A 114080-nucleotide genomic window follows, 5' to 3' on the forward strand; every position below is an offset into this window, starting at 1 on the left:
GGGATTGCCTTATTCGAGGCGCGGCGGCAACGGATCATGGTGAACTCGGTACCCAAGCGCTAAAAAAACCATGGCCAACTCAGCTCCCGTTGAATCATTTTAATTCTCTTTTTTGATCTACCTCAATGTCCCAGGACACCTTAAAATTTCTCGTTAGCCAAGCGGCGGCCGATTATGTCCTCGCCCACGCACCAGAAGGGGCCGTGATCGGTATCGGCACCGGCTCAACCGCCAACTATTTTATTGACGTTCTGGCTGAGCGCAAAGTGTTTGGCAGCCGCTATCGGGGGGCTGTGTCGAGCTCAAATGCAAGCACCTCGCGGCTTCAAATGCATGGGATTGAAGTATTCGAACTCAATCAGATCGAAACCTTACCGGTGTATATCGATGGTGCTGACGAGATCAATCATCATGGGCATATGATTAAAGGCGGTGGCGGTGCGCTAACGCGCGAGAAAATTATTGCGATGGTAGCCGAGACATTTATCTGCATTGCAGATGACTCTAAACGCGTCGATACATTAGGCCACTTCGCACTGCCGGTTGAAGTTATGCCCATCGCACGCAGCGCACTAAGCCGCAAGCTCCTCGCATTAGGTGGCATGCCGGTATTACGCACCACCTCAAATAGCACGCCTTATCTGACGGATAATGGCAATCAAATTATTGATGTTCAGCACTTAAATATCACTGACCCACTGACCCTCGAAGCGGAGATTAACAGCTGGCCGGGGGTCGTGACCGTGGGACTCTTTGCCAAACGCCACGCAAACTTATGCTTATTAGCCAGCGCAGCGGGCATTGAGAGCATTCAGTACGCTTAAAGAGGCGCTAGCGGCGACGGACAACCGCTAGTCAATCCATACGCGTCACGATTTAATCTTCAACTTGCTACCGCTATCCCGCAGATAGCGGCTCGCCGGGAAAGAGGCCTGCAAGACACGCTCAGCATCGTTAGCCAGTTTCGTTTGGCCAAGCGCGCGATAGGAAAGCACCATAATATGCAGTGCATCTTCGGTAGCCGGCGCGTTTTCGTATTGCTTAAGCGCTGCTTGCGCGCGATTCACCGCCGCAATATAAGCACCCCGCCGATAATAGTAATCAGCAGTATGCACTTCGTGGGCCGCCAGGGCATTGACAATATAGCGCAGCCGTTGCGCGGCATCCTGCGCATACGGGCTTTGTGGATAGCTCGCAACCACTATTTTGAAGGCGCTGTATGAATCACGCATCGCCTTTGGATCACGCTCACTGATGTCTTGTCGGCTCAGGCGGCCGAATAAACCAAGCTCGTCATTAAAATTGATGACGCCCTTTAGATAATAAGCGTACGCAATGTTAGGATGATTCGGATGCAATTGAATAAAACGATTAACGGCCTGCAAAGCAGCGGCCGTTTCGTTATCTTTCCAGTTGCAATAAGCAACATTGATTTGAGCTTGCTGCACATACTCGCCAAACGGATCTCGGCCTTCTAGCGCTTCAAAATATTTCGCGCAACGAGCCCAGTCACCGCCGGTTAGCATTTCCTGGGCCTCCGAGTATAATTTTCCATTAGACCAGGTTGTTGTTTCATCAATCTTTTCAGGTAAACCGCTACAGCCTGTCAGAATGGCCGCGATACTTCCTAAAAGAACCACTATTTTAAATTTATTCAGCACTTGCATTTGCCTTTTCAATCTCAATGACTCGTTTTCTCGTAGAAGATTATAGCCCAAGCCTCGACTCTGCCGCCGGATTTGACGCAGATATACTCGATGATGATGCTCTCGCGCTGTGTGCAGAACCCACTGAGGGTGCATCAGCAGACGAGCTTCCTCAACTAATGGCCCAGATTCCGGCCGAATTGGCAGGCCAACGCCTGGACAAAGCACTCGCTCGCCTGTTTCCGAGTTATTCACGCAACCGCTTGCAAAGCTGGATAGAAACCGGGCGTGTACAAGTCAACGGCCAGCCTGCCCGCATCCGTCAAGCCGCGCCACTGGCCGCATCGATCGTGATCGCCCCCGAGCCATTGCCTGAGGAAACTGCGTTTACAGCTGAGCCCGTGCCGCTTGAAATAATTTACGAAGATGCAGCACTGCTGGTGATTAATAAACCCGCCGGGCTGGTGGTCCATCCGGCCACAGGTAACTGGCATGGCACCGTGCTCAACGGACTGTTGCACCGCTATGGCAAAACCGCCGCCGGCCTGCCCCGCGCTGGTATTGTTCATCGCCTCGACAAAGATACGTCTGGCTTAATGGTGATTGCACGCACGCTGACGGCACAAACTCACCTGGTCCGTCAGCTACAAGCGCGTACCGTCAAACGCCGTTATCTTGCCTTCGTTTGGGGCACACCCAATGCCCATGGCACGATTAATGCTCCGCTTGGCCGCGACCCGCGCAATCGCATCAAAATGGCCGTGGTAGCGGGTACCGTGGGTAAACCCGCACGCACCCATTATCGACGGATTGCAACCGGCACTCTAGCGGGCCAATCCCTCGCTGTCATACAGTGCGATCTCGAAACCGGGCGCACCCACCAGATTCGTGTGCATTTGGCCCATATTGGCCATCCGCTCATCGGCGACCCGCTGTACTGTAAAACCGCCCCCTATATGCAACTCCTAGCCACCACCCGTGCCGCTGACTTTGCACGGCAAGCACTCCACGCCTGGCAACTCAAATTAGAACACCCAGTAACCGGCTTCACCTGCGCATGGCGCACGCCTGCGCCCGCTGACATCTCTCTGCTGGCAGAGGCATTAGGCCTAGCGCCGACGGTGATAAGCGATACCATTGAAGCTGAGGGTGTCGAGCATAACGACCCACAACACCCACTGACATGAAGCCAGACATAACGGCATACTCTCCATTATCACTAGCCAATTGCCTCACGCCTAATTGGCCGGTCTCATCACGAGTGCGCATACTCTTTACAACCCGTATCGGTGGCGTGAGTCCCCCACCCTATGGACAATGGCGGAATGGGATTGAATCTACGGGAGGCCTTAACCTGGGCCTGCATACAGAGGATCAAACAGAGTGCGTTGCCGCCAACCGTCAACGTCTAGCCACCCTTACCGACACCCGTATCGCCTGGCTTGAGCAGGTTCATCAAACCAACGTAGTGCGCGCAGAAACTGCGCTAGAGGCACTTCACCCACCACGCGCAGATGCCAGTGTCACAGCGCAAACCGGCATTGCCTGTACCATCATGAGCGCTGACTGCCTGCCAGTACTCATCTGCGATGGCGCAGGTCGCGCAGTGGGGGCCGCTCACGCCGGCTGGCGCGGCCTCGTAGCTGGTGTGCTAGAACACACCGCCGCTGAAGTTACTGCCCTGACAAGCTCAAGCCAAGAGTTATATGCATTTCTTGGGCCGGCAATTGGCCCGCACGCCTTTGAAGTGGGTGACGACGTACGCGCTGCATTTTTAGCAGCGGCCACAGCAGCTGAAAGCGCTACCACTGCCGCCGCCTTCCGCCCTCACCTAAATACGCCAGGAAAATATTGGGCCAATTTATTCTCCTTGGCACGTCTACGACTGATCCGCGCTGGCATTCGACGCATCAGCGGTGGCGCCTGGTGCACTGTTTCCGACCCTATGCACTTCTATTCATATCGACGACAAACTTTAACAGGACGTCAAGCGGCAATGATCTGGCTTGAGCACTAAATCGAAGATGAGTGGCGTATCCGCGTAATTTAGTGAATACTATAGGACAGTAAGCCAACCAGAGCAAAAATGACCAACGAAACAAATCTGCGCTTAATAAAAAAATACCCGAATCGCCGACTCTACGACACGCAAACGAGTACGTACATTACGCTAGCCGATGTAAAACAGCTGGTGCTAGACGAGCAGACATTTAGGGTAATAGATGCCAAAACAAGCGAAAACCTGACGCGCAGCATCTTGCTGCAAATCAGCTTCGAGGAAGAAAGCATTGGCGCGCCTATTTTTTCTCATGAAATGCTATTGCAAATCATCCGCTTTTACGGCCACCCTATGCAGGAAATGGTCGGCAACTATCTACAAAAAAATCTGCAAGCTTTCATCGATATTCAAAACACCTTCACCGAACAATTGAAAGATATTTACGATAGCAACATCTCTGCTGATATGTGGTCACAATTTATCAATATGCAAGCGCCTTTAATGCAAACCATGATGACCGGCTATCTCGAACAATCGAAGAATTTGTTTATACAAATGCAAACGCAAATACGGGATCAAGCAAAAGATATGTTTGACACGCTCACGCTGCAGCCACAACTGAATGCCAACCAAGAAAATTAAAACTAAAAAACAATAAATTAAGACAGTAACCCCATCGTTCTGATAGAATCTGCCCTCGTCGCTGTTCGCTGCGACAGCAGAAAATCTAGGAAAGGTGGCAGAGTGGTCGAATGCGCCGGACTCGAAATCCGGTATACGGGTCTCCCGTATCGAGGGTTCAAATCCCTCCCTTTCCGCCAGACCCCTGATTCTATAAGGCTTTCCCGTTTCAAACCTTCGCTTTTGCGCCGGTTTTTGCTTCGCATCCCCTCTTCTAATTCCTTGTTTGGCCCCATCACAACACGCCCTGCGCCGGTTTTTTGCTTCGGAATGCGTTATTTCGTCTGTTTCGTGGGCGGGTTTATCGCAACGATAAATACAAGAGGAAAATGTTTGGGCTGAGTCGAGACTGGAGATGATTTTCTTGATGGCCTGCATACTGCCAAACAAAATGCTATTTGTATTCGTTGTTATAGCGACCCTTCCAAGTCCGCCGACAAAAATGGAGAGTCACAATCGATGAAGTCTTTAAAAACCTTCAGGAGCAATAAGCGTGACTCAGCATCCACGGATAGGTTTCGCAGTCGTAGGAGTCAACGCTTTGCGCAATATCGTTGCAGTGCAAGATTGCTTTGACCGCAAAAACAAATTCAATTGCTCCGCGAGAGCAAAGCGAACGACTTGGGCTAAATCTTTTTGTTCATCATTCATTTCGTCCAACATTAACTTAACCTATTGATTTATATTTGATTTTTAAAAATTATTTATGGACTAAAATATTTTCTCTTGTTTCAAGTTGTCGGTGATGTCAACACAGAGTTCAGCGCATTCGTTCACTCTCCGAGTTTTCTTTAAGAGAGGTGACCCAAACAGCCATGCTTAGGGTCACCATCGTCACTCATTTATTTCGTAGGCTCTACCTTCTCACCTCGACGATTCCGCACATAGTGCTCAGTCATCTTGATGCTCGTATGCCCCAACTGCTTTTGCGCCAGGCGTATATCCCCCGATAACTCTGCTTTATCTGTCCCCGCTTTCGCTCTTAAATCTCGAAACTGATAATCCCCTGCGCATAAGCCCGCAGCACTCCGTGCTCGCGCAAACATCGCTTGCAGAGTTTTTAACGCAACTCGCTCCCCTAACTCATTCACAATCAAATCAAAATGGCCTGTGTTGTGCTCGGCTTTTCTCTTTAATATTCGATCCAGAGTCTTTTCCAGATCACCTGTGATCGCTATCCTCAGTTTCGTCTTTGTCTTGTTTTGCTGTACCAGCAGGCACCCTTCTTTTATATCCTGCTCTGTCATCTTTAAAACATCTGACGGTCGCTGACCTGTTAGATACGCCAAATCCATCGCATCGCACAGCGGTTGTCGAGCTTTCGCATAAATCGCTCCATATTCACTGTCTTCGATATACACACTGCGCCCGTCTTCTCGATAGCCCTTGATCCCTAAACACGGATTCGGCTGATCCGTATACCCCCATTCCCTTGCCTTGTTCCAGATATGCGAGAATAACGACTTCTCTCGATTGGCTCTTATCTGCCCTTCTGTACCCTTCACGGCTTGACCAGCCTCTTTAAGTTTCTTTACTGTTTCTTTCACTCGCCAATCTAAAAATTGACGTATATGGATCGGCCTGACCTCTTCCAGTAATGCCGGTGGATTATCAAAAAATTCCAGCAATTTAACTAACTCCGCCAGATTGTCTTTCTGCGTGCGAGGTGCCTTCGTTGGGATCACTTCCTGTCTATATCGTTGCGCCGCATGACGAAACGTCACCTTTACTCGATCATCCAACTGGTTTTGCGTATCCAGCTCCGTCCACTTTTGTAGTGCCTCTAAGTAATCTGCGCCTAGCGCGATCTCTTGCCTCGAGGAGTGGCCCGTATCGTAGTAATAATATGTCTGGCCGCTACGCTGTACCCTCGCCCGCATCCGCGGTGGTAAATTAGACGCGGTTTGGCTCATCTTTAACCTGAATCGCTAACTTCGGTTGCCAACTTTTCGCTTTCACTTCTTCTGACCGGCCCTCTACCGCTGCACGCGCTACGATCGGCCGACCTCGCACATTCATAAAAAATACGATGCCCTGCTCTTTTAAATATGCTTCCTGCCTTTCGTATTTGCTCGCCTTGCGCGCATACGCTGTCCCTGCTTCCAGCGTCTTGCCTCGCCTGATCCCTGTCAGCTCATCCACCTGCGCTTCTGTCAAAAAAACCTCACTCGTTTCCATTTACACTCCTCAGCATGGGTTGGAGCGTTGAGCAGGTCCTTCTGCCCACACCCAAAATTGAGGTTCTAAATCGTATCCCACATTAAATACTCCAAGGCTTGTTCCATCCTCTTTGAATATTTGAATAGACATAGATTCATTCCATTCCCAATCTGAATTAAAACAACTCGCATATTCGAAAGGATCACATTCATCCACAATATATTTATAAGCTTTCATCTATTTTCTCCATTCATTAATTGGTCTTCGTTGCCAGCACCTCTGAACTTACAGCCGGGTTCGTTGAATCTATGCTTTTATTTTTTGGATAAATACTAAAACTAGCGATCAGTTCTTTATGAACCTCAAAGACTCCTAGGCTTAATCCATCCCCTTTAAACACCTCAATAAGAAGTTCACCCTCTTCGCTATCCGCGCCCCAAAAACACTCCGAATCAAAATACTCCGCCGCTGCTTTGGCCAAACCTTCAACCTCATCTTCATCCAGCATCGATTCAAAACAACGTCCATTTTCAAATTGTTCGTCGTAGTCCAGCACCGCATATCTATATTGATTCATCTCTGTTTTCCTATTCATCATGGCTGTTTTTCATCGATGTTTTATTTTTCCAAAAAAATCAGTGGTGAAGCTCACGGTCGCGTTCCACATTAAAAACCCCAAGACTTGATTTATCCTCTTTGAATACCTCAATATATAGCGGCCAATCAGCTTTCCTCCAACCCTCCCGCTCAGCGTAATAATCCACGGATGCATCAAGGGCTACAGATTGAGCTTCATTCTCATCAAAATTTGAATCAAACGAGTAGGCATCTTCGAATGTCATACCTTCGTCTAGTAGGGCATATCTATATTGCTTTATCATTACTTTCTCCAGTTGAGTTAAGGTTGCTATTGACTAAACATCATCAGAGCAATCACGATCGTGAGTGCCCCGCCAATACGCGTTGCAAGCTGTGCGAATGGCATCAGGTGCATCCGATGGGCTGAGGTTAGAATCGCCATATCCCCGACGCTGCCCATCCCGCTATGGCAAACATTGATGATTGCGCTTTCAATCGGATTTAGTCCGGCCCAACGACCTACAATAAGGCCGGTTAGCGCCAGGGTTAGCACCGTCACAAAGATGGTGATCAAATAAACCGGCGTTAAGGCTGTAACCAAGGCTTGCCATGGCGTCAGGGTTAATCCCATCCCAAAAAGAATCGGATACGCCGCTGCTTTAGTAAAGAAGTGGTGCATTAAGTCAGCGCCGTCTTCTAATTTGGGCGAAATAGCGCAGGTCAATTTAACCAGTATGGCTAGGCCCAGCATCACAATCGGCGCAGGCCAGCCGGTGAATTGATTCACCAATATTCCCACCATATAAAGGCTCAAGGCCACCATGCCCGCCGTTGCTAAAGACTCCATTGTGGTAGGCGTCAAATGCGCTTGTTTGCGTATTAAACGGTTCGCTGATAAGCATTGGCCTGCACTGTATTTGGGGAAACGCTTGCCCAATCTGTGTAGCACAGTGGCGCAGACAATCGCGCAAAGATTACCCAGCACGATAGGCGGCGTCACCTGGGCAAAAAGCTCAGGTTGTGAGACGTTCAGAATTGCCGCATAATCCAGCGTAAGCGGAATCGCCCCCTCCCCTAGCCCACCTGCCATAATCGGCACCACGATATAAAAGAATGTGTGACGCGCATCCAACCCCAGCGCCATGCCTGTGAGTGTGCCAATCATTGCCGCGGCGACAGAACCGGCAGCCAGCGGAATAAAAAGCTTAACGAACCCTTTGATCAGGACCTGTCGATCCATACTCAGGATGCCGCCAACAATCACCGCGACGGTAAAGAGGTATAGGATATTCGTCGTATGCCAAAAGCTCTCTATTGAACGCACTAAAGCAACAGGTATGAGCTGGTAATGCACCAGGCATGAAGGCAGTAGGATGGTGACGATGACAGGTCCGCCGATTTGTTTTAGGCCAGGTAGGCGCCGACCCAATTCAGCACAGCTAAATCCCAGTACGGCCAAGATAGCCAACATGACTGAAATTTCCCCAGGCATCGTGCCAAATGTCAGAAAGGCAGTCATACACCCCATAATCAGGCCAACTACCGGCAATGGAACAATGCCGATGCGCAAGCTAATCTTCTTCTGCCAGCTCACACGATTTTGTAGCGCTTTAAGCCAGCTTTGACAGCGCTTGGCGTAATCAGTCAAGTTTTGCATCGTTGACCTCCAAATGGTCAGGGAATAGAGATGACAGCTTTAGAATGGAATATCGTCGTCCATGTCGCTAAACTCAATATGGGGCGCAACATAGGGTTCATTGCTTGAAGACGGAGGATTTGATCTTTTAAATGGACGGTGCTTGAGCGTTTCAACGAGCTCGGCCAGTCGTTGCGGCTGTGCGTTACCATCCAGTATTTCCGAAGCAATTAATCGGCTGTCAGGATTAAAAAATCCGACTGGCACAACCTTAATCCTGATTTGACCATCTTGCTTTCCATACGCCTCAGTGTCCAACAGCACGCCGATTTTTTTATTCATTAAGCCTTTAAATACTTGAGTAGGCTTATCGACGTTGTCCCATGTTTTAATAAAGTCTGGCGTCGGTTGAATATGGTCAATACCCAAACACACCATCAGCGCATTGAGTTGCCGGTGGCCATAGAGTTCTTTACCCTCCGCACTCAGTGTCCAAAGTGAAAAATGCTCTTTCTGTTTGGCCTCTGTCTCAAACATCAATTTAATGCCCTGCGTGCTTTTTAGGGAGCTCTTGACCGCCTCAGCACACGTGAATACACCAATATATTCTCCAGGCTGGGTGATGCGTGCGCTGTTCTGGTCAACAAGCCGAGCAGCGGTAGTATTTAAGCGATACATAGCGTTCCTTATTTAATTCAGTCGTAAAATTTGGGGGTGGGTGTAGACAAAAAAAGTATGAAGAGCGCTCACGCTGCCTCCTTTTGGGTCATGCTCTCACCAACTTGCGCTCTCTTTTCTAAACACAGTCGCATCTGTTCGACTTCTGTTTCAAATTGAAGCAAAGCAGGCAGTAACTTGGTTTGGATATAGGCATCATCACGCTCGATGCGCTGATAAAAAAGGCGCAAGCGCTCGTTCAAACGCGGATCGTATGAAACAAAGGTCCACCATGAGCGCCCGGTCACCCACATACAGCCTTGAATTTGCGGCATATGCTCATCAGGCATACCATTGAGCCAAGTGTGAATATGCACGGCCTCATCCATCGGGCATTTGCTTTCGTAGCCGCCCTCCTGTCCGATCAAACCATCCGGGGAGCATCCAATAAATGGATAGTCCGGGTGCACAACAAACTCCGACGCCTCAACCAGATAACCCGTTTCAAGCTCATAAGCCTCACGGGCAAAAGATTCCGCTTCGGTTCCCCATTTGAGAGACGGCCCGTTGATCTCATGCCGCGGCACCCCTGCCAAACGCTCAAATACCATTTCTCTCATATATTTATCACGCGCGGCCGTCGGTTTACCATCGCGCTTGACGGCCATCACGTCTCTAAAGCGAGAGGCGGTCAATTTACCTGCACGGGCAAGCCGCCATGCGTCACTACGCTGTTCAATCAAGTTACTCATGGCTGTCCCCTTCGGGGAGGGTCAGAGGTGCATTCCCCTTAGCGATTTGTTTGAGCCGTTCTAATTCTTGCGTGCCAATTGCTTTGCGGTCTTCAAGCGTCAGCGTTTCACCGCCCGCCAGTGCCAACTTACCCGACCAGCAAGAGGCCAATGCTTCGTAGCCACCTGTGCGAGCAACTTCTTCCAATCTTTCAATTAGGTGAACGTGCTGTTCAGTGCGTTGGTGGAGTAAGGCAGTATTAGAGACAATCTCTGCTGGAGAGACATAGCGCGATGCGCCCCCCTTTTCAACGGGACTATCCATCATTTCTTCCGCAATCGGCATTCCTCTTAGTACGTCAGGAAATACGTCCCGCAGCGCAAAAGCACGTGCTCGCATCTGCATCATTCGATTGGGATACTGTAACCAGGGCCCTGGCTTGCTGCTCAGTCCCGCCCGATCTGCATCCGCTTTCGAAAAAGTCCGCATTTGCTCAGCTTCGCCCACCCGCTTAACTCGGCACACAGCCATTCCATTGTCGAGTGATTCATTGACGTATTCACACAGTGGAGAGGCTCGCACGAGTGCAATGACGGCATCACCCCATAGCGACGGCCTACCGTTAATAACGGCAATGTTCTGCATCGCCTGCATCGGCTTTAAGCCAAGCTCCATGCCCCATTGAATCGCCACTAGAATATTACCGGGCTTGCCGATAAATTCCTTTGGCACAATCGAGGAGCTCGCCATCAACTCGGCAAATTTCATCACTTCATCTAGCGATCTCGGGGTGAGATCGAAGGCCTGTTTTTCGACTAATGCGCTCATGTGTCTCTCCTGTATTTAAGATGAGCTTGGGGTGTAGGACATTTGGTATCTCTCAGATTGAAAAGCATCCTCTCCATATTTCTGCTTGAGAACTGCTAGCCCAGCTTCAACTTGGCTGTATTCAGCGATACATTGAGTAATGAGTTTGTTCACACAAATCTCCAATCGAGGAAAATTAAAAATGCGCCTGCTAGGCAAGCAGTTATAGAGAAAATAGCGGTACTTGCTTTGATGAAAAGCTCTGTACGATCCGCTCGTATTGCGGCGCGTAACAAGTCGTTGTCGTGGCGATTCATGCGGCAGCCTCTTGTAAAGAGTCGTCGGCCTGCAAGCGGGATTGAGCGAATTGGAGCAACAGGCGATATTCCCGAGCGGTACGCGAATAGCCATACTTTTGAATCACTGTTTCAAGGAAAAACTCAGGCGTACCGCAGAAAAGCCCATGCGTGAGTTCAAACCCAGTTTGGGTTCGATAGACTGTTAAAGAATAATGTTCACGGTCAACATGGGGGAGCCAAACCGTGTCTTCATTGCTCGATACCCACGCATGGCCTGATAAGTCCCCATCTGTCAAACACGTGTTGCCAAACACCTGTGCATGGCCAGATATTTCTGAATTTCCGTATACCAATGCACCCCCGTACACTTGAGAATGGCCAGAAACACTCGCCTCTCCAAATACCAACGCATCCTCGTACACCCTGGCGTTATCAAACACTTGTGCGTCTTCACAGACTCGAGTATCGCCATACACGTGCGCATGATCTGATACACGAGCTCTCTCAGATACGTAGGCATTGCCATATACCCTTGCATCGCCATATACACGTGCGTCATCCGTTATCCACGCGGCACCCAGTTGGCTTAAATTCCCTTCTTTTTCCACATAACCACCAAGCTCTCCAGTCTTGGTACGACCAAAATCGATCAACGCACGGATTCGGAATAATTTGCGGCCCCAGTCCACGATAAAATCATCTTCAACCAACTCAAATTTCTTCGGTGCTATAAAGGTTCCTAACATGGCTTTTTCCTCTGTGCAGGTTGTGGTGGTTTGAGCATCGGTTTCGTCCAACTCATGTTGCAACCTCTTTTAAAGAGTCATCAGCTTGCAAGCGATATTGCGCGAATTCGATCAGCTTTCGATATTCCCGAGCAGTACGCGAATGGCCATACTGTTTAATCACCTTTTCAAGGAGGGCTTCGGGCGTGCCGCAGTAAATCCCATGGGTGAGTTCAATCCCGGTTTGGGTGCGATAGACCGTTAAAGCAGAATATTCGCGACCAAGATTGGGGAACCAGAGCACGTCTTCATCTCTTGATACCCATGCATGGCCTGACAAGCGCATACGCTCTGACAGACTCGTATACCCAAAAACCTGCGCATAACCGGATATGTACGCATAGCTTGAAATATATGCATTGCCAAACACCCGCGCATCGTCCGTTACCCTTGCATCACGAGTCACCCGCGCGTCACCTGATATCCGTGCCCGACCCGATATACTGACTTGACCAGATATACGCGCATTACCCGAAACCCGTGCATCTTCATACACCTGTGCATCACCTGATATCCATGCTTTGCCAAACTGGCTTAAATTCGCTTCTTTTTCGATATAGCCCCCAAGTTCGCCTGCCTTGACGTTGCCAAAATTCATCAAGGCCCGAATTCGACAGAGTGCACAGCTCGAGAATTCGATGAAATCGTCTTCAACTAATTCAAATTTCTTTGGTGCTATAAAGGTTTCTGACATGGCTCTTTCCTCTGTGCAGGTTGTGGTGGTTTGAACATCGGTTTCGTTCGGCTCACGTTGCAACCTCTTTTAAAGAGTCATCGTCCTGCAAGCGGTTTAGGGCGTATTCGATGCCTACTCGATACTGCTGAGTAGTACGACTGTCCCCATACTGTTGAGTGATGAGTTCTAAAAAAGATTCTGGAGTTCCACAAAAACCCTTATGAGTCAGTTCAATTCCAGTTTGAGTTCGACAAACTGTTACCAGCGTGCGCAGGTCATCTCCCCCAAAGGTCACAAAATCCCGGTGACTTGATACCATTGCGCTGCCTGAGAGATGCGTATCACCTGACAGCCAAATCTCACCAGACACTATTGCATTGCCTGATATTTTTGCGCATTCAAATACCACGGCATCGCCGAACACCTGCGCGCTGTCAGATACTTTTGCATCCTCATATACTTCTGCAGTGCCGTATACTTGTGCATTGCCAGATATCGATGCAATGCCAAATACCTGAGCATCGCCATATACTTGCGCACTGTCTAATACCCATGCGTTATCAGATACGCAAGCATTGTCGAATACTTGAGCACTGTCGCTCACCCACGCATAACCGAGCTGGCTCAGGTTCTCTTCTTTTTCGATATAACCACCGAGCTCACCAATCTTGGCACGACCAAAATCAATCAAGGCACGGATTCGGAAGAGCTTTCTATTTGATGACTCAATGAAATCATCTTCAACTAACTCATATTTCTTTGGACTTATCAATTGTTCTGACATGGCTCTTTCCTCTGTGAAATTTTGGATCGATTTAGTTCTTGCATGGCTTTAACTCTCATAAAGAGCCAGATGCCGGGCACAGGTAGTCGCTTTTTGCAGCGCTTTTCCTGTCTGCGCTTGCAAAAGGCGCTCATAGGTTTCAGCAATCAAATCGGTAGATTTAGCCTGGGCAGCATCATGCAGTGCTTGTTTTTTGACCGAATCGGATAAATCCAGCATGGCTTCTAGTAGGTCATCGAATGTCATGTTTTCTCCAACTTCGTCAGCACGCGCGCAGTAATCTTCATCGGCAGCTTCTGAGCGTGCCTGTAATCGGTCGTAGCTGGCCTCAGCTTTTCGCATCAGTTCATTCAAGTTCATGACATACTCCATGTGCAGAATTCACCTTCATTTGCAGCTTTTCTGGTGGAAATAGTAGAAAGAAAAGGTTGTGCTAGAATCTGAATACAGGAGGTACTAACTATGGGTGCAGTTGCATTCGATACATTGCAATTTGTTGAGACGCTTAAAGATGCTGGGGTGCCAGAGGCGCAAGCGAAAGCTTTTTCTATCGCCGTAAAAAATTCACACGAGACAGCAGAGTTAGCAACCAAAACTGATCTGCGGGAATATGAGTCTGCTATAAGAAATGACTTAGATAGACTCGAGACAGGCTTGCGCCATGAAATCAGCGACCTGCGTAAAGATATGGTTGCCATAAATGCTTCATTGCGCAACGATATGGAAAAGATGTTCGTTGTTTTAAAGACTGAAATCTCGATGCTAAAATGGGGGTTAGGTGCAATTATTGGCGGAGTACTTGCGCTTGTTGCGAGAGCATTCTTTTGATTGTTTTCTGAGTAAGCCTCTTCCCTAATATTCTCCTGAATATCTAATGCTTTAACTCCAAATATGTCTACACCTGCTGCTCTTGGCCTTGTAATGATGACCATAGGCATGTGGTTTATAGGCCAATATTTGAGCAAAAAAGACTTTATTAAATTTTGTCTGTCTGTTCTTGCCGTATTGATCGGTAATTGTCTGTTCAACCTTTTTCCAGGTTGAGTGAAGGCGAATTTATTTTCCACAGCGCTCTGGCATACAGCAATCACATTGATGGTTTCATCATTCATGCTGTCGCTCCTTGAACAAACTGCTTCTGAATCCACGTCAACCCTTTTCCAGTAATCAAGGTGCGCGCATAGATATGATTTTCGCCTCTCGGGTCTTCATACTGCCGCTCAATCACGCGAAAGCGTCCAGCTTCAATCTGTTCTTGATACGGTAGATTGTTCTGCATCAATAAACGGCGCTCACGCAGCCAGGCAAAAAGTCTTTTAGGTCCAGTGCCAATGACTTTGGCTACTTCTTGCACAGTTTGAGCATTGATAGCTTTTCCGACATGGTCATAAAAATCAGCTTTAGGTTTTAATTCTTCCACCTGGCTTCGCAGCGCCCCGACCTCTTCGGTATACGTCAGTAGTATCGTGCGTAGCTGCTTTGGATCATTAAGCAAGCCATGCAAATCTATTGCAGGAGAGCGTGTACGGCGCTCACATTCAATGAAATACTGTCGGGCCTGTTTACCTTTTTCGCTACGCTCGACCATTGACAGTTCTTTAGCCATTTCCAGAGTCAAGGCATATTCTTTTAAAGGTCGGCCACCGGTACTTTTGCTCAAAAATGAGCAAAAGTCCTTCCCATCTTCGAATCCAAATTCTGCAATTCGACGAGCACTCCAATCTTTGAAGGGCGTTGCAACGTCCAAAAATACATGCAAGTCACGCGCATTAACGGTCGGTACGGAATGCCCTTGAAATTTTGTAGGTGTAATAACAATCAAGCTTTCCACTCAATATTCCTCTTTCAGTTTTCCATCGATTTGTTCAGAATTCCGGTCAGTTCCATGCCCTTTCGTGTTGCCGATATGCAAGGACATCGATACCTTTCCTTAAGTAACACTTAAGAAATATTTCTTTGCAAATGAATAATACTTAAGTGTTTAATAGATGTCAACTATAGTGTTATTTTTTCTTATAACTTTCGTGGATCGAATGGAAGAATTGTGAGCGTTTTTATCGATGTCTCTGTTTGGGAGCTAGCCGGATGCTCCGTATCCCAAGGCTTTATATATTTGAATTCACTTTTAATAGGGCCGTAAGCGCTGACGCAAGCGCTAGAGAAATCAAATCACTACGGCCACTATATGCCCCCGTAGCTTCGATACAATACCGCCCATTACAGTCAGCCCAGACCGAAATCCACGAAATGGCTTCTGGTCGTTCATCTTTTTGCTCGCTTTCTGCATACTGCCGGAAGGAAATGACATTGCTCATAGTGCTCCAGTATTGAAATTTATAAGAGGCATTACATACGACATATCATTGATGGCGTGCTTATACTGGCATTACTTCATCACTCTAGAAGCACAAATGCCCTCAATCATGATATGGGTGGCGGAGTGAAAAAGGCTCGCGATAACAGGCCCTCCTCCGATATAGACTTCGGATACGCTATCCTGATTCAGCGCAGGTAAAACCGTGTACGCCAAGGAGCGCTATCTGATAGAAATATCGCCGGAATTTTTTTAAAAGTCAAAAAAATCCGAGGCAGTCTATACCAGTAAAAGAATAGTGCCGATGCGTCTGTGCATGAGCTTTTGCCAGTAGGCATAACTGGACAGGCGGTGAAAGATACCCATCTGATACCGCCGCAGAAAATATCGCCACTTTTTATGCATCAAAACACTGCTATCAACAGAGTGAGTATTCATTTTTCTATATCTCCTTGATCTGAATTATTTATTTATCACTTGCTATCAAAGGTGGCCTCTAAGAGTTTTTGAGGCTTTATAAACTAAAGGCACACCTCACAAAAAAAGCAATGGCATTGCTGAGACGGAGCACGAAATTAAGGTCTTGTTGTATCAGAAATGCTCCTATCTCCAAGTAGCATATTTCGGTGCTAGTATGTTCGGCGTGAGCATTCTCGACAATACTGGTAATACCTTTTTGTCGTTAGTGATTTGGCTAAAATTAGCGCCATGTATCTTTAAGTGAATGGGCTTTTATGAAAACAGTGAATCAATGGAAGGATATTAAGCAGAAGTGGTTGGATTGTTTCCAGGAAGTAGTGAAACATAAATCAATTAGCGCCGCGGCTAATAATATGAACACTGTTCCGCCAGTGGTGTCTGAGCAAATCCACCTTCTGGAAGAAGGGCTTGGCACTATTTTGTTTGAGCGTTGCGGACCAAAGGGTATGAAGCCGACCGAGGCGGCTGAGATCGTGCTTAAATATTATTGGGAGTCTCATGCACTGAGAGATCGTATGGAAACCACCTTGCAAGAATTGGGTAATATGAAACGTGGCAATATCAATATTGCTACGTTCGCTACCTATATTGATGCACTTATGGAAGAGGTCATTAACGATTTTTGTCATGAACATTCTACTTGCGCTATTGGAGTTCAAGAAGTTGATAGCACCCCTCAAATAATCACTACAGTACTCGAAGATAAGGCTCATATAGGGATCATACATAGCCATTATCCCGATCACTCAGATATTCGTTGCCATGCACATGCGCCTTTACCCCTAAACATACTTGTAAATAATGCCCATCCGCTTGCTAAAAAAAGAAAAGGAACTTTGTTAGACATAGCTGTTTATCCGATTGTGCAACCTCCGCCCCATTACAACATAGGAAAAATAATTCAATCGTTAGAGCGTTCAGAAAAAATTCAACTGCTTCCAGCGTTTACTAGTGATTCCATTTCCGCAAGAAAAAAAGCCGCCATTGCTGGCCGTGGTGGAGTGCTCATATCATCTTTTGCAGCGCGCCACGAAATTCAAGCGAATCAACTCGTACCATTTGAAATCGATCATCCAGCCTTTACTTCTATGAAAGCCTGTTTAATTGTCAGGCGAGGCAGGCCTCTTTCTCCAGCAGCGAACCGACTGCTAAATTTAATCGCAACAAAATTCTCGATTTTTCAACAGAATCAATCTAATCTTAGACCAAAAGAAGATTGCGATTTTTTATGCGTCTAGAGCGTTTTTCAGTGTGTAACTTGAAAATCACACACTGAAAAATATTTTAGGAGAAACTGCATGAACGATAAGAAGCAATTTGTCATCAATCGCCGCCAAGCAATCAAAAAAATAGCACTTTCTGCTGCTATCGTTTCTAGTCCATTCGTTTGGACGCCTTCCCGCTCGGCCTCAAGAGAAATCGTGGTCCGAGATTCAGGCGGAGTCTTCTCTGAAGTATATACAGAGGTGCTTTACAAGCCCTTTATGAAAGTAACTGGTATTAAAGTTATTAGTGTTACGTCGCCACCAGAGCCGACTGCACAAATTAGAATGATGGTTGAATCCAAGCGACCGCTATGGGATATTGCGGCGATTAGCCATAGAGCCGTTCAGTCTCTAACAACAGGTGGAATTTTTTTAGAACTGCATGGACTTGAGGACGATCACATTATTTCGTCGATTCCCAAGGAGTTTATATCACCCTACGGTATTGGGTCGAATGTATATTCAACAGTGCTGGCATATCGAACTGACAAATTCAAGGGACGCCAAGCTCCAGAATCATGGAAAGACCTATGGGATGTAGAAAATTTTCCTGGTCGTCGCACGCTGCGTAAGCATCCCTTTGATACTATTGAAGCTGCCTTGATGGCTAGTGGTGTCTCTGCTGAAAAAGTTTATCCTTGTGATCTCGATGCGGCATTTGCCAGTTTAGACAGAATAAAATCTCAAATTGCCGTTTGGTGGATGTATGGGCCACAGTCAGAGCAATTATTAAAAAACGGCGAAATTGATTTAGCTCTGATTTGGACTGGCCGGGTACAAGAAGCTATTAAAGCAGGCGTACCGGTTTCGATTGCATGGGATCAACATATTTATAAATGCGAAAATTGGGCTATCTTAAAAGGAACCCCTAACCTCGATATATGCCGCCAGTTTATCAAATTTGTCTCCCATCCGAAGCGGCAGGCGCTTTTTGCTCAGCTCGGAGTTGGTCCAGTGCAGCCCGATGCCTTTAAATATATTAATCCCAAGCAAAAGACACTTCTTCCAACTTATCCAGCCAATCTTAACAAGGGTTTGTGTACCGATGCGACATACTGGATCAAAGATCAAAAGGTGGCTATCGAACGCTTTAATGAGTGGCAGCTAGGCTGACTTAAAGTTTAAGTGCTTCTATTTTTAGTTTGGCAAAATACAGGATTCAGGCATCAACAGAATTTTCCGATCAGTACTTCGGCATAAATATGGAGCTCAGGCGTAACTCCCAGAGATCCCCGGGTTGGAATTAAGCGTGCGATTTATATTTCATAGACTCGGTCTTTGTAATCAATGCAGAGCTGCTATTGATTACAGATACCCACCTTCAGTTTTACTTTCCCTGCCCGCGTTTTCGGGTATCCCCAGATGAGTCGTGAACTTCACTTAATACACTATCTTCTTCAACCCTTGTGCCGATGTCCAGCTTAGGCAGTACTAAAGCAGCACAGCCCTCACGAGTTACGATGTACTCCCGGACCAGGGCTTGAGCTCTTGCCACTGCCGCTGCTGCCTGGCGCAGCGCTGCATCAACCTGCCATAACTCTGCCAGCGATTGGCCTTCTGTAAAAATATTCTGGGCCGCTCTTTTTCCTACTCCACCTGGACAAGGCTGGCCTGTTCCGTCCGAAAGCCAGAGCGCGTCCACTCCGAGCACTGCTGCAATTTTGGCAGTATGCCGACTGGACAGCCTCGAACCTGCTTCCAAATTTCCAATCGCTGATTGGGTAATTCCAACCAATTTCGCAAGTATCGCCTGCGGCATTTTTTTCTGATGACGGGCCCAGATGAGCCGTTTAGCTAGAGTTTCCATAGCACAAATGTATTATAAAATTAAAGTTCTTTGGTGTTGACACATAAAATCACCTAAGTGATAATTAGCTATGGATATCAAACAAACTGTACTCAAATTACTGGCTACTGGGCTCACTCAAAATAAATTGGCTCAGCTTGTTCCGTGTTCTCAATCGATGATCTCCGCCCTGTCGCTCGGGCGGCGCGGGCATCGCTTCTCTTACAAAATCGGGTCAAGATTGATCTCATTGTACGAAGAGCGCTGTCGCCCTGCGTCCACCGAAGAAATATCTAAACAGCTTCTATCAAACATAGCTGATGACTGTGCTCGCTCAAATTAAGGCTAAAGGCTACCTAAATGCACACCGAAATAATCACGACCGAATGGGCTTACGAGTTCTGCTGCGCGCAGAGAAAGGCTGTTATACCGGTCTCCAAAATTTCTGTGGATCATTCGCAAACCAAAACTCTTCTAGCATTTTCGAAGCATATTGGAAAAAGTGCCCTTGAATGGCTTCCAAAGTTTTACCGCGAACTGGAATCAAGACTTCTACCGAAATTCGTTCTCGAATCCCGGAGTTAAGGCGTTCGAAAGCGGCCTTCGCAAGAACCGTCTTTCTATTATTTTGCGGCTCTAAAACTAATGAACCAGGCTTAATTTCATTTTCAATCATATGTACTTTTACTCTGAGTTGAAGAAGTGGTGAATCGAAAACGCGAAAAGTTTATTGACGATATCCGAGTATGGCTTGATGAAACGCTTAAAAGCGACCTAAAAGTCATGGCTGCGCGCCAAGGGGCGGAATCGTTATCGCCGTTCATTCGCAAAATCCTTCGTGATTATGCATATGGACATTGTGGCGAAAAACGAGATTCATTGGCAGAGAAGGTGCGGGATGAATAGGGCCGCGATTTTTAAAGAGATGATATGACCAAACCAACCCGTCCGATTATGCGTTACCACGGTGGCAAGTTCCGGTTGTCAGACTGGATCATCAGTCATTTTCCACCTCACCGGGTTTACGTTGAACCCTTCGGGGGTGCGGCTTCTGTATTGATGCAAAAATTCCGTAGCCAAGCAGAAGTTTACAACGATCTGGATGGCGACATTGTCAATGTCATGCGTGTATTGCAGGACGGCGTATTGCGCACCCAACTCACCGAATTGCTCACACTTACACCCTATGCTCGAACTGAGTTTGAGCGTGCTTGGGAGCCCTGTGACGATCCGGTTGAGCGTGCTCGCCGTACTTTGATCCGAGCCGAAATGGGGTTTGGCTCAGCTGGGGCTACCAAAGGAAAAACCGGCTTTCGTATTGACACAACACGTAAAAGCACTGTGATGGATATATGGGCCCGCATTCCAGAATACATTCAAAGCTTTAGTCAGCGCCTGCAAGGGGTCTTGATTGAAAATAGACCCGCGCTTCAAATACTCAAAACACACGATAAACCCGATACTTTATTTTACGTCGATCCCCCTTATCTGCCTGCCACGCGTCAGATGGGGAGTGCCTGTTATCGGCATGAGATGACGAGCGATGACCACGTTGAATTACTGACAGCGCTACAAAAGCTTAAGGGAAGCGTCATTGTGTCGGGTTACGCGCATGAGTTATATGAGTCGATGCTCACAGGTTGGCATCGATTCACTAAGAGCACACACGCAGCCTCTTATCGTGGCAGTGCTGCGCGAACAGAAGTGTTGTGGCTTTCTCCCAATATCTCTGCACCTGGATTATTCCAGGCGTTGGCGGCATAAATAATTTTCCTATTCTCTCTATTACTTATCAGGATGGATATGCATTCAAATCAACTGGAAGAACTCAAAGAACTATTCACTTACGATCAAACTCTGGATTCATTACTGGAAGAGCCGACCTCAAAATCTATTTCTCTTATCAAGGAGGCATACCAGAACGCACGAGACAAAGATGTTTTCACGTTTGCGCTGATCTTTAAGCTGACCGCACTGCACTCAAGATTTTGTAAAGCCGCTTAGGAGGTTTCTTAAAGATGAAGCGACCTGCCTTCCAATTCTACCCCGCCGATTGGCGCAAAGATTCTGCCTTACAAAGCTGTTCCGTAGCTGCTCGCGGCTTATGGATTGAGATGCTATGCATCATGCATGAGTGCGAGCCATATGGACAACTTGCGATTAATGGCAAGGCGATGAGCATCGTTCAGCTTGCCCGCCTAATTGGCGAAACTGAGAAAATGGTTAAGGGGTTACTTAACGAACTTGAAAGCGCTGGCGTGTTCTCGCGCACTCAAACAGACTGCATTTACTCACGCAGAATGGTGAACGATGAACACTTGCGGGTTATCCGAGCCAACTCAGGAAGGTTAGGCGGCAATCCAAATTTGCTTAAGCAAAAGGATAAGCAAAATCCAACCAAAGCTCGAGCAAAATCACAAGCAACTACCAACCAAGCGACTAAGCAGAGCGACAAGCAAAGTCTAACCCCTTCATCTTCTTCTTCATCTTCACCTTCTTCTTCAAAACCTAAAGGGGATAACTCCCCTTTAACCCCTAGCGTGCACGATGTGCCCGCCGTGACGTTGCCGGACTGGCTGGCTTTGGCCGATTGGGAAGCCTTCGTGGAGCATCGAAAGCGCCTGAAAGCGCCGATGAGTGATGACGCTCAAGTCCGGGCGATTGCTCAGCTTTCACGGCTCCGTGACGATGGTCACGATCCTTCCGCTGTGATAGACCAAAGCATCGTGAGCAACTGGAAGGGGCTTTTTGAGCTCAAGCGCCGTGGGTCACCCGAGCTAAACAAACAGGCTGCGTTAGAGGCCAGGAATGCCGAAGCTGGGCGTCAGGCCAAGGCACTGATTTTCGGAGAAGAAACCCATGAAAGCCAGTGACTTCAACGCATTCGATGCACTGCTGCAAGCCGTCTCAGCCATGTACGGACGTGACCTGACGCCTGGGGTCATCGCGCTCTACTGGCAAGGCTTGCAAGCGTATGACTTATCCGCTGTGCGCGAAGCATTGAACCGGCATGTAAACAATCCTGACTCAGGCCAGTTCATGCCCAAAATAGCCGATGTTCACAAGATGCTGCAAGGATCAACGCAAGATTCTGCGTTAACGGCCTGGAGCAAAGTGGATCGAGCGATGCGTGAGAAAGGACCGTACCAAAGCATGGTTTTCGACGATCCGCTGATTCATCGCACCTTGCAGGAAATGGGAGGTTGGGTGCAACTCAGCACCCAAAACGAAAAAGATTGGCCGTTTGTACGCAATGAATTTGTTAATCGTTACCGTGGGTATCGGATGCGTAGCGAAGTGCCAGACTATCCATCCGCGTTGATTGGGATAGCGGAAGCGACTAATCGGCAGCATGGATTTGAAACTGCGCCACAGGTGTTAGTGGGTAATCCGACAACAGCGCAACGTGTGATGCGCCAAGGCACGGATAAACCGCTAATCGAGTTTACGCCACTGGACGCAGAAAAATTATCCCTGCTCTCACAAAACGAAGTGCAACAGGTGGCCGCATAAAGCGACATTGATTTGATTTTTCCGAGTAAAAAATGCCAGATATCATCACTTTCATTATCCCAGGCCAGCCCGTTGCTAAAGGTCGTGCCCGGTCGTTTGTTCGTAACGGCAACGTCGCGCACTACACCCCAGAAAAGACTGCCTGCTACGAAAACCTAGTCCGGTTGGCTGCACAGCAAGCGATGGGCGAACAAACACCGATCGAGTCTGCGGTGGCGCTGATTGTGCGAGCGTTCCTGCCGATCCCAAGCAGTTGGAGCCTCAAAAAGCAACAAGCAGCAGCCATTGGTATAGTTAAACCCACTAAACGCCCCGATCTCGACAACATCATCAAAGCAATCAAAGACGGCGCAAATGGCGTGACGTGGAAAGATGATTCACAAGTCATCGATGTGTGCGCCAGCAAGCGGTATGGTATCCCCCGCGTTGAAGTCGAGGTGAGAGGTTTCCCCGATCAATTCTCAACAGTGAAATGATGAAAAATTTTATGTCTACTGGATCGACAAATTTAGCAGCATATGTACAAAAAATCGAGAATCGTCGACATATCATACAAACGTACAAACATCGTATGAGGAAATTTAGCTAAAACATGAGTATTCAACAACACGCTTCATGGCGGCTCATTCCAGAATGGGTGGAGTACGAAATACAGAATTGGGTACGCTGGTGCTGGTCGGGTCCATGGCCGCATCCTTTGCCACCTACTCAGTGTACTTCTGCCGAGCGTTACTATCGTGCGCCAAGTGATCTAGGTGAGGCCGAAACACTTCCTCCTCCACCCTATGTTCCGCACGCCGAAATTGTGCAACGAGCTTACGTTGCGATGTTGAAACAAGAGCAACACGTGATGAAAGCAGAATACATTCACCCCTGGGACTCTGGCCGAGCACGCTATGGCAGAGCCGGAGCTGCACGACGCCTCAAAATGTCGCTTGCCACTTATGAGACGATTTTACGTAGCGGATGCTTTCGGATTGAAAGGGCATTTGGATGAAATATGCGCGAGAAATTATGGACCTGATGAGCGCTTATCCTGAGCGGGATTTTAGAATGAAAGAGTTAATTAAGTCTGTCGTAGGGAATGCCCCTTCTCCTGCACTAAGACATCGAGCTAGAATACAAATTGCCAATGTAATTCACGAACTTGAAGCGATAGGCTGTGTTTTTCGTCGCTCACTTTCCTCTAAACGAGGCGGATTTGCCTTATATCGCTGGCATGGCTAATCCCAAAGTGGGGTCAGCACCGCTCGATTAATATTAGAATGCTGGTGATGTAGGCAATAAGGCCGTAAGTTCAATGCCAAGGGCTTTCATGACCTTTATTGTTGTTTTCAAGGTAGGGTTACCCTGCTCGCTAAAAGAACGATAAAGTTGCTCTCTGGAAAGCCCTGTTTGGCTCGCAATTTGGCTCATCCCTTTGGCTCGAGCAACAACACCTAGCGCATGTGCAATATATCCAACATCACCGGTCTTAAATGCTTCTGCCATAAAAAATGCAGTAGCTTCTTCAGAGGCTAGGTCTTCTGCGGGATCATAGGTTGTTAATTTTTCAGTCATTTCATTCACTCCATTCATCTGCCAAGCGTTGTGCCTTCTTGATATCATCTGCTTGTGTGCTCTTATTGCCACCACATAACAAAACAATGATCGTACTCCCCCGCTTTTGAAAATAAACGCGATATCCGGGGCCGTAATGAATACGCAATTCGCTAATGCCACGCCCTACGGGCTCGGCATCTCCGGCATGACCGTAAGCAAGTCGATCTAAGCGGGATGCGATTAAAGCTCGCGCCCGTTCATCCTTGAGTCGCACTCTCCATTTTCTAAATGCTTCTGTTTGCTTAAGTTCTATAGCCATGGAAAAATGGTAGTTTATAAACTACTCGCTGTCAAGATAGATCGCGTTCCAAAGAGAGGTACTGGTTATAAATCAAGCGGCCCTAGCCAATCTTTTGGCGCACTCATATGCTCCCTTATTACATTTCGCACTTAGGCACACCGCTAAAAAAAGTGATAAATTAAGTTCTGTAAAGTGATAGCCAAAGTGATAATATTTGTGCGGGTTAATCCGTCCTAAAGATTCAGCAGCTTTTTTGAGCGCTTTTTACTGGATGTTTTCCCACTCATTTTCAGCGTCAGGCAGCCTAGAAGCTGCCTTTTTTTATGCCTGTTTGCTTTTCCTCTAACGATGGCTCGAACCAGCAAATACACCACTATACTAGCGACAAAGATTTGTGAGCGCTTGATGGTCGGTCAAAGTCTGCGCTCCATTTGCGCCGATAAAGAGATGCCCTATCAAGCGACCGTGTATCGATGGCTCACGCAGTATGAGTCATTTAGAGATCAATACGCACGCGCGCGAGAGGTGCAAGCCGACACGCTCGCTGATGAGATTTTGGATATTGCGGATGATTCGGCAAGAGATATTCAAATGGATGCACAGGGTAACGAGCGGACGCAACATGAAGCAATCAATCGTTCTAGACTGCGCGTCGATGCCCGTAAATGGCTCGCCGGTCAATTAGCTCCTAAGAAGTATGGTGACCGCATCCAGCAGAATATAAGCGGCGCAAATGATGGCCCGATTGAACAAAAAATCACTGTCGTAGATGAAACTCAAGTCAAAGCAGCTGTCGCCCACCTTGAGGACAATTATTGATCCAGAGGTGATTCGGGCGGTCGCTAAGGCTAAGTGCGAACGGGATCATCTGTTTTTTACTCGGTATTTCTTTAAGCACCGCCAGGGCATTCCGTTTCATCTGAACTGGCATCATGCTTTGATTGCCGACACGGTGCAAAAAGTCATCGATGGCGAGCTAAAGAATGTTGTCATTAATGTGCCACCAGGTTCCTCCAAGACTGAGCTGGTGGCGATTAATTTGATCGCACGTGGCTTAGCTTTGAATCCTCGAGCTCGCTTTCTGCATATTTCATACTCTGACGATCTGGCCTTACTCAACTCTGAAATGGCGCGAGAGATTATCCGTAGCGATGAATATCAAGCGCTGTGGCCGTTAGCGATTGCTCAGGATGCTAAAAGCAAAAAGCGCTGGAATGTGCTGCTCGACGGCAAGAAGGCTGGTGGCGTCTATGCGGTCTCTCTTGGGGGTCAAATTACCGGTTTCCGCGCAGGCCATATGGCTCCAGACTGGCAAGGCGCACTCATCATTGATGATCCTCTTAAGGTTGAAGATGCGTATAGCAAAGCCTCACGAGATAAAGCGAATCGTAAGCTGGTGTCCACCGTTAAAAGCCGTAAGGCGCATCCAGATACGCCGATTGTCGTCATTATGCAGCGCTTAGCTGAAGAAGACCCCACCGGCTTTATCCAAATGGGGAAAGTACCTGGCGACTGGACCTTCGTTTCAATTCCAGCCCTGTTGGATGATGCGTATGTGGCCGCCCTGCCCCCATGCTATCGAGACAAGATAGATAGTTCTCTACGAGATGAACACGGACGGTTTAGCTACTGGCCGTACAAAGAGCCTCTAGGGGATTTATGCGCGCTTGAGCAAGCTGATCGGTATGTGTTTACCAGCCAGTACCAGCAGCAACCTCGCGCACTCGGTGGCGATTTAATCAAAAGTGAGTGGTTTTCATATTACGAAACTCCGTCTCGCATTCGCCTACGCAAAATTTATGCGGATACAGCTCAAAAGACTGCTGAGCACAACGATTACAGCGTGTTTCAACTGTGGGGCTTGGGCGAAGATAACCGTCTGTACTTGCTCGATTTAATCCGCGGAAAATGGCCGGCGCCAGAGTTAAAGCGCCGTGCGATTGCCTTTTGGAATATGCACAAGCCCTATGATCACAAAACCAGCGCATCCTTGGCACAAATGCTAGTTGAGGATAAATCCTCAGGCACCGGATTGATTCAAGATATCCAGGAAGATGGCCATATCCCCGTTAAAGGCATTCCTCGCGGCACCGACAAGCTCACCCGCGTGATGGGGGTTCTGGCTTACATTGAAGCTAAACGCATCGTACTGCCGAAAACCGCGCCTTGGGTTAAAGATTTTATTGCTGAGTGCGAAGCCTTCACACCGAACAACACCCATGCGCATGATGACCAGATTGATCCAATGATTGATGCGATTACGGATTTATTAGCGAAAAGCTCAGATTGGTCGGGATGGACTTAAAGGAAAGTGGGCGCTCGGCATCTCGGGGAGATTTAGAAGGGAAACAACATGAAGCCGAAACACCAAGCACCCAACTTTTATTTTACTCGAATTTACTGTTTAAGTTAAATTTTGTCAAAAAAGCATAAAAACAAAGTGGCGCAAGCTACACCCGCCTTGACGGTCCAATCAACGGACATCACCCAAGACAGCCTGACCAATTTGATCGCAGGCTTAATGGATGGCCGCGACAAGATGGCGTATAACCAATATGCATGGCGCAAGGTCGTTGGACGCGAAGAGCTCATCACAATGTACCGCTCAAACTGGCTGGCCCGCAAAATCGTGGATGCACCTGCTGAGGATATGACTCGGGAATGGCTGACGCTCGAGACCAAAGATGAAAGCAGTAAAGACAAACTAGAAGTCGCCGAAAAGCGTTTTAAGCTGGTTACGCTGTTAACGAACAACCTGAAATGGGGGCGTCTCTTTGGCGGCTCAGCGCTATATATCAGCTTAGCTGGTGAAGACCCTGCGACACCGTTAGAAGTCGAACGCATCCGGCGTGGTGCACTGCAGGGCTTTATCGCACTTGATCGCCACCAACTCACGGTGGATAAGCAGTCACTCCCTATCGACTTAAACCGTCCCGACTACTGGCGACCTGAGCAGTATCGAATCCCTCGCACCCAGCAAGTCATTCATGCAAGCCGCCTCATTTTCTCTGATGGCGCATTGGTGCCGTGGGACATCTTAAATAAAGAAAGCTTTTGGCACGACAGTGTTTTACAGCCCATCTACGATGAGCTACAACGCGGCGATACGGTGGCCAGTGGCACAGCCAGCATGTTCTTTGAGATGTGCGTCGATATCTTAAAAATCGAGGGGCTCACGAACAAGCTGAATAGCGATGAAGGCACACGCGAAGTCCAAAAGCGCTTTGAAATCGTCAATCTCGCCAAATCCTTTAATCGGATGCTGCTACTCGATAGCGCCGATGATTATCAGCAAAAAACCATTAATTTTGGCGGAGTTGGCGAAGTCGCCACGATGTTCCTACAACGCATCTCAGGGGCTGCCGACATTCCAGCGACACGTCTATTGGGCCAATCCCCAACCGGCATGAGTGCCACTGGCGAGAGCGATATTCGCAACTATTACGATGCACTCAAAGCCAAGCAAGAAACCATTTTACGGCCTCAAGTCGAAAAGATTTACGACGTGATGGCCATGTCTGAGCTCGGTCATAAGCTCAAAGATTTGGTGATTGAATTTAAGCCCCTGTGGCAATTGAGCGAAGCGGAACGGGCCAACGCTGAAAAAATCCGCGCTGAGACCGATCAAATCTATCTGATGCAAGGGGTCATCAACGAAGCGCATAGTCTAAAACGCCTCAAAGCCAATGACACCTACGCTATTACCGATGAAGATTTAGACGAAGCACAAGCCTTGGCACAGGAACTGGATAAGACTGATGGAAGTGACGCTGTCCTCTCTGCTGAGAGCGCACCTCAAGAACACAACTCGACGCAAGCCTAAACGTGCTCGCGTACTGCGACTAGCACGACCCAGCCGACGAGCAGAGGTTGCTTATCGCAATCAGCTACTGAGCTTAGTCAAGCAGATGCAGCGCCTCGTAGCAGAAGACATCCTGCCAGTGCTTCGAAACGCTCAACATGACGATACGCCTGATGGATTCACTCAAGACGATTTATCCGATGCGTTTGTAGAAGCCATTCAGGCAGCCATAGAGCGGGCGGCCTATAAAGCAATTCAAGCAGTGCTTGTCCGAGCTCGAAGCTGGGCGCAGCGGATGGTTGACGATGTGGAGAAACACAACCGAACAGCCTTGGCGAATAGCATTCACTACGCCTTTGGCATCGATATTGGTCCTCTGCTAAGTGCTCAGAATATAAGAGCGCCCCTGCAGTTGGCGATGGCAACCAACGTCAATTTGATTCAGTCGATTCCGCAGCGCTACTTTGAGCAATTACATACCAGGGTCTTAACCAGTGTCACACAGGGACAGCGCTATAAAGAGCTGGCCGCAGACATTCAGAAATTAACCGGAGCAACCGAAAAGCGCGCCCGGCTCATTGCCCGAGACCAAACCGCTAAAACTCACTCAGCCATTGCTCAAGCTAGACAAACCGCGTTGGGCATTACCGAATACGAGTGGCAAACCAGTGGCGATGAGCGAGTACGAGGCAGTCACACAGAACACGATGGACAAAAGTTTAGATGGGATTCCCCGCCGACCGAGACCGGTCACCCTGGCCACGATATCGCCTGCCGTTGCGTGGCCTTACCGGTCATTGATTTAACACAGTGATGACAGAAATTTTAGATTGTCTGCCCTCTGAACGCAGGTATACGCCAGAGGGTTTTTTAATCGCCCGTGCCAAGCTTGCGCGCAGCGGTATTCAACCTTACCGAGCATCTGAGTTCTCTGACGTAGCCGACAACCCGATGCGCATTTTAAGCATCTATCGCCCACCCGAAGAAGTCTTTGCACCCGAATCCTTAGCCTCCTTTGAGAATGCGCCGCTGACCAACGACCATCCTTCTGGTTTTTGGGTGAATACCGATAACTGGCGGCATCTAGCGTTGGGCTCTGTGCGCAATATCCGACAGCAAGATGGATACGTCGTTGGGGACTTGATTGTGCAAGATAAAAGCACCATTGCCCTAATTGAAAGCGGCAAAGTAGGCCTCTCAGCAGGCTATCAATCTCAGAAGGAGATGACCCCTGGCCTCACACCCGATGGACAGCCCTATGACGGTATTCAAAGAAATATTCGTATCAACCATATCGCGCTCGTGCGCTCCCCCCGTTGCGGGCCCACTTGCCGTATTGAAGATTCCAACCCTAATGGAGAAACCCTAATGCCTGACACCCTTACCCCCGATCAAACGAATGAAACGACATCTGTTCAGCCGCTAGACGCCGCAACGCCTTGCCATGACTGCAACACGATTCAACAGCACATGGATGCGCTGACCCAAACCATTAAAAAGCTTGAAGCCGAAAACCAAGCCCTACAGGAAGCAGCGCCTACGGTCCGCGATGCCTGGATCGCCGATTGGGCTGAAACAGTGACGGATGCTAAGCAGTTGATGCCCTCTATCCATACCACCGATAAAAGTTGTCATGCAATCCGGCACGAAGTGGTCAGCCAACTCTATTCAAAGCAGCAACCCGTACTCGACGCGCTCTTAGATGGGCAAACTCTGGATAGTGCTGATGAAGAGACGATTAAACACGCTTTTAAGGTGTTAAGCGCTATGGCGCCAACCCAGCCACAGCCCAAGCGGAGTGATCCAGTTCTCGATGCACTCAATACCCAGCTTACAACAGATAGCGACCCCTTGAATCCACAGGCCGCACGCGCTCAATACATTCAGCATCTACAAACGACCTACACCGCTTAACTCACTTTATTCAATCAGGAGTTCTTTATGTCTATTCAATTATCCGAGTATGGCGATACGCAGCTTGACCGTGGCATCCCCGGGCTCGAAGCCGACACAGGCCCCAATAGCATTGTCAACCGCCGCAACCTTGGCCCCGCTGAGATCGATTTTGGTGTGGCCGTAGCAGCAGGCGCCGACGAAGATTCGGCGATTCTTCCTTCTGCTGGCTGCCGCATCATTGGCTTAAGCGTGCGCCACGCAACGATACAAGCCAATAAAACAGGCAACATCAGCTATGCCCCTCAAGCAACTGTGCCAGTCATGGAAATTGGACGGCTATGGGCATTTGCCAAAGAAGCCGTCAGCCCAGGCGACCCGGTGACAACCGACGCCACCGGTGCACTGTCAACCGGCGGTGGGATCTCGGTGCCTGGTGCACTGTGGGAAACCCGGACGGCAGCAGGCGCGATTGGACGTGTACGGATTAATCTCATGCAAACGACGAATGTAACAACGGCGGATGTAACAACAGCGACTGAATCCACCTCATCTACGGTCGAAACCTTCCAACTATAAACCTTCCATTCACTTTCTTTTTACAGCACTATGTCCAATCAAATCCTTGCCGATGCGCTCCGCCGCACCTCCCTTTTCCACGATACTGGATTCACCCTCGATTCTTCCCATGCCCTCACATTCTTAACCGGGCAACTTGAATCCGTCGAAACTCAGATGTATCAAAAAAAGCGCGCCCCACTCGATTATGAAGCGCTGCTACCGATCTCAACCTCCGCCGGGCAATGGGCCACGTCGATTACGTATCGAATGAAAGACTCTGTTGGTCAAGGCAAACGCCATAGCGGCAAAGGCGGAGATATCCCTCGCGTCGATGTCTGGTATAGCGAAAAAACCGTACCGGTGGTCTCAGCCGCCATTGGCTATGCGTATACGTTTGACGAATTACGTAAATCCGCTAAATTGAATTTATCCCTTGACCAAAATCGCGCTGAGACCGCTTTTTATGCGTATCGCGCCCACTTAAATCAAATTGGTCTGTTTGGTGAAGAAGAACTCACTGGCTTATTCAATTCTCCCGTTGTCCCGCAAACCCAAGCCGGTAACGGAAGTTGGTCTACTGCTACGCCTGAACAGATTCTAAAAGACCTCAACGAATCCATTACCCAAGTTTGGACGCAAACCAAGCGTAATAGCACCCCGAATACAATTATTTTGCCAGGCTCACACTATGCGCTTTTAGCCAGCACGCCCCGCAGCAAAGGGGCAGATAAAACCATTTTGCAGTATGTGCGTGAGAACAATATCGCCAAGGCTGAAAAGAATATCGATATCGACTTTAGAGGCGGACTTGATCTCGATAAGGCAGGCAAAGACCAAAGCTCACGGATGATGATCTATGAAAAAAATCCAGTGAACCTCGTTTTCCATATCCCGATGCCCCTGATGTTTCATGCGCCAGAGCAACGCGGCTTGGAATTACTCGTCAACGGCGAATATAAATACTCGGGTGTGGAGTTTCGCTATCCTAAATCAGCGCTGTATATCGACGGAATTTAAATGGTGATTAAGCCTGCCGATGTCAAAGCCCGCTTCGCAGCGCTAGAGTCAGTTGAGGATGCACACCTTCAGGCATTGATTGAAGACACGCGTCCCTTCTTTGATATTCACCGCTGGGGTTCCTTTTACCCTCGAGCGGCGTGCTCATTAGTTGCTCACTTTTGGGTCATGCAACAGAAGTTCGACAAGGGAGAGACCTCATCCATTCACGCTGTCACTCACCGTAAAGCGGGAGAGGTGGAGCTCAGTTATGCAGTCCCCAGCGCATTAGAAGCACAAGATGCATGGTTATCTGCCACGGCCTACGGTCAGCAATTTCTGAGCCTGCGTCAGCAAGTGAGCATTGGCGCCATGGTGATCTGAGCATGGATTTGTCTAAGCTTGATCGTTTACTGGATCGCATCAAAGCGCTTGGGCAGCATGAAATCTTTGTTGGTGTGATCTCTAGCACTGCGCACCGAGACTCTGAAAAGACGAGCTTGAATAACGCTCAGATCGCTGCCGTGCATGAATATGGCGCACCCAACAAAGGCATTCCTGCCAGACCCTTTCTGCGAACAACGTTGATCAAAAACAAGCAAGCCTACACCGATGGGCTCGCCACTCAGATGCGTAAAGCAGTGAGACAGCATCAATCGCCCGAACAGGCGTATCAGGTGGTTGGGCTCAAGGCAGCAAGCGACGTCCAACACGAAATCCGCCACGGCGCCCATACCCCGCTCAAAGCCGCAACGATCAAGCGTAAAAAGTCGAGCCAACCGTTAATTGATATCGGTCAGCTTCACCAGTCGATCACCTACATTGTTCGGGATACCAATGAATCTTAAGGAACTCTTTAGTGAAAGCGAGCTTACGCAACGCATCACCGTTTACCGCCGATATGGTCAGCATCACCCCGATCATGGCGAGTGGTCAGAAAGGCATTACATGGTCAATGTCACCGCCATTGTCTATCCAGCCGGTCAGGATGACCTTCTAAAACTGTTAGAAGGCGAGCGCTATTTGCCCGCGATTCGGATTTTGAGCCAAGACCCGCTGATCGAAGGCGATATTGCACTGCACCAGAACCACCGCTGGCGCTTAACTCAATTGTCTAACTTCTCTCACTATGGCTACTACGACGCAACAGCAGTTCGACATGAAGGTACTGCGCAGCCTACTGCGAGAGGTTTTATCGTTACCTAGTGGCGCTGTACGTCCCAGTTATCAGACTGGACCCTCCGGCGCTGAACCCTTTGTGATTGCTTCTGTGCTGACTTCCGTTGAAATTGGCACCACCCGGCAGGATTTTGATGGCGCACGTGAAATTGAGCGCTTAAGTACTGCAAGGCTCACCACCGTATCGATTGAGGCTTATGGGAACAACGCCTACGAACTTATGCAAAAGCTCACGACGCTTTTACAAGCCAGCTCAACCCAGGCCATGATGCGCACCAGCTTAAAAGCCGGTTTAGTTACCCTCTCGCCGTTACGAGATTTGACGACCGTCATCGGTGCAGGACCCGAAGAGCGCGCGCAGTTTGATGCAACCTTCTCGCACACTCATATCGTCGAGATCGAGCAGCACCGTATTGAACACGCACAACTCATCACATGCCCGGACGCGCATCCAACCCACTCCGTTCCCTTGATTTAATTTTTGGAGAAATAATATGGCCACTTCACTGCCATTAAGTGAACTGATCAATGTACAACTCAATGTTCAACCCTTAGCGCCTAGCCGGCGTGACTTCGGTGTGCTCAATCTAATGACCCCCGAAGCGGGACACGTGTTTAATGATGAGAGTACGCTTTATGCTGAATATGCAACCGCTACCGCTGTTGAGCAAGCGTTTGGCAGCCATAGTGCAACGGCCCAGGCCGCCCGCTTATTCTTTGCCCAAACCCCGCGCCCAAAACGCCTTGTGGTTTCACGTTGGGTCCGCATTAAACGCGTTTTACCGGCAACCCAATCTAAATTGTATGGCGGCCCCATCACAGCCACTTTAGAGAAATTAAAAGCACTTTCCGCCGGCTATTTTTCAATTAAGGTCGGCTCCGCGCTTAAAAGCTACAGCAAAATCAATCTCTCTACTGCCAATACGCATGAAGAGATCGCGACTCTGATCACGACTCAAACCTCCGCCGATAAACTCACCCTGCGCTGGGACGCTAGCGGCCAACGCTTTATCGTCGAAGCGGATCAAGCGGGCGCAAGCCACACGTTGAGTCTGATGAACAGCGATGGCCAGCCGCTGGCTGTGAGTAGCACTCCGTCTTATTTGGGCAACCTACTCAAATTGGATAGTTCTGATGCTTATTCAGTCGCTGGCACCGATGCCGTCACGCTTGAAGCACAATCTCTCACCGCTGCGCTGTCACAGCTGGAAGCCCGCTTTAATCACTGGTACGCACTCTATGTTGTTCACCCTCTAACGGATACTCAGATTAAAGAAGCGGCCAACTGGATACTCGCCGCGGATAAAAAGATTTTAGGGCTCACCACCTCTACCCCTCAACATTTAGACACCGGTCCTTTCAATGTGTTTAAGCAGTTGGCCGATCAAAAGAATGAGCGAGTCGTCGCGCTCTATGACAAAAACAATCCCTATGCGGTTTTAAGCTGGTTGGCTCGCGCTTTATCTGTGAACTTCGCTGGGAACAATACGACGATTACGATGAAGTTTAAACAATTGCCAGGCGTCACACCGCATCCATTAACGCTCACCGAAGCCAATCAATGCAAAGCGTTAGGCATCAACTATTACACCTATTTTGATGAAACCGCGATGGTTGCCGAAGGAACTGTATTGGGTGGGCGCTTTTTTGATGAAGTGCACAGCCTCGATTGGTTTTTCGATGCCGTACAAAAGGAAGTTGCGGCCACTTTACAACGAAGCCATACCAAGATTCCGCTCACTGACGCAGGCACCCATCGGCTCTTAGCTGCCGTTGAAAAAGTCTGCCGAGAAGGCGTGCATAACGGTGCATTTGCGCCAGGCGTCTGGCGTGGTGACCCTTTTGGGCATTTGCACTCCGGTGAGCGGCTTGAAGAGGGTTTTTACGTTTGGGCCGATACCGTAGATCGCCTATCCAGCAGTGACCGTGAAGCCCGCAAAGCGCCCCCAATTCAAGTTGCGTTAAAGCTGGCAGGCGCCATTCATTCCGCTGACATCCTTGTTAACTTTGATCGTTAATTCCTATGAGTACTACTTTTAGTCCCAGCGACGTCTCTGTTTTAATCAATGGCGTGCGGCTCTCCGATTGGAGCGATGGCAACGATGTCATTCAGGCTAAATTGAATGCCGATGCTGGCAGTTACACGATGGGTGCCAATGGCACAGGTGTTTTTATTGCCAACCCCGATCAATCCGGCACGCTCACCCTTAAGATTAAACAGCATAGTCCCGATAACCATTATTTAGATCGCTTATTTAAACAGCAGCGCTCGACCATTAAAACCTTCACGCCGATGACGCTCTCCATTGTGGATTTACTCAATGATGACAAAGTCAGCGGCTTAAACGGCTATTTCACGACATCCCCTGACTATACCCGTGGCATGGGCCATAACGCGGTGACCTGGACACTGGTGTTTGAACACCTCACGATTACTCTAGAAAAAGGATTAAATCATTCATGAACCCTCATCAATTCGAACTCGACGGCATCACTTACCGTATGACACCCGCTAATGCGATGGCAGGCTGGGCTGCTTTAAAACAAGCGGGTAAATTACTCGAAGGCATTAAAGTTTCACCGAACCAGGATGGCAATCTTGAGATTGGCACGCTCTTAGCCCATTTGGGCAGCCCTCAAGTGGCTGAAATCGAGCGCCTAATTTATGAACATACGACCGTTCAGGCTAATCAGGATAAGCCATTTCGGCTAGCCCATCAGCTTGAGACACACTTTAATCAATACCGTTCACACCTTATTCGTGTTTTGCTGGAAGGCTGTAAGGTGCAGTTCGCTGATTTTTTCAAAGGGGGCGCTTGGAACAGTCTAAGCGCCCTCATTCCAACCCCCATTCAGACCTAATCGATTGGTTTATTTGGCTGCCGATTATGCGCAAATACTGCACACTCAATGAGCTTCGCACCCTTTATACGTTATCCGATTTGGTGGAGTTTCATCACACGATAGCGCAGTGGGATGCGATTCAAACCGAACTGGCTCAAGGCATCCATGGTCGTTGATGAGTTTCTCTTTAAGCTCGGCGTTGTTGCCGATCTTAAGCAAGCCAAGCAATTCCGTCAGACGTTATCTGATGTCACCCGTACCGCATCGATTGCTGTTACGGCTGTTGGCGCACTAGCAGGAGGTATGACGGCTTTCTTTGCCAAGGCGCTCAATGGCCTGGATACCCTCAATCAGGCCGCCCGAGCAACAAGAGCGAGTGCTGAATACCTGCAACAACTGGGCTTTGCTGCAGCGCAAAATGGCGCATCGATGGAATCAGCTTTGGCTTCGATGCGCGGACTATCGAGAGTCATTGGTGAGGCAGCGGATGGCATGGGACGAGGCGCGAGAGCTTTTGAGCACTATGGCTTAAGCGCAAAAAACGCCGATGGCTCGATTAAATCGGTCACACACATGATTGGCGAATTGCAAAATAAAATGCAGCGCTTATCCGATCCTCAGCGCAGCGCTTTCTTACAAAAGATGGGCATTGATACCGCTATGCTGCAAACATTGAGGCTATCGCGCACGGAATTGCACGATTTAATGCAAGAAGCGCAAGAACTAGGTGTTGCCACTCAAGAGCAAGCCGATATCGCCAGCGCCTGGGGTGATGCCATGACACGCATTACTTGGATATTTAAGTCTTTACGCACGCAAATTGCTTTGGGTCTGGCACCTCAACTACTCAAACTGGCTGATCGTTTTAAAGAGTTTTTGTTGCGCAATAAAGAGCTCATTCGTGATGGGCTGCGTCGATTTATTGAACTCCTGTTTGCAACGGTACGAGCGCTTTTCCATACCGGAATTGCTATCGATCAAGTCATTCGCCGTACCATTGGCTGGAAAACAGCGCTATGGGCTTTAGTGGGCGTCTTGGCATGGGTGAAGCGAGCAACCATCGCTGCTTTTATCGTGAATCCCGTGCTGTGGTTTAGTGCGGCGATTGCCGGGCTCATCGTCTTAATCGATGACTTCATCACCTATATGCAAGGCGGTGAGTCTGCTCTAGGAAAGTTTTGGGCTCCCTTTGCAAAGGGACTCAAACACGTCAAGTATTGGCTGGCTCAATGCCGAGCCGCTTGGGTAGGATATCGCGAAAGCATCAAAGCCTTTGCAGACAGTGTGATGCGCGTGCTGGGACCGGCATTTACTTATGTCAGGTTAATCATGCGGGCTCTGTTCGCCTTACTCACAGGTGATTTAGCCGGATTCCAAAAGACCTTGAGTCATTTGGCTGCAAAATTCAAAGCGCTATTTCACAAACTCTTTGCGCAGCTGGGCAACTTTGCCAGCAAGACCTGGGAGAGCATCCTGAAAAGGCTCTCAACAGGTGTTGCACGCGTTAAAGCGCTATTTTTATCTCTATTTGAATCTTGCAAAAGTACATTGAGCCAAATGGCAAACTTCATTGCAAGCTGCTTTGAAACGGCATTCAATCAAGTATTTCATGCCTGGGATAAGCTAATCGGTTGGCTGACACGAGGTTGGGCCAAGCTTCAATCTGGCTTTGGGTTGGTGGGCGAAAAACTGAACCTGACCCAGGCTGACAGTATTTCACAGGCCGTCAATGTCGCTTTAGCCTCTGCCCATCCTGCTGCAAACCAGGTGATCCAACACCACGCGAATCAAGCCAACCGAACCCATCAGCAGACAGTCAATCAAGATATCAAAATCAGTATTGCCGCATCCGATCCAATAGCAGCAGGCCGAGCGACTGCCGATGCACTTCGTCAACAACGGATTGTCGCACACAATAGTCAAAGTGCCGCCAAGCTATGACCATTTCGGTTACACACCGCCGGATCGGGACCGTAACGCTAGATGCCACTCTAGCCGAGCAACATCAATCGATTTTACGGATATCAGAAAACCCGATTGAATCCGGCGCATTGATTGCGGATCATGCAGCGCTTGAACCTAAACAAGTGACCATTACAGGCATCGTTACTGACTATCAACCACCGATGTTGCCCCAACCTGGAGTCTCGGGCGCATTTTTGCGCAAAAGTCCCGATTTTTTAAATCAGCTGCCTTTGCCCACTGAGGTCAAATCCGTCACCCTACAAGCAGCCACAAGGATGCAAAGAGAGTTGGGCTCAGCGCAGAGTGTTCAGCAGAATATCGCTACTGCTCTTCAACAAGCACGACCCTTGGCACCATGGCTGCCGACTTGGTCAGGAATCGATTCAACTGCAAGTAATGAGCGGGTTCAGCAGGTCTATGAAGCTCTACTGAACCTACAAAAATCTGGCGAGCCCATCGAGATTATGACGGGAGCCAAGCTGTATTCGAATATGCTGCTACAAGCAATCAGCCTGAATCAGATGCAAGATGGCATGGCTGAGTTTACCTTGACCTGCCGAGAAATAGTGATCGTAACGACCCAATCCGTGGCAGGCGTCAAACAGGCTTCTGGACGCGCCCGCAAGCAAGCTGCCGCTAAGACGCAAAAAGGCAAGGTGCAGCTGCAACTCACTGAGAGCAATAAGTCACTCCTCAAACATCTACTCGGTGAGCGCTCTCAATGAATCGTATCCCAATCGATTCTGCCCCGTATCAAGAAATGACGATTGCTTTTAAAGGGCATTCCTTGCGTCTGACACTGCGCTACAACAGCATCTCGGATTATTGGGCCATGGATGTCTTTGATTTAAAGCGCGACCGCTATACCGCCCAAGGGCAACCACTAGTCGTTGGCGTACCGATTTTATGGCGCAGGCCCGTTGACTATTGCCTCGTCCTCACTGATGAGAGTGGCATGGGCTTCGATCCTGCAGGCGGGGAGGATTTAGGTCAGCGCTGTCTGCTCTATATTGTGGACAAGGCAGATATCGAGCTATGAAACAATTTGGCCGCCGATATCAGCTAGCACTCGGCAATCAGAGCGATGGCTTACTGATCGACGCATTACGCGTTTCGTTTGATATCACTAAAACGATTAACGCTAAGCCTAATCCAGCGCAGATTTGCATTTGGAACCTCAACCGCACACATTTGAATCAACTCTTGAGCGGCGCATTTAAACGGGTGGCGTTGTCCGTCGGCTATGCAGAACTGCGCCTGCTGTATACAGGCGATATCCTCAAAGCCTACGTGAAGCGCGATGGGCTCGATTCTATCCTTGTGCTGGAGTGCGCCGATGGCGATATCGATTATCGCACTGCACGAGTCTCGCTTACCCTTAAAGCTAGCACGCCTGATAGCCAGGCAATCAAGCAGTTGGCGCAATCGTTTAACCATACACAATTAGGGGCTATCGCCCAAGGGCAGCCCAATGGACTGCCACGGGGCCGCGTTTTTTGCGGCAATACGCGGGATGCCTTTAATCAACTGGCCCAGGCCAATCAGGCTGATTGGTCCATTCAAGATGGCGAAGTGCTGATGCTACCCGCTAAGCAGGTGTTAGCGGATGAAGCTGTTTTGGTTTCACAAGATACCGGCATGATCGGTGCGCCTGAGGTCAGTGATGATGGACTCATTATTACCGCGTTGCTTAATCCTGCGATTCGCATAGGCGGCTTAGTGCGGGTGCAATCGATTACAGAATCGTTCAATGGCGACTATAAAACCGTCAGCATCTCGCATTGCGGGGATACCTATGGAGATGAGTGGCTGACGACGATTACAGGCATAGGGGGAAGTTTTACCCCTCTTCATCGACAGGATAGACAAGCATGAACTGGCATACTCCATCGCTCGATACGGCAATTGAATCCAGTATCGCCACAGCGCTTAAAAAGGTGCATGTAGCATTACCCGGCCGTATTGTGAGATTCGATCCAAGCACCCAAACTGCCTCTGTGCAGCCCCTGATTGAGCAGGTTTTACAGAACGATCAAGCTGCCCCTTTGCCCATGCTGACCGATGTTCCAGTGCAATTTCCGCGAGGTGGCGCATTTGTGATGACCTTTCCTGTAGCGCCAGGCGATGAGTGTTTATTGATCTTTGCTGAGCGCTGCATCGACGGCTGGTTCGCCAGTGGTCAATCCAGCATTCCCCTTGATTATCGGCTGCATGATTTATCCGATGGCTTTGCGTTAATGGGGTTTTCTTCTTTACCCCATGTCATTCCGAATTTAGCCAGCGATGCAGTGATGCTGCGCACGCTCGATGGCAGCGCTTACTTTAAGTTGGATCAAGCGGGGCACATGACGATTAGTGGAACACAACTGACAATTCAATGTCCGGTCGTTGTTGAACAACTGTTAACCTATCAGGCAGGTTTAAGCGGTACCGGCAGCGCAGCAGGCACCACCATTAGCGGCAATATCTCGCATAGCGGCGGGGAACTCAGTTCCAATGGCGTGACGCTGCACGCTCACCGACATGACGGCGTAAAAGCCGGCAGTGATGTCTCAGGCGGTCCGCAATGAAAGTGCGGCGGCTCGATGCAAACCATGACTGGACCTTTGGGCAGGGACGGGCGAATTATGCCAACCATGCTGAATCGGTCGCGCAGCGCGTCAAAACCCGCTTATTGTCATTTCAAGGGGATTGGTTTCTGGATCTGGAGCACGGCCTACCCTGGCTACCAAACTTTGAACGGCCTGCGGATTTACGGCAGATTGAATCCATGGCCAAGCGCACCATTTTGCAAACGCACGGCGTACGTGAGCTTCTAAATTTAGAGTTGGAATGGGACGCCAGCACCCGTCGATTAACCATCACCGCGCAGCTTAAAGATCATGACGATCAACTCATAGATATTACGAATTAGGTAAACCCTAAAAAGCAAAAGCCCCGGACTGTAACTAGCAGCCGGGGCTTCTTTGTTCTCGCTCTTCAAACGAGACCAAAACGTATGAGAAATAAGGATAAACGATTTACTTTCAAAATACTAGGAGTATGGATAGCTATGATCAATATAACCTCTACTGAGCTCAGCAAGGTTCTGCGGTATAGCACGACGCTAGTGATATGGATTACCACTATCTGGCATTTGTCAGACATTATCACTTCGCTTTGTTCTGGTGTGTGCGCCCTCATCCAAGCGTTACGATAAATGGCTCAACTGACTGAACAAGGGTTCATCATTGAGCGACTGGATGCCAATCTCGCCCAACTCGATGCAGGCTTTCGCACGATTTATGGCGCTGACATCAATACCGACCCTGATAGCCCCGATGGACAACTCATTGGCCTGATCGCCCAAATTAAAACCGATCTGGAAGAGCTCGCTGAATCCATTTACAAAGCGCTCGATCCCGAAGCCGCCAGTGGCGTTTGGCTTGAACAGCGCGTCGCCTATGCAGGACTCACACGCCGGCAAGCACACTATAGCTATCTACGCAATACGGTCTTGACCGGCGCACCCCACACTTTGATTCCGGCAGGCTCGGTACTCACCGATCCGCATCATCGACGGTGGTTATTGGCTGCACATACCACGCTGAATGAAAATGGTTCGGCGCACGCTGATTTTAGAAGTGAAACGCTAGGCGCATTTCCTCTGCCCGCAGAGACTAAGTTGACAATCGAAACGCTCTTTTTAGGATGGCGCTCAGCCAAAAGCAACCAAGCAGCGGAAGTGGGTGAAGAGGAAGAAACCGATGCCGAGATGCGACGCCGTTTCTTTATTAGCCGAGCAAAAGCCGCACAAAACTCAGTCGATGGGATGATCGTCAAGCTTCTTCAACTCGCCGATGTCAGGCAAGCGGTGTGTTTAGAAAATGACAACGATACTCCTAATGCAGATGGCGTACCTGCGCATAGCCTGAATATCATTGTCGAAGGCGGCTCAGATGCAGATATTGCACAGGTGATCTTTGACAATAAAACCGCAGGCACAGGGCTCCGCGGCCAAGTTCAATGCCAAATTTGTGACAACCAAGACATGGCTCGCACCATCCGTTTTGACCGGCCCGCTAAGATTGAATGTGCCGCCTATCTCGAAGTACGCCGCAATGCGCATTTTACTGCGGTCAATATCGATGCAATCAAAGCGGCTATTGCGCAAACACCTTTTAGCATTGGTGAAGCGGTGTTGCTCTCGCGCTTATATAGCCCGATTAATACCGTACAAGGATTTTGGGTTGAAACGCTCAGGATTGGCCGGCAGGGCGAAACACTTACTGCCAGCAATATTAAGATCGGCGTGCGTGAAATGGCGCGTTTTGCAAGTGCCGATATTGAAGTGGTCGTGCTGTAGACACCCACTCGGATACACACCATGTCTTATGACTCACTACTCATTTGGCAGTACACAGGCAAACCCAAAGCACGTGCCACTGCACAACTGATCGATCAATACTTTAGTGACACATGGCAGGGCCTAGCTGATCTGCCCAATGCACTTAACATCGAAACCGCCTCAGGCAAAAACCTCGATTTAGTCGGTCAACATGTCGGCCAATCCCGTGTACTGACTGGACTTGCACCACGCCGCTTATTTGGCTTTGAACGCGCCCCTGGCACCCAAGGGTTGAGCCGATTCGGTTTAGGCGGCGGTAAATGGTACCGCATAGGCGATGTCTTCACTGACTCCGTCGTGCTCGATGACGATGATTTTAGGTTTCTCATCAAATGCCGGATCGCTAAAAACCATATGGTCGGCACGGTCCCCGATATTACGCAAGCGCTCGATTTTATCTTTGGTGGGCAAGCCAGCATCTATGACCAGTACGACATGAGTTTTACGGTCACTATTCGCAGTAATCAAGTCACTGCTTTTAAGCGTTATGCCATTCAAACCTTAGATATTTTGCCCCGCCCAGCAGGGGTCAACGTCAAATATGTCGTCTTAGCCAACATCACCGCTTTTGGATTCGCCGGTTCAGCTGGCGCATTCGCTTTTAACTATGGAAAATTTGCGAGGTATTTATGACCCTTTATGCTCGTCCTGATGAACATATCTTTGCTGAGGGCGCTCGCCCTGGCGAAGTCCAGCCCTTTCCTGACCTCTCACGAGGTTGGGGCATCGCCTTTGAGCAAACCGGCGGCATTCCGCCGATGGAATGGTTCAATTTTATGGGCAAGCGCGCTGATGAAGCCATTCGCTATCTGATGCAACGCGGCCTGCCTGAATGGTCCAGTACAGAAAACTATCCGCAAGGCGCTTATATTCAACATGCAGGCCAATCTTACCGAGCCAAAGTAGACAATAAAGGTAAAGCCCCTTCAAATAGTTTCACCGAATGGGAAGAATGGGGGCTGACTCGCGCCATGCTTGAGCAGCACTTCGTTCCCTCCTCTCAAGAGCAGGCTTTAGCAGGGACCGATCATTCAACAATCATGACGCCACTACGCGTCTCACAGGCTATCGTCGCCTCTTCCAACACGGTTGGGCAAATTGTGTTCGTACCCTCCATCCAGGTACCAACAGGATACCTCAAATGCAATGGTTCTCTCTTAAGCCGCTCAGACTATCCCGCACTGTGGGATTATGCCCAGACGAGCGGCGCTCTCATCAGCGAAACAGATTGGCATCAGCGCTACCAGGGTTGCTTTTCCTGCGGTGATGGCACCACAACCTTTCGCACTCCCGATGTCCGCGGTGAATTTATTCGTTGTTGGGATGATGGGCGCGATGTCGATCATGGACGGGCAATAGGTTCAGCACAAGAAATGCAAAACGCTTGGCATACCCATAGCGCATCCGCTAACGCAGCCGACGATCATACGCACTTCGCTCAGACAGACACGCAAGGTTTACATGGACACACGGTACACGACCCAGGACATAAACATGGTTTTAGTCATGCTTTAACTGCCAACTTAGTGAGTAATTACTCAAACAGAATGTTAGATGACCCATTAATACGAGGAGAAGGGCATTACCAGGAAACAAGCACCAGTGGCACTGGAATTTGGCTTAGCCAGGCGGGAAGTCACTCACACAATGTCAGCATCGACAAGGCAGGTAGCCACTCACATACCATCACTGTAAATGGTGAAGGCGGAAATGAATCGCGCCCGAGAAATATCGCTTGGCTCGCTATGATTCGTTATTAATTCATTTAAAAACAAACGCTATGTTTATTTATCACTACCATCCGAAAACAGGCCAATATCTCAATAGCACTCTTGCTGATGAGGATCCACAACATCAGGGGCGCTGGTTAATTCCTGCATTCGCAACAACGACCCCTTTGCCTGAGTACTCGCCGCTAACGTGGCCTTTTTGGCAAAACGAGCAATGGCGGCTCTTGCCGGATTACCGTGGACGTATTTTCTATTGCATCGATAACGGGACGCCCAAAAAAATTGTTGCAGCGGGCGTAACACCTGAAGAATGTGGTTTGACCGATCAGCCCAGACCCTCTTCTGAATACGTATGGCGTGATGGGGACTGGGCGATCGACCCCGCGCTCGTCGCAGAACAAAAACGCACTGCCGCAATGACTGAATTTGAAGCGCGCATGGACAAAGCACGATCTGCCAATCTAGGGAAAGCTGATGCGCTGGTAGCCGGCCTGCTCGATGAGCTTGGCGTCAGACTTTTTAAAGCGTGGGCCGCTTATCAAATGGCCCTGGTTCGCGTCATTGAAGCTCCTGATTTTCCGGCAAAGCTCAACTGGCCCGACGAACCTGACCAGCAGGCAATCGCAAAAGAAATAGCCGCAGCAAAATAGCGCGCAAATCACGATGCCCGCCTTCAGAGCATTTCTCATCAACCCGGCCTGTTGCCGGGTTTTTCATTTACAACAATTTAAATCGTAAACCTGCTCATGAGCATAGAGCACTATATCGACCGGCTGCTTGAGCGCGAAGGGGGTTACTCAAACCACCCAAAGGATAGCGGCGGTGAGACACAATGGGGCATTACGATAGCCGTTGCCCGTGCAGCGGGCTATACCGGTCAGATGAAAGCAATGCCACGCGAAGCAGCGAAAGCAATCTACCGTCAACGCTATTGGCTTGAACCGCGCCTAGATCAAATCGACGCGATTCATCCTAAGCTCGCTGAGAAACTATTCGATATCGGCGCCAATTGTAGCCCCTCTATCGGCATTCGCTTTTTACAGCGAGCGCTTAATCTTCTAAAAGGTTCCGCGGCCCCCTTGCTCATCATAGACGGCTGCCTTGGAACGGAAACTCTTTCTGCATTAAAACAATTCAAGGCAGCACGAGGCGCAAACGGCCTCAAAGTTCTACTGGCTATGATCAATGCGCAGCTTTCAGTTCACTACATTGAACTCGCAGAACGGTATCCCAAAAATCAAACTTTTATTTACGGCTGGCAACTCAATCGAGTACTCGGCGTATAAAACCCTCTCTCAAAAATAAACATGAACCTTCACGAACATGACCGAACCATTGCCACACTCGCTGTAATGGGCGCGGCCATTGCTATTGGCAAGCTGCTTACTGGCGGCGAGAAAATCACTGCTCGGCTCATTATCGGGCGTATGATCGTTGGCGCAGGGCTCAGTGTCGCCGCTAGCTCTGCCCTCATGCTATTACCTGAATTGCCTGCGATTGCCATTACTGGCTTAGGCGCAGCATTCGGTATTCTCGGCCAATCTTATCTCGAATTAACCGTGCAACGCTGGTTTGGAAAGCGCTCAAATGCTGACTAATTGGATGGCCGCTCCGGCGCGCTTATTGTGCGTCGCAGCAACCGCGTTCAGCTTTGGCGTAGGATGCGCAGGCTCCTTTTACTATGGCCCGCGTATTCAGAAAGAACGCTTGGCGCTGGTGCATTATAAAGTTCAATTGGCTATAGCCCATGCTCAACTAACTGAAGCACAAACCAAAGTCGTTATCCAAACCGAAATTCAATACCGTGAACGCATCAAAATCGTCAAAGAGAAGGGCGACACGATTATCAAGGAAATGCCTGTTTATGTTACCCAAGCTGATACCGCTAATTTTGGTGTTAACATCGGCTTCGTGCGCCACTACAACGCAGCTTTTTCCGGCGAACCTGCCGGAGCTGCCTCCGACTTTGACCGAGAATCCCCCGGCATTTCGCTTGCTGAGTTGGCCGAAGTCAACGCTCTTAACGCCAATGTCTGCTGGCAGTGGCGTGAGCAAGCGCTTGGATTAAGGGCATTTTACGGTCAGCTTCAGCAAACTCGCGAATAAGCTCTGATAACTTCATACTCAGAATTCTTCAGCAATACTTTTTTCTTCAGAAGTAGTGTCCCAAGAATCTTCTTCTTTGGAAAGTTCATGAGCAGAAGATTTTTCTTCAGAATAAATTTCATCTAAGTATTCTAGCTCAGAGAATATTTCGTTGGAGCTTTGTGAGAAAAATGTTGCCGCATTTTCACCAACGTCAGCCCGCCCTGCCCCACACTGCCCCAACAATAGCTCATTTTGAGGACTTAAATTGCGGGCATTTTTGATCCACGCACCTGTCGCAGTTAATGCATCCTGCCGCGAGGCCCATTTCAATATGATTTGATTCGTTTGACCTACATCATGAAGAACCGACCAGCGGACCACTTTATTTTCCCCTACTGTGACAAAAATTGCAGCCCCATCCAACGAAAGATGCCACACAATGTTACAGACAGACCCACCCGGAGCTTGCAGTACGGCTAAACATTCTCCAGTATAAACAGACCATATTCTTATTGTTTCATCTCCACCCCCAGAAATTAACAACTTACCATCGTCAGAAAAGGCGATACTATTCCCCCCTACCCCTCTATCCTTATAAGTATGGTATAAAAATCCTTTTTCCCCTATACTCCATAGGTTTATTTTCCCACTATAACATCCGGAAGCTAACCACCGGCTATCTGCCGAAAAGACGAGAGTTTTTACCGAGTTGCTATGCCCAGCGTAGGTATTTACAAGAGTACGTTTGCCTAGGACACTCCATAGCTTCACCGTATTCTCATCATTTCCAGAGGCAGACGCTAACCACTGGCCATTGGGAGAAAACATAACGCAATTTACATATGCTTCATGTCCGATATACGTATGCACAAGAGATCGATCGCCCGAAACATGCCACAGCTTCACAGTACGATCCCAACTTCCAAACGCTAACCACTGACCATCACTTGAGAACGCTATACTATTCACAATACTCTTAACAGTATAGGTGTGCGCGAGAGATCGATCGCCCAAAACATGCCACAGCCTCACGCCGCCCCAACTCCCAGACGCTAACCATTGGCCATCACTTGAGAACGCTATAGCGCTCACACTATCCTTATGTCCAGTGTACGTGCGCGCTAGGGATCGATCGCCCGAAACATGCCACAGATTTACCATACCACACTCACTTCCAGAAGCTAACCACTGGCCATCAGCAGAAAGAGCGATACAATTTTTTATATCCTCATAGGTAATATTATTTACCTTATGCTCGGCATAGGTATTCAAGCGATAACGCTTACCCATGACACTCCATAGTTTGACACTTTTATCATCACTTCCAGAGACTAACCACTGATTATCAGCGGAAAAGGCGACACTTTTTACTCGCATCTGATGCCCAATATAGGTATGCATGAGATGACGCTCCCCCAGGACGCTCCAAAGTTTTATCGTGCAATCATCACTTCCAGAGGCTAACCACTGACCATCAGCAGAAAAGGCAATACTATTTACCGTATCTCCATGCCCCGCATAGGTATGCACAAGAGCGCGCTTACCTGTAACACTGTATAACCTCACTGTATAACTTAAGCCTCCTCCAAATGCTAACCACAGACTATTGAGTGAAAACGCGACACATTTGACACTCTCGATCTTAAAGTGCTTACTGACGTAGGTGTGCATGAGAGTTCGCTCACCCGAGATGCTCCAAAGTTTCGTGATATCATTACTCCCAGACGCTAACCACTGGCCATTAGCAGAAAAGGCAACGCTATTTACCGTATCTTCATGCCCAACATAGGTATGTATGGGAAGGCGGTCACCCAAAACACTCCATAGCTTCACTTTATTATCCTCACCTCCAGATGCTAACCACTGGCCATCAATAGAAAAGGCAATGCTAGTCACTGGCCCCTTATGCCCGATGTAGGTACGCACAAGAGATCGATTACCCAGAGCGGTCCATAATCTCACTCTATTATCCTTACTTCCAGAAGCTAACCACTGACCATCAACAGAAAAAGCAATGCTAGTCACTGGTTCCCTATGCCCGACATAAGTATGGATTTTTTGTAAACTTTCAGCATCATAAAGATAAATATATTTGTCTGCTATTACAGTAAACCAACGCCCATCCGGCGAATAGCAACAGGCACTCACTGGATATTCCATATTTAATGCGGGTTTTTCACCCAAATCTAATCCTTCAAGATCGGCTCCATTTAAATTGGCCCCTTTAAGCCAAGCGCCGGTCCAATTCACCCTTCTTAAATCTGCACCTTGAAATTGCGTATGGTCAAATATTCCATAGCTTAAATCTGCGCCCTGCACACGGATTCCATCGAAATCTTTGTTAGTCAACTGCACGCCAGCTTTTACCAATACTGTCAACGCATTCGCTGCCCCTATCTCAAACTGAACACCTTCTTCCTCTTTAGATTGATCAACCACGCTTAAAAGTTGAGCCTCTAATTTTGGCTCGTGCCACACTCGCTCCGCTAAAAACTGCAATATCGCTGGATCGCTCGCAATATTTAATGTGTTAAGCCAAAAATATGGCTCAACCTTGTCATAAGCGTTGAGCTCCTCCCACAGCGCTCGCGCCACAAAATAATCCTGTAACGATTTATGAATGAAGCGATACTGATCTCCTTGACGGATTAACGGCGCATTAAAACGCATCAGTACTGTCATTGCACTCTCATTTCCTAACAATCGCTTGCGCCAATCATGACTTAATTCAACACTAAGCCCTTCCCAGGGATCATCCGCTTCGGCTAAATAGGTAGAAATCACTTCCCCTGCTTGATACATTTCAGCTGCTAACTTTTTACTAAAGCCAACCCCACGCTCAACAAATCCATTCTGCTCTAAACGCCTAAATTCTTTGACTTCTTCCGGGTTGAGCTGAATCTGAGCCAAACGCTGTTGCGAGCGGCTAAACCAACTCTTCACAAACTCATCATAGAGTCCAATCCGCGTAAAGTGCTGACTCTTCTCTTGAAGCTTTTTGCTTAATTCAGGCAATACACTCAAGGTTATTTTGAGCAAGAATGGATTACCCACCAGTTCTTTTAAGTCGGGTTGCTTTAACGCTTCTTTATATTGTTCTGTACTCCACGGACCTTCTGGATGCGCTTTTTTATACTGATTGACATACTGTTCTATCGTTTCACTCGAAAACGGCGCCAATTGGTATTCTTGGAGCGATGTCAGCTCCCCCGACGGGTGGAACTTGTATTGATAGCTTGATCCTAAATATTCCGGGCGGCTACTTATTATGATTTTCGCCTTTTTCCAATCACCAAGCTGGTTATCTTTATAAAACCAACGGTGACGATCCTCAAGCTCATCATAACCATCCAGAATAAATACAAAACTCTGATTTTCTTGTAACCCTTTAATCTGCTCTTCCGAGAAGCCTCGACTCTTAAAAAAAGTAGACACTAGATTTTGATTGGGGCTTTTCAGACTCGACAACCCAATAAATACAGGGATTGCGGCATTTTCCGCCGTACTAGCTTTGGGATAGGCTTCCCACAAGCTAACGGCAAGACGTCGGTTAAAGGTCGATTTACCCGAACCCGCATCGCCTAGCAAAAGCAGCACTTTTTTGTCTGAGTTCAAATAGTCATGAACTTTACTTTCTAAATCAAAACGATCAGCTAATCTATCAACGGGCGCTCCTTCTAAAGCGACATAGTTTGCAAGCGCATCCTTAATTTCTCTGTCTTGCTGCAAACCCTCTAAATACCTTTCTCGCAATTTTTGAATATTTTTCTGCAAGTTGCCTAATAGTTTTTCGACCAGCAGATCTAGCCCAGTTTGAATGTGGGTCAGATTCCGTGATTGATCTAGCAACTGCGTACCCACTTGCTGCCAAGTGGGATCGCAAAACTGCTGCGCGGTGAAAAAAATCTTTTTATGTAGCTCCGTCCAAATGTCACCAAAAATACCGTTTAACAGCTTAGCAAACTCAAGCGCGTCCAGTGTTGAACGCTCATCATTTAACCGCGAAATACATGTGTTGTATCCCTGCCAAAATTTGTTCAGAAACGGTTTCGCCTTATCGCTGTCCACTAACAACCGCTCAATCAGCTTAAACAGTACTATATGCTGACCTTGATTCGGATACATTTCTCCCGCTTTAGTTTGCTCAGCGAAGCGAGAAATATCCCCCATGCGAACCGTGGTCGATTGAATAAAACGGCCCAGGCATTGTTCATAGCTATCTGGGGTGTACGAAACCGGAATAATACTGTGATCTTGCAAGTGTTGAGTTCGGATTTGCAGAAAAGCCACTTCTGTCAACACATGGTGAAAACCTACCTTGTATTCCTGTTCTTGTGAAAATTTTCTCACCACCTCGCGTATTGCCAAAGTGCTCCGTTGTTCAAGGTCTTGGCGATACGCTTCTTGAAGCTGTTGATAAAATGCTTCATAGTGTGGCCATTCCAAGTATTTTCCTAATAACTTAGAACAACATACCACGACCTTATCGACCGGTTCCACATCATCTCTTAACTGTACAGGCAATAAGCAAAGCTGGCTGGTTAGGATATCTTCTAGTTTGCCGTCTTTTTTCAGTTTTTCCGGGGAGCTTGAATACGGTTGCCCCATCGGCGTTTGATCCGAATATAGGTTGACCCGGATTTGAGATAATTTTTCGATTAAATATTTAGACGTATCGGCCCCCGCCTGTCCGGGGTACTTTGGATTGTCGTGTGCGTACACAAGAAATAGGCTGGGTTTATTCGATAGCTCTAAGGATTCCAGCGTCGACAGCGCCATTTCAAACAGATAATCTGCCAACTCGCTTTTCCCCTGGCTAGATAACACAACCGCTTGACGCTGCAAAGGCATTGAGGCAAATTTTGAAGACTGCCTGCGTTCAACAAACACTCTTGTCGGTTCGGGTGGGCTGATATTTCCTTGACTCACCTTTCCATCTTTGCCTAGAAATGAGTCGCACCTGGCACTTATTTGACTATGCAAATCTAGCACTTCGGGTTGCTTCAAATCCATATGAGGCGCATACTCTGAGGCTTTTATATAATTATCTCTAGCATTATTTTCATCACCGCACTTGTGCAGAAAATTGCCATAATAAAAATGGCCCACTGCAAGCAGTTCCCTTGTTTTTCTTAATTCGGATTCATTAAGATTGCGTTGGAGCGCATCTTTTGTTTTACGAATTTTTGTTTCAAAGCATTTCTTTGCTTTATCTAGATTTCCTAAATTTTCATAATAGGCCGCTTCTTTTTTAAGCATACTGACTGCTGACAGGCCAGAAATTGAAATTGAGGAGGTACTAACTTCTCTCCCCCCAAGCCCCGTTAACGTACTCCACATTTTCTTCTCCTTTATGACTTATTAAAACTTAGTAGATAAAGAACACCAACTACTGAGGCCCCCTTTCCAGCCTCCGCATTATAGAAATCGAAAGCATTCACCCCAAGCGCACCCGAACTCGCCCGTATGTAGCGCTCTGCCTCACCAGGAAGACCAGGCAGCTAGAGCAGTCATCCCCCCCCCCTTTCCCAAAAGCAATTTACTAAGGCTTCCTTAGCCTCAATGTTGCCCCGTCAAGATGAATCTGCGCCATTTTACGTCAAAATTTGCTTCGGAAAACTCATGCTTAATTCGCCTTAATAAGGCATAAAAACCCGTAATTTGACCATTGATCCGAAGCAGAAAATAGCCTATCCATTTGTTTTTATTAACTTTTATTTAATTTCCTCCAGGACTCGAAATCCGGTATACGGGTCTCCCGTATCGAGGGTTCAAATCCCTCCCTTTCCGCCAATTCCCTTATTCTATAAGGCTTTCCCGTTTCAACCCTCCGCTTCTGCGCCGGTTTTTGCTTCGCATCCCCTCTTCTAATTCCTTGTTTGGCCCCATCGCAACACGCCCTGCGCCGGTTTTTTGCTTCGGAATGCGTTATTTCGTCTGTTTCGTGGGCGGGTGTTTCACAACGATCAAGACTAAAAAAACGTTTGAGTTGAATCGGGCTGGAGAAGATTTTTCTTGTCGCCTTGCGCCCTGTTGAATGGAACAGCAGAGCAAATACAAGACGGAAAAATTTCTAGATGTTTTAGATGGAGGGTTTTGCCGAAGTTAATACTTTTAATACATCTTAAGCAATCAAAAAGTCACCCTACTCTTCTTTTCTAATGCTCCTTTTTGCTTGAGTAGTAGCTCATTTGTCTCGCCTAACCCTTTCACTCTTTCTATCAGCATACCATTCACCCACAGAACTTCTTGCTCCTTACTACTCCAGCACAGTTTCACCTTATAGCCTTCTGCGTCTTTCGCTAGCTTCCACTGATGCACCGACTTGTCTGCACTCCCGCCCGCTAAATATTCCCCTTTGGACGTCACTTTCCATGCCACGCTCATGACGGAATTGATAAACCCTTGAATGACTTTTAAACGTTGACCCGAGGACACTTCCCACAGCTGCACCGTACAGTCTTCACTGCCGGAGGCAATCTGCTCCCCGCTCGGCGAATACACCACGCTAGTAACAGCTTTGGTATGTCCTCTTAAGGTATGCACATCGGCGCCGCTTTGCGTGTCCCACAGTCGCACTGTTCTGTCCATACTGCCGGAAACAATCTGCTCCCCGCTCGGCGAATACATCACGCTAGTAACAGCTTTGGTATGTCCTCTTAGGGTGCGCACGCTGGCACCATTTTTCGCTTTCCACAGCCACACCTTATTGTCCTCACTGCCAGAGGCAATCTGCTCCCCGCTTGGCGAATACGCCACGCTAGTGACTGCTTTTTTATGTCCTTCTAAAGTATGGCGCAGTGCCCCGCTTTCCACATCCCACAGCCGCACCCTACAGTCATCACTGCCGGAAACAATCTGCTCCCCATTCGGCGAATACATTACGCTAGTAACAGTTCCAGCATGTCCTTTTAAGGTATACACGTGGGCGCCGCTTTGAACGTCCCACAGTCGAACCCTTTTGTCACGGCTGCCCGAAGCAATTTGACTCCCACTGGGCGAATACGCAACGCTACTAACACAGGCAGTATGGCCCGATAAAGTATGACGGATTTCCCCCGTATATGCGTCCCACAGACGCACCGTATAGTCATCACTGCTGGATGCGATCTGCGCTTTGTTCGGCGAATACACGACGCTATTCACAGCCTCAGTATGAGCGCTAAAGACAGGGCAAGCTTTGCCTATGCGAGCATCCCATAGACGTACCATACTATCTCTACTGCCCGAAATGATTTGATCACCGAGCGGGGTGTACCCGACGCTTCTGACCTCACTCCGATGGCCGATGAAGACGTTACGAGTTTCACCCGTATAAGCATCCCATAGAAGCACCGTCTTGTCTTTACCACTCGAGACAATCTGATCACCGAGTGGCGAATACGCAACGCTATAAACGTCGGAACTATGGCCGCGTAAGGTACGGAGGATCTCTCCCGTGTACGTGTTCCACACTCTCACCGTGCTGTCAGCACCGCCCGAGACAATTTGTTCACCATTTAGTGAATACGCTACGCTCCAAACAGAGTCGGTATGTCCACGTAAGGTATGGCAGGCTTTTCCTGTATGTATATCCCACACTCGTATCGTCTTATCCCTACTACCCGAAGCAATTTGATCACCAAGCGGCGAATACACAACGCTACTAACATAGGCAGTATGGCCGCGTAAGACATCGCCAGCTTTACCCGTGTGAGCTCCCCATAAACGCACTATCTTATCCCACCCACCTGAAGCAATCTGTTCTCCTCTTAGATCCGCACCTTGCAACTGTGTGGAGTCGAATACTCCGTAACTTAAATCCGCTCCAGGCACGCGTATCCTTTTGAGGTCTTTATTATCGAATTGCATACCCACTTTCACTAATAACGTCAGTGCATTAGCCGCTATCGTCTGCACCTCCTCTGTTTTAGACCGTTCGACCCAGTTCAATAGCTTGAGCTCCAACTCAGTATCCTCTTCGATCCGTTCCTGCAAAAATCTGAATAACGCTGGCCCACCGACCAATTTCAACAGATCAAAAAGGGCTGGTTTCTCTACAATTTGAGCCAGTTGACCAGACTTCCATAATATTTTTAATTGATTCAACGCAAATATTTGCAAGCTCCTGTCTGATCCTGCCACATCGTACTGATAGTCTGCTGGAACCTTTTGCTGCAACAAATGCCATTTCAAGGCAGGTGAATGTATTAACTCTCCATTGCGCGTCACAATCGTTAACGCTTTAAAAAAATTCTGCCAGCCTGCCACATCCAAATGCTTTTCTATAATTTCTCGAATCTCGGGCGGAAGCCAGGTGGGTAATGAAGCTAATGAAGGCTTCAGAGATTTTTGCGTTGTTAGATAATGCGTAACGGTAGAGTTTGAGATAGGGGCTAGCATAGATATTCTCTTCTTATTCGAGCCGGTCGCCTGTACGCCAGCAGCAGGCTGGGAGAAAGGGCAAATTGAGAATCAGGTGGGCAACGTACGAGAATGGCTATTCACGCCGCTTGTGCGCTTTGCTAATCTGGTCGAACTCAATGACTGGCTGGCTATACGCTGCCGAGAACTCGCTCAACGCAAACACCCCTGTCATAGTGGACGCACTATCAACGAATGTTTCCAAGAAGAACAACGCTTGTTACGCCCGATCGTCGCCCCGTTTGACGGTTACGTTGAACGGATGATGCGAGTCTCAAATACCAGCTTGGTGTGCGTGGATAGAAATCGTTATAGCGTGCCGGCCCGCTTTGCGGGACAAGCCGTGTCCGTACGTATGAGCGCCAACCAAATCCAGGTAGTGGCCCAGGCTCAGGTCGTTGCGACTCACCAGCGAGTCTTTGGGCGTGACCAACTCATCTGCGATCCTTGGCATTATCTGCCTGTGCTAGAGAAGAAACCCGGTGCCTTACGCAATGGTGCGCCTTTTGTTGAGTGGGATTTACCGCTTCCCATTCAAGCGGTACGGAAATGCCTTCTGAAGCGCCCTCAGGGGGATCGTGCCTTTGTAGAACTGCTCCTGTTGGCTGAGAAAGTTGGCCTGGATGCCTTAACCGTGGCGTGTGAATGTGCTTTGGAAGCGGGTACAGTGACGGCCCCCGTAATTATGAACGAAATGCGCAGACTGACCGACCCAAGCCCGCCCACTCCGCTTGAATGGCCCGATGGTATCGCCTTGACGCTAGAACCCCTAGCAGATTGCCAGCGCTATGACCACCTGCTCGGAGAAACCCATGCCCACTGACATCCACGCCACTCTCACGGCATTGCAACTGCATGGCATGGCCACCGCCTGGAGCGAATTACAAGCCGAAAAGCCAAAGCTCGTTAACCGCCCTGAAATTTGGATAGAACGCCTGATCGCCGCTGAGCAGACGGATCGAGCATTACGCCGTTTACGCTATCAGCTTAAAGCCGCGCGCTTTCCTATCCATCGAGATTTACTCAGTTTCAATTGGCAAGAAACGCCTCTGTCATAAGCCGTCATCGAGCAACTCGCCAGTGCCGACTTCACCGATACCGCACATAACTTGATTCTCGTGGGCGGGTGTGGAACCGGCAAAACTCATCTTGCCACTGCTCTGGGCGTGGCCACCATTCATGCCGGAAAACGTGTCCGTTTCTTCAATGGCGTCGAATTGGTCAACGCTCTCGAACACGAAAAGCAATTCGGTAAAACAGGCAACCTAGCCAAACGCCTTACACAGATTGACGCCCTCATCATTGACGAACTTGGCTATTTGCCTTTCCCTGCCTCCAGTGGCGCACTGCTATTCCAACTCATCGGACAGCTTTATGAGAAAACCTCTTTAATTATCACGACCAATCTCTCATTTAGCGAATGGGTACAGGTCTTCGGCGACCCAAAAATGACCACCGCTTTGTTGGACCGGATTACCCATCATTGCCACATCCTTGAAACTGGCAATCAATCTTACCGTTTCAAACATCGAAATATCCCCTCTCATTTAGTGCCTTAACTGGAAACTTTTCGGCGCTGTTTACTGGCAAATTTTGGGCGCTGTTTGACATATATTTGGCAGTTCCCCAAAGTTAACGCCTGTCAACTCTGCTCTCTGTAAGTTTGCTCCACGCAACCGCGCGCGACGAAAATTCACATGACTTAAATCCGCTCCTTCAAATTCAGCCTGGTCGAATTGACCTCCGCTTAAATCTGCTCCTGGCACCCGAATCCCTTTGAAATCCTGCCCACTCATATCTACGTCAGCTTTAACCAGCAGCATCAATGCATTCGCCGCTATCGTCTGCACCTCCTCTGTTTTTGACCGTTCGACCCAACTCAATAGCTTGCGCTCCAACTCAGCATCCTCTTCGATCCGGTCCTGCAAAAATCTGAATAGCGCTGGGCCACCAACCAATTTCAACAGATCAAAAAGGGCCGGCTTCTCTACAACTTGATCCAGTTGACCAGACTTCCACAATATTTTTAATTGATTCAACGCAAATATTTGCAAACTCTTATCTGATCTTGCCACATCGTACTGATAATCAATTGGAACTTTTTGCTTTAGCAAATGCACCTTCAAGGCAGGTGAATCTATAGATTCACCGTTGCGAGTCACAATAGCCAGTGCTTTAAAAAAATTTTGCCAGTCTGCCACATCTAACTGCTTTTCTATGAGCTCTCGAATCTCAGGCGGAAGCCAGGTGGGTAATGATGCTAATGAAGGCGTCAAAGATCTTTGCATTGCCGGATAATGCGTAATGGCAGAATTCGAAATAGAAGTGAGCATAAATATTCTCTTATTTATTTAAAAGACCTATATTGCGCCCCGTTGCCTCAACAAGGCTGCATTTTGAGGGCTCAGATTACGCGCATTTTGGATGAGGGCCCTTGGTGCAGTAAGCATATCTTGCTTTGAAGCCCAATCTAGCGTGATTGGACCTATTTTGCCTGAGCGATAAGGGACTTTCCAAAGGCAAATCGTTTTGTCCTCTCCTGCTGTGGCCAATAGAGCTACTTCATCCTGCGTGGGTTTCCACGCAACAGTAGAGATACGCCCCCCCCAGCCTTCGAGTACCGCTTGACAATCTCCTGTTAGGGCAGACCATAGCCTGACTGTTTGATCATAACCTCCAGACGCAAGCCATTGGCTATCGCTTGAAAACGCGATGCTATGCACTCCACCTGTATGTCTTGTATAGGAGTGGGCCAGCGCGCGGTCGCCCACCATGTGCCACAGCTTTACCATCCCGTGACTTGCAGACGCAAGCCACTGGCCGTTGCTTGAGAAAGCGACAAGATTCACACTAGACCTATGCCCTTCATAAGTGTGAGCGAGGGCGCGTTCGCCCGTTACGTGCCACAGCTTCACGGTGCAATCGCTACCTCCAAATGCAAGCCACTGACCATCGCTTGAGAGCGCGACACTATTCATACCAGTCTCATACCCTTCGTAAGTATGAGCCAACGTGCGTTCGCCAGCCACGTACCACAGTTTCACCGTGTTATCACAACCTCCTGACGCGAGCCACTGGCCATCTTTTGAGAACGCAATACTGTTTATCCTCTCCTCATGCCCTTCATAGGTGTGAGCCAACGTGCGTCCGCCAGCCACGTACCACAGTTTCACTGTGTTATCCGAACTTCCTGACGCGAGCCACTGACCATCCGTTGAAAACGAGAGACTCGTTACATCATCCGTATGGCTGTTATAGGAATGGACCAAAGTACGTTCGCCAGTCACACGTCTTAGTTCTACCGCCTTATATTTGCCACCAGACGCAATCCATTGTCCATCGCTTGAGAATGCCACATTCGTCATATCACCCGTATGGCTGTTATAAGCATGGACCAGCGCGCGCGGACCAACCAAACGCCGTAGTTTTACTGTTTTATCCTCACCCCCAGATGCGATCCATTGTCCATCGCTTGAGAACGCAACACTATTCACCCAATGCGTATGCTCCGTATAGGAGTGGGCCAGCACACGTTCGCCCGTTACTTGCCACAGTTTCACCGTCTTATCCATACTTCCAGAAGCGAGCCACTGCCCATCTCTTGAGAATGCGACACTAAACACCCATTCCTTATGCCCATCATAGGAGTGAGCCAAAGTGCATCCACCTGTCACGTGCCACAGCTTCACCGTCTTATCCATACTGCCGGACGCGATCCATTGCCCATCACTTGAGAACACGACACTATCCACCTGGCCTGTATGCCCGGTATAGGTGTGGGTCAGCGTGCGTTCGCCCGTTATACGCCACAACTTTATCGTCTTATCTCTACTTCCAGAAGCGAGCCACTGCCCATCTCTTGAGAATGCGACACTCGTCACATATTTCTTATGTCCGGTAAAGGTGTGAACTAGGGTGCGTTCACCTGTCACACTCAATAGCTTTACCGCTCTATTACATCCGACTGAGAGCCACTGTCCATCGCTTGAAAACGCGACATTTGTCATCAAACGCTCACAATCTTTGTAGGTATGAGCCAGGTCGCGTTCGCCCGTCACATGCCACAGCCTCACGGTCCCATCCCAACTCGCAGAAGCGAGCCACTGGCTGTCGCTTGAGAATGCAGCACCCGTAATACCATTTCTATGTCCAGTATAGGCGTGGACCTTTTGGAAATTTTCTGTTTCATAAAGATAAACTGCATTTTTTCCTGCGACAGCCAGCCAACGTCCATTTGGTGAATAACAGCAGGTGCGAATGTAGTCGTATACCTCTATAGAGGGTTTTTCACCAAACTCTACCCTGGTTAAATCCGCTCCGTCTAAATTGGCTGCCCGCAACCAGGAACCCATCAAATTCACATCAGTTAAATCGGCTCCTTGAAATTGCGTAGAATCAAATACGCCATAACTTAAATCTGCTCCAGGCACGCGTATCCCTTTAAAGTCTTTATTATTCAATTGCACGCCAGCTGCCACTAATAGCGTCAGCGCGTTAGCCGCTGTAGCCTGGACCTCTTCTATTTTCGACCTTTCCACCCAGCTCAATAATTTCTCTTTTAGCTGAGTATCTTGTTGGATTCTCTCTTGTAAAAGCTTAAATATCTCTGGATCGTTAACAAGACATATTAGATCAAAAAGTCCAGATTTCTCCACAACCTGGTCGAGTTGTTCTGAGTCGGATAACTTACGTAATTGACTCAATGCAAATTCCTTTAACCCTTCGTCTGAGCGGATTAAAGTCCCTTGATATTGGGCTTGAATCCTATCTTTAATTAGATTCAACTTCAAAGCAGGCGAATCTATAGGCTCACCATTGCGAGTCACCGTAGTGAGCGCTCTAAACAAATCCTGCCGGCTTGAAAAATCCAGTAGATTTTCTATTGCTTCACGGACTTCTAAGGATAGCGAAAGGAACGATGGTTTTACGGTCTTTTGTGCCGTCGGATAATGCGTAATGGCAGAATTCGAAATGGAGGTGAGCATCAATGTTCTCTTATTTATTTAAAAGCTTCATTCAAATGATTCCAGTCATCCTGGGCCTTTTTCAACCCACGATGCGTGGCCGTTGAATTTTACATGTCTCCTTCGACAGGCGCGCGACCGCATTCGATACAATTTCTGCGCAGACCATCTTGTTATCAATTTATCTCCCCGGCTCCACCTTCTCACCTCGACGATTCCGCACATAGTGCTCCGTCATCTTGACGCTCGTATGCCCCAACTGCTTTTGCTTTGCTTCGTAGCCCTTCTTCTGAGCCCTTGTTTAATCCCATCGCAACACGCTGTGCGCCGGTTTTTTGCTGCGTAATGGGTTATTTCGTCTGCTTCATTGGCGGGCTTATTGCAACGATCAATGCAAGGAAGCATCACCCCGAGAGCCCGATTCATAGCAGGCTAACAATTGTTCGGGGCAGTCGATGCATCTAGTAAGTGGCTCATCGACAGCCAACCACCCAGCTAAAGACTTTATGCTGAGGCAGTCAGTATTGTCAGTACGTCAAGCGAGACCATATTTTTTGAAATTTGCGCAATTTAAGGCTATGATTCCTCTCAGCATAAAATTTCAGTAGACAATGTCCTTATCTGCAAGAGATTTTTTTCATCGAAGGAGGTGCCACGAGGTTGTAGCGAAATAAGAGAAAACATTTTTTCTAAAAATAAATCATGACTTAGATTTTTTATTAAAAATTTAAATGCTAAATTTATAGGAGATTTAATGAAAGCAAATAACTTAGTCAATTCACATAATGAATGGGATGAATTAGAAGAAATTATTGTTGGTAGCGCTCGACTTGCTAGGGTCCCGGAAAAAGATAAAGGAATCGTCGCAGCTTCTGTCGGCGGTGGCTATGATTATTTCGACCCTGATATTTCAGAATTTTTCCCTGAATATATCTTGCAGGAGACTGAGGAGGATATTGATAATTTTACTTCTGAATTAAAAAAACTTAATATCAAAGTTAGGCGACCAGAAGATATTTCTATAAATAATTTTTCCACTCCTGACTGGCATTGCGATTCTTTTTTCCCATATTGCCCACGAGATGTTTTATTGACAGTGGGTAATTCAATTATTGAAACACCTAATTTATTTAGATCCAGATATTTTGAGACGATCGCTTATAAAGAGACTCTGATTGAATTTATGCAATCGGGTGCCCGCTGGATTTCTGCCCCTAAGCCCAGGCTGCTAGACCACGGATACAACATACAGGACAAAGCGCAGCTGAGTCTAAATAATCATGAACCAGTATTTGATGCCGCCAATGTGATCCGTGCTGGTCGCGACTTGTTTTATTTGGTATCTGATTCCGGTAATAGACTCGGTATGCAGTGGCTACAAAATGCCGTAGGCCATGATTATACTGTCCACGAGCTATCACCCAGCATATATTCTTCCGTCCATATTGACTCGACCCTCTCTTTTCTGCGCCCAGGCTTGTTGTTGGCTAATCCAGCACGTGTCAATGAAGATAATATTCCCGACATACTGAAGAAGTGGGAAATTATTTACGCACCGAAGATGACTGAATATAGTTATTCAGACATTAAGCCATCATCTTCAAAATGGTTGGGGATGAACTTGTTAATGCTTTCACCTACCCTCGCGGTGGTAGACAAGCATCAAACTGAACTCATTAAACTGCTAGAAAAACGAGGGATTGATGTACTACCTACCTTATTGCGTCACGGGCGGACATTAGGTGGTGGCTTTCATTGTATAACCCTAGATGTGCGCAGAAAGGGCAAGTTGGAAAGCTATTTCTGATCGCCCCCCCTTTGCTGTGTGAAGTGCTGCTTGGAGGTAGTGACCACGTGGTTGCCGGATGCGAGTGCGCAATATAAAAACCGCACTTGTATCTGGTGACGGACATATTTTAAAGTTCATTGGATCAGCTGCCGAAGATACAGTGGCTTCAGCTAATACCTATAACGACGGTACATGAATCGAGGCAACCGATTCAGGAAACTTACATTCTCCTCGATATGCTTAGCGCTTACACCTTTATAAAAAAATTCTCCAATTTCTCCCCTGTCTTATCCCGAGCTAACGTTAAATATAGGACAGAAAAATTTCTGGATATTTTAGGTGGAGGATAAAGGCCAAATTTGTTGGCTTCTTGTGCTACTAGCAATGCTGCTTTTACCGGTGAGCCTGCCGGACCTGCCGCCGAGCTTGACCGAGAACCCGCCGGCATTTCGCTTGCTGAGATTGCCGAAACCAACGCCTTAAACGCCAGCACCTGCTGGCAGTGGCGCAAGCAAGCGCTGGCGCCTAAAGCATTTTATCGACAATTACAGCAAGCGCAGCGGGATTCTCGAGCCAACTCAAAGATTCCCGCACTTCGTTAATGAACCTATATTGCGCCCCGTTGTCTCAGCAACGCCGTATTTTGAGGGCTCAGATTACGAGCATTTTGGATAAAAGCGCCTGATGCAGTAAGCACGTCTTGTCGTGAAGCCCAATCTAGCGTGATTGTGCCTATTTTGCCTGAGTGATAAGGGACTTGCCAAAGACGAATCGTTTTATCGTCTCCAGCTGTGGCCAACATAGCTGCTTCATCCTGCATGGGGCGCCACGCAACGGTCCGAATAGAACCTATCCAACCTTCGAGTACCGTTTGACAATCACCGGTTAAGACAGACCATAGCCTAACTGTTTGATCCTCACTTCCAGACGCGAGCCACTGGCCATCACTTGAGAACGCGACGCTCCGCACTGCATCCGTATGCCCGGCATAGGTGTGGGCCAGTGCACGTTCGCCCCCTACTTGCCACAGCCTCACCGTTTGATCATCACTTCCAGATGCAATCCACTGTCCGTCGCTTGAGAACGTAACACTCATCACATAATCCGTATGCCCGATATAGGTGTGGGCCAGTGCACGTTCTCCCGTTACGTGCCACAACTTCACCGTGTTATCTACACTTCCAGGCACGAACAACTGATCCACACCACTTCCAGACGCGAGCCACTGGCCATCACTTGAGAACGCAACACTCATCACATAATCCGTATGCCCGGTATAGACGTGAGCTAGGGTGCGTTCGCCCCCTACTTGCCACAGCTTCACCGTTTGATCCTCACCTCCAGACGCGAGCCACTGGCCATCGTTTGAGAACGCAACACTCATCACACTCCCCTCATGCCCGGTATAGGAATGGGTGAGGACGCGTTCGCCCGCAACGTGCCACAGCTTCACTGTCCTATCCCCACTTCCAGAAGCAATCCATTGGCCATCGCTCGAGTACGCAACACTCGTCACCCAAGCTGTATGTCCAGTATAGGAGTGGATTCTTTGGAAATGCTTTGTTTCATAAAGATGAATAGCATTGCCTTCTGTCACAGCTAGCCAGCGTCCATCTGGCGAATAGCAACAAGCCTGAACTGTGTCCTCCATTTCTAAAGAGGGCTTTTCACCAAAATCTACCCCTGCTAAATCGGCTCCTTGAAATTGCGTAGAATCAAACACCCCATAACTTAAATCTGCTCCAGGCACGCATATTCCGCTGAAATCTTGGTTATTTAATTGCACACCCGCTTTCACTAATGTCGTCAGCGCGTTAGTCGCTACAAGCTGCACTTCTTCTGTTTTCGACCGCTCGACCCAGTCCAATAACTTCTCTTTTAGCTGAGCATCTTGTTGGACTCTTTCTCGTAAGAATTTAAAGATCTCTGGATCGTTAACAAGACATACCAACTCAAAAAGTGCTAATTTCTCCACAACTTGATCGAGTTGCCCTGAGTCCGATAACTTTTGTAATTGACTTAATGCAAATTTTCTCAACTCCTCATCCGAGCCCATTAGAGCTCCTTGATATTTCGCCTGAACCCTTTCTTTGATGAGGTGTAGCTTCAGAGCAGGCACTTCTATAGGTTCACCATTACGAGTCGCTGTAGTCAGTGCTTTAAATAAAGTCTGCTGGCTCGAAAAATCTAGCCGACTCTCTATCTCTCCTTGGATTTCTAAGGGAAGCGAGAGAAACGATGGTTTTACGGTCTTTTGTGCCGCCAGACAATGCGTAATGGCAGAGTTAGAAATAGGTGTTAGCATAAATATGTTCTCTTATTCAATTAGGGCTGTTGCCCCGTCTGACAAAATTCTAATAGGCCATGATCTAGTACTGATTCACGACCTACTCATGTGAGTCGCCGGATTTTACACAAATAAATAACGGATGCTGCCAGTTTTTCTCATTTCGTCGGCTCCACTTTTTCACCCAGCCGATTACGCACATAGTGGTTCCGTCATCTTGATGCTCGTATGCCCCAACTGCTTTTGCGCACGCCGTATATCCCCTGATAGTTCCGCCTTGTCTGTCCTCGCTTTCGCATAAATCGCTCCATATTCACTGTCTTCGATATAGACACTGCGACCGTCTTCTCGATAGCCCTTGATCCGTAAACCCGGATTCGGCTGATCCGTATACCCAGGACAATCGTGCTATAAAAATTTTGAGAATAATTAGCCTCTGAAAAGTTATAGAGACCGGCCTTATTAAAGTAAATTTAATCCCCTCAGTTATCTTGAGGAAATAAATATTGAGATTTCGTCTGTGGCTAGCGCGTAACAATAGATCTCTTTGCAGTTGCCTCGCACTGTAATGGCTTATGGTTTAACCCGGCCTTGATCGCCGCCATCTTCCGCGGCGAGTCCGATAATACTGCGTCCAGGCCGAGACACGCTGCAGTTTGGTAGTCGAGCGCATTATTTACTGCAAACGCCAGGATTTTCACTGACGCCTGCTGATGACGGAAGTAGGCAACTGTCGCAGGTGTCCACATCATCCCATTGACTTGCGAAATACCTTCGCCAAGAGTGAAATTTTCCGCCACCACCAGCTTTCGGTGCAATTCGAAACCAGTCCATACAGACGTAAGTGGTACGCTTTCGTAGCCTTCATTGAGTAGAATTTTTACTAGCCGGCTGCGCGTTGCATCGCGCGATTCGAATAACCGGGCTTGTGGATAACTGTTGAAAGCCTGTTGATACGCGGCCTCGGTTGAATAAATTAATACATGCGGCCACGCGTTCTCGTCGCTCAGCACCTGCGCCACCGCACGCGCCTGTGGCTCAGCGGGTAGCGCTTTCATATCGAGCACTACTGGCATGCCGACTGGTAGCGAGCGCAAAGCATCGCGTAGTGTCGGAATGCCAATCGGACGGTCGCAATATGGATATTGCCCATGCTCGTTCTTGAAATTCCATCCAACATTCATCCGTGCCAATTCGGCCGCTGTGTAATTTTCGACCGGGCCAGACGCATTTGTTAACGAGGCGAGATCGGTAGGGCGATATAGTATCGGCACACCATCTTTGCTCAACTGCACGGTGAGCCACATCCCATCGGCACCGTGCGCAACTGCGAGCCTAATCGCTTCAAGCGTATTCTCCGGAGCGTCGCCCGTGCCGCCGCGATGCGCAACAACCTGTGGTAGCGCGACAGAATTCACCTTCGGTGTAACCAGTCCATTCGCGTAGGCCACTAGCAAATAGAGGCTCGTCAACGCGAATACAAAATAAATACGACATTTTTTCAACAACCTGAGGCGAACTCTGTCTCCCCAGTCAAGCAATCTTTTCATAATTTCAAGGAATCCATAATAAGTAAATCCAGAGTGCCGTATCCAGCGGCATTTCGCCAACAAATGATCGAATTGGTGAGAGCCAGTAGAATGTGCGACTTATTATGTGTTTTGCGACCGGAGATCGGCCAACACAGCAAAGAAAGGTTATGGGTTTGGTAACAGCTAAAGCCAAATGTGAGCAAAGTCACCTATTTTTTACTCGCTATTTCTTTAAGTACCGCCAGGGCATTCGGTTTCATCTGAACTGGCACCATGCTTTGATTGCCGATACGGTTCAGAAGGTGATTGATGGTGAGCTAAAGAATGTTGTCATTAATATGCCACCGGGCTCTTCTAAGACCGAGCTGGTAGCGATTAATTTGATCGCACGTCAAAATTCTGTTTCCATCTTTATGCTCGCTCCATCGATATTTAGATGGATGCAAGCATGAATTCACTAGCTTTAAGCGACAAGCCTGGGGTTCATGGCGTTCTTACGAAAAAAAGCCACAGCACCCATGAAAGATGACGTGGGTGCTGTGGCTACGCATACTGAAAGCGTAAGCTTTTCTGCATTTGTTTAATTGCCCGCAGCCTTTTCGTGGGCCCGAGCATAGTCGATCGCATGTTGCACGGTCCTAATTTTTTCGGCTTCTTCATCGGGGATTTCAATCCCGAATTCATCTTCGAGAGCCATCACTAGCTCGACTGTATCGAGAGAATCAGCACCTAAATCATCTACAAAGCTCGATTCGTTTTTAACTTCTGTTTCTGCTACACCCAATTGCGCAGCAACGATCGTCTTTACACGCTTTTCAAAATCGCTCATTCATACCTCCTTAGTTATTTTAGAAACAGTCCGAAAATCTCCCAAAGGGCCTTTCTTTAAAGAAGAATAGAGGCGCGGGAACTGGAGATATACTTTAAATACAGCCAGGATCCTGAGCACCACAAAACCACGAAGAAAGACTCTGTGACGAATTGTAGACTGATTCTCATAATAGGTGTATCCGCATTACGCGGTTGATTGTGAGCAATGGCATACGTGCTCCTATCTTAAACGGCAATTTGCCAAGGTGGAGAGGCACATTAATTCATTGATTTGAGCCCAGATTAGATGCGCAGCGTCTCTAGTTTCGCAAGCAATACGTGCACACACGGGATTGTACACGGATGGATTAAATTATCGCCGTCGTATACGATATTCAAACTGACGACAGGATAGCGATTTGAAGGGGGTGTATTTTGGCTGCCGCCGAAGGTAAATGGCGGAGACGGAGGGATTCACACATAACGTATTTATAAGGCTTTCCAGGGTTTATTAATTAAGATACCTACAAAGATACCTACATTACAAAATGTACTGCGTTTGCTTCAATTATTAGTAGGAATGTCTCTATCTTACTAGGATTCGAATCTGCCTCGCAACCACAAAATAATATCGGCATAAAGCTGTCGTTTGAAATCCTCAATCGACCATCAATAGATGAGAAAAACTTAGCTTTTACGAAATCATCTCAATGAGGCGAACAGGGTAATGTAGAACCCGCATCGCGGTACAAGGCGAGCCAGAATCTGGCCGCTATCCCAAGCGGAGCCGCCGTTCATAAATCCTCAAGGTAAAACCTTATGCCATACGGCATATTGTGTAGTCGACCTACAGCACATATTCTTCCATCCTTGAAAAAAGTAAAAACAATTTTCACAAGGAGAATGTAATGAACGCATTAACCACAGAAGAAATAAAAAACTTAGAACGATTCCGGCACGGCTTGTCTATTTAACTAGAGCAGGCTGCGGATATGATTAGGCATGACCGAACGTTACCGCTTAATAAGCTTTTGCACGCTTCAATTAAAAATATAAAAATATTCTTGCAGAAGCAAAAAAAATGGTGTACAAATAACCTCTGAGGAACGGATGCTTATCTGCGTAGATGAAACCAAACGTGTATTTAAAAATAGATTATATAATTACACCCATACGCTTTTTGAAGTAATTTAAAAATAAGATTTCAGTAGGATCACTTCTATATTTATTTGTTGCGCCATCTGAAGTGATCATCAAGTTTTTACAAATACCAGTCACAATATTTGATGATCACTTCAAACCAATAGTTTTTATTAAAAATTTAATTTAATATATTTTTTAATTTTCTATAATTTCTTCTATATCCTCATTTATTTATTCTTTCAATTCTTCCATCTCTTTTGAAATGTCATTTAAAATATAACTCTTATTTTTTATACTTGATTCAGAATGGATTACGTTTATTAAACGCTCCATCAGCAATAAGGTTCTACTTGCGATCCTCCCAGTGGGCTCTGGTATAATTTTTTCTAAGTTACGTGCGATCTCCCCTAAGTCTACTGCTCTATCATGCGCAGCATGGCCATAATCTTTTACGTTCACTTTACTTAATTCATCTGCAAGCTCCGCTAAGGACTTTTTCGCATTTTTATTTTTTCCAAGCGTGAGCGCCTGTTTTCCATGGTTAGGATTATCACCACCACAGCCTATGAAAGGAAAAATACATAATAGTATGGAAATAAAAATAGATCGCATCGTCATTTAAATAAAAATTTTACGAAATTATGCCTAGTAAAATAATTGCAGCAGTAATAGTCAGTGCTCCCCCTAGGCGAGTTGCTATTTGCGCAAACGGCATCAGTTCTAGTCGGTGTGCAGAAGTCAGAATCGCAATATCGCCAACGCCGCCCATGCCACTGTGGCAAGTATTAATAAGCGCACTTTCAATTGGATATAAACCTATCCATTTCCCTACAAAAAAACCGACTGTAGTAAGCGTAACGACTGTTACTATGATTGTAACGATGTTGGCTAAGTTGAAAGCTGCCATTAAATCAGCCCAAGAAGTGGTAGTTATCCCAATGGCAAATAGCAAGGGATACGTCACCGCTTTAGAGAAGAAACTATAAACAGTGCGAGCGCCATTTTCTAATTTAGGTGAGATCGTATAAATAAGTTTGACGAGCACAACAAGAAATAGCATGGCGACGGGCGCGGGTAAGCCAATCAGTTTATGGGCGACGATGCCTACGATATAGAAAGCGATCGCAGCCATCCCCGCGGCTGCAATGTTCTCAACCTTGGCCGATGAGGTATTGATAGGCTCTGCTGGCATACTATCTTCAGCGTCGTATAAACGCCCTTGCCCGTTATATCGCGCATAACGCTTACCCAATTGATTAAGCAGGCTTGCGCAGATAATCGCCACCAAGTTTCCCAGCACGATAGCCGGTACGACTTGAGCAAATATCTGTTCTTGTGGAATATTCAAAATCTCGCCATAAGCAAGGGTGAGAGGGATAGCGCCTTCACCAATGCCGCCCGCCATAATGGGGATAACGATATAAAAAAATGTGTAGTGCGCACTTAGCCCAAAGGCCATACCGGTCAGTGTTCCAACTATTGCCGCAATGACAGAACCTACACCAAGGGGGATAAAAATCTTAACGATGCCAGTGATAAGGGCTTGGCGGTCCATGCTAAGAATGCTGCCAACGATCACACAGGCAGTAAATAAATAGACAAACTTGGTGGTGTGCCAGAAATCGCTAATTGATCCGACTAATTCAGCCGGTAAAAATTTGTAATGAACTAGATAGGCGGGAAGGAAGATGCTCACGATAACAGGCCCGCCTATTTGCCTTAACCCTGGAATACGCGCTCCTATTTCGGCACAGGTAAATCCACATGCGGCAAGGAGCGCGACCATGATTGAAATATCGCCAGAGACTTTTCCAAGGGCTAAAAGGATGCCCAAACAAATAAGAATAACGCTATAAACCGGCAATGGAATAATGCCGATGCGCAGATTCATTAGTTTCTGCCATTGAAGGCAACCAAACGGGAAGCGAAACATACCAGTTTTATGTCCCTGTAGAAAATATCGCCACCTTTTATTTGTCAAAACACTACTCTCAGCAGAAGAAATGCTCATTTTTTACGTCTCCTAGATTGGGTCTATTCATCGCACACGTGCTACCGAAGGCGCACCCCAAGATTTTTTTACCTTCCTAAAAAAGCAAAAATATTTTTCTATGGCGTTGTGTAGTCGAAGCGCGAACTATTGGGATCATGTTGCGTCGGAAATATTTCTATCCCGATGGCTTAATTCCTAGGCCAGTATGATCGGAGCAGAATATTCATAACAATGCTCCCCATATTTTTTATTGCGGCTCATCGAGTCAAGAGTACGTGCACTACTTGTCTACGAGCAAGCAAGCGTTCACGGAGGGATTGACCCGTGGAAGAGAATTAGTCAGCAGCGAAATTCTCATCAAAAGTTAGCCCTTAGCCCAATTGAAAATCGTTTCGTCCTAAAGCTTAAGATTTTTTCTTGGCTTAGTAAGATTGGCATAACCTCACATTATTGCCGCACAGTTCCAAGATACCGTGATGCGAAATGAGCGTATTGGGGGCACACAGAATTGCCCTTATCAAAATGTCTCCTTTCTACACTACTGTATATTTAATCAGTTATTGGCTGATTCCCCTTCAAAGTACACTGCTTGCTGCTCATCAAGCAGCGTTAAAAAATAAATAAGCAGCTTTGACCCTTCAAGGCCAGCTCTATAATTTTTCACATTAAGCGGGAGTATTTTTAGAGGAACGGAGACGGTGAATATCAATCAACAGAGATTGCGTTATTTCCGCGAGGTTTATGCGCATGGAAAAATTCGTAAAGCCGCAGACAATTTGGATACTGACTCATCTGTAATTACGCGTCAGATCAAACTGCTGGAAGGGGAGATAGGATTTAAGCTATTCGAGCGCCGCCCCCGTGGTGTCGTGCCAACTGAGGCGGCTGAGTTATTATTTGAATACTATCGAGGGAACTGCGATTTAGAAGCAAAGTTAGAGATTGGCTTACAAGCGCTGCGCGATATGCAACGGGGTAGGATTCGACTTGCTATGCCCGCTACCTTCGTCAGTGCATTTATGGATGTATTCAACGATTTCCGTTGTAAACACCCTAATGTTTATCTGCATATCGACGAAATCTACGAAGCTAATCAAATAATTAACCAGATCCTCGAAGATATTTCTCATATAGGGGTAGTCCATGAATGTCCGAGCTCTCCGGATATTCACTATTATGCACGTGCGCCTTTACCTTTATATCTGTTAGTAGGTAAAAACCATCCACTTGCCGGTAAGCAAAAAGTAACCTTTGCAGAGGCAATAAGCTATCCAACTTCATTACCCGCTATAGGCGGCTCTCTGCAAATAGTTGAGGCAGTAGCCAGCTCAGAAAAAATTGAACTCCCTCCACCAGTATTTGTTAGCAATTCAACAACAGCTCGGAAGAGATTTGCTTGTGCCGGTTCAGGTGCAATATTTATGTCCATCTTTTCAGCATATGAAGAGATCAAAGCAGGCGAATTAATTGCCTTAGAGATCGACCACCAGGCTTTTAAGTCTATTCAGCTTTCTCTAATTATTAGACATCGTAAAACGCTTTCACCAGCTACTTATCAATTGCTTAGATTACTCTCCGCAAATTTATCCATTTTTACGTCTAAGCCAATAACGGTTAGCGATAGCCTAACGACAACATCAGGAGCTACATATGAATGATAAAAATCAGGCTTGCAACGCTAGCCGAAGAAACGCAATTAAAAAAACAGTTGCTTTAGCCACCACAGCAATCTGTGCACCATTTGTTATTACCCCCTCACGAGGAATTGCCAAAGAACGAGGACAACCCAGAATTGTTATCCGCACGCCTGGTGGTAAGGGACATTTAGCCTACACAGAAATACTATTTAAACCATTCACACAAAAGACCGGTATTGAAATGATCGGCGTTTCATCCAAAGTAGAACCTACTGCGGAAATTAAGACAATGGTCGATAGGAAAGAGTATGCGTGGAATATGGCCATTCTTAGTCATCGGGCAATCCATTTTTTAGATCAGACTTATTTGGAACCGCATAACCTCGAAAAAGATCCTGTCGTTTCAAAAATTATGCCGCAATTCATGACACCTTATAGCATTGGAATCGACGTATTCAGCACCGTGCTTGCATATCGAACAGATGCTTTCAAAGGACGCCCAACACCCAAAACGTGGAAGGATTTTTGGGATGTGAAGAATTTTCCTGGCCGCCGTGGACTACGCAAAATTCCTTTCGACACGATAGAAGAAGCGTTGCTAGCTGATGGCACACTTCCAAGCGAGGTCTATCCTTGCGACCTTAACCGGGCATTTCGCAGCCTCGACAGAATCAAACAGCATGTTTCTGTTTGGTGGCAAAATGCCCCTGAGGCGGAGTACCTATTGAAGTCTGGCGAGGTAGATTTAACACCTTGTTTTACTATCAGCGCACTATCCGCTATCCATGCAGGCAAACCGGTCGCGTTTTCGTGGGATCAGCATATTTATGGATACGATAATTGGACAATTTTGAAAGGCACGCCTAATGCGGACGCGTGCCGCGAATTCATCAAATTTGCCTCTGACCCTGAACGGCAGGCACGTCTAGCACCATACGTCGCACCTACCCAGCCTGATGCTCTAAAGTATATTGATCCCAAACACATTGAGCTTCTTTCTATTTATCCAGACAACTTTAAAAAAGGCTTGCCCAGCAATCCTTTATATTGGATGAACCATCAAGATGCGGCCATCGAACGCTTTAACCAGTGGATGCTCAGTTAACTCAGTGCTTAATCTATTTGGGCTGTATTCATGGCCTTTGATGTTCCGCCGCGAGCATTGCTCGTATTTGGTTAAATGACTGACACAGAACAGCATTCAAACTGGTTTACCAGTTCTGAATGGGGGTATTAATGATGTTGAAAGTAGTTAACGCGATATCGGCTCAACAAATTCCCACAGCTTCCACTTCGTCCGACGAGCAGAGGCAAACCACAACGGATGCCCATACGGCGACGCATCCCCCTACTGTTGATATTGCCCCTCCCAATTCAGCGGGCATCTCGTATAACTCGTATCAAGAGTTCGATATTACCTCCTCAGGCATAGTCCTACAGAATGGCCCTGCTGCGCGGATGATCTTGCATAAAACCATAGGGTACAAACCCTCCAAGTTCGAGGGTATTGTAAAAATCGCAGGACAACGAGCCCAATTAGCCTTTTCCAATACCAATGGCATTCATTTATGGGGATGCAATTTTCTCAATACCAGCCGCATCATATTTGCGGCAGGTGAGCCTGTTGTAGGCAGCGACGGTAACCTTGATGCATTTCTCGTGAGCAAAAAAGGCCAAATTACCATCAACAGTGTCGCAAAGCTTAAGCAGTTTGATCAAATTGACCTCATCGCCTATTCCATCAAAATAGATGGAGAGTTGCAGGCGAATACCATCAACATTAGCACTGGCAAGCATCAAGTCAATTATACGAAGTTAGGCATCCCGGTGATTGCCACTCAGCCAGCAGCGAGCATCCAGAGTGGGCAAAATCTGTCCAAATTAAACCAGGTCAGCGCGGGGTGGCTGAAATTCACAAAAAACGCCAAAGTACGCGCTCATGAACACCTAAGAATTAAAGCGGCTCTCTTATACAACTCGAGTCATCAGATTCAGTCAAACGGTGATGTCACACTTGAAGTTGATCGCTTAGACAATGCTGGCACACTCCGTGCACAGCGCGATCTCTCGTTATTAGGGAAAGAACTGGAGAATCAAGCAAACGCATTGATCGATGGGCGAATTCTGACGCTGAATACCCAAGAGCAGCTCAAAAACCAAGGGGTGATTCAAGGTAGCACGGTAGCCATCCGTGCACAGAGCTTAATCAATGATGGCGTAGAAGATACAGAGGAACATCAAGCTGGGGTGATCATGGCACGCCGTCAGCTTACGATTGGCGCTCAGACTCTACACAATCAAGAGCATGGGTTAATGCACAGCGATGGCGAACTCACGATAGGGGGTTCCCTAAATACCCAGCGCAAAGTAGACCGTTCAGCACAGAAACTAACTAACACTACGTCTTCTACGATTGAGTCAAGAAAAAAGCTCTCCATTCAAACCGATCATTTGGACAACCAAAATGGGCAAATGACAACGAACTCCGATTTTATTCTTAGGAGTCAAACACTCAACAATACGCGTGGCCATATAGAAGTTAGCGGGGGTCAAAGCATATTTGATATACAAGCCAACACCATTAACAACAGCTCAGGCCAACTGCTTCACACCGGAGCAGGACAGACACAGATTGTGGCTCACAAGTTCATTGTGAACCGTAATTCAAGAGGGATAAAAGGAGCAGGCTTGATCAGCGGCAAAGGTCCGGTGATCCTCAGCGCCCCCGAAATATCAAATCATGAAGGGGCAACAATCTTTTCTAACCAGACACTCAAAATAAAAGCCGCTACCTCATTTAAAAATGAAACTGGCACGTTATCAGCTGGCCAAAAAATCGAAATTGACACTGATTTTTTAAATAACTGTAAAGGGTTGATCATTGTAGGGACGGAGGCAACCTCAGAGAAAGAGGCCTCAAACAGCACCCCCAGTCCTTCCCTCCATCCAGAAAGTGTGCTTGAAGTCCATGCGAGGGAAATCATCAACGAGGATGGAGGGCAATTTATCCAAAGCGGAACGGGTAAGATCAAGATTTTTTCAGATGAAATCGGTAGTGCTGAATACGGAGTAAAAGGCGGTGTAATCAGTGCCCAAGGCCAGATTACGATAGAAACAAAGTATATTTGGAATGAGCAGGAAGGCCAAATTTCAGGGAAGAATGTGAGCCTGAAAGTTGAGAACGATTTCTATAACTACAATGGTACGTTGTTTGCAAGCGATATGCTGTCCCTGAAGGCCGATGATCTTATGAATTTGGGTCAAGGGGTTTTGCAAAGTGATGGAAACCTTGACATTTCAGTGGATATTTTTCGCAACGAAGGGACGGTATACGGTAAGGGCCAAGTTTTAATCGAAGGGGAAAATTTAAGTAACCAAGATAAATTTGAATATAGCGATTTTCTCAGTGAACCGTCTCAGTTGGTTCAGACACAAAACCCAGCGTTGATTGCTGGTAATACGATTTCAATCGGTGCACATGACCGATCCGATGCTTTTTTGATGAATAGCGGCGGCACAATTTTTGCACAAAACCGCCTTGAGATCGGCACTAAGAAAATTGAAAATCTCAAACATGCGGTATTTTATAGCGGCGGCACCTTGATCATCGGCGGTGAACTTGATGCTCAATTCAAAGTACAAGGCACCAGTAAGCGTGTTCTCAATGAAGGATCGACGATAGAGGCGCTAGGCAATCTATCGATCTATTCAGAAGAGGTGTTCAATAAAAATGCGAAGTTTACAACCCAAGAGCAGGTGGTCGAACAAAGACAGATTGACGAGTATCAACCGGAAAACCAGAATCAGCGCTACGATGGAGGCAATGTCGAATGGATTGACGCTGATGGACCGCGCCTCATTGTGCGAAACGGGGGGCCGAAGTTCGCAGATTTTACGCACTATAACTGTGCTCGCACGGTGACAAGAACGGTTGTCACGCATAGTGAGCCCGGCAAAATTCAAGCAGGCGGATTGATCCTATTGTCGTTAAGGCACGTGATTAACGATAACAGCCAGATTACGGCGGGTGATGATCTTAACTTTGAGAGTGGGTCTAGTGAGTCTATCGAATTTAACAACGTTGATACGATGGGCCGGCAGGTTACCACCGATGAGGGTACGTCGCAATATTCAAGATTAGACTGGCGTGGGGGGTTCTGTCGGGACTGGAAGCGTAGTTGGGGGGGGCGTGTGCCTTACAGCATGAGGAGTGAAGAACAGCACAGTCTGAATTTAACAATTCTAGCAGCCGGGCATCAACATACAACCTTTGTTCATCAAAAGCTCTCTACAGTGGTGACACTGAACACTCCTACCCTGACGAGCTTAAGCCCCTTTTTAAATAGCGGCTTGCAGCGTCTTCACCCAGATCCTGAGCAACCGTATCTGATTCAAACCGATCCCCGTTTTACACGCAACAGCGACATGCTTTCTAGCAATCTGTTGCTGAAATCACTCAACCTCGATCCTAAACACGTTCCTAAGCGCTTAGGAGATGGCTTTTATGAACAGCAACTGATTCGTGACCAGATTATCGGCTTGACGGGTCACTACTATCTATCCGGCTATCGAAACCCGATTACTGAATTCAAAGCCTTAATGCATAGGGGGGTAAACTGGGCAAAGCAGCATAATCTGACGCTAGGTATAGAGCCCACGCCGCAGCAAATTGCCGCCTTAAGCGCAAGCCCAGTCTGGCTGGTGAATCAAAGCGTCAAATTACCCGATGGCTCAGAACAGACGGTCCTGATGCCCAAAGTCTATCTGGCTAAAAACGACGCTAGCCCGGTCTCTCCGAGCGGCTCGCTGATTTCAGCTAACTCCATTGAACTGCATAGCGACCGTCCATTAAAAAATGCTGGCACGATACTCAGTCGCGGTAAGGTGAATCTCAATGCGCACAATATTGATAACCAGCGCGGCGCAATCGTCAGCTTAGATACCCTGTCGATGCAGGCGAGCCATAACATCGATAGCCGCGCTGGCCAGTTGATTGCCGTCAAAAAAATCATCCTAAAAGCCGGTCACGATATCCGCCTCCAGAGTCAAACCCATACGACCCATGCAGCGAGTGGTAGCCAGACGTCTCTAGATGGCCTCACCCAGGTCCAAGCCGAGCAGTTGGACGCGTATGCCGAATCGGACATTCATCTGGCAGCGACTCAAATCAAGGTAGATGAAAATGCCACTTTAGAAGCCAGAGGTGACCTAACGTTAGGCACAGCCACGGTAGGCACTCAACACCAATTAACCTGGGATGCGCGTAATGGGTTAAGCGCAAGTAGAAAAACAGAAGTAGGCTCTCTCATTCAAACGGGTGGAGCACTTGAACTCAAGGCAGGTCGAGATATTCATGCGGTTGGCGCTCATGTGAATGTCGGAGAAGCACTTTCTGTCAAAGCTGATCGGGATATTAACGTGGTGGCCGCCCATGAAGAACTCGATTTTGCCGAATCTCACTATTCTGAATCGAGCAATTTTTTCTCTTCTTCAAGTGAGTTAACGCAAAGCAAACTGTATAGAAAACAAGCGTTGAGTACTACCTTTTCGGGCGATACCGTCAAGATGGAAGCTGGGCATGATCTTAGTGTGACGGGATCAAATATCATTGGCATGCGCGCTGTGGGTTTGTACGCTGACCATGACATCAAACTAAACGCTGCGCAGCAGATTGAGAAAGCGAGCCATTATTCAGTCAAAGAGCGTTCTGGCTTATTGGACAGCGGTAGTTTGGGTTTTACCATTGGCGAGCGCCAACAAAAAGATGAATTTGAAGGCGAAAACACTCCGCATATAGGCACCGTTATTGGCAGTGTCTCAGGCTATATCCAGGCCATCGCAGGCCGTGAATATCACCAAAGCGGCAGCCAGTTGGTAGCGCCTGAGGGCAATATCGAGGGGAAGGCACTCAAAGGCACCGTCGATGCGGTCTATGAACAAGGCCGACGCTGGCAGCATAACGAATGGCATCAATCCGGCTTGACTGTTTCAGTGAGCGCGCCAGTGATTGCTGCTGCGCAAACAGGCCAGCAAATGCTTCAAGCCAGCACGCAAGTGAGTGATCCACGCATGCACGCTTTAGCCGCTGGCACTAGCGCGCTCGCGGCTAAAAACGCCTACGATGCGATCCAAGCGGATCCAAAAGCTGCCGGCGGCGTTACCGTCAGCGCGATGATAGGTGAGAGCCATCAAGAGTTCCAGCAAACCCAGCTGAGCACCACCGCGTTAGGCAGCGCGATCAAAGCAGGCGGTACTGTGCGCTTGGATATGAAGGGTTTAGGTGACGCGTCAACCCTCGCTGTCATCGGCTCTCAGATTGAAGCCAAGCACGATGTCGAACTCAACCTAGAAGGGCCACTGAATGTTGAGGCAGCGCTTAACACGTTTAGCCAGCACAGTGAGCGCCATAGCCAGAGTAGCGCAGTAGGAATGGCAGCCACATTCGGCACCCAGAGCTCAGTGGGTGCATGCGCCACACTCAGTCTTGGGCGTGGCCACACAGATGGCATTGAAGTCAGCCATACACCTGCTCAGATCAAAGCGGGTCGCACACTGATGTTAAACGCGCAAAGTGATGTCCACCTAAAAGGCGCGCAACTCTCTGGCCAGCAAGTCGAAGCCAGAATCGAGGGGGATCTTGAAATTGAAAGCGTGCAGAACACAAACAGCTATAACAGCCACTATCAAAGTATTAGTGGCAGTGTCACGGTAGGACCTGCCTCTGCAGTCAGCATTAACTTCTCGCAACAGAAGATAGACAGTACTTATCGGAGCGTAGCGGAGCAAGCGGGTATCCAAGCCAATGACGGAGGCTTCCAGATTAAAGTCAAAGGCGATACAAAGCTGGTTGGCGGGGTGATTGCAAGTACAGATCGAGCAATCGCAGAAGGTAAGAATCAATTTGTCACGGCGACTCTGGTTGCCAATGACATTACCAATCAGGCTAAGTACGATGCACACAGCCTAAGCTTAGGCATAGGGTATAGCTCAAGTGGAAAAAACGTGGGCTCGAGCCAGTCTGGCGAAGCCATCACGCCTGCGCATAGCGGCAATCAGTTGGCGAGCCGCAAAGGTATCAGCCCCTCGATACCCATTGCAATGAGTGCTTCGGGCACCGCATCATCTACGACAAAGAGTACCCTCAGTGGCGCTCAGATCGTGATTACGGATGAGACTCGGCACAAAGCGTTAACAGGGCAAAGTTCAGAGGACACCCTCGCCAGCCTAAACCGTGATCTAGCGCTCAACCATTCGGAGCTCGCGCCCATTTTTAATCAAGCTGAGATTGAAGCGGGCTTTGAAATCGTGCAGGCATTAGGCCGAGAAGTGAATACGTTCATTCAACACAGAGCCAAAGATGCAGATCGTAAAATTCAGCAAGCTAAAAATAAAGAGACGCTCGCCAATGAAAACGCGTTGATCCCGGAGGAGCGGCGGCAGTTAAAGGAAGACGCAGCTGAGTTGCGTGTGCAAGCGAAAGCGTTGAATGATAAGTGGGGCCCAGGTGGTCTCAACCGGCGGGTATTGACTGCGTTAACAGCGGCAGCCTCTGGCAATGTAACGGGTACAACCGCACAGTTCGTGCAAAGCGGCGTGGTGAATTTGATCCAGCAGCAAGGCGCAAGCTATATCGGCAAGCTGGTGCAAGCTAAGGCTCTAGAAGAAGGCAGTTCAGCGCATGCGACACTACATGCCTTAGTGGCAGCTGGCGGAGCAATCGCTAGCAATCAAAGCGTAAGTGCTAGCGCGATAGGAGGAGCCACGTCCAGTTTATTGACGAACTTATTCAAAACAGATTCTGATGCAACGCAACAAGAGCAAGAAGCAAAACGCAATCTATTATCGAGTTTAGTCACGGGTATTGCCGCAGCTGTTGGGCAGGATCCATCCTCAGCACTGACGAGCGCGAGTATCGCGATAGAAAACAACTGGCTGGCTACAGAACAAAAGGCGCAGGCCCAAAAAGAATTAGAAGCCTGTGAAGATAGTCTCGCCTGCAAAGCAGGGACAATGATTAAATGGACTGTCGTTTCGGCTAAGCAAGATGCATTGACAATGTCGGGCCTGATCAGCGGTTTGGCTGAAGCGGGTTGGGCGGATGCAGAAGGGTTAGTTGAATTTTTTTCGGACCTGCCCAAGAGCCTAGCAGGATTGGCTTCTCTGATTAACAAAGAAGTACGGGATCAAATAGGCGAAGCGATTGCCGCTGAGTTAGATGCCAAAATTAGGCGGATGCAGGTCGCGGTAGAGAAAGGTGGCGACCAGAATGCCGTGCAACTGGGTCGGGATTTAGGCAATTTAATTTGGCAAGTAGGCTCGATAACGATAGCGGCAGTTGGGGTAACCCAACTCACTGTATCGCTGGGCAAGGCTGGAATTCATGTGGGTAAGAAAACACTGGAAGAATTTTCTAGCCTCTCGAAGTCTGAACACTTGGCGAAAGCGGGCGGCGCTTCTGCGGCTGATGGTAAACTCCTGACGACGGTTAGCCAGCCAGTGAATGCCTCAAAAGTCGAGGAAAAGTTACAGTATTTTTTTGGGAAAGCAGCAGGAACAGAGCATGGCATTGAGCGCTCCCGAGATATGCTGCGCCAGCTTGAAAGAATTGGGTTACCTGATACCCCTGCTTCCCGACAATACCTTTATAAGTCTATTTTAGAGGTTTACGGTAATCCAAAAAATATTATTAAAATTCAAAAAAATGGCCGTGCGGTACGCCATTCTGTGCTAATAGGACCGAAGGGTGGCGCATTGCTCGAAACGATTTGGGCAGGTAATCTTTTGACTACAGGAAAAATAATTAAGTCTGAGGGTGGTCGGTACGCCCACAAACCAAGATAGGAAAATAATGATGATTTCTATGACTGAATCTTTTGGTCGTGTGAGGGACCTTGAGCAAGCACTTCAGGATAAGTATGAGAAATGGCTAATCTTGGGTTCTAAGCACCAAGCAATTAATGAATGCTATGCGATTGAATCTGATTCAAATGAATTTGATTTTGGGCTTGGTGTGGCAATTGCACGTATGATTGTAAAACCTAAATTGCTGCTTGTCGAAAGACATCAAACTCTATATGTAGCCTTTGATTCTTACTTAGCAGCGGTGTCTACTATCCAACCATCCCCAACTATTGAAAGCCGATTGTTGTGGCTAAATGGAGACTTTTTTGACATGGCACTATTGAAAAATGGAAACCTTTGCATTGTTCATGAAATAGGTGCGCAAGTTGTTACGAGAGACTTAACAGAGATATGGGATGTTCCCACAGACATTGTTACAGATTGGACTATCAATGATGAACAGGGGATACTTTCGCTGACCGAAATGGACACAGGGAAAGTTATAAATATCTCAATTTCAACGGGTGCTATTTTGCCAGCTTGAGGAGGAGCGCCGATCCTCTGCTATAGCGGACTGCTGCGTTTGCTGCAACTGTCGATAGAATGCCCTTAATCCAAGCGTCTGTTCGCGCCACTGCCAGCAGACGCTAGCGTTGAAGGCATTGATTGCTGCAATTTCAGCAAGCGAAATATTGGCGGGTTCTCGGTCAGACTGGGCGGAAGGTCCGGCAGGCTCGCCGGTAAATGCGGCGTTGTAGTGGCGCACGAAGCCAACGTTAACGCCAAAATGGACAGCATCAGCTTGCGTAACATAGACGGGTATTTCCTTAATTAGCGTGTCGCCTTTTTCTTTAATGATTTTGATGCGGTTGCGGTATTGAATCTCAATGCGAGTAGCGAGTTTGTACTGCGCTTGTGTAAGTTCGGCGTGCGCTATAGCAAGCTGCGCTTTATAGTGCACCAATGCTGAGTGTTCTTTTTGAATACGCGGCCCATAATAAAAAGAACCCGCACACCACACACCCAGGCTGAATGCAGCCATTGCAACGCCCAATAATCGGGGCCGTGGTGTTATCCAATCAATCCACATCTTGACTCGGATGTTTTTTAAACCAGCGCTGTACGATCAACTCGAGATAAGATTGTCCAAGAATCCCCAAAGCTGCGCCTAGGCCCGTAATTGCCATTAAGGGCAATTCAGGAAAGAGCATCAGGACCGAGCTAGCAGCGATACTCAGTCCTGCGCCTACGATGATCCGTCCAATAATAAGCCGAGTGGTGATTTTCTCGCCACCCGTGAGTAATTTCCCAATTGCGATAGCGGCACCTATTGCGGCCAGGGTTACTATTGTTCGATTTTGTTCTTGAAGATCCATATTTTTCCCATAAAAACGTATGCGGTCGGTACACGGTCAGCCATCATTGCTTCGCTCTGTATCTCACTTTCTCCCTTATGCTTTTCCAGTGCGCATCATGTTGGTTAGGCGTTGTGACCTTGCGCCAACTTGTTTCGCCCATTTCGAGGCGAGCATACCGTTAGCTGCTGCCGCATAATCAGCGCCTTGCATCGCGGTTAATGTGTCAACGAAAGTAAGGAGTTTCCCGCCCAGATTGAAGGCCATATTGATTAAGACACGCTGCCGTACCATATCTAAAGTCCTCCACCAGGGGAGAGCGTGATCGAGCCACGTCAGCGTTCTTGCTATATCGTTTTCTAAAAGGGTGGTGCATTCGCTATGAGAAATACCGATATCGCTTAGATTGCGCCCTACGCCAATCGTCATTTTTCCGACGGTATCCAGATAAGGCTTGAGGCGCTGCCCTTCATCACGTTTCAACTCGAATGTGAGCGCCGCCATATCAAAGGTTTCGGTCATATTTTTTTGAGGTTGGGTAGTCACAAAAAAACCCAGCTTGAGGCTGGGTTCATGCTTGCATAGGCTAATATCGAATCATGGCCAGTAGCGCAATATTGCGTGGGCGGGTTTCGTTCTCGGCAGTACCACCCGGGTTAGGTGTACCCGCTTCTTCCTTAGGTGCGTTGTGGTTATGTGATTCAGTAGCTCCAGTTTGCCAACTGCTCATGAACGCTCCACCACCGTGACCTGGCCCCCGGTAAGGTACTAGAGTCATGTTAGATTGCCAACTGCCAATATGCCGCCCTTGATCTACCCCGCGCCCATCGTCCCAACACCGAATAAATTCACCTCGCAAGTCGGGAATGCGAAAGGTGCTAACTCCATCTCCGGATGAAAAACAGCCATATTTGTCTTTGTGCCATTCTGCTTCATCGACTAGTGCACCGCTCGCCAAGGCATATTCCCAGAGGTTGGAATAGGTCTTTCGGTCAATTTCCGCCCCATCGCATTTGAGATAGCCTGCGCGTGCGTTGGTGCGCGCTTCAAATACAATTTGTCCAACATGGTGTGAGGATGCGGCTATCGCTTGTTTAACGCGTAGCGGTGTCATGATGGTTTTGTTGTCTAGGCCTTCAACGGCTTCTCTTTCAGAGGCAATTGCGAAGGCAATAGAGACATCAATGACTTGTGCAACGCGAAGCGGCGTCATAATGGAGTGGTTATCGGTGCCGTCTACAGCTTGCTCTACGGAAGCAATCGCTGACACGACACGCATCCATTTTTCAGGGTCGCTGGGTGCAGTGGTGTTGTGATCCCCTAAGGATTCGTACAGGCTCCAGGGCTCCGTTTCGTTTGTGCGATAGCGTACGCGTGCGCCTTGCGCATAGGGGAAAGGTTCGCCGTCATTATCGGTTGCACTCACCCATTCAGGCGTGCCGCACGCTTGATATTGCTGCAATACGTCGGTAATTTCGTAGAATATGGCGTTAAGCTTCGTGCGTTCGATGGGTTTGGCGAGTGGGTCGATTGCTTGGTCGCGCTGATAATCGTAGCCATACCCTTGTTCATAGCTCACATCGCCGGTAATTTGGGTGTCGTTGGGGACAGCTTCCCGATCACCGAGTATGGCAAAGGGTTTGGTAAAGAATTTTTGTTTCATACTGCACTCCGAAAATGTGTAACGCCATAAAAATAAATAAATCCTTTCTTTCTTATGCCGCTTCATTTTCTTTGTATTAGGCATGTCCCCCTTTTAATTAAAATTAAGCCATTTCAGCGAAGCGACGAATGTGGCCTCTTGGAGCGTGGCTCATGCTTTATCTGACGTGGGGAAGATCGCTTGTGGATAGCCGTGCGCATCGGCAGCAATACGTGCGCCTTGCGCATTAGCAGTGAGTAGGGCTTGATGTGTCTGAGACGTGATCTCAACCCTATCAGCAGGTAGCGTAACGTGTACGTCGCTATCGTAAAAGCCGCCGGTTGTTGCTGAGTAATACAGTGTCATTGTCTGATCTCCCGCTTATTTTTAATGGCCAATCGCAAACCAACTGATATTCCCGGGATAGTGATTGCCCTCGTGAGTAACAGCGGCTGCAAAAAATTTAGTTTGATCTCGAATACTGTAATAAAGGCTCGATGCAGGCGTTGTGTCAATAAAGCTAAGCTGAACCGTAAATACCGCATTTGGAAAACTCAGTGGGAACCAAATTTCACTATCATCAGCATCTAATACCGCCTTATTCCATTGCAAAATCAAGCCACTCGGTAGCACTTGATAATTCGGCTTGAGCTCTGGAAAAGTCCGCTCTTCTCGCCGCACATACCGGCGATCGCCTTGCTGAGGATTCAGGTAGCGTGTATCTGCCTCTTCCGGTTTCAGATAGTGGGTATCCACATAATCCGTGCGTGCATAATTTGACGTCACAAATTGTTGCGTTGCATAGGCCTGCGCCACCCGTAACGGTGTCATGATCGTGCTGTTGTCGGTTCCTGCAAGGGCTTGCTCTTGCGAGGCGACCTCCGACACCGTACGCGCCCATTTCTTCGCATTGCTGGGTGTCGCAGTGTTGTTATCGATCAAAGATTCGTATATTTCCCAAGGGTCGGTATCTTTTGTTCGATAGCGCACCCGTGCGCATTTTGCATAGGGATAGGCTTTGCCCTCGTTATCCGTTTTCGCAATCCATTCAGGCGTCCCGTCTACCTGATATTGCTGTAGCACCTGAGTAATGTCGTGGAATATGGCGTTAAGCTTCGTGCGTTCGATGGGTTTGGCAAGTGAGTCGGTTGCTGGGTCGCGTTGATAATCGTACCCATAGCCTTGTTCATAGCTAACGTCGCCGGTAATTTGGGTGCGGTTTGGGACGCTTTCGCAATCGCCTGCCGCTGCAAATGGTTTTATGAAGAATTTTTGTTGCATTGCTCCTCCCAACTTTGCCCCAAAAAAAAAGCCCTCTAGGAGGGCTTTTTCAATGAGGCTTATTGAATAATTATTTTTATTCAGCCTTTCTTTTATAGTAATTTTTTCATCCTAAATTATTTGGATTCAAAAATTTCCCAAGCATATTTGCCAATTTTTCCTCTGTTAACTGGGAAGCCTGCATTTGCTCAAGGTTCGAATTTACATGAGTAAGGGTAGTTTCTAATCCACTAATCTTCTGATCTTGCCGCTTAATAATCTCCTCCAACTCTTCAATCTTTTTCGCTTGCTCCAGATTAGGAGGTGTGTTGGGGCGCGAGCTGGACGTGGAACCTACTAGGGTGGTGGCTTGGGAGTCGTTGGAAGAGTTGGAGTTTAACGATGTTATTGAAGTAGCACGTGATCTTGCACCATATCTTTCTAATAGCGATTTAGCTTCTTCACGAGTCAAATATTTTGCATCCTGCTGTTGTTGATTAGCTTTAATATCTTTTAACTCGTTTAGAATGGCTACAGTATTATCTTGTATTTCAATAGCCTCTAATTTATTAAGAATGGCAGCAGTATTATCTTGAATCGGTTTGTTAAATTTATACATTGCTGCAAAAGTTGCAGGATGATTTGCCACATCAGGAATTCCTCCACTCCCACCACTATTCATTTTTTTTGCCTTTTTCAATAAATCTAATACGGGTCTAAAGACGTTTTTGTTCAGTTCTATTCGCTCTTCTGTAAGCTGCGTAATTTTTTCAGTAGGAGCATATTTTGATAAATTTAAAACAAGAAAAAATGGGATTTATTTTAATGCTCGAACGCTCATGCCAATTTTGCCTTTAAAAATGCCATCATCTCATTTTGCTTTTCTCTTATTTCGGCTAATTCATGAGTATGTCTTTCTTCTTGCCGCTTAATAATCTCCTCCAACTCTTCAATCTTTTTCGCTTGCTCCAGATTAGGAGGTGTGTTGGGGCGTGAGTTGGACGTGGAACCTACTAGGGTGGTGGCTTGGGAGTCGTTGGAAGAGTTGGAGTTTAACGATGTTATTGAAGTAGCACGTGATCTTGCACCATATCTTTCTAATAGTGATTTAGCTTCTTCACGAGTTAAATATTTTTGATCCTGCTTTTGCTGATTAGCTTCAATAGCTTCTAATTTATTTAGAATGGCTACAGTATTATCTTGTGTTTCAATAGCCTCTAATTTGTTAAGAATGGCAGCAGTATTATCTTGAATCGGTTTATTAAATTTATACACTGCTGCAAAAGTTGCAGGCTGATTTGCCACATCAGGAATTCTTCCACTCCCACCACTATTCATTTTTTTTGCCTTTTTCAATAAATCTAATACGGGTCTAAAGACGTTTTTGTTCAGTTCTATTCGCTCTTCTGTAAGCTGCGTAATTTTTTCAGTAGGAGCATATTTTGATAAATTTAAAACAAGAAACAACAAAGCGATGCAGGATGTTATTCCCCCCGCTACTAAAGGAAGAAAAGATAATACAAATGTTGCTCCCAAAACATGCGCTATTAACGAACCCAACCCCCCTAATAAACCCGGTATCGCCGTTAATATAAAGGAAGCCCGCTCTAATAGACCAGACTTGGGCGGGGTGTTTTCGTCAAGGGCTAGAAACCTGTCAATTTGTTCTACGTGCTTTTCTATCAGGTCTTGCACCACCCAGATATTAAGGACATGCACAGAAATACTATCGTGAACTTGCTCTAATAACATCGTAGTAAATTCTTCGGGCAACAGGACCATTTCTTGATTTTCTGTCTCACCGGATAAAGCAGTGAGGACGGGTTCTGTAATCCAGTCTATTTCATTCTTTATGTGGTGCACATCTTTGCAAATTTGATGAAGACAAACTAATAACTTACTGGCCTGTTCCATCTCCGCTTTAAGAGCAGTGCTTTCATCGGCAGAAAGAAACTGGTTTTTGGCCCAAGAAGTATGAACCGCTTTATTGCATTTTTCAAACCGCTTAAAAGCATCGCTCAGTGTATCGCGTAATATGTCATGCGCATGCATATCCAATTCAGTGTCAAAAAGTACATTGATACCATTAAGATCAAATGCAATTTTTGATGTCTCTTCATTCGCAGACTCTGGAAAAGAAAATAAATCTACGGCCCCTTCGACTACCTCATATTCTAGATGGTCTAATTCTGCACGCTCGACAAGCGTTCCTTCGCTACATGTATTATTTCTACTGCCTATCGAGGATGCGCTACTACCTGCACTGACGGGCTTTTCCTCATAGGAAGTCGCTTTTTTTTCAGATATCGTCTTTGCTTCAATAGGGGGATGCGCAATAGTACATGCCGTATTAATACGCATCATTATGCAAACCTCCCTTTTCTCTAGAAGCACGGCGAACGCAAATCTTATCGCTCAGCCGGATCCTATACTCTGTAAGTAAGGTTCGTACACCCGATATTGGCCTGAATATTTTGCTCAGGGGTGTATCTAAAAAAATGGGTATTTCATGCGTACGGCCGTAGGGCGCTCATCTTAAAAAGGTTCCATGCTCAAAATTTTTATTCTGCATACCCAAACCAAATGAAGGCCGAGTGGTAATAATCCGGCGCACGCCGACCCCTGCTGGGCGCGGTAATAAGTCGTAGTGATCGAGTATGAATGCCAGCCCCGGGCTCGGCTGATACGTGAATACATAAATAACGTAGCTCATATCGTGCGTATCCAGCACATAGACCGGCCCTTGATCGCCCAATAGCACTTTCATAAATTGGTTAATTTCAGGGATCGTACCGCGTGAGACGAGCTGAAAGTAGCGCAACCGTAATACGGTACGTTTTTGTTCTAGCGTCAGTTTGACCGTTGAGGAAGATTGACTTCCGAAACTGCCATGCCCGAAATTTTTATTAACAGCACCAAACCCAAATACGGGTGTGCCTGACTGGGTCGGGTCTACTGTCACGCTTAACGGTACGCCCAGTAAGGCAGACCACACCGAGAGCCCAAAATCGTTAGCAGTACGTAAATCAAAAATATCCCGTATCCAGCTTTCCCAAAATTCCGTATGGTTATTCGCGTACCACGCTTGTTTATGCTCAAGCAGGCCTCGCAGATTATCGGCATCGTTGTATTGCCAAAGCAGCGCCTGCAATAGGTCGATGGAAAAATCGAACGATTGGATTTTCATAGTACGACTACCTGGATAGCTGAGGGCGTGATAAATGCCTTTTCCCACATGTTGAGCTTAATTTCAGTGGTTACGTATTCAACCGGCTTGTGGTTAGAGATTTTTACTTCCTGTACGTAAATACCTGGCACACCACGGTTAACCGCGGTGGCAAGCTCAAACGGGGAGACACTCGTCCCCAACCTAAAACCCTTGTCATTTTCAAGCTGGTTTTCGGCATAGGTCGTGATTGCATCGCGCACGGCATTTTGTGGGTCAGTAACGGACGAATCAATACGTACCTTGACACATACTAGGAAATGGCGAGGGGTTGGCCGATCAAATAACACGCTGTATGCCTGCCCTGAAGCGGTGTTGATAGCTTGAAGAGCCACCGCGCCATTCCAACCCGCGCCCGCGCTCTTATTCTTCAACAGTGCCTGTGCAATATCGGTATCCATTCCTCCATCTACACATACCCATATCGAGTGTGGTTTCATCGACACGCCGTCGATGATTTGTGCCACGCTCTCGGTGTTTTCTCGAAATTGCAGACTTTTTACGCCTTCTATCGCAGACAGGGCAGAGGTGATTGCCTCAGAAAGGGATATCCCTTGTAAAGCGAGCGTGCGCTTGCGCTGCGCACGTAAACTTTCGTCGGATTGCTCACTTTGTCCAAGTGTTGCATTCTCAGCGTTATAGACGGTTTCCCAACCAAGCACGTTATCGACAATATGCACTAGCGCACCCGCGGTTGCGGCAATCGGGCCGTATTCGACGGAATGAAAATCTACTTTTCCCGTTCCATCTTGAGATAGCCGAGTTGCGCTAATGGTGCTAAATAAATCTCCGGCTTGCGTGCGTGCTCGCGCGCCTTCGTCAATGAACGTATGCGGGACGCCTGTAATGTCTACGTTTGCAAGGGTGGAACGGGTCGCCTTTGCGCGCTCTAGCCCTGTTAACGCGCATATCGCATCTAGAAATACCCCGCCTGCCTGGTTGGGGTTTATCTGGTTGGCCAGGGCGGCATTGTTGCGTATCACCGCATTACGCCCTAGCGCGTCCGCGGTCATCAGCACGCCTTGCGGCGTTTCTGCCTCAACGGACAAATTATTGCCGAATACGCTGCGCCATTCGTTTTGTATGGTTTCTAATACGGTAGCGGTATCCGGCACCATCACGCCGGTATGCGTCAAATAATCATAAGGCTTAGCCATAGTTCGCCAGATCGGTTAGGCCGAAAACGGTTTTAATAGTGGCGTGATAGCGTAATGTGTCGTTAACAATAGCCACTTCAAAGGTTCGAATATCGATCACCCCATCGATTGCGCGTAGTGTTTGTCGCGCATGGGCCTCAAACTGCGCTAGATTGGTGTTGTGCCAGACGACTTCCCGCAGAGGCATCCCCCGATCTAAGGCAAGTACCATTTCGCCCAATTGGGCCTGCATCGCGTGCTGACAGTTTTGCTTGATGGCTTCGATTCCACGTACTACAGCTAACATGCCATCAGTACCGAGATAGAGGTCATTACGTTGATTCGTTGCAAGGCTTTTCAAACTGGCCCCCCGCTTATGTCAATACCGCTACGAACGCCGTTATGGCAGTGACTCTCAGCAGGCGTGTCACCAAAGGTTACGCCGCCGCGTCCAATTACACGGCCATTTGTCGTGAAATTGCCAGTGCAATTCACCTCTGCTGCCTGCAACTCAATAGTCGGTGCGGTTATTTTGATCTTGTCGGATGAAAGAGAAATACGGACTGCGCCATCCGTGCTTTGTAGCACCGCATGAGTGGCATCTTCCTCTGCCAGCGTGTAATGACCCATCACATGGGGGATGAACAAACCATCTGAAAATGAATGCAAGCGTTGGGTGTTGGGTCCTGCTTCTGTGCCGGATTGCAGATAAAGGGAAATATCTCGATCATTGGCTTTAATCCAGCCAGTGTCCCCTGGTTTCAGGGGAAAACTTAACACAAAATCCCCGCCACCCAGGGCCAAAACAGGTACGCTTACAAGCAATGGGCGCGATACGGTCTCGTTCTCCGTCGTCAATACCCTAATTTGGGGCTGCACGGTGGCAACGTTGCGCCTGTGGTCATACGTAACGATCTTCGCAGGTAACATATCATCGACACCTTGCATGAATTTTTTAAACACTTCGCGCAATGTGCCCGCTAATCCGCCTGCATTGGCGGGATCGTGGCTGGGAATTGCGTTATCGTTCATCAATTTGGCCCTATGCGTTTAGCCTCCGCGATCCAGTAAAAGGGGGTATCACGGTTGGCGATTTCAAAATGCAATTTAAAGATGACGTAATGGCCCAATGCAGCGGGGTTGAGTGTGCTATCTACAGTCAATGCGCCGCCTAGGCGCGTTGTCTTATCTAAAAGATATTTCACTTTGACGCCGTATTCAGTGAGTTCGGGAATGCCAATCATCCCTGTGGACTCGCTTATTAGACGTGCTTCGCTGCGTAATGGGGTATGGCTATTTTTTACGACTAATGTTTGGTCATCCACGAAAGCGTTCACGCCGCCCACTTCGCCTAACCGCTCGATTTGTTTAAGCGCGCTGCCCGTAAAAGCATAGTTAGCGATATGCTTATCTATCGCTTCAAAACGCAATGCCAGCCCAAGATCATCTGCAATTTGTTGTGCAATGGTGAGAAGCGGAACTTTTTCCGCTTGGCTGCGGGCGATGATGTTGCCCTTTTGAAACTGTCCAGTCGAAGCTTTAAATATCAGTGTGATATCGGGTGGCTGTGACGGTAGGCAGCTTGAAATATCGCCAACAAACACCAGCGATAAGCCTGTAGAACGGCGGCCTGCATAAAGCATAATGCGCTTGGGGGTGCGATTCTGATTAAATGGACTGGTCTCTGTCAGCAGATATTCACGGTCTGGTTTTGATAAGTTCGCTACCCGAATATCGGCCTCATTTTGCAACGTATTAGCGAATTTGGTACCGCTGGCGCTGATTGTTAGGTTGTCATAAGTCTTTAACTTACCGTTGATCTCGATGCCAATACGAACAATGCGCGGATCGAGTTCATTCACGGCTGGTTTCCAACTCGGCATGGCTCACATATAACAAAGCGTGGGTACTCTCAAATTTCGTATAGTCTGGATATTCGCCGTTCTCGGTGTCAAATATGAAATTTCCACTGTCATCTTCCTTATAGCTTGGTAACAGCATCGCCCTAGGATGACATCGCAGGCTTTGTACAAGCAAAGTTTCATCGCGGGTAATGGTGGCGGCCATTACGCCCGCTGTCGCCTGTATCGTGATCTCGTAGCGGCGATCCTCTAACCGAATGGATAGCGATTGATTCGCAGTAGCAATAAGCGGAATCTGCATCATGGTGATGGTTTCAAAATAAGAGCTCGTGAAGCGTGGATTGCTTTTTGGTCGGCTTTCCCGATTGCTCGCCACGTTGCACGGTCGAGGCATGGGATTTATTTCTCACCTTTTGAGGGGGCAAGTCTTCGTATTGTGCTTTTACTAATAAAACTTCTTTCAGCCTAAGTGAGAGCATGATTGAGTCGAAAATATCCGGGTCTTCCTCGTGCGGCATGTTCGTAATCAACATATTGGGATAGCGGCCTGCCTTGGTTTGCACGCTGAAAACCTGTCCATTTAGATAGGCTTCTCGGATTTGTGCATAGGTGTTTCGATATGCGGTAGAGGGCAGCATCATCGATAGCTCAATTTCGACCGGCAAAAGAATACGGTGATCGGTAATTGTTGCGCCCGACTCAATCGGGTGCTCCATCGTCTTGGATGCCTCTTTAACCGTTGATTTTATCGGCCTCGCATCAACAAAACACTGCGCAAAGCTATCATCGAACAAGCCGACTACATCGATAGCAGCCGTGGGGAAGAATCCGGCAATCACGCGGCCACCCCATCATCAAAATGCTGTAATGTCGTGCTCAGTTCGCGCTCTAATCCTTTGCTGAGTGCCTGTTGGATAGCCGCACCATCGGACGCTTGCGTATGAATAGTGATCGGTCCGGTCTGTACGCTGGTGTTTTTGCGCACAGTGCGGTTTGCGTGCAGGATGCTGTTTGACGTCTGCGCAGAAAGGGGAATGGACGTGAGCGCCAGCGCCTGCTGACCGGCCATAAAACGGCTGTTTTGCGCATTCGCAGCCTGGCTGATACCGAAAAAAGATTTGACCTTATCTATTGCGTGGCCAATAACCTTCACGCCTTGCGAGGCAGTGCCAATAGTCGCATCGATGGCGGCGGTGATACCATCCCATACAGCCTTTACGGTATTCCCTACCTGAGTGAATACACCCCCTATCGCGTCTATGCTCGATGTGAGCACGGGTATCTTATTAAGCAGTGTATTAAATGTAGCCTGTACGGTTGCGGAGAAACGCTCGAGTGCTTTCTCTGGTTTATGGATAAGGTCTACGATCAAAGTTAGCCCTGCTTTTACCAGCTCGAATAAGAACGAGAAAACATGCGCCACCACACGCACGACTTCGCCCAATAACGACCAACGTTTGGTGAATTCTCCGATCAGGGAATCCTGGCCGTCCAGGAAATGCATCACATCTTCGTAGGCCAGTGCAAATACAGCGCCTACTGCGGCAATCGCGGCACCTAGTAAGAGATAGGGGCCTACAAGCGCCAACGTAGCGGAGGCGGCTTTCAGAACGGCGGGTAAATAGAGTGTGGTGAGCACCGCAGCCAGTCCGATAAAAAATCCCTTTACCAGGTCTTGGTGCTGCGCGAGATAGCTTGTGAGGGCTTCGAATTGCTTAAGCAGCCACGTTAGAGCAGGCATAACAGTAACGGCCATCGTCGTGAATAGATATCTAAACACCTGTCCCAGATTATCTAATGCCACTTTGTTCTTTTCTAGTTGCTCGGTATATTGTTTGGTGGTTTGCGCATCGGCTTTGTTAAGTACGCCTAACGCTTTATGTTGCTTAATTTGGTCTTCAATGGCGCGTTGACCTTTTTGAAGTAAAGCAATGGTCGCTTCATCCAGCCCGATTTTTTTGCCTAATTCGGCGGACTCTGTTTTGCTGAGCAGCTCAAAGGATTGGGCGATATCGAGCAGTAACTGCGGTGTGGTTTTGAGTGTGCCATTCACATTACGGAAATGCACGCCGAGTTGTTGCAGTAATGGGCCGATCTCCCCTTTGCCTGTTTTAGCAAAGTCATGGAGCTTTTCGTTAAGGTCGATAAGCGACTGTCTAAATACGGTGCCGCTTCCTCCCGCCCGTCTGGCTGCCTCGCTCCATGCCTGCAGCGTATCGAACTCTATCTTTAGCGCGTTAGCGCTTTTGCTGATTTCGCTCGCGTTTGTCACCGCATGGGCGACGCCAGAAACCAATGCACCTACTGACAGCACACCTGCTAGTGCGCTGGTTGCCACGCCAATCAAAGATTGAAAGGATTTGCCTAGTTGTGTCGTAGCCAGATTGGCATGCTGGATTTTCTTTTCCAGTTTGTCGGTGGCGGTTTCGGCCTCTTGCGCGCCTTTTTTAACGGCCTGGGCGTCCGCCTCAAAGAGAATATAGAACGTTTCTAGGATGCTCATTGCGTGGTCCTTTTGAGTGCTTCTACCGCAAGCCATTCGTTATATCGCGGAATGGCGATGCTCTCCCATAGAATCAAAGCATCTTCTAAGGTGTAGAGGGTTCGGAGTTCATGGAGGGTGGCGCGTCCTTCGGAAAGTATTGCCCCAACCAACCCATCAACGTTTTGGTAATCCACGCTGCCGCCTTGCCCTCGACACCGCCCAAGAAAGTTGAGATCTTTCCTATTGACAAAAAAGAGGTGTTGTAATCCATCATGTGGAACTCGATTTTCATCAATGTTTCGTAGTCGGGTACATGATTGTTCACGAGTGCATGAGTCGATAAACACAACGGACCGTTATCGGCTGGCACCGCGACAAAGCCCATAATCTTGAGCATAAGGGCTTCGTTGGTTTTGTAATCCCCAAGTTTAGGGACCGCGCTAATCGGGTATTGCGATACGATCTCACGGCCTGCGATGGCGGGGAATTTTGACAAAATATACGTGCGATCTTCGCCTGCCATGGTCTTGATCGTGATTTCTTTGGGTTCAAGTAGGGTGCTCATAGGGTTCCTGTGCGGTTTTCAAATACAAAAGTGTAGGGTTTGCTTTTCATCCTCCCGGCGCTGGCTACGCTGTTAGCGGGCATGCCGCCGGTAATGGTGCCATTGGTCAAGGTAAGAAGGCCCCCATTCTGGTAGGTCGCTATCAGGGTGATAATGTCCTTTGCACTTTGCTTACCGCTGCCAACCCGGTTTGCCTCAAGCAGGATAGCCATATTAATGTCGTCATCGCTTGCGGGAATGAGGTTAAGCGTGATCAAAATTGGGCTGGCTTTAGACCAAACAATCAAATCGCCGTTAAGTCCCATTCCCGTCTCATTAATCTGAAGGCTCGGTATATCGAACGGGTCGCCATCATCGGCAAACTGTGTAACGCTGAATCCGGCGGGGAATGTTTTGCTTGCGCATATATGTACGCTAAGGCCGAAACCGGAAATATTTTGCATCGCTTCGTCTCTATATACTGATTCAAATTAAGATATGGCTTCCTTCCACTTTGCGGATAGCGTCGTCTTTGCTGTAGATGAGGGTATAAACGGCTTTGGATTCGCTGTGGCCATCTTCTTTAACAACAGTCTCAAATACACAATCGAGCCAGTAACCGATGGTTTGTACTTGTCGCCAGGCGTTAGCGTCGCCAGTCATGTTGGTGATATACAGTTGCTGTGTGTTGTTTAGGTTTTTGCCAACGCTGACCGTGCCGTTGAACAGCGCTTGATTAATGACACTTTGCAATGTCGCAATCAGTTGTCCGCGTCCTTGGGCATTGGCTGACACTTTTGCAAGTGACATCAACAATTCCATAATCGCGCTACCAGCCGCATCATTGAGCCATTGTTCATTGGCGTAAGCATTCATATCGGTTGGCGCGCTTGCACCGCCCATCAACACGCCACGTTGATAAAGGTCCAGCATCTGACCGCCTTTTTGTGTGCGACCGTAATAATTGATACGTAAGGCATCTAGACGGGCCGAATCTGCGGGTTCTGTCACGCTAGGCGTGAGCGCTGCCGACTGAAACATATAACTTTGGGTCGCGTTGCGGCGGCTGTAATCCGTTGCCGCTAGAATCATCATGGGAAGTTGCTCGGGGTATTCATGAGCGGCCCCTGCAAGCGTTAAACCCGTTCCGGCATAGTTCTTTAGTGCTTCGTAATAATCAAAGGCATCTCTCGACAGGACGCTTGCTTGAAACTGGTACATCACGTTCTGCGCCGCATTCCATTTGGCCGCCTCTACCATTTCATCTTTTGATAGCGTAGGCATGAACGCGAAAGAGCCAAAGTTGTTAGATTTGTCTGTTGAGATAGTCAATACCTCGCTCACGCTTTCAACCAAGGCACCGTCCGCAAAGATGGCGTGCTCGTTCCAGCCGAGCATGTGGTTAATCGTTCCTTCTGAAATGGCGATTTTTGTATTCGCGGAGGGGTTTGTCGTCGTTAAATTAAATCTACTGTTCACCGCATCAAAGGTGACTACGGCATCCGCCCATAACGGGCCGGCGCCCGCCTCGCGAATTCCAGTTTGTACGATGGAGGCCACTTCACTGTGGCTGGTGATGCTTTCAAACGATAGATTTTTAACTAAATGTGTGTCGGTCCCGAGTGTGAGCGTAAGCACACCCGCTTTGACTTCTTTAAATTCGGCTAAAGGCGTGGTGATGGCGGCCCCAAAAATCATAGGTGGCGTTTCCGTATTCACCCAACGCGCAAAACTTATTTTCTGAGGACGCGTGATATTTTTTGATATCCAACTGAAATAAAAAAGCGCCCTCAGATATTCCTCGGAAAGTGTACCGAAATACCCCCTCACACCGTCTGCACTATCAAATTCGATAATGGCTTTAGGTGGTAGCAATGTATTCGTGGTAAAAAATCGCCCGATCAGGTCGCGCCGCCGCACACCAGCTGCCGCCCCTACGCCAGAAGTAATGTCTACATATTTAGAAAAGGGAATCGCCATAACTATTTCCTTAAGTGCGATACGGGTTTAGTGCACATGTTTGCACCGCTGGCACGCGGCTTGTGAGCGTGCGCGAATGGGTCAACGTAAAATCGAAAGAGGGGCTGGCCGCGAACTGGTCTCGGTCGTCAACAAAGTAAATCTGGCGTAGGTCTCGCACACGGTAGATACCGATTTCGTGCTTTCGCAGCGCATGGCGGCTTGCATCGCTTTGTAAGATCATGGCTACCAGATTTAATACATCCGATGCAGTCGGCAATTCGGGTTGTTCAGGATGCTGGGGAACCAGTGCATTGAACTGAAACGTAGTCTCTATGGCTACAGACTCCATATGAATAAACGCTTTGGCGTCTTGATCCCATATGCTTTTACGCTGAGGGTAGCCGTAGCGGTAATCGCCGATCTTGTGCAATAAGACCATCGGGCTACTTGATAGTCCTTGCTGCGTTGGCTGGTATTGCTGCTTGATAGCGACATTAATAACGCCTTCTGCGCGCAGCCCATCCCGAATCAACGGCAGCAGGATGCGAAAGAGTTGGTTATCGGTCATACATTTTTTTGCATAGCCCCATCCAAAAGCCGTCCATTAAAAAAGCCCTCTGAGAGGGCCTTGTTCATTTCAGCTAGATATTTTTATTTCAAAAAAATACCCATAAAAAAGTCTTTAAAGAAAAAGAATTTTTTATGGGTTTCTCGGTACTACAATTAAGAAAATTACTTTTATGCGTTCTTATTTATATTTTTCATAGCAGATGCCATTAATTGCATGTTGTATTCTCTTAATTGTTTATTTTCTTCTCTAAGCCTTGCATTTTCCGCTGCTAACTCAGCATCAGGGCTAGCTGACTCAGAGCGAGAAGCCAGAACTCTATCGAGTTTTTCACTAACTTCATTAACTTTTGCAAAAGCGATAGATGTAGCACGAAGTGTATTGTCTACACCTTGGCCCAATTTGTCCAATTTTACAGAGTCCATTTTCTTTTTAAATTCCTTATGAGCAGAACGTATTGTCTCGTGGCACTGTATTAATTGCCGTGTACTGGAAGAAGCTCTTTCTGCACACGCATTTTTGTAATCAGGCCACTTTATTATGATGCCGAAAATAACACCTACTACCCAGGCAGAAGTTGCAAGAGCCTGTGGTAACACAGCCGTCATAGAGAACAATCCTAGAGTTCCCAGAATATACCAAATTAAGCCCATAAAAGGAGCGACTAACCCCGCAACAAATAACACGCCTAAAAACGCTTTCGCAGGGCTTGGCAGGCTTTTTTGAAGCTTGACTATCTCAACTACGATGTTCTCTATCAACGGCTCTAGGGAGCTAATATCTTGAGCACTAACCGACTCTTTGGGATGCGCTACCAGCGTTTGGATAATTTGGCATATGCTATCTACAATACGCAGTGCTTCGTTAACCCGTTCCTGCAAAAATGCACTATGTGTCTCTTTCGCAGTCTCGAGGCCAATATGGGTAACAGGGCCAATCGGATCCTTTACTTCTAATTTAGCTATCGTCTCGCGTTCTTTCTCGCAAATCTCCTTGAACTTATTTAACCCGCCTTTGGGGTCCGCTATCTTTGTGTAGTGCGCATTTGTCGTGCTGATTATGCGCTCACACGTACTCAAAATTTTATGGGTGCTCTGGTTTTCTGTAAATGCGAAGTGCGTGCTAATAGCGTAATCTGGTGCGCTCGGATTGGTCAATGCAGAACGACTATCGTCTACTATGCATAGGCCCCTTTCATCCGTTATTTTCTGTTCATAGGCAGGGTCAGCACGTTGCTTGCCTTTTCCGGTATACGGGCCAACCGTACTAATATAAATAGGTGTGCTGGTACTTGAGGAGCAAGCGGCATTAGTGGATGGACTCAAAGCCGCCCCCTTTTGCCTTTTTGGCACCTAATAGGGCGAATAAAATTACCGCCCTCCGAAAAGTCTTCTCTTTATTCATTGGCACTGTTTACCAATAAATATCAAGCTCCTGCATACAATAAACACCTGATAATTTACCTACAAAGTCAATTTCAGTTCGGTTAATGTATCTGTACGCAAAGCGCACCATCCCACCCGTCTATGTGATACCAATCCGCATCCGAGAGCACTTGATAACGCTGGTGAGCAAATTCGATTTGATCACTAGAACGGTCTCTACCAATGTCTTGTAATGGCTTACAGGCATAGACGCGGATATACCTTTTCTGAAAATCCAGCCCCAGGTATGGATACACATTGCGATCTACTGCTTGCACACTGGCGTATAGGGTTTCGGGCGGCGCATAGCGATTAAGATCAATACCGATCTCGTTCGTCTCGCGTCTGATGAAACGGTAATATTTGATGCATTGCTTGCCGATAACCGATAACGCAAGGCTGAGCACATTCGCGCCGGGCGTCATGATTTGTTTTCGACTAGGTGGGTAAGCGTATTCAGGAGCACGCCGGAATCCACTAAGGGCTTCGCTATCGTGAGCGAGACTACGCGCCCCTGCTTTTTGCCGCGCAAACGCGCTTTAACCGTTTTAACCTTTAAAGGCGGCATATGGAGCTGCGAAATGGCCTTTCGGATATCCCCAGCAGCTTTAGCGCCTATCTTTTCCATTGCGGTAGAAGTAGTCTCTGTGCCACGAAACACTCCTGTCAATCCCGCCTGTGCGAGGCTAACCCACTGTGCGCGCTGCGCTTGCAGTGTCGGGCGCATCGTGGCACGCGTTGGGATGTTTTTCTCCGGCACGCCATATTCATGTATCGCCGCCACATAGGCTACCGGCGTGCCGTTTTCGTATTTCGAGGATTCAAACCATCCGACCTTTGCGACTTTGCTATCAATCTGCTTGAGCGCGTTATAGAGACGAGCGCCACCAGGACCGAGCGTGCGTTTCACCTTGGTCATCGGTGGTACTCCTCACCATGTCTTTTGATAAAAAAGGGGAAAACGTCAGGGATATATTCCATGAACCCGGCGAAACCCTGAGCCCTCAGGCAACCCGCCAATATAGAAACCACCGGCAGCACTGGCTGACAGCAATGCTAAGAGCTGCTGCCCGTAGGGGGTGAGTGATAACCACCACTGCCATTGCGATTTAACGGGGGGCGGCGTCAGGGTGACCGCTACTTTGTCTACGGTAGATGCGGATACCATGCTTGGCATCTGGCCCGCTTTGACAATGTCGGCCAAAGCCACTAGATGCGCCGTCATCAAATGCAGTGCTTTTGCGCGGCTCTCGCCTTGTAGATAGCCGTAGTTTTCCGGACTGATATAACCGATTGCAGCGTTCCAGGTTGCTACGAGCGAAGCCTCAGAATAGGCCGTGTTATCGGCAAATGCCGGAAAGGACGAGCGAAAGGCATTAAGATCAAATTGGATGAGCCTGCTCATCTCACTCACCCTTGGTTTTGGGTTGCTTCTTCTGGGGGAAGTCCTGCGGCACCAGTGGAGATGAGCCATCTCTGCTAGTCATATCGGCGGCGATTTTTTCAGGATCGATTTTTGCACGCTCGACACGGATAAAGCCTCGCTCAATATGCCGTTGAAAAGCTTCATCTGCTTCTAAGAGTGCCAAATCCTCATCAGATACTTTTGTGACGCTCCCATACGATGTGACCAGCTCTTTACTGGCCATGCCCGCACCGCCTTTAATCACAATGGAGTGGCTCGCAGTGGGTAAATCATTGCCGCTTGGCATCCATACGCGATAATTCGTATCGCATGTCATTGTCGAATAGACATACTGCATATAATCTCCAGTCAAATAGCATACATTTCGTCAAATAATCCAAAAATTCCGCACCAAACTGGACTTGCCTTAATGTAACTTATAGGCTACATTTAATATCATGATTGAAATTATCCAAAGTACGACATTTAGCGCCTGGTTGAGTGATCTGAAGGATCGACAGGCACGAGCGCGTATCCAAGTGCGGCTTGATCGTATAAGAAATGGAAATTTTGGTGATGTAAAGCCAATTGGTAACGGTTTAAGCGAAGCTCGTATTCACTATGGAAATGGTTATCGCCTCTATTTTTTACAGCATAAGAAAGAACTGGTTGTGTTGTTGTGTGGCGGAGATAAAAGCACTCAAAGTAGGGATATAGAGCAGGCAAAACGCATTGCACAAGAATGGACGGAGTCAATACTATGACCGAAAAATTTACTCGATACGATACAGCTGAATATCTGAAAACCGATGAAGATATAGCGGCTTATTTCGATGCTGTACTGGAAGAGAATGATCCTCAATTGGCTGTACAAGCGTTGGGTACCATCGCACGCGCTAAAGGAATGAGCCAAATTGCACAGGAGACGGGACTTGCCCGCGAAAGTCTATACAGAGCACTTTCTGACACAGGTAACCCGGAATTTGCCACTGTATTTAAAGTGATCCGTGCGCTTGGCTTACAATTGCACGCCTCACTGCCCCCTATCCAGTATAACGTTGCAGGCTAGTTAAAGCCCACAACAACGCACGACCGCATAGGGGCGTTTGCACATGACACCGGCTGTTGCATTGGAGTACGCCTCTTCATATCCTTTCGTCAGTTGCTGAACACCAAGCAGCCGGAATTTCGCGGGTACGATCTGCACAAAAGTATGGCCACCGTCTGTCGATAGATCACTCACGCTTTCTGCATAGAGATAGGCCACGTTGTCGCCGCCGTGCGCCGCATCCAACTCTGGACAAGATACAACACGAAGCGCCGGATAGGTGTCTTTTAACCATGCGTGCACGGAATTTCCGAACGCCGAAGTGACGGATAAATAATCTACTACTGACGTACCTAAGACGAGTGTAAGGGCGTCATTTTTTGGATCGATTACGCCGCCTGCTTGGCTACGCAGATCAGCTACCATAGTCCGAATATCAGCAGTAATTTCTAAAAAAGATTTGTCTTTCCATTTTGTCGAGTTGGTAGTGCCTTTACCTTTTGGCAGCGTGCCGTATGGCGGTAGGCTGGGATCATTTAATAGACCATAGGTGCGATTTTTACCGTCGTTGTAGCCATTAAAACCAATCCGGTTTCTGGCAATTTCGAGTGCCTCCGCCGCGGCTTTGCGCTTGCTGGAGGCGCTATCTACGGACATATGTGATGCGCGTATTTCTTCTAGTGGAACGGCACGCATCCCTTCTTCAAAGCGTACTACCGTGCGCCGCTCAAAATTCACGTTCCAGGACGATAGCGGCACATTTGTATAATCCCCGTAGGGAATGGCTGTTCCAGTCAGTTCCATCAACCCCTGGACGATTTCTTCATCCTCCCAAGCGCCCGCGGTCAGGATGCCTACACACTTATCAATGGTGCGTGCTTTCGTGATGACTTGCACAAAACCTGGCAACCAGTTTTGCAAAAATTGTACGGGCGTTGTAATACTCGATATAGTCAAACCAGGCATAGCGGCAGGCATGGCATCCATCATGCTATGCACCATGCCTTCATCCATGCCAATCCCGATTTTGGAGAGTGCCTGGTATCCATCTACATTGGACAGTTTGAGCGCTTGTACTGCACGCGGGCCGATGTACGAATGTTCTTTGCTTTGCATATTCGATACCTCAGTTAGTCAATGTGATTACCGTTAATTCTGAATCGGAAGGCTTATAAGCCGTGGATCCATAGCGCGACACCACCGCATTCGGTACTATCGCTTTACCTTCTGAGGCTTCTTTGTCTGCTGCTATAGCAGAGAGTGCGCCTGTGGCCATGTCATACATAACCACGTAGCCCACTTCTGTGGGAGGACTTAAGCTCACAAAAATTTCACCCATAGTCAGTAATTCGCCTACGCTCTCATTCGGCAGCTCTAAGGTTGGCGCAAGCGGTCCCTCAGGGGTACCATAGGACGCGTAGCGTTTAGGATGAACCAAAATGCCAGCAAATTTGCCTTTCCCGCCAACCTGCGCCACGCCATCCATCAAGAAGGTGTAGGCATAACCGATGACATTGGGGTTTTCAGAACGTAATATCCACGGCGCTACGCGCTGCGGGCCGCTCGTAGAGAGTTCACCAGGTATGCCCGCGCCCATGTCGGCGCGTACGGTATTTTGAAAAGGCATGGTCTTAGGCTCCTTGCAGATAGTTCTCAATATCTTTCACGACTGAAAGATTTTTATTTATCACGTGAGGCAACCCTAATCCTGGTTGTGGTGCGGCTCGAGCATGTAGATACCCATCGAGTGCAGCCATTTCTTGCCCTTCAGTGCAAGGAATGCCGAGTTTGGAGATGCCATAGCACGCGATTTGATTGAGCGTTTTATCAGCATGATCGAAAGTGCCAATATGCGTAGAAAGGCGGTTAGCCAGTTCAACACGTTTATGGGTCTCGCTCTCTTTACATTCCAATTGCTCAATACGTGCGCGTAGCGCCTTAATATCTGCTGCATCAACCGTTGAAATGGTTCGATTATTTTGTTTTGATTGAGTTTGAGGACTCATCTTGCGCAAGGCCGAAATTGCGCTATCTTTTGACGCTGCCCGCAGTACTTGAATTGCGGCGTCCATCGCTTGCGCAGTTTTGTCGTCATCCTTTTCTTTCTCGTCTTCGGTTTCTTCTTCATCCTCCATCAAGGGGGGCATATCATCATCTTCAACCGGCGTTGGATTCGGGTCTGGTGGGTTGTCCTCGTCGTCTGTTGCAGTAAACCGGCCAACGAGCGCCTGTACCAGCGGAATTAATTGCTTCACTGCCTCAGTCAACGACACCTCTTCATATTGTGCGGTTGGGTTTTTTTCATCTGCCATCATTAGCTCCTTTGCATCGAATGTGAATCTCATATGGTCTAGAACGGCCACGTCTGGCCCCATGCGTCCTTCCTTAACCGATGCAAGATGATTGCCTCTAATCGTTCGTTGGATCGCGTCGAAATGCTGTCCGTGGTATTGGCCCGTCGTAAATTCGTACTGACAGCGATAACCCGCGGATAACTCTCGTTTGCCGCTTTGAATGAGTGCGGCCAGAGACTCAGAAAAAACTTTGAGATTGCCTTTGAGTACGCCGTTTTCGTAGTACACGTCTTCACCGATGACGCCGTGAATGCCTTTTGTCTCGGGAGCGGTAAAGCCGGATTCCTCGTTGCCTAGCATGGCGTGCTCATCGACCCACGGCAGTAGCCGGAATGACTGAATACAGTCTGAGTGAGATAATTCTTCTTCAGGGCGGTAAACCATGTAGACCCGGTCTGGCTCAGGTGCGCCGATAGAACGGCCAAGGTATGGAAACACCCCGACCTTCGAGAGCGGGTTATCGCGAATTTCTACCCATCCATTGGTATCAATGGCGCGGTGTGTCATGCGTTACCTCCGGTAAATTGAAGGATTGGGGCAAAAGCACATTTGCAATTGGGTTCCTCTCCTGGCTGTACATACTCATCCTCTGGGCCAATTGGCGCACCTTGTGTTAAATCGAATACGTGGCCGGAAAAATCTTGATGTTTTTCTCTCGGATGCAGACCGCCGCCGCTATGGATCCATTCACCATGAGTCACGCCAGCGCCTACGCAACGATCTCGGTTAAATCCGTTGTAAGCTTTGCGTGTTTGATCCAGTGCAATATTTCGTGCGCGCCGTCGGGTGATGCCTTCTTGCGCCTGCAAAAATGGAATCAAGTCTTGCAGCCCATTGCCGCTTGTGATGGAGCGCATGGCGGCCTCTTTCACCTTATCGAGATAGCGTGTTGCTATCGATTTGATGAGATTTACGTTTTCGGTTATCGAACTTTCAAGGATTGCTTGATAGCTTGGCAAGATGGCGCTTGTTTTCAGCGATACACCGCCCGATAACTCCCGTAAACTATTACTTACACGGGCGCTACTGACCTTATCGACCTCAGTCATCATGCGTTTAACCAGTTGTGTAGCACGTAGCGTGAAATGCTTACGTATATGGCGTGTTAATGCTTCCATTAGAAGGCGCGCTTGGCTCGATATACCGGCATCTTGCGCAAAAAATGCCTGCGCAGATGGGCTTAGAAATAACGCGACCAATTCTCTGTACGTGCTAGCCATCATGACGGTTACGAGTGCATCCAATTCTTGCTGATAACGCGCTTGTAGACCGGCGCTTACCCGTAGAGGCTGACCACGTAGCAAGGTGGGCTGAAAAGGGTTTGCCCGTACTGATTTTTTGCGGGGGAGTAACTTACGCGCCATCGTCATCTGTGTTGTCTAGCTCGTCGGGCATGGCTTCTTCGATGCCCGTATATCCGCTGTCCGGGTCTTGTGTAATACGGCGGCGCTCGTCGATCCCATCAATTGCACCGGATTGAACTAAAACCGCCCCAGCTTCTGCTTTAAGCTTATTGACTTCGGCGTGTTCTTTGGTTGTCATAGAATCGAGTGGATTCCATGACACCGTCGTTTCAAAAGGTGTGATCGCAAACCGGGGTGCAATCTCGGAGCGAATAATCAGTAAATGATGACGATCTAAAAGCGGGGTGAGATCGTGCGCTTGAATGCTTTCTAACTCTTCGTGATAGCTTGATTCCTCAAACTCGCCCGTAGCATTAAATCCTTTCGGAGACGTGCCGAATAACTTAGTCGCAGGAACGTTTGCTGCCGCTGCTACGAGCTGATACTGTGTCATGATCACGGCGTCCAAATCCGCCAAAGCCGTATCAAACTGTTCTATTTTCTCTTCGGGGCCAGCGACCTTAATCCCGTGGTTATCGCGATAGTGCGCCCAGGTCGCCATGCGTTGTTCAAATTTCGCCGGGTTAGCAATCGCTTGCTCCACCTCCATATGGACCACGGTACTACGCTTAGAGAGGGCAAGCAGGGGGGCTTCATTGGCGGTGCGCTCGGACGCATACACCCGTTCAAAAATCTTTTGCGGCACCGACACGCCACCGTAGTGATACGTGGGCTTGAGCACGTCGGGTACTTCCCCTGTACGGAAAATAATTAAATGCGAATGGTGAATGGGCTTACCATTGATTCGCCAATAGGTGGGTTCGTAAAAATGAAGGCTCGTTGGGTCTGTGACTGCCGTTGAGTTAAGCTCTGGGATAGTCCAATAAGGGTCAATCTGCCGAATTCCCTTGTAGCTACCGGGCGTCACGCCATCAGGGTTGAACGGTTTAGCGTAATACTCCGGGTCCGTTGATTGAACAATAAACATCGCAATGCGAATCCCAAATACCCGGCCCATACGCACCAATTCACGCATATGATGATTCATGCGAAACCGTTTATCTTCCTTACGGATCGCATCCATTACTTCCGTATCAATGCCGGTTCCGTTATTCACCGTCACCGTGTAGCCGTTACGAATGGCATCTTTAGCAGGCATCCCGCACGCTTTATCTACCAGCCAATGCTGCGCAATCAGCGCGCAAAGTTGATAACCCATAAAGCTTTGCGAGGCATACCAGCCAACCTGCGCCGCAGGCATATTCTGCTGTCGCAGCGCGTACACCTGCTTCACGCTGTCAGCCATATCGTTTGCATCCATCCCCACGCCAGACGCGGCAAAATCTGCCGCGGTGCGCTGAAATGTTGAAGACTGTACATGCGCCCACAGCACACTTTGGCCTATGCGTAGATCCTGTTCAGTCGTAAAAAAACCCCCGGATTTTTTGATCTCGGGGGTGGGAGTAGAAGCCGTCTTGCGGCGTAGCCAATCAAACATAGCAGGGTTAATTCAGATCAAAGAATCCACGGGGCTTTCTTTCTGGTGGAGCAAAGCACATCATGAGCGCATCCGCCAGATTGGGAGAGCGGGTGCCTTCTGGTGTTTTATCAATAAGGATTTTGCCCACGGTATTAATCGTATAAGTCGGTTGTGAAAGCTCGGTTATTAAGCGAGTGAGTGTGGGTAAGGAACTGGATAATGAAATAATGTCATCCGCATCAAAAGGAAGCGCATCCGTAATCGCCCGATAGGTTTTTTGAAACCGGGTACGCAATGCCCACCAAGCTTGTGCTTTACGATTCACAAAAAAATCCTGATTGGTGCGACCGTGCACCATTTCTTTATCCGGGTTGATTACGCCACCTGAACCGCGAAACGGCGAAACAATAATCTCCTGCGCGCCGCTGTGTCGGCGCTTTTCATTGAGAATGCGCGCATCGCCGCGCACACCGGCTCCTAGGCCGTCTGCATCGTAATAAAAGGAGTCGTAGCCCTGTGTATCGCACAGTGTAAAAGCCTTTTCAACGGTTTTATAAATATCGGAACCTTCGCCAGACCAGGCTTCGAGATAGTCAACCCATATCCCTTGTGCGCCACAAAAGGCGTTTAAATCCATTCCCTCATCGGCGACATCCAGCGCACCGCGACGGCTGCCTGTAGGCGCTATACCGAGTTTTTGGTGTGCATCTATCGCAGCGTTCAGCCATTCACTCGGAATGAGAACGCCTTCCACGGAGGCGGAGTAACAAATATCAATCTCTTGCGCGACGATGACGGGGTTATCGATCTTGCGTTTTTGCGCCTCATACCAATGATCATCTTTGCGCGGATCATCGCGCCAATGAAAAGTAAACACGGGAATCTTGCCCGCGTGCCGCTTTTGCGCGAACGGATTCGCCATGCCATTAGCCGAAGAAATATCCTGCCGGCAATTCGTTGTTTGAGATAAAGACGCATCGACCAGCAAGGGGCGCTCCAAAAACGCCGCCTCATCGACAAAATAGAAACTGGCTCGATCCCCTCGACCGATACCGTCGCCCGCTTCGCCAGTCATTACAGAGCTCGTTTGCGGAAAATGGATACGCATATGGGGCGCATGTTTCAGCGGGTCCCAGCCGCCCCGAAATTCTGGCGGTAGCAGCGCTAAAAACATGCGCGCCTTGTGAAACAAGGATTTAGGGGAACCGATTTTGTCGACATATTCTTCTTTACGGGAGCCAAACCCCGCCACTACGCCGCCATGAAACAGGCAGATCGTTGCGGCTACGCCGACAGTGAGCCAGCTTAAGCCCATATCGCGGGATTTTTCCGTGAGGCCGGGGGATTGGGTGCGCCACTTGTCTAAAAACCAATCCACCCATTCTTCTTGTTTCGGAAAAAGTAGGAATGGGATCGCCGCAGGCAAATTGCGCTCGACATTGCGCGGGTCAAACGTCATGCCCCAATCGATAATGAACTGCGCGGGGTGATCGCGGTAGAACGTCTTTAATGCTGGTAATGTTTCTGGGTTTGCGCGAATACGCTGCAATCTCTGAGCTCGCCATTCAAACACCTGGACATAATCCGGGTTGCTAAAATCAAATGGAAACGGAATGGGCATTTTACGAATTCATCATCTGCTGATAGATTTTTGCGGCCTCAATAGGATCACTCGTTATGGTCGTGATCGACTGTATCGGAGCACCATTTGCGCCGGTTAATTCCACGCGCTGCCTATCTGTCCAGCCAGCTTGAGATTTCAACCAAAAAATCATTGCGGTGGTATCGTCTCCCTTCGTCGCTTTATTAAATAGCGTTTCAGCCACTTCAGCGTTCGCCGCTACTTTACCGCTCGCAAGTTCAAAAACGAAATACTTGCGCAGTGTTGGCTCAGAGATAGCGTTCCCTTTGGCATCTACAATCAACAGCGGAATATCTGAATGGCGAATACCCAAAGCCGATAATTTTTTTACCAGCTTACGCTGTTCATCGCTAGGGTTAAAAGCCAAGCGCCCAGCGCCTGGGCGTTTTCCACCCGATTTATTTTTTACTCCTGACATGTGTGACTCCATGCGCCTAGGCTAGCGCCCTAGTTGGGCTAGGCGGATCGCCACATTGCCATAAACGCAAGCCCAAAAAGCGAAACCCGCGCCAGCATGGGACTGAGCGCGGGTTTCAAAGCCACCGCGGAGGGTGGCGGAGGATAAATACGTACTAGAAATGCAAAAAGCCCACCTTTGGCGAGCTTTTAAACAGTCTGAATATAATTTTGTCCAGACGATATCAGAAATATGCATCAACTGAACCAAAAAGTCAAGAGATAGGTAAAAAATTTTCTTACCTATCTCTATAATTGTTAGTCAATCATTTAAATCTTGGTTGTATGCATGTCGGCTCCATATCAACTTAACTTGGCTTTCGCTACACCCCGCTAACTCGGCGGTGCGCTGGATGGTTTCGTTAGCGCTGCGTAAGGCGATAATGCGCTGCTGTTGAATCAAGTTGGGTTTGCGGCCCCCATATTTGCCTGCCTTCTTGGCTAATTCTATACCTTGGCGCTGGCGCTCACGACGTGTTTCATAGTCATCACGGGACATTTGCAACGCGAGCCTGAGTAGCATTTCCTGGGTAGATTCCAGGACGATTTTTGCGATGCCATCCGACGCCTGCGCGAACTCCGATAAATCAACAACCCCCGGTATGGCTAAGCGTGCGCCTTTGGCCCGAATAGCTGCAATCAGTTGCTCCGCCTCAGGTAAAGGCAAGCGGCTTAAGCGGTCTATTTTTTCAGCCACCACGACCTCACCCGGTTGCAAATCTTCAATCATGCGCAGTAGTTCAGGGCGATCTGTCCGTGCGCCTGATGCCTTCTCCCGATAGACCCCTGCAATGTAATACCCTGCTTCGCGGGTGCTGGCTTCTACGGTAGCTTGGCGGGTAAGGTCTTGCTCTTCAGTACTAACACGTAGGTAAATACGGGCAACGTTCATAGGGGATGTTTCCAATAAAGTAGAGGGCCTTAAATGGCTAAATAAGCTAAACCTTATTTAGCCATTGCTTATCCTACTAGCCAAAAATTAAAATAGCAACCCTATTTGACTATAATCTATTTGGCTACTTAAATTGGCTACCCCGGGAGTAGATGGAATGCGCGCCCAACCAAATAATGAACCGGTTAAATTTTCATACCTTCCGTAACATTAAAAATAGTATTGAGACTAATGATCTCTCGCCATTTCTATTAATCCTCTACCTTCAAAAATAGGCGTTAAATGCTCGATAGCATACGTTTCAAGTGCTCTGGCATTCTCGGCGATCCGCTCCTTATCACGCATCACGGTACTTTGGGATAACCCGTATTCCTTGGAGATTTTACGCGTAGATACGTACTTACGCCGCCATCCTGTAGCATATACACTCCATGCAATTGCTAACGTCGCCTCCTCGCTGGTGGTCGATAACCTGTGTCGGCTGTAGTCGCGTATACCGTAAATACCCTTGGCTTTGGTTGCTGCATGTCCATACCATGCACAAATCGCATCGGCTTCTGGCTTAGGTAAGGCATTCATAACCACCTTACGCACCAATGCACACTGCCCCCGAATCTCTAATGGAGATAATCCATCAAAATGAATCGTACTGGGCGCTCTGGTTTGTTTCATGAGCACATTCATACGATTTTTATAGGTGGCAGGCAGCACTTCCAAAAGAAAAGAAAAATGTAAACATTGTTCTACGGATTTAAATATGGGAGTGTCATTGGTTGTCATACATACTCCGTTGGCGGGAATTAATTTGTAATATATTTCTGCAAATTTTTTCTCACTCTCTTTTTACAGAGCGTGAGTATTATTGGTTAGCTATATATCGCTGAATCTCCACTTCAACACGAGGTGCGCCGTATCGCTTGCTGGCATAGATATCAATGACTTGGGAGTTATCTATCCATATCACAGCGTTAGCGCCGTCCTTAATCGCCTTGATAAGGTTGTCCAGATCGGGGCGCTTCGTAGGAACGATCTCACCCACTGCCGCCGCTAGTTGCTTTTTGCGGCTCCAGCTTGTCGGTATGGAAAGGAAGGCCCGTATATTGAGCGTGACTGCACACGTAATAGGAGTAGCCTTACCCATCGCTTGCTGCGCAACGAGCTGGACTAGATTTTCATACTGCGCTGTCTTTTGCGGGGTGTAGTGTGCAATGCGGCCTTGCCGCAGAAACGAACGTGCTCGACCCTTAGCAACGGGTGCACCTGGAATAGTGAAGCTAAAAATATTTGCCATTTTTTAAGCCGAAAAAAATCAAATCAGTCCAAGCAGTTTTTAGTTAGTACGCCTTGATTAACTTCTCTTGCTTTCCCAATCAAAAACCACAAACTCACCGCCGTCTTCACTTAATCGATCCATAATTCGGTCTCCAAGGAATGATTTAAGCCCAGGCTTTATAAGACCTTTTTCTTTGTAGTCATCTAATGGAATATTGGCGAGTAACAAGGTGGGCTTTCGCTTTTCATAGCGTCCGTTGAGCACATCGAACAAAATTAACTTTTCTGCATACGTTCCGAACTGTTGGCCTACTTCATCCAGAATAAGTAAGTCGGGAAAAACCAGCGCCTCAGTTGCTTCGCTCTCGGTTTCTTTGCTGTCTTTACGCCACGTTTCTTTAATACGTCTCACCGCTCGCAAAACTGAAGTGAAAAGTACCGTGCGGTTGTATCGGCGCATGATACGAAGTCCGATACTGGTAGATAGGTGCGTTTTTCCTGTTCCAGGCTTGCCGATAAACACGGCAGATCGCCCTTTTTTTAATACCTCTTCAAACCCGTCGGCATAAGCCAAAGAAAACGTTAGGGCGTATTTTTGAGAAGGAGTTTCTGCAATAAAATTTTTCAAACTGCGATTTTGAAATCGTTCCGGGATACCTGCATCGCCCATTTTTCTTTGCCATGCCTGCAACTTTGCCTCACGCGCTTTTTTGTCCGCTTCGGCTTTTTCGAGCACTTGGGCTTCCTCATTGCATATGGGACACTTTGACCAGATGGAATTAATAAAACACTTGGCCTCGTATTGGCCATGCATATTGCATTTGTCTATACGGATTTTAGGTTCAGCGTGAATGCCTATTTCTATGAGCCGCCTCATAATTTCCCGCTTGTTCCGTAGTTCAGCTTGTCAAAGTTTTCTGCCCTTGGTTGCCTCTGGTTTACTGTTGAGCAAGTTTTTGTAATAACCGCATCCTCTAACTTCGGAATAAGGTAGTTAAGGTGAATGCGTTGTCCTTGCCTAGAATGACGTGCTGCCTCCGTTGCACACGTGATAATTTGTTTATCGGAGTAATGGGGTAGTAGCGTTTCCCATGTTGGCATCTGAGGGGTAGCATCAATGCCTATGTTGCGCAATTGTTGGCACAGCAAACCAATACGCGCTTGTTGGGCTGTTCCCGTTTCAGGCTGTTCTTGTTCTTGCTTTACTAACACGGCTACTTTAGTAGACGTGTTAGTAATAATGGTGTCTGGTGATTGGGTATTGGTGTCTGGTGTATGGTTAGCCGTTGCAGGTGCATTACAGGTGTGTTCCTGTTCTGTATCTGTTCGCGTTGCAGGTGCGTTACAGGTATGTTCTTGTTCTGCATCTGTGATTGCTGCGGGTGCGTTCCCTGCATCTTTCAACATCTCACGCAATTGGGTAACTGGTGTGTCCCATTTCGGCGTGATATCCAAGGCGCGAAGCTTGGCAAATAGACGCGCCCGTTCTTCGCGGTGTCGGCTCATCCGATCTTTTTCGTGGGCTGCTTTTTGCTCACGCTCACCATTGCCTTCTTGATATAGCTTAATCTCTTTATCACAGCGGGCATTGTGCCAACCGTCTTCTTCAAGCGTGAAAAACTCTTTCAGTATGGTATTTACCGCTTTACGCTCTTTTTTAGTACGCGCTCCAACGAGGCGTTGCACGACCTCAGGATCGGCAGCTATGGGGCGTTCTTTTGCATAATACTTTCTGATGAGTTGGCTATAGATGCCATGTTCTATAAGGCTGAGATGTGCAGTGGCCTCAGCGTAATCTCCAATGTGGTGCTCGTAGTAGTTCATGCGATTAATCCTATGGATATATGCACACTCAAGCCGACAGAGGCCAGATATTATTAGGAAGAGAGGGGATATTAGGAGAAAGCCATAGCACCTCAGTACGCTTAGTGCCGCCACGATGGCCACATGCTTGCACCTGCTTAGTTACGCGCCGCCAGTTTGCTAGCTTGGAGTCGTATAGCTCATGCGCATACCCCGATAAAATAACCATCCCTTTTAATTTCAATATTGCTGATAGAAGCTCTACGTGATCATCTTTAGTCATTTCATGTCGATAACATGCGCAACTCATTTTGCGCGTATCTTGCATATACGGCGGATCGATATAAAACAGCGTGCTTGAAGCATCATGCATATCATGCATACGTATTACTTCTAGAGCAGACTTGCTTTGCAACACCACGCCTTGTAAGCGTAAGCCAAATGCTTGTATGCCTTCCGGTAGACGCTCCCATACTCGCGTAACAGAGCTTTTTTTGTTGATATGAATATAGAATCCAGTATGTTTTTTAGTTGCCCCAGCTGATCCAAATCCCATTTCAGCTCGAATCAACGTGCGACGAGCGCATTCAATCGGATCGTTACAAGGCTTTGAAGCAAGGCGAAATTCAGATTCTGAATAAGGCGTCAGCGTTAATAATTCAGTGAGCTTGGCCCGCTTCTCCTCGTCTCGTAGTACTCGCATCACATTGACGATTTTTTCGTCTAAATCGTTATAAAACTCTTTTTTGCTAGGCGCTTTCCTCATAAGCACCGACGCAGCGCCGCCAAAGGGCTCTACATACGTGTCGTGCTCAGGGAAATGGCTAATAATCCATTCAGCTAAGCGCCACTTTCCGCCGTGATACGTCATGACCGGGCGTGATGGCGTATTTATTCCGCGCTCTCCATTTAGTTCTCGCTGCATCAGCTCATCTCGCATAAAAATATTTGTCTAGTGCTGTCTCTTCGGCTTAGGCAAAAAACCTTTCAAATCTACGCAACGGATTTTTCTACGTAGCGTTCTGGGTAAAGAATCTGTATTTCGCTCACCTCATTGTCAAAAAACTTGACCAACTTTTCGGTAAGTTCTTTAGATGGTGTTTGACGGCCGCGTTCGATGCGACTTAAGCTACTTGGATTAATCTCAGTGAGTACGCAGACATGAGCGATTGTCATACAGCGTCCTTTACGTGCTAAGCGAAGAGGAGATTTCATAAACACTGCCTTACATATGGTAATTTGCCTAAGAAGCATATTAGCATACTAGCTCAAAATTAATTATTTGTCTAAGAGGCATTGCTTAATATGCACATATTCATAGACAATTAAAGATATGAGCCATATGAATCTCGGAAAAAACATTAGAAAACTGCGCAAAGCCAAGAAGATGACAATCCTTGAGCTTGCAAATGCAGTGGATACCGACACGAGCAATATTTCACGTATTGAGAGTGGGAAGCGAGAGCATCATTCTCTAGATATGCTCAGCCGCATTGCGGCCGTATTGGACGTCGGTTTGCCTGATTTATTGGTGCCTGAGGTGGGTGTAGATGAGATTATCATCCGCGACCGAGTGCCTTTAATTTCATGGGTAGCCGCGGGAAATTGCTGTAAAGCCGTAAGCAATTACTCTATTGAAGACGTTGAAGAGTGGCTTATATGCCCTGTCAAGCACGGGAAACGCACATACGCCTTGCGCGTGAAGGGTGATAGCATGTTTAACCCTAGCGGTAAACCATCCTTTAGCGACGGCGAAGTTATTTTTATTGACCCAGATCGTAACCCCGTGCATAAGTCATTGATTATTGCGCACCTTGATGATGACAATGCAGTTACCTTTAAACGCCTGCTCATTATGCTGGATGGCGACAAGATACTTGAAACCTTGAACCCTGAATGGCCGGAAAGAATTTTCCATGTGAATAACAATGCTACGATTTGCGGAGTAGTGATCGCCCGCATGGAAAGCTTTGCGTGATTTTGGTTGTTTTAGCCATTACCCCCATCTTTGTCTAAATCACTTTTTCCTCCCCCTAATTTCAGCCCCTCATCCCCTAAAAGAAAATATAAATCATTGATTTATAAAGCTTTTTAAGCCTCTACTTGAGGAATAAGAACCCGATGAAATCAAAGTTTCTCCGCGCGTTGAAACTTCGGCTTTTTGTTCTTTTTGCATATCTTGCGGCCAGCAGGCCGATTGCGACGCCTCCTCTTTGTTAAACGCAATATTAGTCCGCTCTAAGAGCAAGGCGAGATCAATATTGCCAAGCATTCAAGAGGGCTAATAGCAACCTCATAGCGCCCGCCCCCAAAAAACACCTCCCATCTGTCTCTTTTTCACAATATTAATTGCTTTAAAGACAATAAATATTGTTGACCAATTTAAATTATTTGCTTAATATGCAAATAATAAATTGCCTATGGAACATATTAAAGGAGCCAACGATGCAAAAAATACCCATCGCTAGAGCTTTGACAAGCTTTTCAGCTACCTCTAGGCAGACGGCTGCCACCTGCCTAATAAAGTGCTTCGTATCAGTCGATACCGAAGACGGCAAATATGCCTATAGCGGATTCTTCCAATCCACCTTCGACGCTATGAAGCATATTGGACAACGCCCCATAAGGTCCGTGTAAGGATGCTGCCATGAAAAAATTCCTTGTCGATTTCATCTACTACGTACGTCACGGCTATGGCATTCGCGCAGCATGGAATCTAGCAAAGGTGACGCTATGAGCATGTACCACGTTCCATGCGTTATCACCATTGATCTGAATCGCTACCTTGCGCAACTCGATAAAGAAAACCTTTGGCAAGAGGCCATCAACTCCAAGCAAGAAAAACTGCTTGCCGATGGCAGCGATTGCTATCCATTCTTAACAGACAATTTATCGGAAGCGATCTGCGAGATCAACATCGAAACCATCGCCGCTTTGCTCAAGGCTGGTAACTACGAAGAGGCGGGAAAAGCACTCGCCGACTTGGTGAATGTTTATTGGGAACGAGAAGCCCAACGCAAGGCCGAGCGCGAGATTGAAAACGAACGAGCGAATGCCTGCCCACGCAGCCTTGATCAAGGCTGCCGCCACTTTGACGAAAACTACAGAAGGAGCTACGGATGAACGCACCAAACGATGCTTTCTTGAAGGCAAGGCAATCTGGCCTGGGTGGCAGTGACATTTCAACACTATTCGGCATCAACCCGTTCTGCACCAGGCTCGAACTCTACTTGCAAAAGCGAGGCGAGATCGAACGGCAGCCGGATAACAATCGCACAAGGGCTGGCCGGGTTATGGAACAAGTCATAGCCGCTATGGTTTCAGAGCGCACAGGGAGCAAGCTGCGCAGAGTGAACGGAACGCTACGCCACCCCAAACATGACTTTCTGATTGCACACATTGACCGTGATTTTGTCGGCATATCGAAAGGGCTTG

124 protein-coding genes, 1 tRNA gene and 2 pseudogenes (2 of these 127 running past the window's edge) are annotated in these 114080 nt (G+C 47.9%); 58 read left to right on the top strand and 69 right to left on the bottom strand.

The window, feature by feature from the left end; all coding sequences use genetic code 11:
* Both rlmB and rpiA read left to right on the top strand, forming a co-directional pair.
* On the top strand, positions 1-63 hold the final stretch of the coding sequence (gene rlmB / locus NQD60_RS04960; protein ID WP_223691202.1) for a 23S rRNA (guanosine(2251)-2'-O)-methyltransferase RlmB. 690 nt of this gene lie to the left of the window's left edge; 63 of the gene's 753 nt are visible here — the last part of the coding sequence; the start codon falls outside the window, past its left edge; it ends in the stop codon at positions 61-63.
* Between the two features lie 62 nt (positions 64-125).
* Positions 126-824 carry a ribose-5-phosphate isomerase RpiA gene (rpiA, locus tag NQD60_RS04965; RefSeq protein ID WP_257099885.1) on the top strand — a complete coding sequence of 233 codons (699 nt, stop codon included), beginning with the start codon at positions 126-128 and terminating at the stop codon, positions 822-824.
* Positions 825-869: 45 nt separating this feature from the next.
* Here the strand turns inward: rpiA and NQD60_RS04970 are convergent, their stop codons facing one another.
* Positions 870-1667 (bottom strand): outer membrane protein assembly factor BamD, encoded by a 798-nt coding sequence (locus NQD60_RS04970; protein WP_257099886.1) that lies wholly within the window; start codon positions 1665-1667, stop codon positions 870-872.
* Between the two features lie 17 nt (positions 1668-1684).
* Here NQD60_RS04970 and NQD60_RS04975 point away from each other — a divergent pair, with 17 nt between their 5' ends.
* The 4 genes from NQD60_RS04975 to NQD60_RS04990 all read left to right on the top strand — a co-directional run bounded on the left by NQD60_RS04975 (position 1685) and on the right by NQD60_RS04990 (position 4466).
* Positions 1685-2833, top strand: coding sequence for an RluA family pseudouridine synthase (locus NQD60_RS04975; protein WP_257099887.1), 1149 nt, complete (start codon positions 1685-1687; stop codon positions 2831-2833).
* Positions 2834-2841: 8 nt separating this feature from the next.
* Positions 2842-3663 carry a peptidoglycan editing factor PgeF gene (pgeF, locus tag NQD60_RS04980; RefSeq protein WP_257101271.1) on the top strand — a complete coding sequence of 274 codons (822 nt, stop codon included), beginning with the start codon at positions 2842-2844 and terminating at the stop codon, positions 3661-3663.
* 69 nt (positions 3664-3732) lie between these two features.
* Positions 3733-4287: a polyhydroxyalkanoate synthesis repressor PhaR gene (phaR, locus tag NQD60_RS04985; protein ID WP_257099888.1), complete on the top strand. Its 555-nt coding sequence runs from the start codon at positions 3733-3735 to the stop codon at positions 4285-4287.
* A gap of 88 nt (positions 4288-4375) precedes the next feature.
* Positions 4376-4466 (top strand) — tRNA-Ser (locus NQD60_RS04990).
* Between the two features lie 702 nt (positions 4467-5168).
* Here NQD60_RS04990 and NQD60_RS04995 read toward each other — a convergent pair.
* The 13 genes from NQD60_RS04995 to NQD60_RS05055 all read right to left on the bottom strand — a co-directional run bounded on the left by NQD60_RS04995 (position 5169) and on the right by NQD60_RS05055 (position 13801).
* Complete coding sequence (locus NQD60_RS04995) at positions 5169-6239, bottom strand: tyrosine-type recombinase/integrase (protein WP_257099889.1); 1071 nt, start codon at positions 6237-6239, stop codon at positions 5169-5171.
* Positions 6220-6504, bottom strand: coding sequence for a DUF4224 domain-containing protein (locus NQD60_RS05000; RefSeq protein ID WP_257099890.1), 285 nt, complete (start codon positions 6502-6504; stop codon positions 6220-6222). Before NQD60_RS05000 ends, NQD60_RS04995 begins: the two co-directional genes overlap by 20 nt.
* Before the next feature lie 9 nt (positions 6505-6513).
* Entirely contained in the window at positions 6514-6723 is a 210-nt protein-coding gene (locus NQD60_RS05005) for a hypothetical protein (protein ID WP_257099891.1), read from the bottom strand.
* Positions 6724-6739: 16 nt separating this feature from the next.
* The gene (locus tag NQD60_RS05010) at positions 6740-7063 is read right to left on the bottom strand and encodes a hypothetical protein (RefSeq protein ID WP_257099892.1); all 324 of its coding nucleotides are present in this window, start codon (positions 7061-7063) and stop codon (positions 6740-6742) included.
* Between the two features lie 58 nt (positions 7064-7121).
* On the bottom strand, positions 7122-7367 hold the full coding sequence (locus tag NQD60_RS05015; RefSeq protein WP_257099893.1) for a hypothetical protein: 246 nt from the start codon (positions 7365-7367) through the stop codon (positions 7122-7124).
* Between the two features lie 26 nt (positions 7368-7393).
* On the bottom strand, positions 7394-8722 hold the full coding sequence (locus NQD60_RS05020; RefSeq protein ID WP_257099894.1) for a 2-hydroxycarboxylate transporter family protein: 1329 nt from the start codon (positions 8720-8722) through the stop codon (positions 7394-7396).
* 39 nt (positions 8723-8761) lie between these two features.
* Entirely contained in the window at positions 8762-9379 is a 618-nt protein-coding gene (locus tag NQD60_RS05025; protein WP_257099895.1) for a hypothetical protein, read from the bottom strand.
* 68 nt (positions 9380-9447) lie between these two features.
* Positions 9448-10110: a lambda exonuclease family protein gene (locus tag NQD60_RS05030; protein WP_257099896.1), complete on the bottom strand. Its 663-nt coding sequence runs from the start codon at positions 10108-10110 to the stop codon at positions 9448-9450.
* Complete coding sequence (locus NQD60_RS05035; protein WP_257099897.1) at positions 10103-10918, bottom strand: hypothetical protein; 816 nt, start codon at positions 10916-10918, stop codon at positions 10103-10105. The genes NQD60_RS05030 and NQD60_RS05035 overlap by 8 nt, the downstream gene beginning before the upstream one ends.
* A 292-nt stretch (positions 10919-11210) precedes the next feature.
* On the bottom strand, positions 11211-11942 hold the full coding sequence (locus NQD60_RS05040; RefSeq protein WP_257099898.1) for a polymer-forming cytoskeletal protein: 732 nt from the start codon (positions 11940-11942) through the stop codon (positions 11211-11213).
* Between the two features lie 52 nt (positions 11943-11994).
* Entirely contained in the window at positions 11995-12675 is a 681-nt protein-coding gene (locus NQD60_RS05045) for an LptA/OstA family protein (protein WP_257099899.1), read from the bottom strand.
* 52 nt (positions 12676-12727) lie between these two features.
* Complete coding sequence (locus tag NQD60_RS05050) at positions 12728-13441, bottom strand: polymer-forming cytoskeletal protein (protein ID WP_257099900.1); 714 nt, start codon at positions 13439-13441, stop codon at positions 12728-12730.
* 48 nt (positions 13442-13489) lie between these two features.
* The gene (locus NQD60_RS05055) at positions 13490-13801 is read right to left on the bottom strand and encodes a hypothetical protein (protein ID WP_257099901.1); all 312 of its coding nucleotides are present in this window, start codon (positions 13799-13801) and stop codon (positions 13490-13492) included.
* Between the two features lie 102 nt (positions 13802-13903).
* On the opposite strand from NQD60_RS05055, the gene NQD60_RS05060 reads away from it, so the two are divergent.
* A complete protein-coding gene (locus NQD60_RS05060) occupies positions 13904-14269 on the top strand; it encodes a CCDC90 family protein (protein WP_257099902.1) in 366 nt (121 codons plus the stop codon).
* Between the two features lie 280 nt (positions 14270-14549).
* Here the strand turns inward: NQD60_RS05060 and NQD60_RS05065 are convergent, their stop codons facing one another.
* Together NQD60_RS05065 and NQD60_RS05070 are read right to left on the bottom strand one after the other, a co-directional pair.
* On the bottom strand, positions 14550-15272 hold the full coding sequence (locus tag NQD60_RS05065) for a phage antirepressor KilAC domain-containing protein (RefSeq protein ID WP_257099903.1): 723 nt from the start codon (positions 15270-15272) through the stop codon (positions 14550-14552).
* Positions 15273-15546: 274 nt separating this feature from the next.
* Positions 15547-15756 carry a hypothetical protein gene (locus tag NQD60_RS05070; RefSeq protein WP_257099904.1) on the bottom strand — a complete coding sequence of 70 codons (210 nt, stop codon included), beginning with the start codon at positions 15754-15756 and terminating at the stop codon, positions 15547-15549.
* 733 nt (positions 15757-16489) lie between these two features.
* On the opposite strand from NQD60_RS05070, the gene NQD60_RS05075 reads away from it, so the two are divergent.
* On the top strand, positions 16490-17473 hold the full coding sequence (locus NQD60_RS05075) for a LysR family transcriptional regulator (protein ID WP_257099905.1): 984 nt from the start codon (positions 16490-16492) through the stop codon (positions 17471-17473).
* A gap of 60 nt (positions 17474-17533) precedes the next feature.
* A complete protein-coding gene (locus tag NQD60_RS05080) occupies positions 17534-18613 on the top strand; it encodes an ABC transporter substrate-binding protein (RefSeq protein WP_257099906.1) in 1080 nt (359 codons plus the stop codon).
* 214 nt (positions 18614-18827) lie between these two features.
* On the opposite strand, the gene NQD60_RS05085 is transcribed toward NQD60_RS05080, so the two are convergent.
* Positions 18828-19307, bottom strand: coding sequence for a helix-turn-helix domain-containing protein (locus tag NQD60_RS05085; RefSeq protein ID WP_257099907.1), 480 nt, complete (start codon positions 19305-19307; stop codon positions 18828-18830).
* A gap of 403 nt (positions 19308-19710) precedes the next feature.
* Positions 19711-19962, bottom strand: a complete 252-nt coding sequence (locus tag NQD60_RS05090) for a hypothetical protein (protein ID WP_257099908.1) — start codon at positions 19960-19962, stop codon at positions 19711-19713.
* A 29-nt stretch (positions 19963-19991) separates the two neighbouring features.
* Here NQD60_RS05090 and NQD60_RS05095 point away from each other — a divergent pair, with 29 nt between their 5' ends.
* The 7 genes from NQD60_RS05095 to NQD60_RS05125 all read left to right on the top strand — a co-directional run bounded on the left by NQD60_RS05095 (position 19992) and on the right by NQD60_RS05125 (position 23796).
* Positions 19992-20192 carry a hypothetical protein gene (locus NQD60_RS05095; RefSeq protein ID WP_257099909.1) on the top strand — a complete coding sequence of 67 codons (201 nt, stop codon included), beginning with the start codon at positions 19992-19994 and terminating at the stop codon, positions 20190-20192.
* Positions 20193-20216: 24 nt separating this feature from the next.
* On the top strand, positions 20217-21050 hold the full coding sequence (locus NQD60_RS05100) for a DNA adenine methylase (RefSeq protein WP_257099910.1): 834 nt from the start codon (positions 20217-20219) through the stop codon (positions 21048-21050).
* Positions 21051-21089: 39 nt separating this feature from the next.
* Positions 21090-21290, top strand: a complete 201-nt coding sequence (locus NQD60_RS05105) for a hypothetical protein (RefSeq protein WP_257099911.1) — start codon at positions 21090-21092, stop codon at positions 21288-21290.
* Positions 21291-21304: 14 nt separating this feature from the next.
* Positions 21305-22159, top strand: coding sequence for a hypothetical protein (locus NQD60_RS05110; protein WP_257099912.1), 855 nt, complete (start codon positions 21305-21307; stop codon positions 22157-22159).
* Positions 22146-22799, top strand: coding sequence for a DUF6475 domain-containing protein (locus NQD60_RS05115; protein ID WP_257099913.1), 654 nt, complete (start codon positions 22146-22148; stop codon positions 22797-22799). Before NQD60_RS05110 ends, NQD60_RS05115 begins: the two co-directional genes overlap by 14 nt.
* Before the next feature lie 32 nt (positions 22800-22831).
* Entirely contained in the window at positions 22832-23275 is a 444-nt protein-coding gene (locus NQD60_RS05120) for a RusA family crossover junction endodeoxyribonuclease (protein ID WP_257099914.1), read from the top strand.
* A gap of 116 nt (positions 23276-23391) precedes the next feature.
* Positions 23392-23796 carry a hypothetical protein gene (locus tag NQD60_RS05125; RefSeq protein WP_257099915.1) on the top strand — a complete coding sequence of 135 codons (405 nt, stop codon included), beginning with the start codon at positions 23392-23394 and terminating at the stop codon, positions 23794-23796.
* Between the two features lie 263 nt (positions 23797-24059).
* On the opposite strand, the gene NQD60_RS05130 is transcribed toward NQD60_RS05125, so the two are convergent.
* Both NQD60_RS05130 and NQD60_RS05135 read right to left on the bottom strand, forming a co-directional pair.
* Positions 24060-24359: an addiction module antidote protein gene (locus NQD60_RS05130; RefSeq protein WP_257099916.1), complete on the bottom strand. Its 300-nt coding sequence runs from the start codon at positions 24357-24359 to the stop codon at positions 24060-24062.
* A 1-nt stretch (position 24360) separates the two neighbouring features.
* Complete coding sequence (locus NQD60_RS05135; RefSeq protein WP_257099917.1) at positions 24361-24660, bottom strand: type II toxin-antitoxin system RelE/ParE family toxin; 300 nt, start codon at positions 24658-24660, stop codon at positions 24361-24363.
* A gap of 387 nt (positions 24661-25047) precedes the next feature.
* Between NQD60_RS05135 and NQD60_RS05140 the strand changes: the two genes are divergently transcribed.
* The 28 genes from NQD60_RS05140 to NQD60_RS05275 all read left to right on the top strand — a co-directional run bounded on the left by NQD60_RS05140 (position 25048) and on the right by NQD60_RS05275 (position 46105).
* Positions 25048-25461, top strand: a complete 414-nt coding sequence (locus tag NQD60_RS05140) for a terminase small subunit protein (protein ID WP_257099918.1) — start codon at positions 25048-25050, stop codon at positions 25459-25461.
* Positions 25412-26947, top strand: a complete 1536-nt coding sequence (gene terL / locus NQD60_RS05145) for a phage terminase large subunit (protein ID WP_257099919.1) — start codon at positions 25412-25414, stop codon at positions 26945-26947. The genes NQD60_RS05140 and terL overlap by 50 nt, the downstream gene beginning before the upstream one ends.
* A gap of 111 nt (positions 26948-27058) precedes the next feature.
* A complete protein-coding gene (locus tag NQD60_RS05150; protein ID WP_257099920.1) occupies positions 27059-28465 on the top strand; it encodes a DUF1073 domain-containing protein in 1407 nt (468 codons plus the stop codon).
* An 85-nt stretch (positions 28466-28550) separates the two neighbouring features.
* Positions 28551-29258, top strand: a complete 708-nt coding sequence (locus NQD60_RS05155) for a phage minor head protein (protein WP_257099921.1) — start codon at positions 28551-28553, stop codon at positions 29256-29258.
* Complete coding sequence (locus NQD60_RS05160) at positions 29258-30358, top strand: DUF2213 domain-containing protein (protein WP_257099922.1); 1101 nt, start codon at positions 29258-29260, stop codon at positions 30356-30358. The genes NQD60_RS05155 and NQD60_RS05160 overlap by 1 nt, the downstream gene beginning before the upstream one ends.
* 27 nt (positions 30359-30385) lie before the next feature.
* Complete coding sequence (locus NQD60_RS05165) at positions 30386-30916, top strand: hypothetical protein (protein WP_257099923.1); 531 nt, start codon at positions 30386-30388, stop codon at positions 30914-30916.
* Between the two features lie 30 nt (positions 30917-30946).
* Positions 30947-31915 carry a DUF2184 domain-containing protein gene (locus NQD60_RS05170; protein WP_257099924.1) on the top strand — a complete coding sequence of 323 codons (969 nt, stop codon included), beginning with the start codon at positions 30947-30949 and terminating at the stop codon, positions 31913-31915.
* The gene (locus tag NQD60_RS05175) at positions 31916-32278 is read left to right on the top strand and encodes a DUF4054 domain-containing protein (RefSeq protein WP_257099925.1); all 363 of its coding nucleotides are present in this window, start codon (positions 31916-31918) and stop codon (positions 32276-32278) included.
* Positions 32279-32280: 2 nt separating this feature from the next.
* Complete coding sequence (locus NQD60_RS05180) at positions 32281-32742, top strand: hypothetical protein (protein WP_257099926.1); 462 nt, start codon at positions 32281-32283, stop codon at positions 32740-32742.
* Complete coding sequence (locus NQD60_RS05185; RefSeq protein WP_257099927.1) at positions 32732-33100, top strand: hypothetical protein; 369 nt, start codon at positions 32732-32734, stop codon at positions 33098-33100. Before NQD60_RS05180 ends, NQD60_RS05185 begins: the two co-directional genes overlap by 11 nt.
* The gene (locus tag NQD60_RS05190) at positions 33024-33551 is read left to right on the top strand and encodes a hypothetical protein (RefSeq protein WP_257099928.1); all 528 of its coding nucleotides are present in this window, start codon (positions 33024-33026) and stop codon (positions 33549-33551) included. Before NQD60_RS05185 ends, NQD60_RS05190 begins: the two co-directional genes overlap by 77 nt.
* A gap of 16 nt (positions 33552-33567) precedes the next feature.
* Positions 33568-35091, top strand: coding sequence for a DUF3383 domain-containing protein (locus NQD60_RS05195; protein ID WP_257099929.1), 1524 nt, complete (start codon positions 33568-33570; stop codon positions 35089-35091).
* 5 nt (positions 35092-35096) lie between these two features.
* Positions 35097-35537 carry a DUF3277 family protein gene (locus tag NQD60_RS05200; RefSeq protein WP_257099930.1) on the top strand — a complete coding sequence of 147 codons (441 nt, stop codon included), beginning with the start codon at positions 35097-35099 and terminating at the stop codon, positions 35535-35537.
* Complete coding sequence (locus NQD60_RS05205) at positions 35534-35935, top strand: phage tail assembly chaperone (protein ID WP_257099931.1); 402 nt, start codon at positions 35534-35536, stop codon at positions 35933-35935. The genes NQD60_RS05200 and NQD60_RS05205 overlap by 4 nt, the downstream gene beginning before the upstream one ends.
* 26 nt (positions 35936-35961) lie before the next feature.
* Positions 35962-36093, top strand: coding sequence for a hypothetical protein (locus NQD60_RS05210; RefSeq protein ID WP_257099932.1), 132 nt, complete (start codon positions 35962-35964; stop codon positions 36091-36093).
* Positions 36050-37858 (top strand): phage tail tape measure protein, encoded by a 1809-nt coding sequence (locus tag NQD60_RS05215; protein ID WP_257099933.1) that lies wholly within the window; start codon positions 36050-36052, stop codon positions 37856-37858. The genes NQD60_RS05210 and NQD60_RS05215 overlap by 44 nt, the downstream gene beginning before the upstream one ends.
* The gene (locus NQD60_RS05220; RefSeq protein WP_257099934.1) at positions 37855-38607 is read left to right on the top strand and encodes a phage baseplate protein; all 753 of its coding nucleotides are present in this window, start codon (positions 37855-37857) and stop codon (positions 38605-38607) included. Before NQD60_RS05215 ends, NQD60_RS05220 begins: the two co-directional genes overlap by 4 nt.
* Positions 38604-38921, top strand: coding sequence for a hypothetical protein (locus NQD60_RS05225; protein ID WP_257099935.1), 318 nt, complete (start codon positions 38604-38606; stop codon positions 38919-38921). Before NQD60_RS05220 ends, NQD60_RS05225 begins: the two co-directional genes overlap by 4 nt.
* Complete coding sequence (locus NQD60_RS05230; RefSeq protein WP_257099936.1) at positions 38918-39757, top strand: hypothetical protein; 840 nt, start codon at positions 38918-38920, stop codon at positions 39755-39757. Before NQD60_RS05225 ends, NQD60_RS05230 begins: the two co-directional genes overlap by 4 nt.
* Entirely contained in the window at positions 39754-40452 is a 699-nt protein-coding gene (locus tag NQD60_RS05235) for a Gp138 family membrane-puncturing spike protein (RefSeq protein ID WP_257099937.1), read from the top strand. The genes NQD60_RS05230 and NQD60_RS05235 overlap by 4 nt, the downstream gene beginning before the upstream one ends.
* Positions 40449-40796 carry a hypothetical protein gene (locus tag NQD60_RS05240; protein ID WP_257099938.1) on the top strand — a complete coding sequence of 116 codons (348 nt, stop codon included), beginning with the start codon at positions 40449-40451 and terminating at the stop codon, positions 40794-40796. The genes NQD60_RS05235 and NQD60_RS05240 overlap by 4 nt, the downstream gene beginning before the upstream one ends.
* 285 nt (positions 40797-41081) lie before the next feature.
* The gene (locus tag NQD60_RS05245) at positions 41082-42227 is read left to right on the top strand and encodes a baseplate J/gp47 family protein (RefSeq protein ID WP_257099939.1); all 1146 of its coding nucleotides are present in this window, start codon (positions 41082-41084) and stop codon (positions 42225-42227) included.
* A gap of 21 nt (positions 42228-42248) precedes the next feature.
* Positions 42249-42902 carry a DUF2612 domain-containing protein gene (locus NQD60_RS05250; protein WP_257099940.1) on the top strand — a complete coding sequence of 218 codons (654 nt, stop codon included), beginning with the start codon at positions 42249-42251 and terminating at the stop codon, positions 42900-42902.
* Positions 42899-44029, top strand: a complete 1131-nt coding sequence (locus NQD60_RS05255) for a tail fiber protein (RefSeq protein WP_257099941.1) — start codon at positions 42899-42901, stop codon at positions 44027-44029. The genes NQD60_RS05250 and NQD60_RS05255 overlap by 4 nt, the downstream gene beginning before the upstream one ends.
* A gap of 20 nt (positions 44030-44049) precedes the next feature.
* The gene (locus NQD60_RS05260) at positions 44050-44649 is read left to right on the top strand and encodes a phage tail protein (RefSeq protein WP_257099942.1); all 600 of its coding nucleotides are present in this window, start codon (positions 44050-44052) and stop codon (positions 44647-44649) included.
* 96 nt (positions 44650-44745) lie between these two features.
* The gene (locus tag NQD60_RS05265) at positions 44746-45285 is read left to right on the top strand and encodes a glycoside hydrolase family 108 protein (protein WP_257099943.1); all 540 of its coding nucleotides are present in this window, start codon (positions 44746-44748) and stop codon (positions 45283-45285) included.
* A 21-nt stretch (positions 45286-45306) separates the two neighbouring features.
* Entirely contained in the window at positions 45307-45597 is a 291-nt protein-coding gene (locus NQD60_RS05270; protein WP_257099944.1) for a phage holin family protein, read from the top strand.
* Complete coding sequence (locus tag NQD60_RS05275; protein WP_257099945.1) at positions 45587-46105, top strand: hypothetical protein; 519 nt, start codon at positions 45587-45589, stop codon at positions 46103-46105. Before NQD60_RS05270 ends, NQD60_RS05275 begins: the two co-directional genes overlap by 11 nt.
* An 18-nt stretch (positions 46106-46123) precedes the next feature.
* On the opposite strand, the gene NQD60_RS05280 is transcribed toward NQD60_RS05275, so the two are convergent.
* Both NQD60_RS05280 and NQD60_RS05285 read right to left on the bottom strand, forming a co-directional pair.
* On the bottom strand, positions 46124-50938 hold the full coding sequence (locus tag NQD60_RS05280; RefSeq protein ID WP_257099946.1) for an NACHT domain-containing protein: 4815 nt from the start codon (positions 50936-50938) through the stop codon (positions 46124-46126).
* A gap of 1281 nt (positions 50939-52219) precedes the next feature.
* Positions 52220-54469: a WD40 repeat domain-containing protein gene (locus NQD60_RS05285; protein WP_257099947.1), complete on the bottom strand. Its 2250-nt coding sequence runs from the start codon at positions 54467-54469 to the stop codon at positions 52220-52222.
* 76 nt (positions 54470-54545) lie between these two features.
* Between NQD60_RS05285 and NQD60_RS05290 the strand changes: the two genes are divergently transcribed.
* Entirely contained in the window at positions 54546-55313 is a 768-nt protein-coding gene (locus tag NQD60_RS05290; protein ID WP_257099948.1) for a hypothetical protein, read from the top strand.
* Positions 55303-56049: pseudogene (gene istB / locus NQD60_RS05295) on the top strand (IS21-like element helper ATPase IstB). Before NQD60_RS05290 ends, istB begins: the two are co-directional and overlap by 11 nt.
* A 21-nt stretch (positions 56050-56070) precedes the next feature.
* Here istB and NQD60_RS05300 read toward each other — a convergent pair.
* Positions 56071-56823: a pentapeptide repeat-containing protein gene (locus NQD60_RS05300; RefSeq protein WP_257099949.1), complete on the bottom strand. Its 753-nt coding sequence runs from the start codon at positions 56821-56823 to the stop codon at positions 56071-56073.
* Positions 56824-56850: 27 nt separating this feature from the next.
* Positions 56851-59475 carry a pentapeptide repeat-containing protein gene (locus NQD60_RS05305; protein WP_257099950.1) on the bottom strand — a complete coding sequence of 875 codons (2625 nt, stop codon included), beginning with the start codon at positions 59473-59475 and terminating at the stop codon, positions 56851-56853.
* Between the two features lie 733 nt (positions 59476-60208).
* On the opposite strand from NQD60_RS05305, the gene NQD60_RS05310 reads away from it, so the two are divergent.
* Both NQD60_RS05310 and NQD60_RS05315 read left to right on the top strand, forming a co-directional pair.
* Positions 60209-61261: an inosamine-phosphate amidinotransferase 1 gene (locus NQD60_RS05310; RefSeq protein WP_257099951.1), complete on the top strand. Its 1053-nt coding sequence runs from the start codon at positions 60209-60211 to the stop codon at positions 61259-61261.
* A gap of 341 nt (positions 61262-61602) precedes the next feature.
* Complete coding sequence (locus NQD60_RS05315) at positions 61603-61845, top strand: hypothetical protein (protein WP_257099952.1); 243 nt, start codon at positions 61603-61605, stop codon at positions 61843-61845.
* A gap of 5 nt (positions 61846-61850) precedes the next feature.
* Here NQD60_RS05315 and NQD60_RS05320 read toward each other — a convergent pair whose 3' ends face one another.
* Both NQD60_RS05320 and NQD60_RS05325 read right to left on the bottom strand, forming a co-directional pair.
* Positions 61851-63548 (bottom strand): WD40 repeat domain-containing protein, encoded by a 1698-nt coding sequence (locus tag NQD60_RS05320; RefSeq protein ID WP_257099953.1) that lies wholly within the window; start codon positions 63546-63548, stop codon positions 61851-61853.
* A 506-nt stretch (positions 63549-64054) separates the two neighbouring features.
* Positions 64055-65080: a glycerophosphodiester phosphodiesterase family protein gene (locus NQD60_RS05325; protein ID WP_257099954.1), complete on the bottom strand. Its 1026-nt coding sequence runs from the start codon at positions 65078-65080 to the stop codon at positions 64055-64057.
* A gap of 149 nt (positions 65081-65229) precedes the next feature.
* Here NQD60_RS05325 and NQD60_RS05330 point away from each other — a divergent pair.
* Positions 65230-65454 (top strand): annotated as a pseudogene (locus tag NQD60_RS05330) (hypothetical protein); the annotation flags it as partial.
* A 188-nt stretch (positions 65455-65642) separates the two neighbouring features.
* On the opposite strand, the gene acpP reads toward NQD60_RS05330, so the two are convergent.
* The 3 genes from acpP to NQD60_RS05345 all read right to left on the bottom strand — a co-directional run bounded on the left by acpP (position 65643) and on the right by NQD60_RS05345 (position 69026).
* Positions 65643-65891 carry an acyl carrier protein gene (acpP, locus tag NQD60_RS05335; RefSeq protein ID WP_257099955.1) on the bottom strand — a complete coding sequence of 83 codons (249 nt, stop codon included), beginning with the start codon at positions 65889-65891 and terminating at the stop codon, positions 65643-65645.
* A 1355-nt stretch (positions 65892-67246) separates the two neighbouring features.
* Complete coding sequence (locus NQD60_RS05340; protein ID WP_257099956.1) at positions 67247-67627, bottom strand: hypothetical protein; 381 nt, start codon at positions 67625-67627, stop codon at positions 67247-67249.
* A gap of 19 nt (positions 67628-67646) precedes the next feature.
* Entirely contained in the window at positions 67647-69026 is a 1380-nt protein-coding gene (locus NQD60_RS05345; protein WP_257099957.1) for a 2-hydroxycarboxylate transporter family protein, read from the bottom strand.
* A 680-nt stretch (positions 69027-69706) separates the two neighbouring features.
* Here NQD60_RS05345 and NQD60_RS05350 point away from each other — a divergent pair.
* The 4 genes from NQD60_RS05350 (at position 69707) to NQD60_RS05365 (ending at position 80030) form a co-directional block, all read left to right on the top strand.
* Complete coding sequence (locus NQD60_RS05350) at positions 69707-70666, top strand: LysR family transcriptional regulator (protein WP_257099958.1); 960 nt, start codon at positions 69707-69709, stop codon at positions 70664-70666.
* Positions 70659-71750: an ABC transporter substrate-binding protein gene (locus tag NQD60_RS05355; protein ID WP_257099959.1), complete on the top strand. Its 1092-nt coding sequence runs from the start codon at positions 70659-70661 to the stop codon at positions 71748-71750. The genes NQD60_RS05350 and NQD60_RS05355 overlap by 8 nt, the downstream gene beginning before the upstream one ends.
* A gap of 131 nt (positions 71751-71881) precedes the next feature.
* Complete coding sequence (locus NQD60_RS05360; protein WP_257099960.1) at positions 71882-79486, top strand: hemagglutinin repeat-containing protein; 7605 nt, start codon at positions 71882-71884, stop codon at positions 79484-79486.
* Positions 79487-79493: 7 nt separating this feature from the next.
* Positions 79494-80030 (top strand): hypothetical protein, encoded by a 537-nt coding sequence (locus tag NQD60_RS05365; RefSeq protein WP_257099961.1) that lies wholly within the window; start codon positions 79494-79496, stop codon positions 80028-80030.
* Here NQD60_RS05365 and NQD60_RS05370 read toward each other — a convergent pair.
* The 25 genes from NQD60_RS05370 to NQD60_RS05490 form a co-directional block, all read right to left on the bottom strand.
* The gene (locus tag NQD60_RS05370; protein WP_257099962.1) at positions 80004-80528 is read right to left on the bottom strand and encodes a hypothetical protein; all 525 of its coding nucleotides are present in this window, start codon (positions 80526-80528) and stop codon (positions 80004-80006) included. The two genes, NQD60_RS05365 and NQD60_RS05370, sit on opposite strands and share 27 nt — an antisense overlap.
* Before the next feature lie 37 nt (positions 80529-80565).
* Positions 80566-80862, bottom strand: coding sequence for a phage holin family protein (locus NQD60_RS05375; RefSeq protein ID WP_257099963.1), 297 nt, complete (start codon positions 80860-80862; stop codon positions 80566-80568).
* A gap of 75 nt (positions 80863-80937) precedes the next feature.
* Complete coding sequence (locus NQD60_RS05380) at positions 80938-81363, bottom strand: lysozyme (RefSeq protein ID WP_257099964.1); 426 nt, start codon at positions 81361-81363, stop codon at positions 80938-80940.
* Between the two features lie 64 nt (positions 81364-81427).
* Positions 81428-82504 carry a phage tail protein gene (locus tag NQD60_RS05385; RefSeq protein ID WP_257099965.1) on the bottom strand — a complete coding sequence of 359 codons (1077 nt, stop codon included), beginning with the start codon at positions 82502-82504 and terminating at the stop codon, positions 81428-81430.
* A gap of 150 nt (positions 82505-82654) precedes the next feature.
* On the bottom strand, positions 82655-82849 hold the full coding sequence (locus NQD60_RS05390; protein ID WP_257099966.1) for a hypothetical protein: 195 nt from the start codon (positions 82847-82849) through the stop codon (positions 82655-82657).
* Between the two features lie 21 nt (positions 82850-82870).
* Positions 82871-83764, bottom strand: a complete 894-nt coding sequence (locus NQD60_RS05395) for a hypothetical protein (protein WP_257099967.1) — start codon at positions 83762-83764, stop codon at positions 82871-82873.
* 106 nt (positions 83765-83870) lie between these two features.
* Entirely contained in the window at positions 83871-84425 is a 555-nt protein-coding gene (locus tag NQD60_RS05400) for a hypothetical protein (protein WP_257099968.1), read from the bottom strand.
* A 155-nt stretch (positions 84426-84580) separates the two neighbouring features.
* Entirely contained in the window at positions 84581-86107 is a 1527-nt protein-coding gene (locus NQD60_RS05405) for a hypothetical protein (protein WP_257099969.1), read from the bottom strand.
* Between the two features lie 166 nt (positions 86108-86273).
* Positions 86274-86930 carry a DUF2612 domain-containing protein gene (locus NQD60_RS05410; RefSeq protein ID WP_257099970.1) on the bottom strand — a complete coding sequence of 219 codons (657 nt, stop codon included), beginning with the start codon at positions 86928-86930 and terminating at the stop codon, positions 86274-86276.
* Positions 86927-88126, bottom strand: coding sequence for a baseplate J/gp47 family protein (locus tag NQD60_RS05415; RefSeq protein ID WP_257099971.1), 1200 nt, complete (start codon positions 88124-88126; stop codon positions 86927-86929). Before NQD60_RS05415 ends, NQD60_RS05410 begins: the two co-directional genes overlap by 4 nt.
* Positions 88119-88412 (bottom strand): hypothetical protein, encoded by a 294-nt coding sequence (locus NQD60_RS05420; protein ID WP_257099972.1) that lies wholly within the window; start codon positions 88410-88412, stop codon positions 88119-88121. Before NQD60_RS05420 ends, NQD60_RS05415 begins: the two co-directional genes overlap by 8 nt.
* A gap of 50 nt (positions 88413-88462) precedes the next feature.
* A complete protein-coding gene (locus tag NQD60_RS05425) occupies positions 88463-89137 on the bottom strand; it encodes a Gp138 family membrane-puncturing spike protein (protein ID WP_257099973.1) in 675 nt (224 codons plus the stop codon).
* Positions 89137-89988 carry a hypothetical protein gene (locus NQD60_RS05430; RefSeq protein ID WP_257099974.1) on the bottom strand — a complete coding sequence of 284 codons (852 nt, stop codon included), beginning with the start codon at positions 89986-89988 and terminating at the stop codon, positions 89137-89139. Before NQD60_RS05430 ends, NQD60_RS05425 begins: the two co-directional genes overlap by 1 nt.
* Positions 89960-90271, bottom strand: coding sequence for a hypothetical protein (locus tag NQD60_RS05435; RefSeq protein WP_257099975.1), 312 nt, complete (start codon positions 90269-90271; stop codon positions 89960-89962). The genes NQD60_RS05430 and NQD60_RS05435 overlap by 29 nt, the downstream gene beginning before the upstream one ends.
* A gap of 10 nt (positions 90272-90281) precedes the next feature.
* Positions 90282-90806 (bottom strand): phage baseplate protein, encoded by a 525-nt coding sequence (locus tag NQD60_RS05440; protein ID WP_257099976.1) that lies wholly within the window; start codon positions 90804-90806, stop codon positions 90282-90284.
* Entirely contained in the window at positions 90803-92470 is a 1668-nt protein-coding gene (locus NQD60_RS05445) for a hypothetical protein (RefSeq protein ID WP_257099977.1), read from the bottom strand. Before NQD60_RS05445 ends, NQD60_RS05440 begins: the two co-directional genes overlap by 4 nt.
* 85 nt (positions 92471-92555) lie before the next feature.
* Positions 92556-93017, bottom strand: a complete 462-nt coding sequence (locus NQD60_RS05450; RefSeq protein ID WP_257099978.1) for a hypothetical protein — start codon at positions 93015-93017, stop codon at positions 92556-92558.
* Positions 93014-93460, bottom strand: a complete 447-nt coding sequence (locus NQD60_RS05455; RefSeq protein ID WP_257099979.1) for a hypothetical protein — start codon at positions 93458-93460, stop codon at positions 93014-93016. Before NQD60_RS05455 ends, NQD60_RS05450 begins: the two co-directional genes overlap by 4 nt.
* A gap of 22 nt (positions 93461-93482) precedes the next feature.
* Complete coding sequence (locus NQD60_RS05460) at positions 93483-94976, bottom strand: DUF3383 domain-containing protein (protein ID WP_257099980.1); 1494 nt, start codon at positions 94974-94976, stop codon at positions 93483-93485.
* Positions 94977-94986: 10 nt separating this feature from the next.
* Positions 94987-95526 (bottom strand): hypothetical protein, encoded by a 540-nt coding sequence (locus NQD60_RS05465; RefSeq protein ID WP_257099981.1) that lies wholly within the window; start codon positions 95524-95526, stop codon positions 94987-94989.
* Positions 95527-95696: 170 nt separating this feature from the next.
* A complete protein-coding gene (locus NQD60_RS05470; RefSeq protein ID WP_257099982.1) occupies positions 95697-96851 on the bottom strand; it encodes a hypothetical protein in 1155 nt (384 codons plus the stop codon).
* Between the two features lie 161 nt (positions 96852-97012).
* Positions 97013-97375 carry a hypothetical protein gene (locus NQD60_RS05475; protein ID WP_257099983.1) on the bottom strand — a complete coding sequence of 121 codons (363 nt, stop codon included), beginning with the start codon at positions 97373-97375 and terminating at the stop codon, positions 97013-97015.
* Complete coding sequence (locus NQD60_RS05480; RefSeq protein ID WP_257099984.1) at positions 97372-97869, bottom strand: hypothetical protein; 498 nt, start codon at positions 97867-97869, stop codon at positions 97372-97374. Before NQD60_RS05480 ends, NQD60_RS05475 begins: the two co-directional genes overlap by 4 nt.
* A 45-nt stretch (positions 97870-97914) precedes the next feature.
* Positions 97915-98355: a DUF4054 domain-containing protein gene (locus NQD60_RS05485; RefSeq protein WP_257099985.1), complete on the bottom strand. Its 441-nt coding sequence runs from the start codon at positions 98353-98355 to the stop codon at positions 97915-97917.
* A gap of 1 nt (position 98356) precedes the next feature.
* Positions 98357-98713 carry a hypothetical protein gene (locus tag NQD60_RS05490; protein WP_257099986.1) on the bottom strand — a complete coding sequence of 119 codons (357 nt, stop codon included), beginning with the start codon at positions 98711-98713 and terminating at the stop codon, positions 98357-98359.
* 100 nt (positions 98714-98813) lie between these two features.
* On the opposite strand from NQD60_RS05490, the gene NQD60_RS05495 reads away from it, so the two are divergent.
* Positions 98814-99119, top strand: coding sequence for a type II toxin-antitoxin system RelE/ParE family toxin (locus NQD60_RS05495; protein WP_257099987.1), 306 nt, complete (start codon positions 98814-98816; stop codon positions 99117-99119).
* Complete coding sequence (locus NQD60_RS05500) at positions 99116-99424, top strand: addiction module antidote protein (protein ID WP_257099988.1); 309 nt, start codon at positions 99116-99118, stop codon at positions 99422-99424. The genes NQD60_RS05495 and NQD60_RS05500 overlap by 4 nt, the downstream gene beginning before the upstream one ends.
* On the opposite strand, the gene NQD60_RS05505 is transcribed toward NQD60_RS05500, so the two are convergent.
* From NQD60_RS05505 to NQD60_RS05570, 14 genes are all read right to left on the bottom strand, one after another.
* The gene (locus tag NQD60_RS05505; protein ID WP_257099989.1) at positions 99425-100519 is read right to left on the bottom strand and encodes a DUF2184 domain-containing protein; all 1095 of its coding nucleotides are present in this window, start codon (positions 100517-100519) and stop codon (positions 99425-99427) included.
* Positions 100520-100529: 10 nt separating this feature from the next.
* Positions 100530-101030 carry a hypothetical protein gene (locus NQD60_RS05510; RefSeq protein WP_257099990.1) on the bottom strand — a complete coding sequence of 167 codons (501 nt, stop codon included), beginning with the start codon at positions 101028-101030 and terminating at the stop codon, positions 100530-100532.
* A 4-nt stretch (positions 101031-101034) separates the two neighbouring features.
* Positions 101035-102264, bottom strand: a complete 1230-nt coding sequence (locus NQD60_RS05515) for a DUF2213 domain-containing protein (RefSeq protein ID WP_257099991.1) — start codon at positions 102262-102264, stop codon at positions 101035-101037.
* On the bottom strand, positions 102261-103121 hold the full coding sequence (locus NQD60_RS05520) for a phage minor head protein (RefSeq protein ID WP_257099992.1): 861 nt from the start codon (positions 103119-103121) through the stop codon (positions 102261-102263). The genes NQD60_RS05515 and NQD60_RS05520 overlap by 4 nt, the downstream gene beginning before the upstream one ends.
* Entirely contained in the window at positions 103111-104598 is a 1488-nt protein-coding gene (locus tag NQD60_RS05525; RefSeq protein WP_257099993.1) for a DUF1073 domain-containing protein, read from the bottom strand. The genes NQD60_RS05520 and NQD60_RS05525 overlap by 11 nt, the downstream gene beginning before the upstream one ends.
* Positions 104599-104605: 7 nt before the next feature.
* Positions 104606-106201, bottom strand: a complete 1596-nt coding sequence (locus NQD60_RS05530; protein ID WP_257099994.1) for a terminase large subunit — start codon at positions 106199-106201, stop codon at positions 104606-104608.
* A gap of 1 nt (position 106202) precedes the next feature.
* Positions 106203-106589 carry a hypothetical protein gene (locus tag NQD60_RS05535; RefSeq protein WP_257099995.1) on the bottom strand — a complete coding sequence of 129 codons (387 nt, stop codon included), beginning with the start codon at positions 106587-106589 and terminating at the stop codon, positions 106203-106205.
* A 351-nt stretch (positions 106590-106940) separates the two neighbouring features.
* Positions 106941-107570 (bottom strand): recombinase family protein, encoded by a 630-nt coding sequence (locus tag NQD60_RS05540; protein ID WP_257099996.1) that lies wholly within the window; start codon positions 107568-107570, stop codon positions 106941-106943.
* A 228-nt stretch (positions 107571-107798) separates the two neighbouring features.
* Positions 107799-108242, bottom strand: coding sequence for a hypothetical protein (locus NQD60_RS05545; protein ID WP_257099997.1), 444 nt, complete (start codon positions 108240-108242; stop codon positions 107799-107801).
* Positions 108243-108429: 187 nt separating this feature from the next.
* Positions 108430-108861 (bottom strand): RusA family crossover junction endodeoxyribonuclease, encoded by a 432-nt coding sequence (locus tag NQD60_RS05550; RefSeq protein ID WP_257099998.1) that lies wholly within the window; start codon positions 108859-108861, stop codon positions 108430-108432.
* Positions 108862-108918: 57 nt separating this feature from the next.
* A complete protein-coding gene (locus NQD60_RS05555; RefSeq protein ID WP_257099999.1) occupies positions 108919-109578 on the bottom strand; it encodes an ATP-binding protein in 660 nt (219 codons plus the stop codon).
* Between the two features lie 137 nt (positions 109579-109715).
* Complete coding sequence (locus NQD60_RS05560; RefSeq protein WP_257100000.1) at positions 109716-110666, bottom strand: YdaU family protein; 951 nt, start codon at positions 110664-110666, stop codon at positions 109716-109718.
* Positions 110667-110694: 28 nt separating this feature from the next.
* Positions 110695-111585 carry a DNA adenine methylase gene (locus NQD60_RS05565; RefSeq protein ID WP_257100001.1) on the bottom strand — a complete coding sequence of 297 codons (891 nt, stop codon included), beginning with the start codon at positions 111583-111585 and terminating at the stop codon, positions 110695-110697.
* 53 nt (positions 111586-111638) lie between these two features.
* Entirely contained in the window at positions 111639-111860 is a 222-nt protein-coding gene (locus NQD60_RS05570) for a helix-turn-helix transcriptional regulator (RefSeq protein WP_257100002.1), read from the bottom strand.
* Positions 111861-111978: 118 nt separating this feature from the next.
* Between NQD60_RS05570 and NQD60_RS05575 the strand changes: the two genes are divergently transcribed.
* Positions 111979-112623 carry a LexA family transcriptional regulator gene (locus tag NQD60_RS05575; RefSeq protein WP_257100003.1) on the top strand — a complete coding sequence of 215 codons (645 nt, stop codon included), beginning with the start codon at positions 111979-111981 and terminating at the stop codon, positions 112621-112623.
* 93 nt (positions 112624-112716) lie between these two features.
* Here the strand turns inward: NQD60_RS05575 and NQD60_RS05580 are convergent, their stop codons facing one another.
* Complete coding sequence (locus NQD60_RS05580; protein WP_257100004.1) at positions 112717-112917, bottom strand: hypothetical protein; 201 nt, start codon at positions 112915-112917, stop codon at positions 112717-112719.
* A gap of 461 nt (positions 112918-113378) precedes the next feature.
* Between NQD60_RS05580 and NQD60_RS05585 the strand changes: the two genes are divergently transcribed.
* Positions 113379-113768: a hypothetical protein gene (locus NQD60_RS05585; protein WP_257100005.1), complete on the top strand. Its 390-nt coding sequence runs from the start codon at positions 113379-113381 to the stop codon at positions 113766-113768.
* Positions 113765-114080: the 5' end (the start) of a YqaJ viral recombinase family protein gene (locus NQD60_RS05590; protein WP_257100006.1), read on the top strand. It continues 572 nt past the right edge of the window; the window shows 316 of its 888 coding nt (coding positions 1-316); it begins with the start codon at positions 113765-113767; the stop codon falls past the right edge of the window. Before NQD60_RS05585 ends, NQD60_RS05590 begins: the two co-directional genes overlap by 4 nt.

It is taken from the genome of Mycoavidus sp. SF9855 (assembly GCF_024582735.1).
Lineage (GTDB): Bacteria > Pseudomonadota > Gammaproteobacteria > Burkholderiales > Burkholderiaceae > Mycoavidus.

Excerpts from the sequence above, each read along its gene's own strand:
- NQD60_RS05135 (WP_257099917.1), bottom strand. The coding sequence starts at position 24,660 with ATGGCTATAGAACTTAAGCAAACAGAAGCATTTAGAAAATGGAGAGTG.
- NQD60_RS05030 (WP_257099896.1), bottom strand. The coding sequence starts at position 10,110 with ATGAGTAACTTGATTGAACAGCGTAGTGACGCATGGCGGCTTGCCCGT.
- NQD60_RS05245 (WP_257099939.1), top strand. The coding sequence starts at position 41,082 with ATGGCTCAACTGACTGAACAAGGGTTCATCATTGAGCGACTGGATGCC.
- NQD60_RS05585 (WP_257100005.1), top strand. The coding sequence starts at position 113,379 with ATGAGCATGTACCACGTTCCATGCGTTATCACCATTGATCTGAATCGC.
- NQD60_RS05035 (WP_257099897.1), bottom strand. The coding sequence starts at position 10,918 with ATGAGCGCATTAGTCGAAAAACAGGCCTTCGATCTCACCCCGAGATCG.
- NQD60_RS04975 (WP_257099887.1), top strand. The coding sequence starts at position 1,685 with ATGACTCGTTTTCTCGTAGAAGATTATAGCCCAAGCCTCGACTCTGCC.
- NQD60_RS05310 (WP_257099951.1), top strand. The coding sequence starts at position 60,209 with ATGAAAGCAAATAACTTAGTCAATTCACATAATGAATGGGATGAATTA.
- NQD60_RS05120 (WP_257099914.1), top strand. The coding sequence starts at position 22,832 with ATGCCAGATATCATCACTTTCATTATCCCAGGCCAGCCCGTTGCTAAA.
- NQD60_RS05550 (WP_257099998.1), bottom strand. The coding sequence starts at position 108,861 with ATGGCAAATATTTTTAGCTTCACTATTCCAGGTGCACCCGTTGCTAAG.
- NQD60_RS05500 (WP_257099988.1), top strand. The coding sequence starts at position 99,116 with ATGACCGAAAAATTTACTCGATACGATACAGCTGAATATCTGAAAACC.
- NQD60_RS05575 (WP_257100003.1), top strand. The coding sequence starts at position 111,979 with ATGAGCCATATGAATCTCGGAAAAAACATTAGAAAACTGCGCAAAGCC.
- NQD60_RS04995 (WP_257099889.1), bottom strand. The coding sequence starts at position 6,239 with ATGAGCCAAACCGCGTCTAATTTACCACCGCGGATGCGGGCGAGGGTA.
- NQD60_RS05300 (WP_257099949.1), bottom strand. The coding sequence starts at position 56,823 with ATGCTCACTTCTATTTCGAATTCTGCCATTACGCATTATCCGGCAATG.
- NQD60_RS05280 (WP_257099946.1), bottom strand. The coding sequence starts at position 50,938 with ATGCCTTTGCAGCGTCAAGCGGTTGTGTTATCTAGCCAGGGGAAAAGC.
- NQD60_RS05430 (WP_257099974.1), bottom strand. The coding sequence starts at position 89,988 with ATGCCGAGTTGGAAACCAGCCGTGAATGAACTCGATCCGCGCATTGTT.
- NQD60_RS05125 (WP_257099915.1), top strand. The coding sequence starts at position 23,392 with ATGAGTATTCAACAACACGCTTCATGGCGGCTCATTCCAGAATGGGTG.
- NQD60_RS05560 (WP_257100000.1), bottom strand. The coding sequence starts at position 110,666 with ATGAACTACTACGAGCACCACATTGGAGATTACGCTGAGGCCACTGCA.
- NQD60_RS05220 (WP_257099934.1), top strand. The coding sequence starts at position 37,855 with ATGACCATTTCGGTTACACACCGCCGGATCGGGACCGTAACGCTAGAT.
- NQD60_RS05200 (WP_257099930.1), top strand. The coding sequence starts at position 35,097 with ATGAGTACTACTTTTAGTCCCAGCGACGTCTCTGTTTTAATCAATGGC.
- NQD60_RS05520 (WP_257099992.1), bottom strand. The coding sequence starts at position 103,121 with ATGGCGCGTAAGTTACTCCCCCGCAAAAAATCAGTACGGGCAAACCCT.
- NQD60_RS05525 (WP_257099993.1), bottom strand. The coding sequence starts at position 104,598 with ATGTTTGATTGGCTACGCCGCAAGACGGCTTCTACTCCCACCCCCGAG.
- NQD60_RS05480 (WP_257099984.1), bottom strand. The coding sequence starts at position 97,869 with ATGACCAAGGTGAAACGCACGCTCGGTCCTGGTGGCGCTCGTCTCTAT.
- terL (WP_257099919.1), top strand. The coding sequence starts at position 25,412 with ATGAAACTCAAGTCAAAGCAGCTGTCGCCCACCTTGAGGACAATTATT.
- NQD60_RS05250 (WP_257099940.1), top strand. The coding sequence starts at position 42,249 with ATGTCTTATGACTCACTACTCATTTGGCAGTACACAGGCAAACCCAAA.
- NQD60_RS05425 (WP_257099973.1), bottom strand. The coding sequence starts at position 89,137 with ATGAACGATAACGCAATTCCCAGCCACGATCCCGCCAATGCAGGCGGA.
- NQD60_RS05055 (WP_257099901.1), bottom strand. The coding sequence starts at position 13,801 with ATGAACTTGAATGAACTGATGCGAAAAGCTGAGGCCAGCTACGACCGA.
- NQD60_RS05285 (WP_257099947.1), bottom strand. The coding sequence starts at position 54,469 with ATGCTAGCCCCTATCTCAAACTCTACCGTTACGCATTATCTAACAACG.
- NQD60_RS05230 (WP_257099936.1), top strand. The coding sequence starts at position 38,918 with ATGAAACAATTTGGCCGCCGATATCAGCTAGCACTCGGCAATCAGAGC.
- NQD60_RS05195 (WP_257099929.1), top strand. The coding sequence starts at position 33,568 with ATGGCCACTTCACTGCCATTAAGTGAACTGATCAATGTACAACTCAAT.
- NQD60_RS05410 (WP_257099970.1), bottom strand. The coding sequence starts at position 86,930 with ATGAAAATCCAATCGTTCGATTTTTCCATCGACCTATTGCAGGCGCTG.
- NQD60_RS05100 (WP_257099910.1), top strand. The coding sequence starts at position 20,217 with ATGACCAAACCAACCCGTCCGATTATGCGTTACCACGGTGGCAAGTTC.
- NQD60_RS05355 (WP_257099959.1), top strand. The coding sequence starts at position 70,659 with ATGAATGATAAAAATCAGGCTTGCAACGCTAGCCGAAGAAACGCAATT.
- NQD60_RS05265 (WP_257099943.1), top strand. The coding sequence starts at position 44,746 with ATGAGCATAGAGCACTATATCGACCGGCTGCTTGAGCGCGAAGGGGGT.
- NQD60_RS05010 (WP_257099892.1), bottom strand. The coding sequence starts at position 7,063 with ATGAATCAATATAGATATGCGGTGCTGGACTACGACGAACAATTTGAA.
- NQD60_RS05375 (WP_257099963.1), bottom strand. The coding sequence starts at position 80,862 with ATGGATCTTCAAGAACAAAATCGAACAATAGTAACCCTGGCCGCAATA.
- NQD60_RS05580 (WP_257100004.1), bottom strand. The coding sequence starts at position 112,917 with ATGCTTGGCAATATTGATCTCGCCTTGCTCTTAGAGCGGACTAATATT.
- NQD60_RS05570 (WP_257100002.1), bottom strand. The coding sequence starts at position 111,860 with ATGAAATCTCCTCTTCGCTTAGCACGTAAAGGACGCTGTATGACAATC.
- NQD60_RS05455 (WP_257099979.1), bottom strand. The coding sequence starts at position 93,460 with ATGCAAAATATTTCCGGTTTCGGCCTTAGCGTACATATATGCGCAAGC.
- NQD60_RS05360 (WP_257099960.1), top strand. The coding sequence starts at position 71,882 with ATGATGTTGAAAGTAGTTAACGCGATATCGGCTCAACAAATTCCCACA.
- NQD60_RS05180 (WP_257099926.1), top strand. The coding sequence starts at position 32,281 with ATGGATTTGTCTAAGCTTGATCGTTTACTGGATCGCATCAAAGCGCTT.
- NQD60_RS05390 (WP_257099966.1), bottom strand. The coding sequence starts at position 82,849 with ATGACACTGTATTACTCAGCAACAACCGGCGGCTTTTACGATAGCGAC.
- NQD60_RS05210 (WP_257099932.1), top strand. The coding sequence starts at position 35,962 with ATGCGCAAATACTGCACACTCAATGAGCTTCGCACCCTTTATACGTTA.
- NQD60_RS05000 (WP_257099890.1), bottom strand. The coding sequence starts at position 6,504 with ATGGAAACGAGTGAGGTTTTTTTGACAGAAGCGCAGGTGGATGAGCTG.
- NQD60_RS05185 (WP_257099927.1), top strand. The coding sequence starts at position 32,732 with ATGAATCTTAAGGAACTCTTTAGTGAAAGCGAGCTTACGCAACGCATC.
- NQD60_RS05040 (WP_257099898.1), bottom strand. The coding sequence starts at position 11,942 with ATGTTAGGAACCTTTATAGCACCGAAGAAATTTGAGTTGGTTGAAGAT.
- NQD60_RS05345 (WP_257099957.1), bottom strand. The coding sequence starts at position 69,026 with ATGAGCATTTCTTCTGCTGAGAGTAGTGTTTTGACAAATAAAAGGTGG.
- NQD60_RS05405 (WP_257099969.1), bottom strand. The coding sequence starts at position 86,107 with ATGATGCGTATTAATACGGCATGTACTATTGCGCATCCCCCTATTGAA.
- NQD60_RS05060 (WP_257099902.1), top strand. The coding sequence starts at position 13,904 with ATGGGTGCAGTTGCATTCGATACATTGCAATTTGTTGAGACGCTTAAA.
- NQD60_RS05075 (WP_257099905.1), top strand. The coding sequence starts at position 16,490 with ATGAAAACAGTGAATCAATGGAAGGATATTAAGCAGAAGTGGTTGGAT.
- NQD60_RS04970 (WP_257099886.1), bottom strand. The coding sequence starts at position 1,667 with ATGCAAGTGCTGAATAAATTTAAAATAGTGGTTCTTTTAGGAAGTATC.
- NQD60_RS05115 (WP_257099913.1), top strand. The coding sequence starts at position 22,146 with ATGAAAGCCAGTGACTTCAACGCATTCGATGCACTGCTGCAAGCCGTC.
- NQD60_RS05005 (WP_257099891.1), bottom strand. The coding sequence starts at position 6,723 with ATGAAAGCTTATAAATATATTGTGGATGAATGTGATCCTTTCGAATAT.
- NQD60_RS05260 (WP_257099942.1), top strand. The coding sequence starts at position 44,050 with ATGTTTATTTATCACTACCATCCGAAAACAGGCCAATATCTCAATAGC.
- NQD60_RS05305 (WP_257099950.1), bottom strand. The coding sequence starts at position 59,475 with ATGCTCACCTCCATTTCGAATTCTGCCATTACGCATTATCCGACGGCA.
- NQD60_RS05205 (WP_257099931.1), top strand. The coding sequence starts at position 35,534 with ATGAACCCTCATCAATTCGAACTCGACGGCATCACTTACCGTATGACA.
- NQD60_RS05110 (WP_257099912.1), top strand. The coding sequence starts at position 21,305 with ATGAAGCGACCTGCCTTCCAATTCTACCCCGCCGATTGGCGCAAAGAT.
- NQD60_RS05460 (WP_257099980.1), bottom strand. The coding sequence starts at position 94,976 with ATGGCGATTCCCTTTTCTAAATATGTAGACATTACTTCTGGCGTAGGG.
- NQD60_RS05445 (WP_257099977.1), bottom strand. The coding sequence starts at position 92,470 with ATGAGCATCCTAGAAACGTTCTATATTCTCTTTGAGGCGGACGCCCAG.
- NQD60_RS05475 (WP_257099983.1), bottom strand. The coding sequence starts at position 97,375 with ATGACGCCCGGCGCGAATGTGCTCAGCCTTGCGTTATCGGTTATCGGC.
- NQD60_RS05325 (WP_257099954.1), bottom strand. The coding sequence starts at position 65,080 with ATGAAAAGATTGCTTGACTGGGGAGACAGAGTTCGCCTCAGGTTGTTG.
- NQD60_RS05225 (WP_257099935.1), top strand. The coding sequence starts at position 38,604 with ATGAATCGTATCCCAATCGATTCTGCCCCGTATCAAGAAATGACGATT.
- NQD60_RS05105 (WP_257099911.1), top strand. The coding sequence starts at position 21,090 with ATGCATTCAAATCAACTGGAAGAACTCAAAGAACTATTCACTTACGAT.
- NQD60_RS05155 (WP_257099921.1), top strand. The coding sequence starts at position 28,551 with ATGCAGCGCCTCGTAGCAGAAGACATCCTGCCAGTGCTTCGAAACGCT.
- NQD60_RS05240 (WP_257099938.1), top strand. The coding sequence starts at position 40,449 with ATGAAAGTGCGGCGGCTCGATGCAAACCATGACTGGACCTTTGGGCAG.
- NQD60_RS05070 (WP_257099904.1), bottom strand. The coding sequence starts at position 15,756 with ATGAGCAATGTCATTTCCTTCCGGCAGTATGCAGAAAGCGAGCAAAAA.
- NQD60_RS05465 (WP_257099981.1), bottom strand. The coding sequence starts at position 95,526 with ATGACCGATAACCAACTCTTTCGCATCCTGCTGCCGTTGATTCGGGAT.
- phaR (WP_257099888.1), top strand. The coding sequence starts at position 3,733 with ATGACCAACGAAACAAATCTGCGCTTAATAAAAAAATACCCGAATCGC.
- NQD60_RS05275 (WP_257099945.1), top strand. The coding sequence starts at position 45,587 with ATGCTGACTAATTGGATGGCCGCTCCGGCGCGCTTATTGTGCGTCGCA.
- NQD60_RS05490 (WP_257099986.1), bottom strand. The coding sequence starts at position 98,713 with ATGCAGTATGTCTATTCGACAATGACATGCGATACGAATTATCGCGTA.
- NQD60_RS05515 (WP_257099991.1), bottom strand. The coding sequence starts at position 102,264 with ATGACACACCGCGCCATTGATACCAATGGATGGGTAGAAATTCGCGAT.
- NQD60_RS05130 (WP_257099916.1), bottom strand. The coding sequence starts at position 24,359 with ATGACTGAAAAATTAACAACCTATGATCCCGCAGAAGACCTAGCCTCT.
- NQD60_RS05045 (WP_257099899.1), bottom strand. The coding sequence starts at position 12,675 with ATGTCAGAAACCTTTATAGCACCAAAGAAATTTGAATTAGTTGAAGAC.
- NQD60_RS05415 (WP_257099971.1), bottom strand. The coding sequence starts at position 88,126 with ATGGCTAAGCCTTATGATTATTTGACGCATACCGGCGTGATGGTGCCG.
- NQD60_RS05450 (WP_257099978.1), bottom strand. The coding sequence starts at position 93,017 with ATGAGCACCCTACTTGAACCCAAAGAAATCACGATCAAGACCATGGCA.
- NQD60_RS05255 (WP_257099941.1), top strand. The coding sequence starts at position 42,899 with ATGACCCTTTATGCTCGTCCTGATGAACATATCTTTGCTGAGGGCGCT.
- NQD60_RS05215 (WP_257099933.1), top strand. The coding sequence starts at position 36,050 with ATGCGATTCAAACCGAACTGGCTCAAGGCATCCATGGTCGTTGATGAG.
- NQD60_RS05370 (WP_257099962.1), bottom strand. The coding sequence starts at position 80,528 with ATGGCTGCATTCAGCCTGGGTGTGTGGTGTGCGGGTTCTTTTTATTAT.
- NQD60_RS05080 (WP_257099906.1), top strand. The coding sequence starts at position 17,534 with ATGAACGATAAGAAGCAATTTGTCATCAATCGCCGCCAAGCAATCAAA.
- NQD60_RS05565 (WP_257100001.1), bottom strand. The coding sequence starts at position 111,585 with ATGCGAGATGAGCTGATGCAGCGAGAACTAAATGGAGAGCGCGGAATA.
- NQD60_RS05530 (WP_257099994.1), bottom strand. The coding sequence starts at position 106,201 with ATGCCCATTCCGTTTCCATTTGATTTTAGCAACCCGGATTATGTCCAG.
- NQD60_RS05385 (WP_257099965.1), bottom strand. The coding sequence starts at position 82,504 with ATGAAACAAAAATTCTTTACCAAACCCTTTGCCATACTCGGTGATCGG.
- NQD60_RS05025 (WP_257099895.1), bottom strand. The coding sequence starts at position 9,379 with ATGTATCGCTTAAATACTACCGCTGCTCGGCTTGTTGACCAGAACAGC.
- NQD60_RS05050 (WP_257099900.1), bottom strand. The coding sequence starts at position 13,441 with ATGTCAGAACAATTGATAAGTCCAAAGAAATATGAGTTAGTTGAAGAT.
- NQD60_RS05190 (WP_257099928.1), top strand. The coding sequence starts at position 33,024 with ATGGCTACTACGACGCAACAGCAGTTCGACATGAAGGTACTGCGCAGC.
- NQD60_RS05420 (WP_257099972.1), bottom strand. The coding sequence starts at position 88,412 with ATGTTAGCTGTAGTACGTGGAATCGAAGCCATCAAGCAAAACTGTCAG.
- NQD60_RS05165 (WP_257099923.1), top strand. The coding sequence starts at position 30,386 with ATGTCTATTCAATTATCCGAGTATGGCGATACGCAGCTTGACCGTGGC.
- NQD60_RS05510 (WP_257099990.1), bottom strand. The coding sequence starts at position 101,030 with ATGCCTTTTCAAAATACCGTACGCGCCGACATGGGCGCGGGCATACCT.
- NQD60_RS05495 (WP_257099987.1), top strand. The coding sequence starts at position 98,814 with ATGATTGAAATTATCCAAAGTACGACATTTAGCGCCTGGTTGAGTGAT.
- NQD60_RS05540 (WP_257099996.1), bottom strand. The coding sequence starts at position 107,570 with ATGAACGTTGCCCGTATTTACCTACGTGTTAGTACTGAAGAGCAAGAC.
- NQD60_RS05545 (WP_257099997.1), bottom strand. The coding sequence starts at position 108,242 with ATGAAACAAACCAGAGCGCCCAGTACGATTCATTTTGATGGATTATCT.
- NQD60_RS05435 (WP_257099975.1), bottom strand. The coding sequence starts at position 90,271 with ATGATGCAGATTCCGCTTATTGCTACTGCGAATCAATCGCTATCCATT.
- NQD60_RS05090 (WP_257099908.1), bottom strand. The coding sequence starts at position 19,962 with ATGATTGAAAATGAAATTAAGCCTGGTTCATTAGTTTTAGAGCCGCAA.
- NQD60_RS05020 (WP_257099894.1), bottom strand. The coding sequence starts at position 8,722 with ATGCAAAACTTGACTGATTACGCCAAGCGCTGTCAAAGCTGGCTTAAA.
- NQD60_RS05160 (WP_257099922.1), top strand. The coding sequence starts at position 29,258 with ATGACAGAAATTTTAGATTGTCTGCCCTCTGAACGCAGGTATACGCCA.
- NQD60_RS05170 (WP_257099924.1), top strand. The coding sequence starts at position 30,947 with ATGTCCAATCAAATCCTTGCCGATGCGCTCCGCCGCACCTCCCTTTTC.
- NQD60_RS05085 (WP_257099907.1), bottom strand. The coding sequence starts at position 19,307 with ATGGAAACTCTAGCTAAACGGCTCATCTGGGCCCGTCATCAGAAAAAA.
- rpiA (WP_257099885.1), top strand. The coding sequence starts at position 126 with ATGTCCCAGGACACCTTAAAATTTCTCGTTAGCCAAGCGGCGGCCGAT.
- NQD60_RS05140 (WP_257099918.1), top strand. The coding sequence starts at position 25,048 with ATGGTCGGTCAAAGTCTGCGCTCCATTTGCGCCGATAAAGAGATGCCC.
- NQD60_RS05400 (WP_257099968.1), bottom strand. The coding sequence starts at position 84,425 with ATGAATAGTGGTGGGAGTGGAGGAATTCCTGATGTGGCAAATCATCCT.
- NQD60_RS05320 (WP_257099953.1), bottom strand. The coding sequence starts at position 63,548 with ATGCTAACACCTATTTCTAACTCTGCCATTACGCATTGTCTGGCGGCA.
- NQD60_RS05485 (WP_257099985.1), bottom strand. The coding sequence starts at position 98,355 with ATGAGCAGGCTCATCCAATTTGATCTTAATGCCTTTCGCTCGTCCTTT.
- NQD60_RS05015 (WP_257099893.1), bottom strand. The coding sequence starts at position 7,367 with ATGATAAAGCAATATAGATATGCCCTACTAGACGAAGGTATGACATTC.
- NQD60_RS05175 (WP_257099925.1), top strand. The coding sequence starts at position 31,916 with ATGGTGATTAAGCCTGCCGATGTCAAAGCCCGCTTCGCAGCGCTAGAG.
- NQD60_RS05340 (WP_257099956.1), bottom strand. The coding sequence starts at position 67,627 with ATGCGATCTATTTTTATTTCCATACTATTATGTATTTTTCCTTTCATA.
- NQD60_RS05505 (WP_257099989.1), bottom strand. The coding sequence starts at position 100,519 with ATGCAAAGCAAAGAACATTCGTACATCGGCCCGCGTGCAGTACAAGCG.
- NQD60_RS05380 (WP_257099964.1), bottom strand. The coding sequence starts at position 81,363 with ATGACCGAAACCTTTGATATGGCGGCGCTCACATTCGAGTTGAAACGT.
- NQD60_RS05365 (WP_257099961.1), top strand. The coding sequence starts at position 79,494 with ATGATGATTTCTATGACTGAATCTTTTGGTCGTGTGAGGGACCTTGAG.
- NQD60_RS05395 (WP_257099967.1), bottom strand. The coding sequence starts at position 83,764 with ATGCAACAAAAATTCTTCATAAAACCATTTGCAGCGGCAGGCGATTGC.
- acpP (WP_257099955.1), bottom strand. The coding sequence starts at position 65,891 with ATGAGCGATTTTGAAAAGCGTGTAAAGACGATCGTTGCTGCGCAATTG.
- NQD60_RS05270 (WP_257099944.1), top strand. The coding sequence starts at position 45,307 with ATGAACCTTCACGAACATGACCGAACCATTGCCACACTCGCTGTAATG.
- NQD60_RS05235 (WP_257099937.1), top strand. The coding sequence starts at position 39,754 with ATGAACTGGCATACTCCATCGCTCGATACGGCAATTGAATCCAGTATC.